This is a genomic window from Pseudoalteromonas sp. MSK9-3, from assembly GCF_003590335.1.
Taxonomy (GTDB): domain Bacteria; phylum Pseudomonadota; class Gammaproteobacteria; order Enterobacterales; family Alteromonadaceae; genus Pseudoalteromonas.
Map to the genome: position 1 here is coordinate 1 of NZ_MIET01000010.1, position 101,007 is coordinate 101,007.

Here is a 101,007-nt window from a genome sequence, read left to right on the forward strand (position 1 = left end):
TAAATCCAATAGAACAAGTTTGGAGTTGGCTCCGTCAGCACTGTTTATTCAATCGTACATTTAAGGGTTATGAAGATATTGTTGAGCAAGTTTCAAAAGCATGGAACAAATTCATTTCAGTTCCTGAGAGAGTTAGAAAGATGTGCTCAAGAGATTGGATAAAATTGACTTAATCTTTATGCAGATTGGTATGAATTCAGGGAGACGGAGTTTTGTCTTTAGACGCGGCTTTTTTATTACGCGGGCCCTTTTGTCTTCCTGACGAAGGTCAGGATCCACTACAGTATAAATGACAGCTAGAGAATGATTCCTTAGCGACTATCTCTTTATTATTCTCGCATATTGTGTGTGATAACGTATTGATGTATTCAACTCCCAAATTGCTCAATGAAGCAAAGTCATAAGTTCTACTATATCTACCTGAATGATGTATTTATTTGAAGGCACTGTAAGAGGTGTTGATTACTTACCTGTTACAGTGCCTAGACTGATCAGTGAAGTGTTTCGCCAAGTGACACAGGTACATCTGTTTGTTCTTTTATGGCATTAAGCACTGCGACAAGCGTATTGTGCTCACTTAAAGGGTGGGCGCGTAGGCTAATTGAGTTGATCTCTCCGACAGCTGCTAATCGCGCGATATTGACATTTATATTCTCAAGCGTGATTAGGCGAGTATTTAAATATACTTGGTTTTGCTTATTGATGGTAAATAAAGGGCTGATTTTGGGTTGTATAGTACTGATAGTGTTGTCTACACGATTCAACTCTAACGCAGTCTCGCGGTTAAAGCTGGCGGTAACAATAAAGAAAATAAGTAAAATGAATACGACATCCAACATGGGATTCATATCTACAGTGGCTTCTTGTGGGGTCAGTACTTTTTTTGAATTATGCATATAGTTGCTCTCCTTTTATGCCTTAACCCCAGCCTAGTAGGTGTTTGTATCTTTTTTGGTAACTAAATGTGAGTGTTAATATTTGCTTACAAATTACTTAGAGGAAGCCTGAAATCAATATAGGAGAGAAAGCGCAGTGGTTACTTTTATTAAGACCATAGCCGTTGTTGAGTTCTGAATTTATTATTCAAAAATAAGAAATAATGAGTTTTTATTATCCATGGATATTACAATTTATATTTTTTGTGGTTTTTTAGGTTGTTAGATTTATTAATCACTTTAAAATCATTTATTGGCTTGTATTTGTTTTTTATGTGTATTTTTGAAATGAACTTTCTAACATTCCGAGTTAGATAGGGTTTTGCAAATATGATTATTGCTTTATATTGTCATAAAGTGGTAACATGTTCGCCCAACCGAATAGCAGATTATTGCTGCATTTCTATTTGTTAATTAATTCATGTTTATACGTATTGCGACCTCTTTTAATAGGTGGCATTTCTGTGTGCGTGTGTTTTTTAAATAATATATGTGCAGTGTCCTGCTTTCACCCCGGTTGGCGCGCCTTAGCGAGAAGCCGGAACACACGAGATTAAGATTAACTAGTTTCTAATGAGGAACAAAGATGACAATGACACACGGTAAACTCACAGTAGCGCGAAACTTAAGCCCTGTAGCGGCAGCGACGGCATTTGCTTTGGCAAGTTTTGTTGCAGCACCAGTTATGGCTGAAGAAGTTGCTGCAAAAAAAGAATCGAAAATTGAAGCTATTACGGTAACGGCGACAAAGCGGTCGCAGGTTATTTATGAAGTGCCTATCGCAATGAGTGCATTTTCGGGTGATGACCTAGCTGCTCAAGGGATTTCTGATATTACCGATGTGGGTAAATTTGTTCCTAACCTTAATATAACCGGTTTTTCGGCAGGCCATAACTCATCGGCAAACCCTTTTATCCGTGGTATCGGTCTTCAGGATCATTTGATCACAACGGATCCTGGTGTGAGCGTTTACGTTGACGGCGTATACCTAGGCCGCCAAGTTGGCCAAAATTGGAATTTAGCAAACATCGAGCGTATTGAAGTTTTACGTGGACCACAAGGTACTTTATACGGTCGTAACTCAATTGGCGGTGCAATTAATATTATAACCAAGCAGCCAGGGCAAGAAGCCGTTACTAAAATGAGTGCAGAGGTAGGTACTCGTGGTCGTCTAAAGGGCAGTCTTTTTACGAACCAAGCCGTTAGCGACGATCTTGCATTTAATTTTAATCTTGGCTTTAATCGTCGTGGCGGGTTAGGTGAGTTCATTAACCTACCAAACGCTGAATATGATGTAGGTGAAAACCAAGAGTTTCACGGTCGCTTTTCACTAAAATATAATGCCAGCGACGATTTACGTATTGTGTTCACCGCAGATGCGAATGACGGTGAAGGTGGCACGCGTCCGTACACTACATTAATTGATGAAATGCCAAATGGACGTTTATATCAAAACGGGTTGCGCAACACTGATGTTGCGGCTGACCCATATGATAATGCTACTGGCACGCTTGCCACTTCTAAGGTGTCTAATAAAGCAAATGGTCTATCATTGACTGCTGATTACGATATTAACGAAGACTTAGGCGCGAAGTTCATTTTTAGTAAGCGTTCTTCTGAGTACATGGCTGGTCTTGATGACGATGGTACAAAGGTTGCGCTAGACCATTATCCAGAGCGTGGGACTGCAGATCAAACATCGGTAGAGCTGCAGTTTACAGGATACTTAGGTAATGTGGACTTTGTGACTGGTTTATATTGGTTCAATGAAGAAGGAAGTAACCGTCAAAGCTCTGATGAAGCAAGTTTTAACGGTGGGCCAACAAAGTTAGAGCTTGATCAAGAAACAACCAGTAAAGCGGTTTTTGTGAATGTGGGCTACGATGCCACAGATGATTTACGGTTATCAGGTGGTGTACGTTACACCGAAGATGAGAAGTCTGCGTCAACTAATGTATTTGATCCATTAGGAACTATTTACTCACAAAGAGAGTGGGATGATGTCTCATGGGAAGTGGCCAGTAACTATACTTTTGAGAATGGCTTAAACTGGTATGCGACGGTGCAGACTGGTTATCAATCAGGGCAGTATCCAGCCCGTCCTTATTTTTTGATAGATCAGTTTTTTGGTGCTGGCGGACCTGATAACCCAGAAGCTGCGGCAATTGTACGTGCTAATAATGCATTTATGGCCAGTGAAAATATCAGCGCGATAAACTATGAAACTGGTTTTAAAGGCCAGTTAACCAATGACTTTAGCATGAGCGTGGCTTTATTTAATACTGAGTATGATGATCTACCTTATCAGGTGAATGTGGTTACAGATTCAGGCTTTGATACCAATAATTTAATTGTTGAACAGACATCTCGAGGTATTGAGTTTGAAAGTACCTATATGGTGACTGATAACTTTACTGTACATTCAAGCTTAGGCTATATGGATGTCGATGTTGAAGAGCAAAATGGCGTAAAACCAGTTGCACCACTTACACCTGAATTAACCGCGGCAATTAGCCCATCGTACGAATTTGAATTAAGTAACAGCGCATTACTCACCACGCGAGTAGATGTATCTTATCGAGGTAGCATGTACGGTGAGCCTAGCTCTGATCCGCGTCGTATGACGCAAATTGATTCACGTACTACAGTAAACTTTGATATCTCATATGCCCCAATCAATGCTGACTGGACAGTCTCTTTGTATGGTCGTAATGTATTTGATGAGCGTTATGATGATGCTCGTTTGAATACTGGCGATTATATTTTGCTTATCAAGAGCAATGATGCGAGTGAGTTTGGTGTACGTTATAGTGCTACTTTTTAAAAAGTAACATAAAAGCGATAAAGGGAGCAGCTATCAGTTTGATAGTTGCCCCCTTTTTAAGATCTAACCTCTCTATTTTCTATCTAAATTCATCACTTTGACCCAAGCTTTTACGAAGTCATTAACAAAGCGCTCCTTTGAGTTATCAAAGGCATAGACTTCTGAGATAGCACGTAGCTCTGAATTGGAACCAAAAATGAGGTCAACGGATGTTGCACTCCACTGTTGTTGGCCTGTGCTACGGTTCATTCCGTTAAAGATACCCGGTTGATTGGATTTCTCCCATCGCGTTGCCATATCCAGTAAGTTGACAAAAAAGTCATTGGTAAGCGCACCAGGGTTGTTAGTGAGTACACCATGCTTTAAGCCCTTATAATTGGCATTGAGCACACGCAACCCACCTACTAACACGGTCATTTCTGGTACCGTTAAATCAAGTTGGTCAGCTTTATCAATGAGCATTTCAGTGGGGGACTTATAGCTTTTTTCTGTATTAAAGTAATTACGGAACCCGTCTGCATACGGAGTCAACAAATTAAACGAGTTAACATCTGTTTGTGCCTGACTCGCATCACCCCGGCCTGCGGTGAAGGGGACTGTTACCTCCATTCCCGCATCATTTGCTGCTTTTTCAATCGCGGTTGCTCCTGCAAGTACGATTAAATCAGCTAACGACACATGGCGGCGCTTTAAAAAGCCATTGTTTGCTGTGGTTTGTATTTCTGTAAGAGTATTTAATACTTTAGTCACCTCAGCTGGGTTATTGGCTGCCCACTCTTTTTGTGGTGCTAGTGCGATACGTGCACCATTGACCCCGCCACGCATATCTGAATCTCGGTAACTAGCCGCTGCGGCCCACGCAACACGAACCATTTCAGACACGGTTAAACCTGAGTTCGCGATGCTCTTTTTCAGTCTTTTTATATCTTTACTTTTAAGTTGTGATTGAGTGCTCTCTGAGATCGGATCTTGCCAAATATGGGCTTCTTTAGGCACTTCATTACCTAAAAAGTTACGAGTCGGGCCCATATCTCTGTGCGTTAATTTGTACCATGCTTTTGCAAACGCCAGTTGGTATTCTTTAGGGTCCGCTAAAAAGCGCTCAGCAATTTTACGATAGGCCGGATCATACTTTAAAGCTAAATCAGCAGTGGTCATTACGGGCGGGTTAAACTTGCCTTTAACATGTGCATCAGGAACAATTTTATGGAGTGACTTGTCAGTAGGAACCCATTGGATAGCACCAGCTGGGCTGCGTGTTTGCTGCCACTCGAATTGTAGTAAATTACTTAAGTATAATGAGGTCCATCGTGTAGGTTGCTGGGTCCAAGCACCTTCTAAGCCACTTGTCACGGTATCTTCAGAGTGGCCTTTACCACAGGTATTTTTCCAGCCAAGACCTTGCTGCTCTTGGCCTGCAGCTGCTGGCGCTTTACCTACGCATTTTGATGGTTTGTGCGCACCGTGCATCTTTCCAAAGGTATGGCCACCGGCAATAAGTGCTAACGTTTCTTCATCATTCATCGCCATACGGGCAAAGGCGTGACGAATATTTTTAGCTGAACCTAAGGGGTCTGGTTTCCCCTTTGGTCCTTCAGGGTTTACATAAATTAACCCCATGTGGGTTGCTCCTAACGGGCGCTGTAATTTACCATCTTTTTGCTGTCGATCACTGGCGAGCATTTCAACTTCTGGGCCCCAGTAAACTAAATCAGGCTCCCAGTCGTCAGCACGTCCACCGGCAAAACCATAAGTTTCAAAACCCATACTTTCAAGTGATACATTGCCAGCCAGTACCATTAAGTCTGACCAAGATAATGATTCACCATATTTTTGCTTTATAGGCCAAAGTAGCCTTCTTGCTTTATCGAGGTTGCCATTATCTGGCCAGCTATTGAGAGGGTCAAAGCGTTGTTGCCCGCCGCCTGCGCCGCCTCGGCCATCAAGCGTACGATAGGTACCTGCACTATGCCATGTCATACGAATGAAAAATGGTCCATAGTTCCCAAAGTCTGCAGGCCACCAATCTTGTGAGGTAGTGAGCACGGTTTCAATGTCACTTTTTACTTTAGCTAAATTAAGACTCTTAAATGCTGTGGCATAATCAAAGTCATTACCTAATGGATTTGATCGAAGATCATGATCACGTAATGCCGATAGGTCTAGTTGGTCAGGCCACCAGAATTGATTTGATTTAGCATGACCATCTTTGGCCATACCTGATCCAATTGCTCCTTTAGGTTTGCTTATTTGGTCTGATTGAGCGGTGGCAATATTCGATGCGAATACGAGACCTATTAATAGTGTGACTGCAGATTTGGAGAATACTTGCTGTTTTTTCATTGTCCCAGTTCCTGTTTAAACGATAGTGTCGTTCTGTAAGCCATGCCATCATAATAGATGGCATAGCTTTCTCATTACTTAGTACTAATTTAGAGTAATGAATATGTTGTTTAATGTATTTTGAATTAAAACGATTAGCGCAATCGAAAAACTCAATGTACTTAATTGCCGATCCCTATTTTCGCGGTATTACATGGATTATTGTCAGTGTATTTCATGAATGACGACAAATTGTAAATGTAATTAATCACATTTTTATCACATAAAAATAACAAATAAATGGCTATGTGTATTTATGCTAAAACTTCGGGCTGAGTGGTGTAGGAAAGTGGCTAGAGTTATGTTTTTAATTCGATTAATGAGAAGTGACTTTTATCATAGTTGAAATATCGCCATATAAAACTGTTATAAAAGCGATATTAATTGTCGTTTTTAGCTCTAATGACTGGTTAGCTTTTAAAAATCTCAGCCCATGTTAGATTAAATTTTTTAAGATATTTCTGCAGCCGACTCGAATCATTCGCTTGCACTTTTAAAGTTCGGCTGACATCAAATAAGGCTCTACCCGCAGAGGCCATGGTTTTATGTTGAGCGCAGATAGATAAAACAAAGTTAAGTTGATTGGCATCGAATACATCAAGTTGAGCGATTTGTTGTGTTGATAGATGTTGCACTAATGCGTTGTGTGTAGTTTGACTGACAGGTAAGTGCCAATCATTTTTTAAGCGTTGTATTTCTTCAAGTACATCGACTGTAGTTATACGGGAGGAATCGGCTAAAGTGCATAGCCTGGTTATCGCAGAGCTTAAATCTCGAAAGTTCCCCGACCAACAGGCTTCAGGTGACGTTGAAAATGCCAAAAATGCCTGTTTGGCTTCTTTATTGAATTGAACCCGTTGGCCTGTTTTTTGTGTAAAGAGATCAATTTCAAAGTCGACATTGGCGGGTATGTCTTCTTTACGGGCTTTTAAAGGCGGTAATGAGTAGGTCCATAGGTTGATCCGGGCAAGGAGATCATCGCGAAATCTCCCTTTGGCAATCTCTTGTTTTAAATCCTTGTTGGTCCCCGCGATAAGTTGAAAGTTACTCTGCACGGATTTATCGCTGCCAACAGGGTGGAAGGTTTTATTTTCAATAGCATGTAGCAGCATTGCTTGCTCTTCAAGTCCAAGCTCAGCGACTTCATCGAGGAATAACACACCGTTGTTTGCACAAAGTAAAAAGCCATCGCGAGATTGCACTGCGCTGGTAAACGCGCCTTTTGTGTGACCAAATAAGGCTGCCATAGCATTTTCACCTCTTAAGGTCGCACAATTTACCGATATGAGCTCTCCTTTGAGCATAGAACGCTTTTTTTTCAGCTGATAAATTCGTGTCGCGAGTTGGCTTTTACCCGCACCAGTAGGTCCTGTGAGTAATATAGGCTCTAGCGAGCGAATCGCGACTTTTTCGATCTGGGAAATAAGGGCATTGAAGGCGTGGTTTTTAGTTTTGATACCGCCTTTTAAAAACTCTTTACCAGTTTGGTGTTCAATATCAAATCGAGTTGCTAATTGATCATATTTAGAAAGGTCTAAATCAATCACTTGTGTGCGGCCAATAGACTTATTTTGTTTGCTATTGTCCGGTGATGTTTGGATTAATCGACCAGGAAAATGTCGGCTTTCAGTAAGTAAGTAGCTACATATTTGCACAACATGGGTGCCGGTCGTGATGTGAAATAAGTAATCATATTTTTCAGTATTAAAGCTTTGTTTTTGGCACCAATCAAACAACTTAGCATAGACCTCTTCAAAGTCCCATGGGTCAATGAAGTTAATATCGTGCAAGGTCAATGTTGTTTCAGGAGAGATTGATTCGATATCAACGGCGATGTTATTTGCGAGTCGACTGCTGTGGTTATCATGCAAGAGGTGTAAATGATCGATAATTAAATTATCTTGGCTACATAAACTAACATTAGGTCGCCATTTAGCCCATCGATCACCCCTTTTCCCATTAAAATCTAGTTGGGTCCCAATCAAACTGACTGCAATTGTTTTTTTCATGATGTATCTATTTAGATGCTTTTGTATCTAAAAGGATATTTGTTGTTACTTTTAAGCGCAAGGGAAATCATATTTACAACGTGTCAAAATTTTAAATGTAGCTAAGTATCAATGCTTTATGTTTTTATTTTTTAATTTTTCTATTGTTGGCATACGGCTTGTAATCCTGCTACTCACTTAATTGAGTGGCTATGGTATTACGTAATCGTATGGCAACACTCATACTTTTCAGAATAAAATAAGATAGAGAAAATTGAGAACAATGACTAAGCAAAATTACAACATCATCGCGCAGGTTGGAAGAGCCCCAATTAAAGCATGGACTAAAGGGGTGGCATTTGAAGAGCAGGCTCAGCAACAACTGCACAATATTGCGGCTATGCCTTTAGTACACTCTCATATTGCAGTGATGCCGGATGTCCATTTAGGTAAAGGCGCAACAATTGGCAGCGTGATCCCCTCCGTGAATGCCGTTATTCCTGCAGCCGTTGGGGTAGATATTGGCTGTGGTATGGTTGCCACTAAAACTTCTTTAACAGCAAGTCAGTTACCTGACAACTTATTAGGCATACGTCATGCATTCGAGGCGGCCGTACCTCATGGTAGAACTGGTGGTCGAAGTCGAACTGACAGGGGGGCTTGGCACAATATCCCTGAAGTGGTTGCGAATGAGTGGATAAAACTACAAGCGCGTTTTGAGCGTATCTGTGAAAAACATCCGGCAATAAGAAAAAGCAATACCGTGCATCATTTAGGAACTATGGGGACGGGCAATCATTTCTTAGAGCTTTGTTTAGATGAAAACGATGCAGTATGGATCATGCTGCACTCAGGCAGTCGCGGTGTGGGAAATCGCATTGGGAACTACTTTATTGAACTAGCGAGAAAAGAGATGCAGCGCCACCAATTAAATTTACCTGATATGGATTTGGCGTATCTAGAGGAAGGAAGTGATTATTTCGATGGCTATGTTGAAGCCGTGGAATGGGCGCAAGATTTTGCGGCTAAAAACCGTGAAATTATGATGTTTAATGCGATTGTTGCGTTGAAAAAGATGTTACCCATTGAGTTTTCAACCGCTGAATTGGCGGTAAATTGTCATCATAATTATATTTCACGGGAACACCATTTTGGTAAAGACTGCTTCGTGACAAGAAAAGGTGCAGTGCGCGCTGAAAAAGGCGAAATGGGGATCATTCCTGGAAGTATGGGCGCACGGTCCTTTATTGTTAAGGGGCTTGGGAATCCAGAGAGCTTCAATAGCTGTAGTCATGGTGCAGGGCGAGTTATGTCGAGAACACAAGCAAAAAAAGTGTACAGTGTTAGCGATCACATTACTGCAACAGAGGGCGTGGAGTGCCGCAAAGATGCCTCGGTCATTGATGAAATACCGCATGCGTATAAAGATATAGACAAGGTTATGGCGGCACAAAAAGACCTCGTTGAAGTGGTGCATACCTTAAAGCAAATTGTATGTGTAAAAGGGTAGATGGTTATATGAATTCTGATTATTTAATTATTGATGGCGCTCAAGGTGAGGGCGGCGGTCAGGTATTGAGAACAGCTTTGACATTGTCTATTTTAACACAGCGGAAAATCGAATTTATCAATATTCGAGCAGGTAGAAAAAAGCCTGGTTTATTGAGGCAACATTTAACGTCTGTATTAGCTGCTCAAGCGGTATGTAAAGCTGAGGTTGACGGCGTTGAACTAGGTTCCAGCCGTATCCGCTTTTCACCAGGGGAAATTAAAGCGGGTAACTTCGAGTTTGCTATTGGTACTGCTGGTAGTACAGCTTTGGTGTGTCAAACGATTTTACCTGTACTGGCACTGGCAGCTGAGCGTTCGACCGTTCTGTTTGAAGGCGGCACACATAATGGCATGTCTCCTTCACTGAGTTTTTTACAGCAATCATTTCTCCCTATTCTGGCACTCATGGGTGTGCGTTGTAAAGTAGATGTATACTCGTTGGGCTTTTACCCCGCGGGCGGGGGTAAGTGGCAAATAACGATTGAGCCTACGGCTGCATTTAACCCCATTCAGATAGTGGATAGTGGGAGCCATTTCGCGAACAAAATTGAAAGCTGTGCAATTCATGCACTGTTGAGTGCTTTACCCAAGCGTATTGGTGACACGGAAGTGGCGACTGCTAAAAAGTTGTTAGATTGGCAGCAAGTTTCGAGCAGTGTACAGCAAGTGAGCTCAAAGGGTCCGGGTAATAGCTTTCAACTGTCTATTGCAAGTAGCACACATCGCAGCGTATTTGAGGTGATAGGTGAGCGCGGACTTGCTGCGAAAGAAGTCGCTAGGCGAGCTGCGGCACGAGTAAGTACATTTATTGAAGCGCATGCCGCTATAGAAGAGCAGCTAGCAGATCAATTGCTACTACCGATTGCGCTGGCTGGCAGTGGTAGTTTTACGACGACGAAGCCGAGTTTGCATACGATCACAAATATTGATGTGATCAAGCAGGTACTCGGTAAAGTGTTTGTTGTTGAGCAATTGACAGAGGTTTTGTGGCGTATTTCACTGCATAACGATGAGTTAAAACCGCGTTAAGATGAGTCGTATTTCACGTTCATGTATTGGTAAAAATAAGTAGGTAGAGTAATGGCAAGTGGATTGAACAAGGTGTATTTGGTCGGGGGGCTGTCAGAGATGCCTTACTTGGGCAAGCGTCTAAAGATCAAGATTATGTTGTGGTGGGGCAGACGTCTGAGTCCATGCTCGCCTTGGGTTTTCAATCTGTTGGGCGCGACTTTCCTGTTTTTTTGCACCCTGACACAAAAGAGGAATATGCGTTAGCGCGCACAGAGCGAAAAAATGGCCGAGGATATACCGGTTTTTCGGTCAATGCAGCGGTGTCAGTTACTTTGGAAGATGATCTTGCTCGGCGCGATTTAACCATCAATGCGATGGCGATGGATAACGAAGGTAACATAATAGATCCTTTTAATGGTCGAAATGACTTAGTAGATAAAGTGCTCAGACATACGTCAGAGGCATTTATCGAAGACCCAGTAAGAGTGTTACGCATAGCACGATTTTTAGCACGCTATGGTGATACTTGGACTATTGCGCCGCAAACTTATTTATTGATGGAGCAGCTTCGAGATAGTGGCGAGTTATCACATTTGGTCCCTGAACGAGTATGGCTTGAAACCGAAAAAGCCCTTGGAGAAACCTATCCGCATTTATTCTTTGAAACACTCAGTGATTTTGGAATCTTTCCTGAAATTGAGGTGATGAAAGGTATACCGCAGCCTGTAAAGCATCATCCTGAAGGAGATGTATACACCCATACGATGTTGGTACTGAAAAGAGCTGCCGAGTTAAATTTTGATATTGAAGCGCGGTTTGCTGCTTTAACGCATGATTTTGGTAAAGCGTATTGTTATAAACAGTATGGTTACTTACGAGGGCACGAGCAAGCTGGAGTCGCTGTCATTGACGCATTTTGTGCACGACTAAAAATACCCAATCGGTTTAAGTCAATAGGGAAGTTAACCAGTGACAATCATACTCGATGCCATAAACTATTTGAGCTAACAGCAAAAAAGGTGCATAAACTGATTGTTGAGAATATGGATGCACTGACTCACCCTGAACGATTTGAACATTTTCTGCAAGCGTGTTTATGTGATGCCCAAGGCAGAGGGGAGCGCTTTGTCAATCGTGCTTACCCGCAATTACTGGCTGCGCAAAGATTATTTACAGCATTAAAAACGTTAGATAGAAAAGCCATAGTGCAAAAGGCGCTGTTACAAGGGAGGCAAGGTTCTGATATAGGTCAGTTCGTGCGCGAAGCAGAAATTCATTGTTTACGAACTTGTTTTGATAACTTAAAAAAGAACAAAGAGAGAACACCATAATGGCAGTCATTGAGCGCAAGCGTATCGTCGAGCGACGAATTGAAGAGGCGGTGCATACCGAGATAATGCGCCGTATAAAAGCAGCGGAACGCGAACATAACGTCAAGGTGTTGTTTGCGATTGAGTCAGGTAGCCGCGCTTGGGGGTTTGAATCACCCAATAGTGACTATGACGTGAGGTTTATTTATGCGCACCCAAAAGAGTGGTACTTGGCAGTAAACCTAGATGATAAAAGGGATGTGATTGAATACCCCATCGTAGATGATATAGATATTAATGGTTGGGATATAAAAAAGCACTCAAGCTTTTTTTTAACTCAAACCCGTCATTTATAGAATGGTTACAATCGCCCATAGTGTATGTCAGTGATGAATGCTTTACCAAGCAAGCTCAAGCGCTCATGCCAGTAATAGCCTCGTCTGAAAAAGCGATTTACCATTATTTACATATGGCGAAAGGTAATTACCGAGAATACCTTAAAAAAGAGGTGATTCCGTTAAAGAAGTATTTTTATGTATTACGAACTTTGCTGGCGATTATGTGGCTTGAAAAATACGATACACCTGCGCCCATTGAGTTTGAGAAGTTGCGAGAATTAGTTGCACATAATACGGATTTAGATGATGCTATCACCCTGTTATTGGCACGTAAACGAGTGAGTTTAGAAAAAGAGTTTATCCCTGCTGAACCTGCGATCAATGCATTTATAGAATCAGAGTTAGCACGTCATGAGAGTTACCGAGCTAAATACCAAGCACGTGACGTTGATGTAGAAGTGCTTAATCAATTATTTCGTGATGTACTCGATAAATATTCGTAGGTATTTGGTCGCACCGTTTTACTATGTATTTGACAATATAAAGGTTACGCACAGATAAGCATAACCTTTATAAATTGATGCTGTATTTTCGGCCTTAGTACTAAGAGTTAATAGTTAACCTCAGCTCTTGGTAAGCGAATTTGCCCAATAAAGCTATTTTTCTCACTCTCGGCGTTGCTTTCATTTGTAATAGCCCGCTATTACTGCATAAAAGCGCCTTGATATTGAGTGAAATATCATCATTGGATTGTAAGTAAGTTTGTTTTCAAAACATTTTCTATTCCAAAACCCTTATCCAAACCTGAGGTTAGTTAGATTGCTCGGAAATCCCTAAATAATGATTTACAGACGACTTCATCATGTTGACTAGTGCGTTGTCTAGATATTGATATTCATCGGGAATATCGAGTATATGAATTTCTTTATGGGCGATGTGCCGGGTAAACTGCGCGAGTAACCGGTTTTTGTGTTTTTCCTCCATCACAAAAATGATATTAGCCCATTGAATATCTTTGCTATTGACGGTTCTGTTGGCTTTTACACTGGTGCCAGCAGACCTCACCGAAATAAAGGGGTGATGTCGCCAAATATGCTCCCCTGTAGGGCTACGCCACTTATTCCGACTGCAAATAAACAAGATATTTGTTACGTCTTGATGTCCTTTTGTCATGTTATTAGCTTCCATGGCTGTGCGAAAATTTTTCACCTTTAAATACCTTTATTGGGTTGCCTCGCTCAAGTGTCTGGTGCTGTTGCCAGCGGACTTTTTCTTGCTGTGTCATGTGCTCATGTTTTAGTGCTTCTAACTTTTGAAATAACAAGATACTTGCTAGGCGTTTGTTCGCGTGTTGACTACGTTCACTTTCTACACGTACAGATAGGCCTGTAGTGTGGTGCGTTGCGCGTACGGCAGAATCAGTCGTATTGACGTGTTGACCGCCGGCACCAGAAGCTCGGCATGTTTGAAAAGTGACGCCTCGGTCCAGTTGTGCTTCATTGACCTCGTACATTTGGCCACTAAAAAACCAGTTTTTACGCTTATGTTTTGGGCGGTATTTACTTTGGCATACCCATAGCATAATACCTTGCCAAGACTTCGCTAAGCGCTGTGCAGAATCAAGCTGAAGTAACACTGATTTAAAGCAGCCACGCTCTTTGAGTTCTTTAGCTTCAATGACCGTAAGTTTGACTCCTTGAGCACAGCATTGTTTTTCAATTACTTTTAACGCCAGCCCTACTGCTTGACAGCATTCTAACGGTCCTTGGCCTGCAGACAGTTGCAATAAGATCATGCTGAACATTCTCCATTGGTCTTAAAGGTTAATACTGGGCGCAGTTTTGCAATGACAGTAATTAACCCTGCATCGATCATATCTTGGATCACTGTTTCGCATTTTTTGTATGCTTGAGGTGCTTCGTCATATAACAGTTCTTTACTGCTGCATACTACGCGGCTGCCTAGCGCTGTGCGATATAAGTCTTCACGTTTGTATTTATGACCTAGCCGGCCATGGCATTCTCCGCGTTTCCACTTTCTACCAGCGCCGTGCGCTAATGAGAACAAACTTATATTGTGGCTTTGGGTTGGCGTTTCATCTGTAATAAGTGGCTTGACTAGATAGCTATAATCTCCGCGAGAACCAGGGATCACAACATAGCCTTTGTCACTGGGTGTTGCTCCTTTTCTGTGTAACCATCCCGCTTTACCCTCGATATTTTTTGCTGAAACGAGGTTATGATTGATATCTACTACACAATTACCATTGGCACGAATTGCATCTAAGAAGCGGAGTGCGATGAGTTCACGGTTTAATTCAGCCCAGCGAACGGCCTCATTATGTTGATTCATATAGCTATGAAAATTCTTGTCGTCGACAGTTAAACCATGATGATTATAGTTGGCAATATGCTCTACTAAAATCGATTGACCCAGGCCACGAGAACCAGAGTGAACCAGAAGTTGTAGGTGCTTTTTGTTAAGCCCTAAAGTATCAAATGTAGTGTGATCATAAATGTGTTCAATGGCTTGAAACTCAGCAAAATGATTACCACCTCCTATGGTTCCTAAAGCTCGGTCATAATTGTGTATATTGATGCCTTTTTCTACTTTTCGACTGGCTACTAATGCGGACCAGCTTTCATCTAAGGGTTGCTCAACATGTGCAAACTTTTTAGCGAGTCTCTCTAAATTGACCTTTGATACTTTTGCTGAGGTTTGCCAAAGCGACATGCCGCAGCCGATATCGTTTCCAACCAGTGCTGGATAGATTTTATTTTGAGTAAAAAATGCCGCCCCAATCGGGTAACCACGACCAGGGTGCAAATCAGGCATTCCTGCGACATAATGCATGTCTGGCAAGTTTGATGTTTTAATCAGTTGTTCGATTGCCAGCCCTTCAATCCACGTATCTGCAGATGCAATAAGGCTAACATTGTTAGTAATTTTTTGGACGGATTTGTCCATAGTACCAATTCCTTTCTCTGGGTAGAAAATTAGGATTTAAAACGTAATACGTATTGGCAGGTCTGGATCTAAGTCGCGTTGACGCGGATGAAACTCACGGTATGTATTTGCATATATAAGGGATGCAAATAAATGACGATTAAGTCACTCGTTTCTTATTGGATAAGACCTGCAAAGGTTGTTGATGTCATAGTCATAATGTTTTCTCCTTTACAGTTAATAGATTAAATGAATTTGGGGTATCTCTTGAACGGGCGCATCTTATTAAAATCGATAACGTAAAGCAATATTTAATTTATTTTTTATAAATAAGTATAAGTGAGTTGCGTGTTATTTTTTCGCTTAAAGTGCCCCTCATTAATATAAACACCCAGCTTTCACTTTTTCACAATTCGCGCACACTTTCCTACAGCTAAGCACACGAATATTACAGGTTGTGTCGGTATTATCGTTGTTATTGAAGCAAGTAATAGGACATAACATGTTAAATAAAATTTCTTTTTTAGCAGCATTATTCTGTGTTGGCGCTAGCCAGGCTAATGAGTTAAGTGATCGTAATTTAGTCACTCGATCACTGACGGTACAAGACAGTGAATTACAAGTTGTTGGCGCTTTGGGTTACGGTAAAAACGGTGATGAAGACGGCATTGAAGTTGGTCTTGATGCACAGTATGGCTTAAGCGATGATTGGACAATCGGCTTAGGCCATACTCGTTATCGATTTTTAGAGAGAGGAAATAATGATTTAGGCCTTGAACTGACTGTGGGCGCAGGTTTAAAAGGTATGTACGAAAAGTCAGGGCGAGGCAATGTTGACGTACTAGGCTATGGTGCTGATGTTACGGGTAAATATGTCTACTCGCAAGATACAGCCTTGCTATTTGGTGCGCAATATGTGTTTTGGAATGTACAGCATACGGATAAAAATGCGGATGAATATCGATTTAATTTAGGCGTACAGCATCAAGTACTTGAGGATGTGGTGATAAGTGCTGACTACACACTCAGAAGCTTAAATGATATGACGCAATCAACGGCACATGAAGCGTCGGTGTCAATGAATTATGCACTGTCTAAAAACTTAGATACAGGCGTGTTTGTTAACTACTCTAGTTTTGACCCAGTAAAAAACGGCTTCACGGCGGACAGTGCTAACAAACAAGGTATTGGTGGGTATATAAGCTATCGGTTCTAGTTTTTAACTCTATGAGGTTCAACGATTTAGGACTTGCTGATATACGTCAGTAATAAAAGTTAAAAACGCACTTACTTTCGGCAACTTTGCCCTGTTTCGAGGGTAGAGTGCGTAAACATCGACTTCCGGCATTCCCCATTCTGGCAGGATCTGAGCTAAGGTTCCTGTCTTTATTTCTTTAGTACACATATATTCAGGTAGTACAGCAATGCCTAATCCATCTAGCATTGACTGTTTGAGTAAAGCAAAATCATCAACCAGTAAGCGAGGTTTGTTGAGAAGCGTAAAAGACTGACCATTATTTAAACTTAAGTGTAATCGAGTATCGTTATTTGCGGGGTTCATAATGAGCAGCTGATGTTCTGCAAGTTGTTCTACTGCAGTTGGGGTACCGTATTGCGCGAGGTAACTTGGGCTGGCAAACAACTTACGGGAAATACTGCCAAGCTTTTTGGCGATAAGCGTTGAATCATCTAACTGGCCTATACGTATTACGACATCGAACCCTTCTTCAATAAAATCAACTCTGCGATTCACTAAATTTAGTTGGACGTTGATCTCAGGGTATTTGTGCATGAATTGACCCAATGCAGGACGCAGCACTTGCTGACCCATTGCAACGGATGCACCTACTTTAAGCTGGCCTTTGTAATTATTGAGTAATTCAACGACTGAGTTGTTGGCTAAATCTATCTCTTCTTGAATGCGTTTGCAGTGGACAAGGTAGCGTTTACCCGCTTCGGTTAAGTGCTGCGATCGCGTTGAGCGCTCTAATAACGTGATGCCTAATTGCGTTTCCAAGCGTGATAATTTTCGGCTGACGTTTGCTCTGGGGATCCCCAACCTATCCGCTGCCAAAGTGAAACTACTCGCTTCTACCACCGCTAAGAAAACCATCATGTCATTTAAATCATGCTGCATACAGTAATAAAATAATTGTTGTTAAATATGAGAATATCATATCAATAATAGTGTATATATCAATCTAATTATGGGGCGTACTATGAGCACATCAACGAGATGATAAGTCAATAAAGGGGGATAATATGCAAATATTAACAAAAGACTCATTACCATTGGGTGGGTTTGCGGGTTTAACTGAGCATCGTTTGGTGACTGATAGCCGGGTGTTTGCTGGTAGAAAAAGTCCAGACACATTCGAAGGCATTGGTAATTTTGTTTACCTTGCTGACGCTAGATTTAACCCGATGGGCGAGACACATATGCACCCGCACAAAGAAATTGATGTAATTACCATTATGATGGATGGACGCATTAGTCATGAAGGATCATTAGAGCATGGGCAAAGCCTTGTTGCGGGTGAAGCGCAGGTACAGCGAGCGGGTGGAGAAGGGTTTGAGCACAACGAAGTAAACCCAGACATGGGCAAAAATAGATTGCTACAGCTATGGGTTTTACCGGATGAGCTAGGTGAGCCAGCAGCTTTTAAGCATTACTCATTACAGCATGGGGTTACCCGGATCTATGGTGGTAGTAAGAAGCAAACTGACACATTTTACAGTTCGACCACCATAGATATTGTACGTTTGAGTACAGGAGAAGTCTTCAATGAAAACAGCGATGTGTTGATTTATGTGAGTAAAGGCAATGCTTTAGTCTCCAGTGGTGATGATAATTATGAGGCTGATGAAGGAAGCTTAGTGCGTAGTGATGGTATTCGTATTGAAGCAAAAAATGACCTTGAAGTTGTGGTTGTGACAGTGATAACTAGACAGGTATAGTATTTAATTAAATACTTTAGGGACAAAACCATGACATCGATTAATCCACACCTTCTTGCTTTCATTAACTATGTCGCACTTGTGCCATTGGTGTATTTTATTCCCGGCTGGATAGACCCTTATTTACCGAGTAATGAACTACTGCAAGTGTGTATTATTGTAGGATTGATTGTTCCTATAATATCTTATGTTGTTAACCCTGTAGCTGCATATTTTTTGGAGTGAACCCTCAGTGTAAGTGAACTGAGGCTTCTAGGGTTGTCATGATATAAGCTTGAATGAATCAAGTTATAATTGTTGGGTTAGCCAGCTTACGATAAGTTGCTCTAAGTTAAGGTCTTTTTTAAATAGAGGGTACCCGTGTTCAGCGCCTTTGTAACTGATGAATTTACTGTTGCTGTGTGTGGCACTATCAAACAGCTTTTTGGCACTAATGTAAGTATTTCCATCTTGTTCAGCGGCAATAATGAGGGTGGGGGTGTTTGCTAAACTTGTTTGGTAACGGCGAATATTATCGTCATTTTGAGCCGATGAAAAAAATACCATGGCTGAAGTAGGCGCACTTTGTGCAAGTGATATGGCTTGAGCCCCACCACAGCTTGCTCCAATGACTGCGATTTGGCCATTTTTACCTGTTTTGTGTTTCAAAAAATTGTACCCTAGCGCGACATCACTTGGCCAATGTTTAGATAGATTTAGCCAAGCAGCACGTCGGCTGTTTTCAGGTAGGTCTCTTATTTTCTCGATATTATATTGTTGATTTTTACTTTCTCCAAACCCTCTAAAATCGAGGCTAAGCGCATGTATACCTTGGCGAGATAACATATTACCAATACTTTCATACATGTTCTTGTTATGGTTGCACTGATGAAGCATTAATACGGCATTATGGCTTGTTATTGTAGACTCAAAAAAATCCGCTTTGAGAGTGAATTTATCTTGTGTGGTTAATGTGAGTTCTTGTGCATAGAGCGCGCTAGAAAAATAGAGGGAAAAGATGAGTACACCAAGCTTTTTATAATCTTTCATTATATTCCTTATAATTTCAATGTTCTTTCAAGTTAACTATAACTTTACTCTTTTTCAGTGATTTTCGTTAAATTAGACAAAAAATGCGTTGAGATGAAAATGTCAGGCCAGTTTAATTAACCTCAGATTTGGATAAGGGTTTTGGAATAGAAAATATTTTGTAAACAAACTTAACTACAATCCAATGATGTTATTTTGCTCAATATCAAGGCGCTTTCATTTGTAATAGCGAGCTATTACAAATGAAAGCAACGCCGAGAGTGAGAAAAATAGCTTTATTGGGCAAATGCGCTTCTCCAGAGCTGAGGTTAATTATTCTCAACCACACCTCTGTAGCGCCAATGCTTGGTTGAAGTACATTTAGTGTTGCTAGGGAAGGTTGCTATGCGTCAATACCGATCGTAACCTTGAAATAGTAATGTCTGAGTTTTTTTAGTTACTCTATTGATATTGATGCTTATTTTTATTGTTTTTCTTTTTGTTTTCTATTTTCGAACAATAATAAAAAGTGATTAAGATTTTAATGAACCGCAAATGTACGATGAGTGCATGTTTTAGGTAAGGTATTGTAACCATGAAAAATAGACTTTTACTTACACTTATTAGTACTTTGTGTTTGAGTGCTTGCTCACAAAGTATCACCCGTATTGAGAATGAATTATTTTCAGTAACAGGAAAGAAATATCAAAATATGTACCCTAGTACGCATCAAGGGAATGGCCCTCACCATGCTTATGATGAAGTAGACTTTTTATTACCAACTGAAAAGAAAGTGGTTGAGCAGGGCATGATCAGTTTTGCGCACTCAGGTATTGATAAGACGTTTGGCTTTGAATATGAGAAGTTACTCTCGCCTACTTTTGAAATAAGCAAAGGAAATGTCGGGCATATCACATGGCTTGGACATGCAAGTTTTTTAATACAGAAAACAAATGGTGATGCATTGGTGACAGATCCTGTTTTTGGGGAGTTTGATGGCTATGGCTGGCTTGGAAGCAAGGTTATTAATGACTTAAATCGCTTGGGTGAAGCTCCGATAAAAGCAGACCAATTGCAGTTTGTAACAGGGGTCATGGTGTCTCATAATCACTACGATCACTTAAACAATGATTCTTTGAATAGTTTTAATGACGGCACCACTTTGTACTTGCCACTGGATACCGCTGATGATGTGAATTATCAGCAAGGCCCTATTGTTGAAATGGGGTGGTATACACAAACTCAACATAATAATACCGGCCTTCACTTTTTACCTGCAAATCATACATCTAGTCATGGTGCATTCGATACAGATGAAAGCTTGTGGGGGAGTTGGTTAATGGATGATGGTAAGCATAAAGTTTATTTCGCCGGAGATACGGGTTATAGCCCTATTTTTAAAGATATACAGCAAAAAGTAGGCGATATAGATGTATGTTTAATGCCTATTGTAGCGTACCCTCGCGGGGCAAGAAAAATGCATATGTCACCAGAAGATGCAGTACAAGCTGCACAAGACTTGGGTTGTAAAGTGTTTATTCCATGGGGCTACGGTACTTGGGCATTAGGTTTTGAACATGTTAATGAGCCTTTACGCCGTCTAGAAAGAGCTGTTCAAGATATGAAGCCTAACTTTATTGTCAAAACTCTACTTGTTGGACAAGGCGTAAATTACGCTGAGCTATTAAGTGCGTCTAAATAAAGGCTAGTCTAAAGGTCAAAGTAGTATTACATACTAAGGTTTTGGAGGTCAGTGTATGAAAATACAGTGGCCTTTTTTGCTATCTCTTTTACGCCATCTTATATAAGATATTTTTAAACTCAAAAGTATGGAAATGTTATGGTTTTTCGAGGACTTGCTTGGTTAGTAGGCATTACATTAAGCGGCTGTGTCAATGTGGCTCATACAGAACATTTGATTGCAGAAGATTGGCGTTATGCCACAGATCCGCATGGAAGCAAAGTGATATTAAGTGGGCCACTAGTTGAAAATGGCCAAGTTGGTATCGAGTTTTTTCGTGTCCCCCGCGTTGATAAGAAAAATAACTCATGGGTTGAGTTAATTTATGACCTACCGAACGGGTCATTGGCTGATGTAAAAGCTATATCGTTAACCTATAAAAGTGATAAACCACTTATTATTAAGTTGTCACAAAAAGACTATGGTGGGCAGGGTGATAAAAGCTACGCACATTATCAAATAAAACTGCCCCAAACGGGGATTGTTATAAGTAAAACGGTTTCTCTTGAAAGCTTTTCGCGTCCCGGTTGGACACCAATGTGGTCAAGTGATAAAGGCGTGATTAAAGAAAATATTAACGCGTTGTATTTTGTACCAGATTTGACTGATAAACAAGGAGGAGCAGCCCGCTTGTTCATTAAAACGCTAACCTTATTATAGTTTTTAGGTCTGGGGGATGTATTGTTTTTAGGTTATTAATAATATTAATTTATATTTTTATAAGTGAAGGAGAAAACTAATCCCCCCTCCACTGGACTATTCTATATTATGGCATTGGGCAGATTTCATTTACTGCGGAATAACAAGCACGGCCAGTATAGCACCCTAGATAAACCGCTGTATCACATCCAAGTGTTTCACAGGCTCCACGAGTAGCTAAATTACCACCTACGACTTGCGGTGTTTGGTTATTTGGTAATGAGGTTACATCATTACTTAACTTTTTAATGTTCTTTTTATTTAATTTAATTTTCATTTTTGTATTCCTTTTACCTATTGATTAAAATACTGTATTGCAGTTCTCTCCTGGGGCTGAATAGCAGTTTCTACCGGTTGCACACCCTGCAAATACTGCTGTATCACACCCTACGCTATAACATGCACCACGAGTGAAGTTACCACCACCGGCTACTTTTGGCGTCTGACCCTGTGATAAATTCACACTATTTCCACTCAGTTTTTTTATGCTTTTTTTATTTAATTTTATCATCTTTATTCCTTTAAAAAGTTGAACTACTACTGTTTCATATTTTTTTATTTATATAAAGCTTTTTATTTTTATATAGTTGAAATGGTATAGGCGCACTTACTGTCTATTTATACTGTGTCATTGAACTATGAAAATTTCAGTTGAACATGGGTTCCATTACTACTACTTGTTATAGAAAACTCTATTTTTAGCTGCTCACATAAACGTTTTACAATATTTAAGCCCTGACCGAGTCCTGAACTATGTTTTCCTTTTACACCAGCATCGAGCGCGTTATTTTTGAGTGAAGTACAGATCCCTTTACCGGTATCGCTAATGCTTAATACGTCATTATTATATGAAATAGCGACTGTCCCGCTACTGGTATATTTAAATGCATTACCTATTAAGTTGTTTAAGAGAATAAGTAGCTGGGTATGATCGACAGTAACGCGTTGTGTTTGGTCAATACTCACTTCAATGTTAATGTTAGGATCTGCTAGATATTGGTATTGCTGTAAAATACTTTTCTCAACCAAAGGCAAGAGCTTACAAGGCTCATATGCTTTTGGCTCTTCGCGGGCTAATGCAAGTAATACCTCTAGGCTTTGCTCTATTTGCAGTTGTGCGTTATTTATACGCTGCACGAGTTCTTTCTGCTGAGGATCTAGGCTGGTTTGCTGTAATAGTGTCAATGCTCCTTGGCTTATCGTTATTGGCGTTCTTAGTTCATGTGATACATCGCGAGTAAAATGTTGTTCTCTGTCTATAAATGCTTTGATACGTGCTAATGCGGACTCGAGAGTCAGAGCGAACGTACCTATTTCGTCATTTTTAAATTGTTTCGCAAACCCTTGAGGCAGCTTCTCGACAGGCGCATTATCTAAAATAGCCATAATTTTATCTAGCGGTTTTAAAAGTTGCTTAGCTAAACGGTGAGAGGTTGTTCCAATAGCAATAGCAATAACGACTAATATTGAAAGTAATATGAGTAATAAGTAGATCATTTCTTCTTTAAATTGCCTAACAACTAGATGGTCGCTCACTTCTGCAACTAGGTATCCGGGTTCCATATTATATAAATGGTAATACAAGCCATCATCGGTTGAAAACTCACGCTGATCAGGTGCTTTTTTTAAAGCCAACTTAACGGTATTAGGCAATACGTCAGTGGTTGGGTAGTATTTTATAAAGTCGAGTTTAGGATCTGGGGTTAAATTTTTTGCGATTTGTGTTTGAACAGTGGCTTGTTCATCTTTAAGTAATAGATAAAAAAACCGATCTTCTACGTTATAGGCAAATATAAAACTAAGAATTCCGTAAAGTACACTCATGAGTAGTGTCAGCCCAATAAAGTGGGTAACAATACGATTACGTAATTGATTGGTTCTCATAAAGCAGCACCAGTTATGGCATTACATGATAGCGCAAAGCCAATACCATGGAGTGTTTTGATTAACGGCTCATCAAATGGTTTATCGATGGCTTTTCGCAACTGATAGACGTGTGACCTAAGTGCATCTGAATCGGTTATGTCTTCACCCCATATTTTATCACATAGCTCAGAGCGACTGACTGCTCTGGGGTGGGCTTCCATTAATATTGTCAGTATTTGTAATGGAATAGGCTGTAAAGTTATATCGTTGTTTGCCCGCTGTACCTGCTGAGTTTGCTTGTTTAAAGTTAACGGGCCAATATGCAGGGTATGATCACAGTTGATTAAGTGTCTTTGTGCTAGTGCATTGCAGCGAACCCAAAGTTCTTCCAGCGCAAATGGCTTTGTTAAATAATCATCAGCACCTTGCTGAAACCCAATCAACTTATCGTCTAGTGTATCTCGCGCTGTGAGCATAATTACTGGTATATGACGAGACGCTTGCTCTCGTAATTTGGCACATACTTGCAGGCCATCTATTTTTGGCAACATTAAGTCTAAAATAACACAATCAAAATACTCATTGAGCGCCATATTAAGTCCTTGTTCGCCATTCATGGCAAAATCTAAACTAGCACCTTGTGTTTGAAAGTAATCGGCGATGTTACTACTTATATCATTGTGATCTTCAACTACTAACACTTTTAAATTTGCACGCACCATAAAAACTCCACGTTAGTCATTGCTAGGTCCTTTATTTAGGTTCACACAGGCTATGTGAAAAAATCGTGAAATGCGAGCGTTTTCAGTGCTTCATCAGCTACATTTTTTACACGTAATAGGTCCATGGATGTTCGCTCATGATCGTGCGATTTACTTTACAGGGCATCTGACTGCACGAGTCAAAATGAGTAACTCTGAATGCGAAAGGCATACTAAGTAAAATCTTACTTATTGTTTAATATGGTTTTAATTATTAATTCTGTCCTTTTCCATCGAAAGGGAAGATAAGCGTTTTATTTCGTTTAATGTATGGATTCAATTCGTTTCTAGGAAGAAAGATGAACAACATTATAAAAATATCATTATTGATAATCGCGAGTATTATGAATACAGCATTTGCAGCGCCAGAAGCCGTGTTAGAGGAGGTAGATCAAGTTAAGTCTAATGTTTTACAGTATATGCAAACTTGGCAAATTGAAGATGGTAGCACTCGCCAATTACACCTTAGAGAAGTTGCCGTTGAAAGCTTTACGTATAAAGATCCGACTTCATCGGGTTTAGCGATTGATAATATTAGCGATGTTAGTCAGTGGATTGGGGGCTTTCAAACTCAAATGAAAAAAATTGGGCTTTGGCCTATTAGCGCTAGGCTAACCTCAAATATTGATGTGCATGGCAATGATGATCTTGGCGTGTTAAGGTTTAATTGGGAAATTACCGCGTTAAGCGGTAGCGTCGTTATTGCAAAAGGCGTTGATTTTGGCACTACAAAAGGTAACAAATTAACGAGTATTACCGGCTTTTTCGGCGAGCTACAATTACTGTGTGATGCGCCTTTATGGCAACCAAAGCAGGTTTACTTAGCGGGTGAAAAAGTCACACATCAGGGCGCGATTTATCAGGCGCGTTGGTGGTTAAATACTGAACCAAGCAGTACTAATGAAGCATGGCAGTTATTAGGAATGTGTTCAGAGCACCCATAATGGTTTTACTCGTCATGTGAGGAGCAATTGTAAAGTTATGGGCGCTTAACCAATGCAGCGAGCATAACTTTACAGCAAGGATGGGTTTATATCTTTAAGTCACTTTACTGGATATGCTATTACCACGCTTCGCGTTTTCAAATAGTATCAATCCCCCTTGTACAATAAACAAGTAAGCGCCAGATTCAGGCATGATATATGCCAGCCCAATGCCGATTAGTGTAAAGCTCCAGCCTAACTGGCTCGGGAGTGAAAAACCCTGATTTATAGCTGTTTGCAGTGTCAAACCGAGTGTCATCCAAAAAAAACCTGTGACCAAAAACCAAGTAATGGCTTCTCTTTGGAAGTTCATTTCTCCGTGAATAATTGTCGAGCTAAACCATCCACTTTGATGCATGTCAGCGAGTGTTGACCACCCAAAAATTAATCCGACAGTTGTATGAAGTATGGCCGTTGCACAGAGTATATATCCTGAATATTTTGTTAATTGCATTGCTAGATGTCCTTATGTATATCTTGTAAAAATGATTTCGCTAATAACGTAGATAATTCTAAGCATTGATGAATACTGGGCTGTGGCTTCAAATGTAATAACCCTAAGAATTGGGAATATGACATGATGGCAAGTTTGTGGGCCAACTCAGCAGGGAGTCCCAACTCTTGATAACAGGTTTGTAAGTAGCTTTGACGGTGTGTGTCAATTTTTTTGAGGTGCTCAGCAATGAACGGTTCGGTTAAAGACCACGCTCTGATGTGAACTTCTGCTTCAATATTATTATTGGCTATCACCTGATCGAGTCTATTGAGCTTTTCGAGAGGACTACTTTGTGTATCTGCTTGTGCAATAAAATTGAGTGTTGTTTGTTCAAACCAATATTGCATTAAGGTATGAATGAAGTCGTCACGGTTTTTAAAGTGATGATAAAAAGACCCTTTTGTGACATTAAATGCATTGCACAAGTTAGCAATTTTAAGCTGTTTCGGCCCGAATTGAATAAGGTGCTTTAACGCATTATCAAGCCATTGAGTTTTATTATACTGGGGCTGCTTTGAGTTCATAAGCGTTGCTCTTTTACTGCGTTATGTATAACAACTCGAGCGATCACCCAATGAAAAGGTGTGATCAGCGCCATATATAATCGACCTATGGGAGTCTTAAGGTTCACTAATGTCGAGACAGTAGTCTGCTGATCATCTGTAGTTACACTCATGTAAAATTGCATATGCTTATCTTCTGCAAAGCTTATCACTTCGTGATCTTTCACTGAAATTACCGTCATGAACCCCGCAGCATCACCAAGTTTTAGGTCTGTTTTTTTCATTTCTAAAGAGGTAGTGGTACCGACCTTAAAGCCAAAGTATTTAACAATCTTATTTCGTATCGACATTAATGTATTTACCCACTTTGGCATGTGAGAGAAAATACTTAGCTGAGCTTTTGCAGCACTTAAAGTGGGTTTACTCAGTGGTGCACTTAGCGCATCTCGAAAACTATGTTTGGTGCGCATTGATGCTAAAAAGTCATTTTTTGGTATTGGTCTTGCCGTTACTTTCCACATAAATCTCCCTTATATAGTCACAACATAAATACATACCATAAGGTATGGTGTGTATTTATGTTGCGCTTTTTTTCACCAAGAGTAAAGGGGTTTTTGTGAACATTTGGCATTCGGTATCAATGAGTAATAACCTATAATTGAGTTAAGTAATCGCGGTTAATTGTGTTACTTTTAGACACGTTGTATCATTATTCAAACAACTTTATATAGAGATAACACATGCCTAAAAAACACATAAACCATGCGCATCAACGTGGTGAAATTAAAGATAATGCACTTAAAGCTTTAGTAACCAGCCCGTTGTTTAAAACAAAAGTAGAAAAAGCGAAAAAAGGAAAAGGAAGTTTTAAACGTAAAGCAAAACATTCGGGCCAAGAGCCTTATTTTATGGCAGCATAGTGCGAGCTTTAAAATAAGGCTTTTAGTTTTTAGTCCTCCCATTGAGAGGCGTTTACGAAATGTTGAGCTAAGTAGTCGATAAACGCTCTGACTTTAGGCGCAAGTAATCGAGAACTTGGATAAAGTGCCCAAATAGCGGTGTCAGAGACAAGAGGGTAGTCAGGTAATACTTGAACCAAATTACCAGATTTTAAGTGTTTATAGACGCTCCATTTCGAATTTATGGTAATACCAAGGCCATTAATACAGGCGTCTCTTATTGCTTCGCCGTTATCTGTTCTAAAGTTTCCCGTTGTTTTTATTACTGTTTGCCCCTCGTCGGTACGAAACCCCCAGTTTTCTAAACCTATCAGTGAAATACATTTATGGTTTGTCAGATCATGTGGAGAGCTAGGTTGTCCATATTGCGTGATGTAAGCGGGGGATGCGCATAATATACGGTGATCTGGTGCGAGTTTGCGGGCGATGAGTGTGGAGTCTTTCAGTTCAGAGTTACGAATGGCAATATCGAATCCGCCTTCAACCAAATCAACAATGGTATCGGATAGCTTTAAATCGACTTTTAAATCGGGGAATTGTGCTAAAAAGTCGGCCATGATAGGCACTAAGTGCATACGACCAAAAGAAGCAGGGGCAGCCACTCGTAAGGTGCCCCGAGGTAAGAAGCTGCCTGCGCCCACAGAGGCTCTTGCTGCTTCTACACTTGCGATAACATCCTCAGCATGAGGTAAAAATGCTTTGCCCTCCTCTGTGAGGCTCACTTTACGCGTTGTTCTATGGATCAACCTAACGCCCAGTGTACTTTCTAGCTTATTAATATGAGCACTTGCGACCGCAGGTGATAAACCCAGCTCATTACCCGCCATACTTATGTTATGTGTGACAGCAATTCTAATGAATAGCGTAAGGTGCTCTATCTGCATAATTATCAACAAAATCTAAAAAGTGATTCTGTATACTGCGCTATTATCAATGTAATTTCTAGTTTATATACTGCCAATTATTAAATGAAACATGAATAAATAACGAGATAACGCAGAGGAACTAAGTATGAAAGCTATGGTGATAAATCGGTTCGGTAATGAAGATGAGTTTGTATTAACACAGGTAGAAAAACCGCAAGTAAAAGTAGGACATGTGGTGATTAAAGTGGCAGCGACCAGTGTGAATACGGTTGACACCATGATCCGTCAAATGGGTAATGATCTTCCCCTGGCTCCGGCTCTTCCTGCGATACTTGGGATGGATTTTGCTGGTACTATTACTGAGGTTGGTGAAGGCGTTGTAGACTATCACGTGGGTGATGAAGTCTATGGTTGTGCTGGTGGGCTTGCTGATTTACAAGGCTCGCTTGCTGAATATATGCTTGCTGACGCCAACTTGATTGCCCTAAAGCCGAAAAACTTATCAATGCGTGAAGCCGCCGCCTTACCTTTGGTTGGTATTACCGCGTATGAAGGGTTAATGCGCGCAAACATTACAGCAGGTCAAAACGTACTGGTCCATGGCGGCTCTGGTGGGGTAGGGCATGTTGCATTACAATTGGCAAAGCACTTTGGAGCACAGGTATTTGCCACCGGTGGGGGAGATGCGCAATTAGCATTAATTGAACAATTGGGTGCTACAGCCATTAATTATAAAACTCAGAGCGTAGCAGATTATGTGGAGCTACATACTCAAGGGGTTGGGTTTGACGTGGTTTTTGATTCTGTTGGTGGGCAAAATATGGCGAATTCATTCGCCGCAGCAGCGCTGAATGGTCAGGTTGCGTCAACGGTTTCTATGGTGGAGCTAGATTTATCGCAAGCGCATTTTAAAGGCTTATCTTTACATGTTGTGTTTATGCTGATCCCAATGTTACACAATCACCAGCGTGAAGCTCATGCACATGTTTTGAAGCAATTGACGCGTATAGTTGAGTTGGGTGGACTCCAGCCTATTTTAGATACACAGCAGTTTAATTTAGAGGACGTGGGCAGCGCTCATGCACGCTTAACCAGTGGTCAAGGTATGGGTAAAGTCGTTGTAGAGTTATAACGAGTTTTGAAAAGGCAGTAGGTATACTGCCTTTTCAATTGGAAAACTTAGTGGGTTATTCTATTTGTGTTTCTTAAATAAATAGGCACTGAGCAAGCCTGCAACCGTACCAAAAAAGTGACTGCTCCAGCTAATATTAGGTTGATAACTGAGTAGAGAAAATGCCAGTCCCCCATAGATAAAAAAGACCAATATTGCGATGGCTATATTTTTCATATTACGCTGAAAAACAGCCAAACCAAGCAAGTAACCCCACAGACCAAACACCATTAAACTAGCACCCGCATGATGTGCGCTTGATCCTAATAACCACACACAGCTACCAGCTGCTAGCGTAATAAAAGTAAACACTAAAGCAAACTTTTTCAGCCCACTTTGCAAAGTCAAAAAAGACAATATACACAACGGAATTGCGTTGGAGGCGAGATGTCCCCAATTATGGTGGATCCAGGGGGCTAGGGGGATCCCAATAAGGCCTTCTAGAGTCCGTGGATAGATGCCAAACTGCGAGACAAATCCGTGAGAGAAGGTGTTGATAAATTGTATGGCGACCATGATAAAAAATATTGTCGCCACAATGCGCAGAGATTGCTTAAATGGCATAGTGCTTACCTATAATGTCGTAATTTTTCTTTGACTGACTTTTCATTCTTACCACACAGATAGTTATTTTTGTAAAGCTACATTAATTTAAGCACTTAAAAATAGCATCGTGATGGATATTAGACCTTCATCGTAAATAATAGCCAATGTTTATATTAGTCAGCATGAGTCAATGGGTGCTGAGCAACAGAAGAGCTTAAAGGTTGCTAATTGTTTTATGAGTATTATCGCATTTCTAATCTTTATATCTATAAACAAAAAGTAAAAAACCTATTTTAGGTAATTGCTATTAAATACCTTTAAAGCAATATTTTAAGTTTTCTTACTTGGTTATCTCATTAAGATATGTAGAATAGTGTTCTGGAATTTAGTATAAAAGCAGATCAGGTGACAATGAATGTCCGATTTTAGAGTTTGGAAACTTATTAGTCTGTTTTGTTTGTTTAGCTTAATGCTGGGCTGTGAATCGAAAGAAGAGCGGACTCAACAAACAATCAAATACACACTTCAAGAAGCATCTAAAGAGATTAATGCTCTGGGCGATGCGCTTGAGAAAAAGCAAATACGCAATGCTGTATTACTCAGTGAATACAGCAGGGTATTGAGTCAACAAAACCCCCAACTTAGTGCAATTGCACAACTCATAGGGCAAGACGCTTCTACGCAAGGCCCGTTATATCAAAATCTATTAACACGTTATAGCGAGCTAAAAGCACCTGCCGCGAATATGAATAGTGACGATATTATTAACCAAGCGACGTTATTAAAAGAAGCTGCTACACGCAGTTTATATTCTGATGCGTTAACTGATCCGATTAATGTGCTTGCCGATATGTCGAATGGCACCTTATCGAGAGTTGGCGCAGTGAGTAAAGCTGCTGAAGATGCCGCCAACAACGGGCAGGCCAATGTGGGTAATCAATTAGTTGGTAACGCCAATTATGGTCAATGGGAAACTAATTCAAGTGGTACAAGCTTTTGGATGTGGTACGGCATGTACCGTATGCTCGGTGATTTAGTGGGGGATGTTGACTATGGCGGCTGGAGCAAACGCCGCAGGTATAGTTATTATAATGACTATGGCCGCAAGCGATACACCAGCTACAAAAGGTATCAACGTCAGACAGTGGTAGAGCAACGCACCCGTCAATCATATAAAAGCCAGGGCAAACAATTTACGAGTCCTTACGCGAAAAAGAAATCAGGCGCATCTGGGTTAAGTCGCAGCAGCCATACCCCTTCATCAGCAACACGCAGTAGTTACTCTCGAAATAGTAGCTATGCCAAGTCTAGTGCTGGCTCAGTGCGTAATAGCTCAAGTAGAACCTCGCGCGGCGTGAGCCGAGGCAAGTAACGAATTGATAGCGGAGTTTAAAAACATGTACCAAATTAATGGATTAACGGCTTGGTCTCTACAAGCGCTACTGATAGATATGATGGTGATCATTGCCTTGTTTGTCAGTTTAAAATATATAAAGGGGTGGGTATCAAACCTACACGCCAATGACGAAATAACGGAAAAAGATAACTTTGCATTTGGATTAAGTTTTGCAGCTGGTCTTGCAGGCTTGGCTATTGTACTGACAGGGATCACCAGCGGGGCGTTTGCTGATTCTTTACTTGCCGAAGCAACGCAGATGGCAGGCTATGGCATTGTGGGTATTATTTTGATTAAGATTGGGCACTTTTTTCAAGATAAGGTTGCGCTGCAAAAAGTAAATTTACATGACGAAATTATAAAGGGAAATATTACCGCCGCATTGATTGATTTTGGTCATGTTATCAGTGTCGCAATTGTTATTCGCTCAGCGCTTATTTGGGTGTTGACCGAGGGGTGGTATGGGCTACCTATCGTTGTGGTGGCATTTATTATTGGTAATATCTGTATGTTATTAATAAGTCAGTATCGTGTTCAATTATTTAAACGGACTAATCGCAGCGGCGATTGCTTACAACAAGCCATCCTTGATAACAATATTGCAGTGGGTATTCGTTATGCAGGCTTTTTGATTGGCAGCGCATTAGCGTTAACCGCTGCTACGGGTATTGCGCCTTATGTGGCGGATAATATTACTTCAAGCCTAATTTATTGGAGTGTTTCGGCTCTTGGTAGTTTAGTCGCTTTTATTTTATTGCACTTGGTCATGATAAAAATAATCTTGGCTGGCAAGGATATTTCTGATGAAGTGAATCGTCAAAAGAACATTGGCGTTGCGACCATTTCTGCGGCAATTTCGTTTGCTATCGGTATGACAATGGCAACGTTGCTTGGTGCTTAAGGTTTGACATCAACGACATCAAATACAACGAATGTGACCAGTAACGTAAAGTTACTTGGTCACGATATTTTATTGATCAGCGTGATGGCTATTTTAGCCGGTTGCGGCCTGATATATGAATACCTACTCTCTCATTATGCTGGGCGTATTTTAGGCTCTGTTGAAAGTGCCATTTATGCCATGATTGGCACCATGATAGTGGCGATGGGCATTGGTGCATTTTTAGCTCGGTGGTTTAAAGACCCATTTACGGCCTTTGCTTGGTTAGAGAGTTTAATCGCCTTATTGGGTATGACGAGTATCTTGATTATCGCCAGTATTATTGCGCTCAGTTACACCCTTCCCCATACGTTTTCGAGTTTATATAACTTACCTGTCGATGCGGTGATAGATGGACAAGTATTTGAGTCTTTTCAAGCCGTCGCTCGCTTTTTACCTTATATATTTGGTCTGATGTTGGGGATTTTTATTGGGATGGAAATTCCCTTAATCGCCCGTATTCGTCAGCATGTCTATGGTCGGTTTTTAGAAAATAATGCGGGTACTATTTATGGTGCTGACTATATTGGCGCGGGCATTGGTGCTGCAATATGGGTCATGATCATGTTAGCCCTGCCTATCATGCAAGCCGCCGCCTGGACAGCACTATTCAATATTGTGGCTGGGTTGATATTTTTGTGGCGATATCATCAGCATGTACGCTTCGCCAAACTGTTATTAGTGTGTCATTTATTATTGTTAGGCTTGTTTGTGATCTTGTTGAGCTATGGCTCAAATTGGATGAAAGACTTAAGCAACGTTTTATATAAAGATAAAGTGATTTACTCAGAGTCGACTAAATATCAGCATGTGGTTGTGACTGAGCGTTTGAGTAGAACGCAAACGGCGCCAATTAACGATTTATTCTTGAATGGACGCTTACAGTTTTCAAGTGCAGATGAGCAGATATACCACACGATGCTGGTTTACCCTGCGATGCTGGCGGCAAATCGTCATGATAAGGTATTGATCATTGGTGGTGGCGATGGGTTGGCATTACGTGATGTATTAAAGTGGCCTGTAAAAGAAGCAACATTGATAGACTTAGATGGGCAACTGCTTTCATTATTTGGTTTACAAGGGCAGCCATTTCCAGCATTACCGCAGATAACGGAAAAGCTCTCAGGGTTAAACAACAATGCGCTTAATGATCCAAGAGCCACGGTGATCGTGGCAGATGCGTTTTTGGAAGTTGAAAAAATGCTTGATCAAGGGCGATTGTTCGACAGTATCATTATTGATTTACCAGACCCAAATCACCCTGATTTGAATAAGTTATATAGTGATTACTTTTACAATCATGTAAGGCAATTACTGGCACCAGATGGGGCGTTATCTATTCAATCAACCTCACCTTATCATGCTAAGAATGCATTTATTAGTATTGCTAAAACGGTCAAGCATGCAGGCTTTACCCATGTTGAGCAATATCAGCAAAATATTCCGTCGTTTGGTCAATGGGGTTGGACGATAGCAACCCGTGCAGGGCAACCGGCGAGTGAAAGAATTAAACAAATAGCGGAATTTCCGGTGCTGAGCAATTGGGTTAATCAAGAATATTTGCAAGCGGCCTTTGCTTTCCCTAATCGTTTTTTTGAGAATAATAAGGATATAGAGGTCAACAGGTTAGGAACTGGCGTGCTATATGATTATTATCGCCAAGCATGGCAAACCGAAGCTGAATTGTATAAAAATTAAAATTGCAGGGTTGACATAATATGTCGCCTGTGCAAATCTTAACTCAGACATAATATGTCATAGTGAATAAGGTATATAAGATGGAATTAAATGAATTATCAATCAAACTGGCATCTTTTGAAACAGAAGGTGCACAATTTGAATCGTTCGTAATCGCTAATGAAGGCGAGCAAGATGTATTACAGGTGATCGTTGATGGCAACGATGAATTGCCAATATTTGTTACGCAAACAGAAGAGCAACTTGTATGCATCAGTTACCTATTTAAAGAAAGTGAAGTGAAAGCTGAACTAGTGGCTGAATTAAATGAAGCGTTATTGAGGCTGAATGTACCTGTTCCATTGAGCGCTTTTGCTAAAATTGATGATCAGTATGCTATTTTTGGTGCGCTGGCTGTTTCGTCTTCGATTGATGAAATTACCCATGAATTGGTCACGCTTGCAGACAATGCGATTGATGCACTTGATGCTGTCACTATGTACTTAAATGATTAATATTGGAGTTTGATTATGAGTATTTTAAAAAAATTATTTACAGCGGTACGTGGTGGAGCTAGAGAAGTTGGTGAGTCTATTGTCGATGCCAATGGTATTCGTATTTTTGAGCAAGAGATTGCAGATGCGCAAAATGCATTAGCCAAAGCGAAAAAAAGCCTAACTGAGGTGATGGCTAAAGAAATGCAAACTAAACGTAAGGTGAGCGCATTAGATAGCAGCATCGCTGAGCATGAAGATTATGCAGGCCAAGCTTTAAGTCAAGGTAATGAAGCGCTTGCTGTAGAAATTGCTGAAAAAATCAGTGATTTTGAAGTTGAAAAAGAAGAGTTAGCAGTGGTACTTGATGGTTTCTCTAAGCATGTGATTTTGCTAAAACAGCAAGTAAAAGAAGCTGAAAAATCAATTAAAGAAAACCAACGTCAACTGACTATGGTTAAAACCACTGAAAGCGTGCAGAAGGCAACGATGGCAGTTAACAGCACTTTGAATACTAATGATTCATCTATGGTAAACGCGCGTCAATCATTAGAGCGTATTAAGCAACGCCAACAAGATAGACAAGACCAATTGGGTGCAGCTAAAGAGTTAGAAGCTGCTGCAACTGGGGCTGACTTAAAAGCAAAAATGGCAGAAGCGGGCATCGGCTCAACTGCTAAAAGTAACGATATTTTAGAGCGTATTAAAGCAAAGCAAGCACAGTAATTAATACGACATGAAAAAAGGAGGCCCACGCCTCCTTTTTTGTTTAAGTACATTATAAAAGTAAGGTTCTCTTATGTTTGGTTTTTTTAAATCTAAAAAAGCACCTGAGCGCCAGCTAAACCACCCAAGTGAATTGGTGGTTGGTGATATGCTGACACTCATTGACTCATTTGCTTACCCAAGTTGGCTTAAAGGTCAAACACTTAAAGTTACTGATGTGCAAACATATCAATATCAGCACAGTGCTGAATATGAATTTGTACTTGAAAGTGAGTCTGGAAAAGTTGTCTTTTTGCAAGTTGAGCGCGAAGATGGTGAAGAGTTTGCTAACTTTTCTGTAAAAATACAGCGTGACGACGTAGACACGATTTTTACGCTAGATGAATTTGCCCGTATTTTTGATGAAGAGCACCTCAGTGCGATACAGGCGATAACCAAGCCTGAACAATACAGTCATTTTTTAGCGACAAATTACAAACAAAGCGAAGCTCCTTACGTGTGTTATTACCATGAAAAGGATTACCGAAAGTCGACCTTACCACGCTATCAAGATGAATCTGGCGAGCCATGCGAAATCATTTCATTGCTCAGTGATGATGAAAATCACAGCATTAATATTGAAATTTGGGAAGGAGGAGAGACCGAAGTATCGTTAACCCTTAGTCGTCCAGTAAGTGATATCGTTGACTTATTTCCAGGTAGTGGCGCGTGAGTGATAAGCAAACTAAATGGCAGCGTCAAGAGCAAGCCGTTCGCGCAACGCAAATGGCTTTTGATCTGACCAGTGACGTGCAAAAAAGCATAAAGAAGCAAGCCATTGATGAAGAGCTCACACCATCAGATATGATCCGTAAAATTTTACAGCTAGATGTTAAATCTAAAAAGACGCGACAGCGACTTTCGTTTAACCTCAATGATGATGAGATTGCTGAATTGGCGGCGCGCTTTGGTGTGCAATCTGATGATAAACGAGCAGTTAAACAGCAAGTTGCTGACATTCTGATTCAAAAGTTCTCAAAAAACTAGGCTAGTCAAATAAGTAGGTAATACACCACCTTCGCATTGTCTACTTTCATTCTTTTCGCAGTCTATCCTATTCCAACTCGGTTTATTTTCCCTTTTTTGTATACGAGTGAGAATATTAAATTGAATTTTTCTATACATCATTTGATTTATATATTCACGCACTAGGTTTAACTTTTTGTTTTGTAATTGCTTTTTATTTTCAATTCATTTTAATATGAAAATATCCATGTTTGTTTTTTATCCTCTTAATGTTAATTTTCTGGTGCGTTTCATTGCTATTTATAAAGCATCTTAAAGTGCATATATGAAGGCAATGTTGATAGGAATGCCATAAAAAGGATATAGGGATGAAAATTAACACAAGGCATAATATATTACTGCCGTTCATATTATGCTGCTCGACAGTCAGCTTTGCAGATACAGGGCTAGATATAGAGCAAATACAGTTATTCTCAGGGGGCTCAGGTATTAGCCCTCCTGAAGAAAAGTTGGGGACCTACGTTATTGATTCTGGGCCAGGGCTAGATACTGGTTGCACATTTAAAAGCGGTGGTCCACTCGTTATAGAGTTACCAGTGCCTAAAGTTGTCAATGACAGTGTATTGGTTAACGGTAAAATAGACCCCTCAAAAGTAAATGACTTAATCAATGAAAAAATAATTAGCGCTAAAGTGCAAATTAGTATGCCGGTGTTTGATGTTGATTCAGATGCGTCGGTACCTGGCCGCAACCCTGAAATAGATAGAGTATCTTTCAATGGTAAGGTGGTTGGTATATTACAGGGAACGAATGGGCGCTGGACTGAAACACGATTGGAAGTACCTATTGAAGAGGTTGATTTTTTAAAGCCGAATTTAATTACGGTGGATATTGATGTAGCAAATCCTCAAGATTCATGGTGTATGTCTGTTGATTGGGTTGCCTTGGAATTTGACGCAGCGACACCTATTGTTTTAGCTCATGGTATTAATTCACAAAGTGACTCTTGGGATGATGATGATGCGCCTGGGGTCATTACTCGACTTGATGAATTAGGGGTCAGATATGAACGATATTCAGTTGGAAAAAACGGCTCGACAGCAGGCAATGCGAAACAATTGGCAACACATATCAATGAATTGTTGGATGAACTAAAAGCAGATACAGTCCATATTATTGCGCACAGTAAAGGCGGGCTCGATACGCAAAACATGCAAGCTCAAGGCGTGGACTTTGAAATTGAGAGTTTATCAACCTTTTCTACGCCTCACCTAGGTAGTGTCGCGGCTGACTTTTCAATTATTGCGATGGAGCATGCTGCAACGAGTTATCACCCCAGCGGAGCGGATCCACATGGTTACGCGAATGCCTATTTAACATTACCCACTTTTGTGGGGCCACAGCTTCCTGGTATTCGAGATTTAACTACGGATGTTGCGGCAAATGCGGTTGCTACCGGTATGCGAGGTAACATTGATAATACGTTCTCTATTGGTGCCAATGCTGATTTGGATCAAGATGGAGTTATCCAAAAAAACCCAGATATAGTTGGGTTGTTTCCTTATTTTTCTCGGTGGGCAGGAGTGAGGGCTTGGCAAGTGCTCCGTAATTATAGTCATGCAGCTTATGTGTCTACTGAAACGATAGTTCTCCCTGGTTCAATGGGGGCGGGTCAAGTAGTGACATTAGTTACTTATACTGCAACGGCGACAGCTGCACAAGAAAATGATGTGGTTGTAACACTTGCGAGTGCAAACCCGAGTTATGCGCAATCACTAGGTAATGTACGTGCGAACCATAGCACAATGAAAACACGGGAAAATTTAGAACGTTTTTTAAACAAAATAAAAACGATACGTTAAGGAATAACAATGATAAATACAATCAGAGCGATAGTGTCGTATTTTCTGATAAGTCTTACGGCATCACTATGCTTTGTCGTAGCGGCAAATAACGATGTACCCTTGAATATGTCAACACACAAGACGGTCACGCAGGCTATTGAGGTCGGTCATACACAGACTACGATTCCCATTGTTATTGATCATGCTCAAACGCTCGCTTTAGAGTTAATTGCGCCAATTGAAGGCGTGAATGTGGGTTTAATTAACCCCAACGGTCAAACTGTTATCAACCCAAATGATCCTGAGACAGTGATTATTCCTGGCAGTGAATATCAACCAGGCTTGCCTGGCGCCACAGTGATATTACCGATAGTGAGTGATCCGATTCAAGGTGTGTGGCAAATCATCTTAACGTATCCGGAAGCGGCCTATAAAACGATTGTAATAGCAAAGGTGTTACAACAAACAAGTATTGCCTTTGGCGTTGCGATGGCAATGAATGAGTTTGTTGTCGGCGAGTCCATCCCTTTGGCTGCGTTATTGACACATGACGGGACTGGAATGACGGATGGCAGTGTGATGTTTGAGGTAACTGAACCAAGTAATACGGTGATTAACCTTGAGGCGTTTGATACAGGGCAAGATATAGACCATCAAGCGGGTGATGGAATTTATAGTAAGGAATTCATGCCAAGCGGTGCGGGTGAACACATCATCAAAGCAACTGCGCAGGTGATGCATGAAGGGATATCTGTTACTAGGGAGTCAAGTAAACGGATCACCGTTCGAGCGGCGAGCATAGATATTAATAAGGTATTACTTGAACCTGTACTCGATGAAACTGGGTGTGTTACACACGTTGATCAAAAAGTAGAATTATTTGCTCATACTGCGGGTGAGTATGCTTTTAACAGTGGTATTTATTCAGGTGCTGAGCGTATACGCGAAGTAAAAAGAGTTGCGTTAAGTCAAGGTGCGCAAACTGTGAGTATTTTGTATGAAAAAGAAGACCTTGTTAAGTCATTTTCAAGCGGTGCAATATTAACATCACAGCCATTATATGTGTTGAAGTTAGAGCAAAATGATAATGTCTTAGCGAATGCAAGGCGTCATTTTGAGAGCAAACTAGCACTTGAGAGTATACAATTTTGTAGAGAAGCGATTGAAATAGTTAAAGACTTAACGACGACCCCCGTGATGTCTGCTGATGGGGCTTATATTACGGCCCTGACATTTCAATTTCCAGTGTATGTTGAACATGCCGGTTCGTATACCGGATCTGTCAATATAAGTGGTGTTAACGGGAAACGTATTGATTTAGTGAGTTTCAGTAAGTACTTACCGCAAGGCGATAACTTTTTTGAATTCACCGTTTCGGGTGAAAAATTTCAAAAAGATGATGGTCCGTACACTTTAAATTCTTTGTTAGTCTATACGCGTGGCCATTCGGCACGCCTAGGTGAATTAGGCCACACTCCAGCATATAAAAAAGAAGACTTTATACCTAAGTTAAATACGAGTTTAACTTTTGAAATGATAGGTCTGGAACGAAATAACTGGCAAGGTACGCAACCTGTCATACAAGGGCGTAAGCGGGTTGGTGGCTATGTTCGTGCTGGCGCCTCAATACCTTATGATTACGAAGTATTGAGTTCGCTAGATATGAGTCATATTAAAGGAACCCTCATTGATGCCAGCATTGATGTGGTGGTAGGTAGCTCTTCATTAGTCACTCCTTTTACACAGATTGATGTATTTAGTGTGGGCGATAAAGCTTGGAATATGAGCAATGTATCTTATGATCACTTCTGTCAGTCATTTACGCTTTGTCCATCTTGGCATGCTCAAGTCAGTTCATTTAATGCCACTCTTGGTGATACAACTTATACGTTGCGAGGAGAAACTGTGCTAAATCTGCTACAAGCTTGGGTTGATAACCCGAGTGAGAATAATGGTATTGTATTTACGTCATCACCCCATGAGCGTACTTATTTCATTGAGATCACCGACGTAAAAGTTAATTTAACTTATGCGCCTGAATAAGTTTACGGCGTGTGAGCTGAACGTTTTTATAGGCTATCGCTGATGTAGAGAGAAGAGGTACATTTCGAGGTGTGTTTGATGCACGCCTCGCTATTTCTGCATATCAAGTTACGCTTACTGGCTACTGGGCGGCGCTACATTCTGAATGTTACGTTCGTCAATCCTAAGCGCTGATTTACAATGGTTTTGTTTGACTATTTATAGTATTTTGGTTTTGAAGACGTTTTGAGAAATGATTTTTATGATCTCTTAAAATTAGTTTTGTTTTTAATTCTTCATACCAAGGATTCTATGTGGAAAAGTCACGTATTAGGTTACTTCGTTACCCTGATGTTTCAGTCGAGAACGTGTTTGAAAAAGAAGCTGAACTATTACAGCTGCACCAAGCAAACCGGCTGGAAAAAAGCTTAATTTTATGGCGAACGAGCACCCCAACTTTAGTGTTACCCGCGGGAAGAAAGTGGCCTAAAACTGCGTCGCTAATTAACGAACTATCTGCGATGGGCTGGCAGCTATTTTCGCGAAAAACGGGCGGGGCACCCGTGCCACAAACCGCCAATGTGCTTAATCTATCTCACTTGTATAACTGGCCAGATTCAAAACCCTATTCGATTGTATCGGCTTATGAAAACCTATGTGTGGTACTAACGCACTTTTTAGCGTCGTATGGGATCAAAAGTCATATTCATGCCACACCGGGTTCATACTGCGATGGTGACTATAACTTAAATATAAATGGTAAAAAAATCATAGGTACTGCGCAGCGGGTGGTTATTAAAAAAGGGGGAGGGCACGTGGTTTTGGCGCAAGCATGCATATTAATTGATGCGGTGCTAGAGACACTTATTAGTCCTGTAAATCTATGCTATGAACACAGCGCAATGCAAGAGCGTGTGAAAGCATCTGTTCATACGTCTTTATTTGAACATATTACAGAGCGACCTTCGACAGAAGCGTTGTTTACAAGGATCCAACACGCTTTTATCGATAGTAAGTTAGTCTAATGTTGCTTTACAGCAGCTACATGCTTTAATCTCAATGAAGTTATGCTGCTGAATATGTCGTAGTCCATCAATACACTGAACTGAAAATTATGTATAGTCGCGTTCTAGGATGAGTATGATCTTACAGGTAAGAAAGCCAGTTGTGGGTTTTGTCGAGATATTTTGGATGCTTATTGCCTTAATAGCGATGAGTGGCAATCCCTGTTTTGCCAGTATCAAAATTGCGGTGATAGGCAAAACAAAAAATGATAGCTTTTATGAGCAGTCATTTCGTGGGTGTGAGCACTTTGCAAAGGAATACCCTACGCTTGAGTGCATTTACGATGGGGCTGATGACTACCAAGATGTGCGAACCCAAGTACTCATAGTCGAAGAGTTGGTTAATAAAGGCGTTGATGGATTGTTGATTTCTACGACTGACTCCGCTTATTTAGTCAATGGTGCTCTTAAACAGGCTAAGCAAGCAGGTATTCCGGTGATCACCTTTGATTCGGATTTATTGCCAGAGCATCATGCCTATCGTTTGGCTTATGTAGGCACCAATAATTATGATTTTGGCAAAGCGCTGGGGCGTGTTGCAAAGACATATGGCAAAAATAAAGAGATACAAAAGTACTGTATTCAGTCGGGTCATCAGAGTACCCCTAATTTAAGTGCGCGCATTCGAGGTGTGAAAGCAGAGTTACACCTTGATGAGCCCCGCGAGGGAGAAAAAAGAACACAATGGGTAGAACATGAACGTTGTCCTTTGTATACCATGGGACGCAGAGAAGATGCCCTCAACCAACTATTAGTGATGCTTAAGTCATCCTCCCCTCCTATTTTTATTGCAGTTGCGGGGTTTGCTCAATTTAATCCAGACTATATTGCGCGACTTACGCCTTATAAAGCGCAGATCCAAAACCATCAAGCCGTTATTATTTCCGCAGATACAGAGCAAATACAGTTATCAGCACTCCAAGCCGGTCTAGCCACAGAGAATGTTGGGCAGAACCCTTTTCAGATGGGTATTACAGGGGCGCAATTACTATATGATGTGATCATGAATAAAAAGCCGCCTAATCAACCGCGTTATTTTTTAGACTTTCATTATTGCCAAAGTGATAATGCAGGTACATGCACTATTAACCATTAATAACCTATTACCGATTTATTATCGATAAATATCTGATTGCTCAATGACTTCAATCTCGTAACCATCAGGGTCAGTAATGAAAAAGAATCTGGCCACTTTGGTGTTTTGATTGAAAAACTCTTTGATGTCTTTTGGCGCGTAATTAAGGTGTGTTGCTAAAGCGTGAAGTGGCTCAAGATCGGGGGCTGAAAAAGCGAGGTGACCATAGCCATTGCCAAGTTCATAGGGCGCTTGTTTGTTATAATTATGAGTTAATTCAAGCTCAAAATTACTTTCGTCATTGCCCAAGTAAATCAGTGCAAAGTCGTCAAATTCGATGCGACGTTTTTCGTGTAAATTAAATAAGGCGTGGTAGAATTTTATTGAGCGGTCTGCGTCAGTTATGCGGATCATACTGTGGATCATTTTTGCCATGTTGTTCTCGGAGTTAGTATGTGTGAATTATATGCCTCTCAGCCTCAATCACTTTACGATACGACTAAGCGTTCGTTACGTATTCAAGGTGTTGTGACTAGCTTGGCGCTTGAAAACCAAATGTGGCACTTATTGGAGCAGTTAGCGCAGCAACAGCAATGCTCAGTCGCAGAGTTTATTTCTGTCTTATATCAAGAAATTATTGAGCGTCATGGTGAGGTAAAAAACCTCGCGTCAATGCTGCGTGTTACCTGCCTCACGTATGTGATGAATAATAAAGTCTCTTGATGTTCAACAGGTAGTACTCCATTACTACCTGCTAATTAATGGTCGGTTATTTTTGTTTTGGGATCGTTCGCATTAACCCATCGGTTAACAGTAAGGCAAACGCGCTATAATGTGTGGCACCATCCAATATAGAAACAGTTAAATCTAACCCTGTGTATTTACGGCTACGAAGTACTTTTTCATACTGAAGTCGCTCTCGTTGTATCCTCGACTTTTTTGATGGAGGTGCGTATTGCGTAAAATCGCTACCGTGCAGAGGCTATTTGGATCTCAGTATTATGGTGCTGAGTTAGCTGCTGAGCTAAGTAAGTACGATGTTGGTTAAATAAGGCCAGTTGTTTACCTCGTAGCTGGCTTTGGCTTGGTTGCTTTAACTTGAGAGGGTTAATGGCTTTACCATTTTTGTGCACCTCATAGTGTAGATGCCGTGCTTGAGATAACCCTGTATTACCAAGGTAGCCGATGATTTGTCCTTGCTGAACTTTTACGCCTTTTTTCATGCCTTTTGCGAAGCCTTTCAAGTGCGCATAAAGTGTTTGATAGTTTTGCCCATGGCGAATAATAATGCGGTTACCAAAGCTGCCAGCCCAGTTTGCACTTTGTATGGTGCCATCACCCGCTGCCATAATCGGTGTGCCTATTGGTGCACCAAAATCAAGGCCTTTGTGAAGGCGAGTGTAGCCTAAAACTGGGTGCTTTCGTTTACCAAATGTTGAGGAGAGGCGAGCGCCATTGAGTGGGGTTTTCATTAAAAAACTTTGTGCTAGCCTACCGTCTGGTAGATAAAAAGCCTGTTGTTCCTGTGCGTTTTTAAAGCGTGTTATTTCAATATTATTGGTTACGCCCGACAAAGCTGCATAAAGTAACTCCCTTGGTGGAGTATGATGGTGACTCAGTTGCGCATCACTCTCTAGGTACATTTGTTTGTAGTAGAGTGTAAGTGTATCGCCGGCTTTGATTTGTCTTTGAAAATCAATTAAATGTGATAAAGCCGTAACGGTTTGATTGATAATATCAGTGGGTAGCTTTGCGCGCTGAGATGCTAAAAATAAGCTACTTGTTATCACAATGCGCTTTTGCTGATATCGGCTGGTGAGCTGAGGTTGAGTAATATCAACTTGCCAGTTTTGATTGTGTTTGATGAGGTGTGCATGTTGATTAAATGCGGTGCTAAAGGCGAATGAGTGTATTGTATTGTTCAAGGTCATTACTTTAATACGCTGCCCAACACTAAATTTACTGAGCGTGAATGTATCGCCTAGTGCACGCTTTACTAAAATAGCGTCTTTGGCGTTGAACCCAAATCGGCGCAACAAATGCGTTAACGTATCACCCTTTTTAAATTCAATGATATGCGCTGTAAGCTTTTGCCCATTTTCTTGGTTATTTAACGGTGCTTGGATCTGTTGCTGATCTGCTTTTACGTTTTGTTGGGAGGTGAATGGAACGGCTTTGTTTATCTCTGTGGCGGGTTTTGAGCAACCTAACGCTGTCACAATAAATGCGACTAGTATCATTTTGTAAGTCATAACTTTTTACTAATTAGTTAGAATATTTTAATAGTGGGTCTATTCGTTGGCCATTTTGGAGCATTTCAAAGTGCAGATGAGCGCCTGTGACTTTACCGGTTGACCCCATTGAGCCAATCACTTGGTAGTGCTTTAGCCAATCTCCGGCCTCGACGTTAAAGTCATCTAAATGCGAGTAAAGGGTTTGATACCCGTTGCTGTGTTGTATGAGCACAACGTTTCCGTATTTACTGGCCAAGCTGGTCGCATCAGCAATTAAGACTTTACCAGGCGCCGCGTTATAGACTGAAGTGCCTGCCTTACCAATAAAATCAACGCCCCCATGCGGTCTGTTATTGCGTATTTTTGATATATGACCAAAGTGAGATGAAATAGAGATGTTTTTTACGGGGTACTGCCAGTCAGGGGGAGTGGCGTTGAATACGGGGTTAGTGATGTATTTAGTGAATAGCACACCCATGGATACGGCGCATAAGATCACTGTAACAGAGACCTGAGAAATACGTTTTGGTTTAACAATATCGGTGAGTCTTTGTTTATATTCGTCAACGGATAGTGCCGAAGATGAAAAGTGTGCGAACCCTTGGTGCTGGTGCTGATGAACCATGCTACGTTTTAAGCACGTTAACAAAGATTGCGCATATTGTAGTGGTGGGAGCTTAAAGTGTTGCACTGTTTTTCTATCGCAGCGATGTTCCATTGCGTGAACAAACTCTTTCTCCATCTCGTGTATAAAAGGGTTAAACCAAAACAGACAGCACAACATGCGCCACATAATGACCGAAATGTGATCTTTATACGAAATATGGGTTAGCTCATGGCACAATAAAGCGTGTTGTTCGTGGTCTTTTAAGTGTAAAAAATAGCGAGGCAATATTATTTTTGGTTTTCTTAACCCAAATACGAAGGGCGACATATCGATTGGCAAAACGAACATTGGGTGAGAGCTGTAATGGTTTTTATAGGGCTGTGCGGTATCGACCAGTTGTATAAAATGGCGTCGCAGCTTGATAAGTAACCATGCTTTGCGCAGAGCACCTAAGAACCAGAGTGTAAATAGCGTATAGAGCATGATGTCAAGCGTGGCTAAGGCCTCAGACGCTTTGATAGTGAGATCTGAAACAACCGCACTTTCTACATGGCTAGGCAGAGTATGTAGTACCTCAGGGATCGCTTGCTCAACCAAATTGCTAGAAATAGGTAATACAGAGATCATTGATAAAGATAATAGTGCAAACCATAAGTTTGCTTGCGCTCTATCTTTTCTCATCAGTAATTTCCCCAACTTGACAAGTACTAGGCAGCTAAATAACCAGGCTCCTGTACTGAGAATAAGTGTCATCAGCATGACTATTTATTCTCCTCATCGGCAAGGTCATCGAGCAGAGATTGTAACTCATCAAGTTCGTCAGACTCGATAAGACGACTATCTGTGAACATTGCTATGGGTAGAGGCCCGTCAATTTCAAGAATGTTTTTCGCAAAGTCGTTAGCATAGAGTGCCAATGTGGGCATTTTTAGTAATGTTGCAGTAAAAGCTTTTTTATTACCTTGCTGGGTGATGTTTAAAAAGCCTTTATCATGCATACGCTCTAAGGTTTTGCGAGTAGATGAATAGCTCCATTCAAATTGCTGAGCAATTTCTTCGTGAAGCTCACGTGCGGTACGAGGCTCTTTTTGCCAGAGTAATTTAAGGATCTCGAGTTCGGTCGTGTTTGGTTTCATTGCTTGCTGATTTATCATTTTTGCGACATATGTCACACCTTATCAAGTTTTAAAGTGCGACACAAGTCGCAGTTTTATGTTTTTTACTGTGGTTTATAATCCTGTATGCTAGATATGAATAGATAAAAATTACCAAAGGCCTTTGATTTATCTTTTTTAAATGGGAAATGTGGCGTATGGAAAATCATGAACTAAAACGTTATTTACTGAATAAGCCGTTTGCGAGTGTTGGTCAACCATTTGGCGAAGGTATTGATGTGTATAAAGTGAAAGATAAAATGTTTGCGACGTTAGCGCTTGGTAAAATGGGTCAAGAGAACAGTGCGCATTGGTGGGTAAATCTAAAGTGTGATCCTGATGAGGCTGCCATTTTACGAGATATTTTTGAAGCAGTGATCCCCGGCTACCATATGAACAAGCGACATTGGAATACGGTGATTTTAGATGGCTCAATTCCGCAAGGTGAGATTGAACGTATGATAGATAATTCATTTTTGCTGGTGGTGAGTAAAATGACCAAGAAAGATCAGACATCTATCTTGGTTCACGTTTAGCTTAGAATGGACTTCTTTACAAAGCGGCATATCAAGGCTGCTTGTATTGTTTATGAGTTTTTTATGATGCTACTTTCGACGCCAACAGTGAAGTTAAGTGCTCTAAAATAGTATCTCTGCATATTGATGTATAGTTACGTGATAGTGAGATCCCATCGCCAACGACGACGGCTTTATGTGCGGCATTTAACATGGCGACATCATTATGATCATTACCAAAGCAAATGGTTTTTGACAAGTCCAGTTGTAACGCTTGTAGTGCACTGAGTTTATTACTGTGCTGTGTGACAATATCAAAGCAGTTAGTACCGCTGTGGTGGTAGTAGGTGAACGAATCTAAATGTTGTTCGCAGTAGGTATTTATTTCGTCGAAATGGTGACCTTCGAGTATCAATAATTTAATGACTTGCTGTTGGCGTAAGGTGGTATTACAGCTTGGTTGTGTGCCTAACTTTGCTACCCATTGGTGAAACTCATGTGGTTTATCAGAAACTGCGTAGTCATAGTGCCCGTCATAAAGGTAGGCGATATTTTTATCATCTAGCCATTCAAGTAACTGTACTATTTGTGCTTTTTTAAAGGCATTAGCACTGGTGACTTTTTGCTGCTTGCTGGTCATCGCGCCATTACAACCAATTAAGGTATGATCCCAAAAATACTCAGGTAAAACGGGTAGCGTGTCTCTCAATGGGCGAGCTGTTGCAAAGTACGTATGAATACCTGCGGCCTCTAATTCTATGAGCGTGTTACTGAGTGCGCTAGTGAGAGGTTTGCCTTCAAAAATAAGTGTTCCGTCTAAATCGAAAACAAAGTTTTTAATACCCTTCATGTTACTCCTTGGTTATCTCAAATCAGGACTATTTTGCAATGAAAGTAGGGTTATTGTCTAAAGGTTTATTCTGAATTTAATCAGCCTGTATTGAATTGTCGTTTTAAGCTGTTTTTTTCTATTTGTAAATTGTAACGTTATGATTTTATTTATTATAAATATGATAGGAAACTTTTATAAAACTGATAAGACGTCGCGTTAGTAACGACCTACAGTGGCCTTGGAACTTTTCGAAAAAAGTAAATTGGAGCTGGAATGAAAAAAATAACATTAGCTACATTGGTATTGCTATATGGTAATCGGGTTTGGGCAGCAGACGTAATTGAGCCGCCAATGGCGAGTATTCCCGCAGGGAGTTTTACGGTACAAAGTGAAAATGGTGAAAGTTATGATGTCACGGTGCCTGCATTTCAGATGGCTAAATATGAATTGACCGTTGCTGAATATAGCCGATTTATTTCTGACACAGGATATGAAAGTGCGAACAATTGCTCACATCGTATTGATTCAGGGTGGTTTAGCGGTCCGAGAGATGGTAGCTGGGACAATAATATATATCGGTTCTCAGAGTTTCATCCTGTTGTATGTATTAACTATGATAATGCCGTTGCTTATACGCAGTGGTTATCACGTAAAACGGGCAAAGATTATCGTTTGTTGTCTGAAGCTCAGTGGCAATATGTTATTGAAAGTGGCGGATTACAAGAATACATAAAAGCAGGGGGTAAAAAGCGTGAGCAAATATGTGATGTGGCTAATTTGGCTGATTTACATGCTCAAAATATGTCTGAAAAATTATACGGAGCGTCTTACACTGCAGCTTATAATGTTGAGAACTGTAGCGATAAAGAGGTAACGCTCGCTATGGTTGGTATGTATAAAGCAGATAAATATGGTGTGCATGATTTAGTGGGTAACGCGAGAGAAATTATGGCAGATTGTTATGTTAGTGATACCGATAAGTTGAAAAGTGAAGGGGTCACCAAGACCGGAAAGGAGTGCAAAGCCTTTATTTCTAAGGGGGGCGGTTGGCATTGGGGAATTCAAAATGTATTGGAACGTTCTCAAAGAAGCCGAGACTTTTTAGGGGCAATTGAAGGCTTTCGGATAGTGCGAGATACCGCTGGAGAACAGCTTGAGTCGCAAGAAGGCTCTACTTGGTTTGTGAACACGCTTAAAAAAGAACACGTAAAAGCTAGGCGAGTACATGCACAAGTAGCAAATTATCCAAAACAAGTGACGGACGTAAAGCTCACTGAATTTAAAGAGAAAGTCGAGTTAAGTTGGCAGCTAAGTAATGATGAAATACAGCCAACATATCAAGTGTTCAGACAAGATCTTTTGAATAATCATAAAGAGGTTATTGTTGGTTCTGGTATAAATGGGCGAGTTACAGACTTAGACCCTCTACCGCGTAAAGCGCGTTATTCTGTGGTTGCTTATTATGGTGATAGGCTGAGCTTGCCCAGCGAAACTATTGACACATCGGCTTATATTACACATGCCATACCAGGTAAAATTGAAGGGGAGGCTTTTTCACAAGGTACTGATATTGAAGTTAAGAACTCAGTGCAAGAAGCGAAAGAGGACCGCGTGTATGCAAGCTTAGGCTTGGCGAAAGCACAGTACAAAATTGATGTATCAACGGCGGGGCAATATGCTTTGAAGCCGAGGGTATATCATACGGGCAGCAGCAAGCGTGTTGAAGTTAAGCTTAATGGTCGAGTGATTACGTCATTTTCGACTTCGTCTGAGCAAGGGTGGCAAGTTGTCCAAGATGTACACATCAACTTACCTAAAGGTGAGCATACATTGTCATTGCAAGGGCTTGAAGCTCGGTTATCGGTTAATTGGATAGATATACGGCGTTTATAGTTTTTATTGTTGTCAAACAGTAAGTATAAGGACGTACTTATTGTTTGAGCTTTCATCTATTTATACTGTAGCAAAGCGAACGTTGGATTATTTTTGGTTTGCAAATACTCATTTAAAGATTAATCTATCAACTAATGACAGTTGCTATAAAATAATAATGATTAATTTTTTAAACTTTCAATTTGATGTAGAGCAAGGTTTACTTTCCCAAGAACAGCGGTTTGTTTCATTGAATCATACCCAAATACAGTTACTTACTTTACTTATCAGTGAGCCTGCAAGGGTGTTTAGTAAAGAGGAAATACTGGCAGCAGTATGGCAACACAAAGTGGTGTCAGAACAAGTCATATTTCAAAACATCAGTCAGTTACGTGCGTTATTGGGTGAAAGTGTCATTAGAACCTTTCCAAAGAAAGGGTATCAATGGAATATTCCTTTAGAAGATATAGGGAATGTACATTCAATAACGGAACCAGAGTCTGCGTCTATTGAATTAACCAGCGCAAGACCTGCAACGAACAAAATAGAAGTTAAGTTAAGCAACGTAACATCTTTAAGTGGTGAACATAAGAGTGCGAGTTATAAGAAGCGTTCTTATAACTCGTTTATTTATGCTGGGGTTATACTTTGTATCAGTTTTTTTTTCATTATATACAATTCAGCAAGTAGCGCATTTAATAGCAAGCATTTTGCTTATTCTCAGTTTGATAGTGTGTTTTTACCACTTACTTTACAAAGCAATAAAAAATTGGCCCAAGAAACTGAGCAATTAAATCAATTACTGAGTAGTGAATTTAATATACCGAGCAATAAACTAGAACGTGTGAATGAAGGGCAGTTTTTTAACTCGCCTTACATGACTTATCATACACTGCAAAAGGATAACACGGCGCTTTTGTTTTCGGGCACACTTTATAAAAATTATAATGAAGCCACTAAGCCATCTCAGCCTTATATGTTTGAGCTTTTAATACAAGGTTATGAACGGCAATGGGTCAGTTATTTATACGCGCAAGATATGACTGAGTTGAGTGGTAAAGTCATCGAACAAATGCGTATATTGAGTAACTCTCGTTATTTTATTCAGCAGCAAAGTGCGAATGTTTCAGCAGAGTTAGTGTTATTAAATGGCCAGTTCCCACTAAACTTAAGTGTGCTACAAAAACTAGCTGAACGGTTTATCGATGAAGACAAGTTTGATGCTGCTGATGGTTACATAGAGCAGCTTTTAACATTAAGTACGGAACGACAACATGCCTTGTATTATGCTTATGGCAAGTGGCTAAAAGGTGCGTTATTTGCCGCAAAAGGGAAGCAAGCACTGGCACTGGCACTCTATGAGCAGGCGAATACGTTATTCTCAGACACTTTGCTATATGGTTTACAAAGTGAAGTGAATAAATCACTTGCTGATTTGGCTCATGACAACCGTGACTATGATAAAGTCAAAGCGTATTTATATGCAGCAGCCAGCTTAGCGCGTTTAGCAAGAAAACCGGTACAAGAAATTCAAGCATATACGTTGTTGTCAATTAAAGCGGGTAAATTTGGCTTTGAAAAAGCCAGTTATGATCACCTTTATCAAGCCAAAACGTTATTGGCTGAATATGAACTAGATGGTTCTCACTATATGCTGCCCTTTTACCACTTTGCTTTGTTTGCATCGACTACTGAGGAGAAGCAGCACTTTTTTCATAAAGTATTACGAATGCCAGTTACACCAGACAATGAATGGGTTTTTTTTAGTGCTGTCGAGGCCTTAAGTAAGCTATATCTAAGAGAAAATAACTTTAGATCTGCAAAAACAGTGATTGATCAAGTTAAGAAACCTGCGTTAAAGGCTTACTTAGATGCACAATACTATCAAGCAAATGGCGATGTTTCCCTGGCAATATTGTCAGCGCAAGATGCGTTTAATGTTAGCCGTACACAACATACACTGTGGCTCAGTTTAAATAGTGCCCTATTATTATTAGAGCTTGCAAATACGACGCACAATATAGAGGTGTCTGAGTATCGTGTTTTTATTGAGTCCAATGCTAATCTTAGCTGGTTACAACGGCGTCAAACGCGTTTAGCTCAGGTCGGTATAGCAGTACCAGCGTTGTGAGTTAAACCATTGGAGCTTTTAAAACAGTACATTGTTAGAATCTTGTGGGTTTTCTTTAAAGAGAAAACGTAGTTCGTGTGGTGGTTTTTTTAAGGTACCCAGTAAGGCAGTTACCTTCTCGGCATTACCATTAAAGTTATGAATAAGTTGATATAAATCCTCACCTGAATCGGCAATGAGTTTGTCTAAATCATCTTCATCTTGTAAATCAAACTTAGATACTAACCCTGACTCAAATAGTTGGGATTTTAAATGTGCTTTTGAAGTAGTAACAGAGCTTTGAAGGCTTTCAAGAATGGCCTTATTGTGTTTTTCTATTGAGAGTATTTGTGCCACTAAACTAGATTGGCGGTCTATATGTGTCACGGCCATTTCTACTGCGTCCATTAAGTGGGCGATAATATCAGTACGTTCGCCAACGTTTTTAGCAAGCAGCACCGTGGCTCGCCAGTTAAAGATCACACTACCTTGTGCTAGCTTATGAATATGTTCGAGATCTTTATGGTGTTTCAAGAGCTCTTGTTCTAATTTAGCGACATGGTCTGAGGTACTTATTGTGATATGACTCAGTTTGAAGTAGACCACCGCTTTTAGATCGAGAGATTGTAAGGTATTCAATAGAATTTGCGTCAGTGCTTTTATGTCAGCACAATAGTGACTGGCTTGCATAAACAAACTGATTGCTTTCATGTAAGCATTTTGTCTTTGTAAATCGATGAGTAATGAGCTGGTTTCATCAATGACTTCAAGTGCAGCAAAGTGTTCTTTTTCTGCGTTTAATAGGGCTTCAATTTTAATTTTAATTTCGTCAGGGTGAACGGTTTTACAAATAAAGTCATTCGCCCCGATTTCAAATGCTTTAATGCGCCCATCAACTGAGGTAAGGTTTGAGATGAACACGATTGGAGTATGTTGCATTGCCTCTAGGTTACGCAGCTGCATGCAGACATCGAACCCTGATATGCCTGTCATGACGATATCAAGCAGGATCAGATCAGGTTGAAAGGTATGTGCTTTTTCAATCCCTTCTTCCCCTGAGTGCGCCAGCTCAATGGAATAGTTGACAAACGTTTCTTTGAGTAGAGAACGATAAAAATTTTCATCATCAATAATTAATATGCGTGGTGCAGACACGAGCCCTCTCAAAAAATAATACTGAACTTAGATTTATTCAATATAGTGTAAACTTGTAAAAATGAGACATTGCTTCGTTCTTCACCTTTTAAATCGCTCATATGGAAGATCAAAGGGAAGTCCAGTTTTATTTTAATGTATTGTTTTTATTTGTTTTGTTTCAATGGGGCAGGTGTAATATGTTGACTTTAGATGTTATATGAGCCACATAGTTGCCAAGTGAAAGTTTGTTGTTTTGATAGACGGGGTTTAATTATTGCGATTTTAAAACTAACTAAATGATTTTTATTAATAAGGTGTAACGTAGCTTTGTGACCTACGTCATGTATTTGCAATTTATTAAAAATATCTTACATTTTGATCTTGAGTATTCTTAAAATGGCCTCAATACTATTAGTGAGGTAAGCAAAAAAAAGGATACCCTATGAAAATTAATCTTTCAGGCCACCACGTAGATGTTACTGATGCAGTGAAAAGCCACGTCCAAGAAAAGTTTGCCAAAATAGAGAGTCACTTTCCATCACTGTTGTCGATTGACATTATAATCAGTAACGAACACAAAAAGTATTACACGGAAATTACGACCACCTATTCAGGTGTGAGTATTTCTGTAAAAGGTGAGAATGAAGTCATGTACCCTGCGATTGCCAGTGCAGCTAAAAAGTTAGATGCCGCACTTAAGCACCGCAAAGGTCAATTAAAAGCAAATCTACACGAAAAGCCTGTAAGTACGACACCGGAAATTGCACACGAAATTATCCAAGAAATGGAATTACGTTAAGCGTTAACGCATAACAAAATTAAACATCGAGTAGGGGCCTAGATAGGCCCTTTTTTTATGTTAGACTCAGCTTCTTTTGATTTATAAATGAACCCTATGACTGATTACCAAGCTGTATTAGATCGAGTCATTGATCACATTGAACCTTTACGTTTTCAAGGTAAAGTGGCCAACTATATTCCTGCATTAGCTGAACAGCCCCTTGGTCAGTTCTCTATTGCTATTCAAACCACGGATGGGCAAAGTTATTATGCCGGTGATATGAGTGCACGTTTTACGGTGCAATCGGTATCAAAGGTTATGACACTGACCATGGCACTGCAGCGCTATGGTGATGAATTATGGCAACGTGTGGGCAAAGAACCTTCGGGTACCGCTTTTAATTCGTTAACTCAATTGGAGTTTGAGAATGGCGTACCCAGAAACCCGTTTATTAATGCTGGTGCAATAGTGACGTGTGATGCGTTATATTCACGCTTAGGCGCACCAATCCATACAATGTTGGAGCATTACCGTGCACAATCAGGTAATGACAAAGTTAAAATAAATAAACGAGTTGCACAGTCTGAATTTGAGCATCGCTATAGAAATGCAGCGATGGCTTATTTGATGAAATCGTTTGGTAATTTTAATAATGAAGTAGAAGAAGTGTTGTGGTCTTACTTTAATTACTGTGCGATTGAGCTCGATAGCTTAGAGCTTGCAAAGACTTTTTCTTATTTATCGAATCAAGGTTATTGCCAACAAAGTAAGACGCAATTGCTCAGTGCAAAACAAACCAAGCAGTTAAACTCACTGCTGTTTACCAGTGGATTATATGATGCCGCAGGAGACTTTGCTTATCGAGTAGGTATGCCGGGTAAATCAGGGGTTTCTGGTGCGATTATTGCGGTGTTACCCAATGAGTTTACCGTGGCGGTGTGTTCACCGGGACTAGATAAGATCGGTAATTCAGTGGCAGGTATTGCCGCACTCGAGTTCTTAAGCGAAGAACTCGGCACGGCGATATTTTAACTCAAGCTCAATATTCTCTCTTATTGGGGCTATTTATCCCAATAAGAGGTTTCTAAAGAATCTTCTCGTTCAGGTAGACCACGTGATAATCGTGGTGAATGTTGCACTAATACTTCATAGCTTGCACGATTCGCATATTTACTGATTTGCGCAAGGGAAGAATATGTAATTGCTGCTTGCTCATGTTTTGCTGAGTTTGGCACATTCAATTTGTGATATTCATTGGCGGACAAGTCATGTAGCACAGCGGCAAGTGCGCAATCACCGGCACCATTGGTATTTTTTATGGTATCAGGGCCGCCCATATAAGGTGCTGTGTGGCTATAGGCGCGAATTGGGTTTGGACAATCGGCTTTGCGCATGGCACGTGAAAATTCATACTGATTAAATTCAGGAATAGCGCCTGGCAGTAAGGGGTATTCAGTTTCACGCTTTACGCTATCTTCAACATATCCGGCCATAAACAAGCCTTTAGGGCCCGCAGTGCAAATGACTAAATCCACCCAATCTAGCGCTTTGTCAGCGGCAAGTAGTGGATCTGAGAAGCCAGTGATCGCCTCACCTTCTTCTTCATTCATCGCTAATATATCAACATGCTTTTCGACAAATTCAGCCCACCAAGTTGGATCTTGTTCAATTAAGAACTTAGTGCCAAGTGTCAGTACCACAGGAACACCTGCCTGGTTTGCATATTCTACGGCTTGCATAGTTGCTTGGGTCATTGTTTCATCACCCGTAGTCCGCATTAAATACGCACTGATCACTAACGCTGATGCTTCTTGGATCAGGGTCTTTGAAATAGACTCTGGACGCAAATAGTTCATTAAACCAGCACTAATTGCGAAAGTACGTTCGCCACTGTCATCAATCAGTGTAAAGCAGCGGCCAATCGGCCCACCAACTGGTTGTAAGTGATCTAGATCAACACGGCTAGACGTATTGCATAAAAATTTATATGCGTAGCTACCAATGTTAATGTTTTCACTCATTACACCAAGTAATACCGAGCGGTCGTCAGCCAGCACAGAGTAATTGTGCATTGTGTTACCAATTGTGCCACCAGCGAACTCATAGTCGACCATATCTTCACGCTTTAGGCGCTCATACAAGGCATTGGTTATATCACTGGCTATCACTTGTGACATACCACGTTGTAAACCAAATTCATCAAGAAAAGCTTGATCGACTTTGGCTTCAATATCTACGACGATTTGGTCGATACCACATATATAGCTGCGTTTTAACCTGTCGTCATTGCCCAATTGGTTTATTAGAGGGTCTTTCTCTTCCACTGGAAAATAATGTTTATGCCTACGGCGTCCCGGAAATTTCATGTTTTACCCGTGTGTTTGAGCTCAAGAAATAAAAAAAGCGGCGAATTATAGCGTAAGTGTGCCGTGTTGAGCCATGTCATTTTGGTAATTTTAGCAATAATATGTGGTATATTTACTCTTGACGAACCCCTCTTAATAGTAGCACGACAGAAAATTCATGACTGAAATAGAACAAGATCAATACTGGATGGCCAAAGCGCTTGAATATGCAGACCGAGCGGAACAACAAAATGAGATCCCCGTCGGAGCTGTAATAGTCAAAGACAATCAAATAGTTGCAGCAGGGTGGAATCAATCTATTTGCAATCACGATCCGTCTGCACATGCAGAAATGTTGGCTGTGAGAGAAGCAGGGAAGGTGTTAGAGAACTATCGATTGGTTGATTGTACCTTATATGTAACATTAGAACCGTGCCCAATGTGCGCCGGTCTGTTGGTACATAGCAGGTTAAAAAGGCTGGTGTTTGGTGCCAGTGATGCTAAAACCGGTGCTGCAGGGTCAATAATGAACATTGTCAACGAACCTAAACTGAATCATCAATTAGACGTTACTCAAGGTGTATTGGCCGAGGAATGTGCACAAAAACTGTCGGATTTTTTTAAGCGTCGTAGAAAAGAAATCAAAGCGGCAAAGAAAGCAAAACAAGCGACTCAGGGCTGAGCCGCGATTTCTTCCATTTGTTGCTGTGCAAATAATTTGCGACGTAACAGTACCTTTTTGTGGTTACTTTTCATAATAGCGCGGCGACGATTCGCCTTAGTATGTTGAGTGTTTCGTTTAAATTGGTGAGTTCGACGTCTTCTAAGCATCGGCACCTCCTTATTTGTGAGAGAAAAAACACACATGGCAGAATTACAGGGATGTATTGCAATAGTATGACACTTGCATCGATTTGACGCTTTTTATTTGTCACTGCTTGTATTGAGCGCCCCATTTTCATCTAACCATATTAGGGCATCATAATAACGACGAATGTTGTCAACGTATTGGATGGCAACATCTCCACGTGCATATCCATATCTTGTCTTTCGATAGTAGCGCTTTTTGATTAGAAGGGGTAGTCGTTTTTTTACCTCAGCCCAACTATCAGGATCGCTGTTTTGTTGCTTCGTTATTTTCCTTGCATCATTCACATGGCCCCATCCTACGTTATACGATGCGAGTGCGAACCAGGTTCTATCAGGTTGAGAAATATTTTTAGGAATACGCTTAATCAGTTTTTGTAAATACTTGGCACCCCCGCGAATATTTTGTTCCGGCTTTAACCGGTTTGTTACGCCAACTTGCTTAGCGGTGGGTTGAGTGAGCATCATAATGCCCCGCACGCCAGTTGGAGATTTAGCGCGTGGGTTCCACATCGATTCTTGGTAACTGAGCGCAGCAAGTAAACGCCAATCCAACTCGCCGGCATACTCTTCAAACCAAGCGCGATATTTGGGTAATGTGTCATTACTGGCTTCAACAAAAGCAAGGGTATTTACGTAGTTAAATTCATTGATATGGCCAAAGTATTTTTCTTCTAATGCGTACAGTGTTTCGCTGTTGTTCATACTCTCAAAAAAAGGCATCAGTAACGCGTATAAAGAGTCGTCATGATCGTCTCTCAAAGCCCACGCAACGTGATCGGTTTGTGTTACAGAGAAACCAATACTCACATTGGGATGATAACGGCGAAACAGGGCTAGGGTATGCGAGTCGGCAATGGTAAAGTCAATCTCTTCATCAATGATTGCTTGAAGTAATTCTTCTTCATCTAAATTGTTGGTTGTCTGCCATTCTAAGCTTGGATACTCGTACTGAATTTTTTCTAACGACAATGCATGATTAGAGCCTTCAATGACGATGATTGGCGCATCAATATCTGCAAAGCTTCTGGGACGAACACGTCCCTGTTTATAGACTAACTTCTGGCTTACAGTTCGGTAGCTCGGGCCAAAGCGGTATTCTCGTAACGGATGATAACTTAATCCAGATGCCGCTAAATCAAGGTCGCCACTGTTTAAACGCTCAAAAAGTTCTGTGAGGCTAAAAAAGGGCACAATTTGAAGGTGAACCCCTAGATACTGAGCAAAATGTTGGCTGAGCTCATATTCAAAGCCTTGTTCTGCTCTTTGAGATTGAAAGTAGTTGCTTGGGCCAACCAAGGTCCCAACTTTAATGACCTGTTTTTGCTTTATTTTCTCTAGTTGATTGGGTGGGGTTTTATCGCATCCGGTTATCAAAAGTATGACAACAACCATGATGAGCTGTATTAATTGTTGCATTTTTTCGCCTTAAGAAAACCTCGTAATAAGCTACGTTAACGAAATTGTGTAATGAAAGCAAAACTCCCAGTACCTTGTTTTGTATACAACAAAGTCACATTTTACGGTGCTGACTAAATAAGGTGAGGTATTTTTTACGAGTTTTGACAATTTTGGGTTAAACCTAACCGCTATTTCTACTATAATGGCGACCCAAAATATCGTTCAATCCCTAACCCCGGATGAAAATACCTATGTTGATCTTACGTGGTGCTCCTGCACTGTCTGATTTTAGAGTTCAAAAAATCCTTAAAAGCTGCGCTGACGCGAACCTACCTATCACAGGTATTTATGCTGAATTCATGCATTTTGCTGATTTAACAAGTGAACTATCTGAAGCCGAATTGGTTAAGTTAAACAAGCTGTTGGAGTATGGTCCGACAATCGCTGAGCATGAGCCAGCGGGTCAGTTAATTTTGGTTACACCTCGTCCAGGCACGATTTCACCTTGGGCGTCAAAAGCAACCGATATTGCAAACAACTGTGGTTTAAGCCAAGTACACCGTGTTGAGCGTGGTATTGCGTATTATGTTGAAGGCGAGTTATCCGCTGAGCAATTATCAGCAACGGCGGCGTTACTACATGACCGCATGACCGAAGCCGCGCATTCAGAGCTTGAAAGTGCAGGCAAGTTATTTAGTGTTGATGAACCTAGCCCAATGTCATCGGTTGATATTTTAGGTGGTGGCCGTGAAGCGTTAGCAACAGCAAACGTAGAGCAAGGTTTTGCATTAGCAGATGATGAAATTGACTATTTGGTAGAAAACTTCCAAAAGTTAGGGCGTAATCCGAACGACATCGAATTATTTATGTTTGCGCAAGCAAACTCTGAGCATTGTCGTCATAAGATTTTCAATGCAGATTGGACAATCGACGGTGCTGAACAACCTAAATCATTGTTTAAAATGATTAAGAACACCTTTGAGAATAACCCAGAAAACGTATTGTCTGCTTATAAAGACAATGCCGCAGTAATGAAGGGTTCTAAAGCAGGTCGTTTCTTCCCAAATAAAGAGGGTGAGTACACTTATAATCAAGAGAACATTGAAATCTTGATGAAAGTTGAAACCCACAACCACCCAACTGCTATTGCGCCTTTCTCTGGTGCTTCAACAGGCTCTGGTGGTGAAATTCGTGACGAAGGTGCAACTGGCCGTGGTTCTAAACCAAAAGCGGGCTTAGTGGGCTTTACTGTATCTAACTTACGTATTCCGGGCTTTGAACAACCTTGGGAAAGCGACTTTGGTAAGCCTGGACGTATTGTTAACGCACTAGACATTATGACTGAAGGGCCACTAGGTGGCGCTGCGTTTAACAACGAGTTTGGTCGTCCAAATCTACTGGGTTATTTCCGTACTTACGAAGAAAAAGTAACGAGCCATAATGGCGAAGAAGTGCGTGGTTACCATAAGCCAATTATGTTGGCTGGTGGATTAGGTAACATTCGTACCGATCATGTCCAAAAAGGTGAAATTCCAGTCGGTGCAAAACTGATTGCACTGGGTGGTCCAGCCATGAACATCGGCCTAGGCGGCGGTGCTGCATCATCAATGGCATCAGGCCAGTCTAACGAAGATTTAGACTTTGCTTCTGTACAGCGTGAAAACCCTGAAATGGAACGTCGTTGTCAGGAAGTTATCGATAAATGTTGGCAGCTTGGTGATGAAAACCCTATTGCCTTTATCCATGATGTGGGCGCGGGTGGTTTATCGAATGCATTCCCTGAATTGGTGGATGATGGTGGCCGTGGTGGTAAATTCCAACTGCGTAATATTCCGAACGATGAGCCAGGTATGGCACCACACGAGATCTGGTGTAACGAATCGCAAGAGCGCTATGTATTAGCGGTAGGTGTTGAAGACTTTGACCGTTTTGAAGCGATTTGTAAGCGTGAACGTGCACAATATGCGGTGATTGGTGAAGCAACCGAAGAACGTCATTTAACCGTTGCTGATAGCCACTTTGACAACAACCCAGTGGATTTACCGTTAGATGTATTACTAGGTAAAGCACCTAAAATGCACCGCGATGTGACTTCTCAACAGGTTGAAGGCAGTGCCCTTGAAACTGCTAACATCGATGTAGAAGAGGCGGCAAAACGTTTATTACGTTTGCCAGCGATTGCAGAGAAAACATTCTTGATCACCATTGGTGACCGCACGGTAACGGGCTTAGTTGCCCGTGATCAGATGGTTGGCCCGTGGCAAGTACCAGTTGCAAACTGTGCGGTAACTGCGGCAACGTATGATACGTATCACGGTGAAGCAATGTCATTGGGTGAACGTACACCTGCGGCACTACTTAACTATGGTGCATCAGCACGTTTGGCAGTGGCTGAGTCATTGACTAACATCGCAGGAACAAACATTGGTAGCTTAGAGAACATCAAGTTATCAGCTAACTGGATGGCGGCGGCCGGTCACCCTGGTGAAGATGCGGGTCTTTATGAAGCGGTTAAAGCCGTGGGTGAAGAGCTGTGCCCTGCACTAGGTTTAACTATTCCGGTTGGTAAAGACTCTATGTCGATGAAAACCAAATGGGATGAGAATGGCGAAGAAAAGTCAGTTACTTCTCCGCTGTCATTGATCATTACGGCGTTTGGTCGTGTTGAAGACATTCGTAAAACAGTAACGCCACAATTACGCACTGACAAAGGTGAAACATCACTCATCTTATTAGATTTAGGTGCGGGTCAAAACCGCATGGGTGCATCAAGCTTGGCACAAGTTTATAAGCAGCTAGGTGATAAAACGCCAGATGTAGACAGCCCTGAATTATTAAAAGGTTTCTACAACGCGATGCAGACGTTAGTGGCTGATGAAAAGCTACTTGCTTATCATGACCGTTCTGACGGTGGACTATTTACTACCGTGACGGAAATGGCATTTGCGGGTCACACAGGTGTGACTGTGAACTTAGATAGCTTGGTAGGTAGCGACATTGAAGCACTTTATAATGAAGAGCTTGGTGGTGTGATTCAAGTGCGCAACAGTGACTTGAGCGCAGTACACAGTGTACTTGCTGCACATGGTTTAACAGCTATCAGCCATGAAATCGGCTCATTAAATAGCGAAGACACTGTGGTATTTAACCGCGCAGGTAAAGCAGTTCTGAGTAATACTCGTACTGAACTTCGTACTATTTGGGCTGAAACGACGTATCAAATGCAGGCACTTCGTGATAACCCAGAGTGTGCTAAGCAAGAATTTGATGCTAAATTTGACGCCAAAGACCCAGGTCTAAACGTGAAGTTAAGCTTCGATTTAAACGAAGACATTGCAGCGCCTTATATTGCAACCGGTGCAAAACCACAAATGGCTATCTTGCGTGAGCAAGGGGTTAACTCACATATTGAAATGGCTGCTGCGTTTAACCGCGCTGGATTCGCAGCTGTTGATGTACACATGAGTGACATTTTAGAAGGTCGTTTAACACTTGAGCAGTTCAAAGGCTTAGTGGCATGTGGTGGCTTCTCTTACGGTGACGTACTAGGAGCTGGTGAAGGCTGGGCGAAGTCTATTTTGTTCAATGATATGGCGCGCGAGCAGTTCCAAACTTTCTTCCACCGTGAAGATACATTCAGCTTAGGTGTGTGTAATGGTTGTCAGATGTTGTCAACGGTGAAAGAACTGATCCCAGGTACTGAGCACTGGCCACGTTTTGTTACGAACAAGTCAGAACGCTTTGAAGCGCGCTTTAGCTTAGTTGAAGTGCAAGAAAGCCCGTCAGTGTTCTTTAAAGGGATGGCAGGTTCTCGTATGCCTATCGCGGTTTCTCATGGTGAAGGTCATGCTGAATTTGCAGCTCAGAGTGCAGTTGATACAGCCATTAACTCTGGTACTGTGGCATTGAAGTTTGTTGATAACTACGGTAACCCAACCACGCAATACCCTAATAACCCGAATGGGTCTGTTGAAGGTATTACCGGTATTACGTCGACTGACGGTCGTGCAACTGTGATGATGCCACACCCAGAGCGTGTATTCCGCGCCGTGGCAAACTCATGGCACCCTGATGAGTGGAAAGAAGACAGCCCGTGGATGCGTATGTTCCGCAATGCACGAAAGAATGTGGGTTAAGATAACTTAGCACTCTAATTCTTAAGTAAAAAAGGTCGCAGATGCGGCCTTTTTTGTTTCTGTTATTTTTATCCTGTAGCAAAATAAATCAACCAGGCCTTGAGGGTGATTGGTTACACCAGCCTTACGACACTAATTACTGGGGGGCGACTAATGTTCAGTTTAGCTCTCAAAAGTAAATGACGGCGTTATGATGGTTCAATTATCCACATTACCTGATTACTTATCGTTATATTTAGCTATGGTGATCGCTAAAGACCATTGGCGTCGCGAAAAGGCATAGGTAACTAATGTATGGCCTCTTGCCTGTATTATGCTTTCATATACAGGCAGACTTCAGTGATTTAGTATCAAAAGGCGTTATCTCTTTTACTCTAAACCACTCGTATCATAATAAAGTTGCTTGAGCGTGCCGCAGTTGACGAATTTGTAGATTAATTCATTGGCTGGTGGCACCACTTTTGAGGTTCTGAATTTTTGTAAACACGCCCCCGTTAAGTCAACAAAAATCAAGTGGTTAAAACTCGGTTTGTTTTGGATTTTGTGTACGTAAATACGTTCAGTGCCTTTAACCGTGATCATATCGTATTCTTGCCATTTTGAGGGTTCAGCCAATTCAGTGAGCTTACGAGAATAGAGCTGTTTGCTAAATACAATGGCGCGGTCGCTATACACTAAGCTGCCACCTTGTTTGTAGTGCCCTTCGTAAATATCGGCGGTTACCGTAATCTCTTCACCACGCATTAAGCGTTCAATATTGAATGGTTTTGGCTTAATAGTAATAAGGTTTGCATCTCTTACTAAATTTAAAAATGCCACATCTGGGTTATCTATTTGATAGACCAGTTGCACATCGTGTGGGGTTGTATACGTTGGAAAGTTAGCTGCATAGATTCGAGAACCTCGGTTCATTAGCACCATCGCATGCTCTGCTTTATAGGCAGGGTTTAACGGAGGGAGTTGTTTTTCTTCTTCGGCTGCATACACATTGCCCAATATAAGCATGCACAGTGTTAGTAATAAAGTTCTCATTGGTATCTCTATGTGAAGTGGTCATTATAGTATAGCGTGATGTGTGCTACCTCTGGAGATTTTTAAATAAAGAAAGCGTGCTAAGCAACGGTTGATCTATGCCTTGTTGATACTCATCCCATGATTGCGTGAGGTGTTTATCCGGATACAGTGCGTCTGATGAAACACTACTAAACGAATAATAGCGTTTTGATAAGCTATAACGACGGTGTGAGTGTGGCAAAGAAAGCCGATGGGTTTCGCTGTAATGATTAGGATCGCCTCCGCTTGGGGCACCAATAATTTGGGCGTTTAATAGTGATTTAAATTGCGCAGCGTTACTCATTGCAGCTGAAAAGGTGACATGGTCAATAAGCACGGCAATCTTATTTTGCCAGTCGAATTGATCGAGGGGAAGTAGGCAAGATGACAGGGCTAATCCACTGTAAAAGTTACCACCACCGTTACCTCTGAAATCGATAATTAATGCGTTGGCGTTGCTTTTTCGAATGGTTTTTTGAATGGCATCACACTGGGTGATAACTGAGAGCGGTTCGGGGTAGTGATCGAAGTCAATATACACTGTATCGTAAGCGGGAAGGGTTGCGAACCTAATACCATCGAGTTTGATGGGTTGCCATGTGAGTGCTGGGTTAGCGCGCTTGAATGGGCTAGTGATCTGAGCAAATTGATGCATAGTGACGGCTTTTACGGTGTGTGTGTTTGTCATGGTGTTATGTTTAAAAGTAAATTTGGTCGTGTATTGCTCACGACTAACACCACTACCAAATAATAATTTTGCAATGGTAATCTGAAAAGCAAAGCGCACTTTAAAGCTATAAATATTGTCAACACCACTGATATAGGGTTGTAGCTTTTTTTGTAGTTCAGAGATAGCCACATGATTAATGGCTACTAATTCACTGCCAATAAGGTGCTGATAAGGCTTAGCAGCGGCAATAACTCGCAATTGCTCTCCAAAAAACTGAAAGTTAAATGGATAATGACGGTGAGAGCCTGACATGAGGTTATAACTACTATGCCCATCTCCAAGGCTTGCTAACAAGTGAGATATTTGAACTTCTATTTCTGCTTCATTGAGGTCAGGGACTTTGTTAAGTAATTGGCTTACATGTTGGTCGAATGCTCCCTCGCTAATAGTGTGAAATGGATTGATATGGTGCTGCTTAACACTTGCTTGGAGGGTCAGAATATCTTTTTTCCATTGCGCTGTGCTCAGGGGGTGTGCGGTGGTAGCAGCGCAGCATAACGACAACAATATTAAGAGTAATTGTTTAAACATAGTCATTCTCTTTCTAATGATTAATTAAATAGTGAGAGGGAGAAATACCAAAGCGTTCCATGAAGGCACGCCTAAAGCTATCATAGCTTTTAAACCCGACCTGAGAGGCTATTAGCGAGAGGTTTGGGTGTTCCAAGTTCATTAAATCTTTGGCGCGATCTAACCGTAATTTTTTAAAGTATTGACTGGGTGTTGTATTTAAATGTGTTTTAAATAACCGAGTTAATTGACGTTCACTTAATGCACATACCTCAGCCATTTCAGCGACTGTGCATGGGGATGCGATGTTTTCAATGAGCCAATCTAGTAAAGGAGATAGACGGAGGCTTTCATTACTTTGTATCTCTAATAAATCTGAAAACTGGCTTTGATGGCTACTTCGTTGTAGATACACCACTAACTCTTTGGCGACTTTGGCGGCAATAACGTTACCGTGATCAGAGCGGATCACTGCAAGTGCGAGGTCAACACCAGATAACACGCCTGCAGAAGACCAAATATCCTGATCTTCAATGTAAAGTGGGTCAGGTGAAACATCGCAATGACTGGCCCGTGATGCTAAATCATTACAGTGTCGCCAATGTGTGGTGATATTCAGAGCTTTATCGCGATAAAGTTGGGCTAGGATAAATGACCCTGTACAGATACTCATCACTTTTTTAGCGCTATCTGCGAGGTTTCTCAGCTGTTTGGTTTGGGCATTGTTTAGGGTTAAAGTACGCATGCCAGCGCCACCGCAAATAATTAAGTAATCGACGTCTAATACATCATCGAGCGTATATTCAACCAGAACTTTTTGCCCATGAGTACTTTTTACTTCACCTCTTCTCAAGCTGAATAACTGACTTGAGTAATGCTCACTAATAAAGCTATTTGTTTCCATGAAAGCGTCAAGTGGACCAAATAAATCAAGCGCCTGAAAACCATCGGCAACAAAAAATAGTATTTTTTTAGTCATAATATTCTCCTTGAACAGGAGTATACTAGGAACTGAAATGTCGGTTCTGTCATATTTACGACGAAAACCGACATTTTAGGTGAAAATATATATGCTGCTAAATAAACACTGATCAACGTGTTTACACCAGAGTGCATTAGTGTGGAGTATTAAGCTCATTTTGTAATTGTTCACTCATGGCCTTGAGTCCTGAAACCTTCTCTTTCGCGAACTCTATCTTTTCTTGGCTGAGGCCTTCTCGTATTCCACGGGTTATAAGCATTTCTAAGCGCACTATTTTTTGCTTAGAGGCGCTAATGAATGCCATTTTAAGTTCGTGCTCTTGGTGTACATGAAATTGCTTATATGCCTCGTGGTCATCTAGCTCACCAGAGTAAGGTCGTGTATTTTTGGACTTAGTAATAGGTGGAATATAGGGCTGAGGTTGAATGGATGCTGGCACCGGACCCAGTGAACTGAGTTGGTTTACCGCAGGAGGCTGATTTTGGTTGATTATAGTGCGAATATCATCTTCTATGTGTGGTGTTTTCTTGCGTACAGTCGAGTCGTTATGATACTCGATTAATGGCTGAGGTTGAGGCGTAATGGCTATCAAAAAATAGCCAAATGCACAAAGCAAGAGTGCTATGAGGGTTAATTTTAGTAAGTTCATAGTGATAACTTATGTGTCTTTAGCCAAGCTTGTTTGTTTTGTCGGTAAGTTTGCTGTGCCAAATCTTCTATTAGTGCAAGGGTTGCTTGATATCTTACTGTTTCCGAGTCGATGGCGTAATAGTCAAACTTTATATGGTGAGTTTGCGCAACCAGCCATTTTCCGTCCGGGCTTCTGATTGGGCCAGTTAACAAAGACTCTTTTAAGCTAAATACCACTTGGTGTGCCCATTGGCTGTTTTGTTTTCGAGTGACTTTACCTTGGGTATCTGAAAATATGCTTTTTAATGCATATTGTTTCAGTGCTTTTTTGAAACTGGTTGCTTGTGCTACTTGTTTAAAGGCTGTGGCAGCTTGTGAAGTTGAAAACAAAACGCCGCTAGCAGTTACACGACTTTTGTGCTTAAAGTCGGCTTTATTTTTTACATAAAATGCGGTGATGTCAGAGTGGGGGATTTTGCGCTTTAGTACTTCTACATAAGGGCTTCGTTCACCATGCATATGCGATTGCACCCCAAAATAATTTAACATAGGAGAGCGCAGTAGTTCCCCTGCAGCTATCAGGTTAAGATGTTTTAATGCGATACCTGAGTGGGTTAGGTGGGTCGCTAAAGATGTCACAAGGTGATGATACTGCCTAACATCACCAATTAACTTTTTAAACAACGCATAGTCTCCTTGGTGGAGCTTATAGCGGTTTTGCATTGACTGCTCTAACATTAGCTCGGCAAGGGTAAATGGCATGCCAGTTAAAGGCGCCAAGTTAATGCTTTCTAATTGTGTTAATTGCATGGGCGAATACTGGTTATCATTGGGGTAGGGGGGTAAATCCGCAAGCAATGCCGTTTTGGTATAGAGTGACCAATCAATTTTTGGGGCTGAGGGTAAGTTAATATCAGTAAAGTGACTTTTTAATAATGACAACACGTAACGACGAGTATGAAATACTGTTGCATAGCCAACATCTGCTTGACGTGTAAGCAACCGCGGTTGATGCTTATGCGCTTGGGCCAGTAAATACTGATTTTCATTGAGTCTGGCTTGCGTACTGTGGCGCGTAAAGTCACTTTGGTGTTGTGAAAATACGGTATGCATGAGTGCAACTTCAGGCTCACTAAACGATGTGATATTTGCCATCGTTGGCAAGCTAAAAAGGCTTGCCAATAAAATGAATATCCCTCGCATTAGCGACTAACCATTGCATGATTAAGCAGGTGCACAACCATGGCAATTGCATGGGGGATCACTTGTTTGGCGGTTGTTAGGCGATCGTAATGATCTTGCGAATTGAGGACTATTCCACCTTGAGCATAAGAAAAAGCCCCACCTTGGGTTAATAAAGGTCTAATGTCTTGGCTATTTTTGGCGACAGGTGTAAAAGTCGCCATTGCTGAACGCACAAGTTGCAGGTTATTTAAATCCTCTTGATCATAGTAGTCTTTAACCCAAGACTCCCAACTTGAATGGTTTAAAGCTGAAGTAGTCCATGTATGATGAGGTTGCAACAAGTCGGTGGTGTGAAAAACAAAGCCGAGTAATTGGGGGTGACCACTTTGTAAAAAGCTCTGATACCAATATTGCCCTAAATTATCGATAGGTTGAAAGGGCATCTCTTCAAAATCATCATACATGCTGTAGTTTGAATGGCTGTCAACTCGGTAATTGGCTTCGGTCACTCCGTAGGTATTGTATTGGGTGTCATCAGCCCTAAACCAACCCGTTTCGCCACCAGCGCCATCATCTAAGTAATCTCCTTTTAGCCATGTTGCGGCTAAGCTGTCGACATTTCCCCATACCGTCAATTTTTCGTAATTGTAACCACCGAAATCATTGCCGTGGCTATCAGCACCCTGAGTGTGGTTTTGGAAATGCCAATAACTGGTATATTTAACGATACTTTGCGCAGCGCCCCAAAGAGGTGCTTGTACGCAATCTCCGGTTATCGCCCCACAAAAAAATGTATCTTCAAAATCGTCAACATCATAGGCTGCTTGGCCTAACAAATTAGCTAATGCGTCTATGGTTAAGTTATTGGCATTGGCATATTGTTTAAGTTTACTATACTGCGTCGTCGTTGGGTTTTGTGCCATATAATTCACAGCATCAACAACAATCCGTTTGTGGGTTTCTTGACTAAATGCTTGGGCATTTGAACCAATGAGTGCAAGTGAGCATAGTGCTAGTATTTTTTTCATATTGTCCTCGTAAAGTAATCACTCTATTTTGATGGGTTATTAAACGGGACTAAGATGAACTTTTTATTAACCAAATGTTAACTTTGAAAGTGTGTACTTCTGTTAAAAGTTGTTATTGTTGATGTTGTTTCGCTCAGGTATGATCAAGGATGAATTATAAGCACATTATTAGTGTATCCAAGGACTATGAAAAAAATAATAATATTGTTTTCTCTCTTGCTGTGTTGTTCGTTTAGCACTTATGCAAGTGAGGATGAATACGACGACGATGGGTTTTTATGGCAGCTTAGCCTCGGTGGCTTTTGGGTAGATTTAGCACTACCCGAATTAGAAGGGGCGAAGTCTGACTTTGATGGTATCTCACTGCTTGTAGATGCCAAAATTCAATATAAGCGTTTTTATTTAAATACGCATTCAGGGGACTTTTTTGGCGGTTCAGATTTAGGGTATCAATTAGTTCTTGAAGACGACTGGGGCGTTGATGCGATATACGGTAATTATCAACTGCCTTTCTCTGAGGAGGGTTACTATGGTAATGAAGGGTATGTCCCTGAACTCAGTGGAATAAAAAAGCGTGAACAAGACCAGTCCATAGGCTTATCTTATTATAGAACCCTAGGTGAATATCAAGCGGTTGCAGAGCTAGTGTATGATGCCTTTGGTGAGACTAATGGGTGGGTATTACACTTTGAAGCAACGCGAAACTTTGAATTACGTAATTGGGACTTATGGCTTAATTTTGGTGCCAATTATTACTCTGCCAATTTTATTGATTACTTTTATGGTGTTGATGCTGACGAAGCCACCTCAAGGCGTCCAGTCTATGAGTTAGGTGATTCAATGTCGGTGTTCACCCAAGTGCAAGCCAATTATCCCATCGCTGAAGATTGGGTATTTAGTGCTGGTGCATCCATTCTCATTGGCGCAAGTAATACTAAAAAAAGTCCCCTTGTTAACTCTCGGCACGCACGTGCAGTTTTTGCGGGAGTGAAATATGTATTCTAAAGTAGTCTCAATTAATGCCTTAATGTTTATTGCAGGGATGTTTAGCCATCAGGTTGCTGTGGCTAATGGCGAAGGAGTAGTAGAGATTTTACATGCAGCACCAAGTAAATGCGTTGCCTTAAATGAAGGGCGTACGTGCTACGCAGATGTTAAGTTCTCTATTAACACGCCAGCGCTAGGCGATTACTGTATTAGAGAAAGTGTGTCTAAAAAAATTCTTCAGTGTTGGGCCAGTTCACAAGCTTTTGAATTTGTTTTGGGGTTTGGATCTGCAGAAAGTATGAGTTATGAGCTTATTTCAAAGTCACAACGTGATGTACTCGCTGTGACAACCATTGAAGTAAACTGGGTACATAAAATTCAAACGAAGAAGCGACGTTGGCGCTTGTTTTAGCCCAATATCACAGCGAGTCAATGTTATTAAGGTAATATTGGGCTCGCTGTAATGTTTGCTGTTTTGTCACATCATCTTGTTTGTCCCAATTACGATATACCATGCCGATCCTCGGATTTTTTGCAAAGCGCGTTCTATGTTCAATCATAAAGTTCCAATATAAACTGTTCAGTGGGCATGCATCTTCTGTCGTTTTTTGTTTCACGTTGTAATGGCAACCACTGCAGTAGTCACTCATTTTATTTATGTAATTACCGCTGGCAGCATAAGGTTTTGTGGCGACAATCCCATTATCAGCAAATTGTGTCATGCCTCGGGTGTTGGGCATTTCGACCCACTCAATGGCATCAATATAAATACCAAGGTACCAGTTATCTACCTGATCAGGGTCTATGCCGGTGAGCAAACAAAAGTTACCTGTTACCATCAAACGTTGAATGTGATGCGCATAAGCAAAGTCCAAACTTTGTTTGATAGCCTGCTGCATACAGCGCATTTTTGTTTGCCCATCCCAGAACTGTTTTGGAAGATCACGTGTTGCAGTTAGGGTATTGTAAGTTGCATAGTCTGGCATATTTACCCAGTAAACCGCCCTGACATACTCTCTCCACCCTAGAATTTGCCTGACAAACCCTTCAATTTGCGAAATGGTAATGGTGTCTTGATTGGCGTTATACGCACTTATGGCGGCATCGATAACGTGTTTAGGCGAGAGTATTTTGCTGTTTAGAGCAAAAGATAGTCGGCTATGATAAAGGCTCCATTTATGCGGACTATTGGCGGTCATAGCGTCTTGGAATCTACCAAACTGCGGCAACAAGTATTTACAAAAATAAGTGAGTAACTGCTGCGCCTCGGCCCGATTGGTTGGCCAAATAAATGGCTGTGACAGTTCACCAATCGTATTTATTTTATGCCGTTGTATACGGGCAATAATGTCGCTCATATCATAGCTAAATAGCAGAGGCTCTGGAATGAGAGGGGTATCAGCTTTTTTTAACTTAGCTCGGTTATCTGAATCAAAATTCCACTGCCCACCCGTGGGCGTGTCACCCTCCATTAAAATCCCAAAGCGTTTGCGCATTTTTCGGTAAAAGTGCTCCATGGTGACATGCTTATCTTTTGTGAAGTAAGTTGATATCTCATGAAATGGCAAAAAGAAGTGACTACTCTGTACACAGTGCACACTGGTATTTTCAAGAACCATATTTGATAGTTGTTGGGCGAGGCGATATTCATCAGGCTGCTGATACTCAAACTGTGCGCAGTGATATTCAGTACATAAGCGCTGTATTAATGCCGGTAAATCCTTGTCATGTGCCGTGTCATCAAGGGTTAAGTAGCATACTTGATATTGAGCTTGTTGTAGTGCATTGGCAAAGCGTGCCATCGCGGCAAAAAAACCGCATACTTTTTGAATATGGTGTGTGGTGTAATTGGTTTCTTGGTGCAATTCTGCGATAACGTAAATTACATTTTGCGCTTTGTCTTGGAACCAAGCGTGTCCCACGTCAAGCTGATCGCCTAATATCAAGCGAAGTGTGGGGCTATTTTGCATTCGATAGTCTCCCAGAACGATCATTCGGCCAACCGGTCATATCTGTGTGATCGATCAAATCTAGGGGAACACTGGGGGTATTTTTAGGGCGCCACAGTTGTGCATAGGTACCCTCAGGGTCATAAAGTTGTGTTTGTTTTTGTATATTGAAATGGCGGCCTCCTCTGCTGTCGGCACCAACCCCTGCGATATATTGCCAATTTCCCCAATTGCTGGGAGCATCATAGTCAATAAGTCGCTGCTCAAAGTAAGCGGCCCCATACCGCCAATCTATTTGCAACTCGTTCACAAGGTAGCTGGCGATAATTTGGCGTCCTCTATTTGAGACCCACCCAGTCTCATTGAGCTCGTTCATAAGGGCATTCACTAACGGTTCTGGTGTATTCGCATTACACCATGCACTAAACAAATGCGCATAAAAACTGGTAAGAGGCTTGGTTTGTGTGATCCCCGTAAATTTAAATAACGCGCCTTGATGCAATTGGCTATACCAATGAAAGTACTCACGCCACAGCAGTTCAAAATAAATCCAGTAGGTTGACTCATTACTGCCGTATTGACTTTCATACTCATTAAGTGCTCTTAAAACTTGCTGAGGGCTCAAAGCGCCATGAGCAAGGTACGGAGAAAAAGAAGTTGAGAAATGACTGCCATGTAGTGCGTTTCGAGTCTGTTTGTAGTGCGAGGCAGCATGTGACTTAAAATACGCAGCTAGATGTTTTTGCGCATTGTCTTCGCCACCATAATAGTCATTATTTTGGCTATTAATAAGATGCTGTGGCAGTTTAAACTGCATCATGTAAGGCGGAGGCGGAAGATGAAAACATGGTTGTTGAGGTGCAATTAAAGCGCGATCACATTGCTCATCGCGTTCTATCTTTTTTCTAAAGGACGAAAATGATTTTGGCAATTCAGCAAGGTCAAAAGGCAATTGCGTTCGATAGTATATTTGGCTGTTGTTTGCTGTTTGAAAGTTCACATCTGAAAATGCATTTTTGAGCCATTGCCATAAACGGCTTTCGTTATATGCCACAGGTATTGATGAACCAACATGCGTTATTTCATAGCGGTGAATGTAATCTGACACCACCACTCTTGGATCTCCATACTCAATGTTTAATGTTTGGCCAAATTGCGCTAAAGCGTTTTGTAGTCCTTGTAATGTGCTCTTTAGATATCCTCTTTGCGCCTGACTAGATGTTGTTTGGCTAAAATGTTTATCAAACCGAGTTTGGGGTGGGGCGCAGTATAAACATACTAAGGTATCGACACTTGCGGATAATAAATATAAGGCGTCATTGTCTTGCACACGACAGTCTTGGGTAAAAAGGTAGAGACCTATTCGTTTCATAGTTACTTATTCGTTAAACCAGTTATATTAGGTATACGAACAAAAACAAAAAAAGCCCAATTGGGCTTTTTAAATCATGGTAATTTATACTTTACTGACATTGTTCAACCAAGCCACGTAAATGCTCACCAATATCTTGGCTCTGGCTTTGCCCATCCTGCAAAAGTTGGCTCACCTTATCTTGTAACTCACTTAAATCATATTCGCCGAGTAAAGTGCGTAAGTAATTCACCGTGTCAGCGCCTTGCTGTAGAAGTTGGGGAATACTTTCCAGTGAGATCTCTTGGTCTGATAAGCCTTCAATTGTTTCGGCCAGCTTAGAGAGGTCGGCACCATCTTGTAATGCACCTTCCACTTCAATCAAGGCACCCATCGGGTCCCCATCAAGTTGTTTTGCTACACAGGCAGCAACACTGCCTTTCTCAGCCGTGGCTGAAACAGCAGCTAAACCTTGTTCTCTAATCGCTTCAACAGCCTCTTTTAATTCACTATTTTGTGATAAATACTGTTCTTCAATTTGCTTTTTCGATGACTCAAATACATCACAGCCTGTTAACGGAAGCAGTAAAATACTCGATAAAAATAACGCTTTTTTCATAACAATTCTCTTTGCGTAAACTACGGTTGAGTTTACTGTGATTGTCTTTAAAAGTCATCTTATGGTCGAAAACTGCTGTTGTTTTTGCTGCCTAAAGCTTTGTAAGTTAACAACGTTACTCGTTTGAAAAACAACACTTTTAATTATATTAGCAAACATGTGCAGTGCCTTTCGCCAAGCGTTACGTAAGGCCAAGGTAAACTGGCGGCCCAAGTGTAATTGTAGGGTTTCTAGCATGGTATGGCACAGTACAGCTATATCTTGTTCACTGAGTTTGAGTGCATCGAAATGTAGTTTATGTTGAGTTATTAAATCTACTAATGCGCTTTGCTGGGGTAGTAATGCAATTCCCTCACTTAAAAAAGTTTGAATACTATGTTCAACAGTAAGTAGCTGCTTTGGCGAACTAGGCATCGCAAACTCCAGCTCATATCGCTTCAATTGAGTATGCAAGCTAACACAAAAGCAGTGAAAATTAGGCTTTAGTGTCGCGAAGGATTGCGTTAACAGTTGGTACTGATAAGGAGAAATACTCATAATCGCCTCTTGTCGATTAAGAGCGCGTCCGTTTGCTCGGATGGAAAAAAATTGTCAGGTGATTTCAAACGTCAGTTTGATAAATCAGACATAACCAAACTTGATAGTCGTGGTACTACACAATCCAGATACTACCTTGAGCTCAAATAGTGTGACTGTTTTTTGAACTCATAACGAAAGTATAGGTGTGAATAGGTAGGTTGTGAATGAAAAAGTGACTGTTGGCCGCAATATGTAGATAACAGTGATGATAAATAAGGGATTATCATCACTGTAATATTTTATTTAGTGGTAATATTTACTTAGTTAATTGGTGAAAGTAACTTTGGATCAGTAACTAACTGACGAACACCGTGTGCGTGATCTTCTTCAAACTCATTGCTTTCACACCATGTTGCTAAGCTATTAATATCGATTTTTGCACAAGCTGGGCGAACGCTCCAAGTAACTTGAAGTGGTGAACATTGCTGCTCTGTATAGCTAGGACCTGTTGTTGACCCTAGGAACTCTACAGGTTTACCCGTTGTATTTGGGATGTGTTTTGCTTGGTGATAACCGTTTACCATATTGCCATCGTAATCAAGGTCATTGAAATCAAGTGCATTTTCATCATTAACGACCATAAATACTTGTGTTTCTACACGTAATTGTGGGTTAGCACATTTATCACTTAAACATGAACCAAGGCCTTTGCCTGGTGTTACGTCACATGAACTGTGAACCCAATGTACTTCAATTGTATCGCCAGGCTTCACATTTTTACATACTTTACCCTTAGGTGCTTTAAGCTCAGCAGCGGTTAATGTGCTTGTTGCGTTACATTGGTAACCACCATATTTGCTGTCACCCGCAAAAACTGAAAAGTCTTTTGCCTTGTGTTCTGCATTCTTATGAAAGTGGATATTACATAGGTTCATGTGTTCGCTGGCCGGAGCCTTTGAAAAAACACGTTTGTTTTCACCAAGTAAATTATCAATGTCGCGCGGAGTTTGCGGGCCATAGCCCTCACAGCTTGCAGCAACAGCTTGACCAGCGAATGCAAATGATAGCGCTGTCAAAAGAGTCATTGTTGTTTTTTTCATAATAGTTTCTCTGTAATGTAAAAATTGCGATATTATATCTGAGCTTTTGGCGTTTTGTAATGTCTCAAGATAATAAATTACCTATTACGGGTCCGTTCGCTGAATGATTAAGCGAATTAATCATAGATGGGAGGTTGCTTATTAATGGAACACTCCTTATAATACTGCGCATATTTTGCAGTGTTTGCTGCACATTGGCGCGGGATGGAGCAGCCTGGTAGCTCGTCGGGCTCATAACCCGAAGGTCGTCGGTTCAAATCCGGCTCCCGCAACCAAAATCTAAAAAATAGTACTATTTTTTTAGATGTAGCGCGCATTCTATGTAATGCGCGTTTTGCGTTTAAGCTTCGGCTTAATTTGGCTGTAAAGCCCGCAACCAAGTTAGGCCTTTGGCCACACAGCTTTGTTTTAGGTGTGACGCCCCGCTTGGTTCGGGGCGTTGTTGTATCTGAAACCTTACTTTTGGTAATGCTTGGTACAACGCAACTAGTATAATTGGGGCTTAAGCCCTTTTTTTGTTTGTATGGAGGAAATTTGTGACAAAACTCGAACAAGATTTGACTGAAATGTTAGAGCCAGCTGTAGAAGCACTTGGCTTCGAATTATTAGGTCTTGAGTTTGTACAAGCCGGTCGTCATTCTACACTTCGCGTGTATATTGAAAATGAAGGTGGTGTTTCAGTAGATAATTGTGCTGACGCAAGCAGACAAGTAAGTGCAATTCTTGACGTCGAAGACCCGATTACAAACGAATATGATTTGGAAGTGTCTTCTCCTGGCGTTGATAGACCACTATTTAAGCTGGCTCACTACGAGAAGGCACAAGGTGAAGAAGTACGTGTACGTACTAAACTTCCACAAGATGGACGACGCAACTTTAAAGGCGATTTAATCGCAGTTAGCGCCGATATGATCACGTTAAAGATCGATGGTAACGAACATTTCATTATGCTCAGTAACATCGAGCGTGCAAACATCATCGCAAAATTTTAAATATTGAGTGCGAAGGACAAGGGCAAGCGAGGCATTACTTATGGCAAAAGAGATATTATTGGTGGCAGAAGCCGTTTCCAATGAGAAGGCAGTCCCAAAAGAAAAGATTTTTGAAGCGTTAGAGTTTGCTCTAGCGACTGCAACTAAGAAAAAACACGATGGTGATATTGAAGTACGTGTATCAATCGATCGCAAAACAGGTGAGTACGATACTTTCCGTCGTTGGATGGCTGTTGATCCTCAAGAAGATGGTTCACTAGAAAACCCGTATTCAGAAATCACCCTTGAAGCGGCACAGGTAGAAGAGCCTGAGACGCAACTTGGTGACTTTGTTGAAGAGCAGATTGAGTCAATTAAGTTTGACCGTATTACAACGCAAATGGCAAAACAGGTTATCGTACAGAAAGTACGTGAAGCTGAAAGAGCACTCGTTGTTGAAGCATACAAAGATCAACAAGGTGAGCTGGTAACGGGTGTTGTTAAAAAAGCAACCCGTGATGCGATTGTTATTGATTTGGGTAATAATGCTGAAGCGGTTATTTACCGTGATGACATGTTACCACGCGAAAGCTTCCGCCCTGGTGACCGTGTTCGTGGTTTACTTTATGAAGTAAAACCTGAAGCACGTGGTGCACAATTATTTGTGACGCGTTCAAAGCCTGAAATGCTGATGGAATTATTCCGCATTGAGGTGCCAGAAATTGGCGAAGAAATGATTGAAATTCGCGGCGCCGCACGAGATCCAGGTTCTCGCGCAAAGATCGCAGTTAAATCAAATGATAAGCGCATTGACCCTGTTGGTGCATGTGTTGGTATGCGTGGTGCACGTGTACAAGCGGTTTCTACTGAACTTGGTGGAGAGCGTGTTGATATCGTATTATACGATGATAACCCTGCACAGTTTGTTATTAACGCGATGGCGCCAGCGGAAGTCGCTTCTATCGTAATGGATGAAGATTCGCGTTCAATGGATATCGCTGTAGAATCAGATAACCTTGCACAAGCGATTGGCCGTAATGGTCAAAACATTCGTTTAGCTAGCCAGTTAACTGGGTGGGAACTAAACGTGATGACTGTTGAAGACATGGATGCTAAGAACTCAGAAGAGTCAGACAAGCTAGTTAACTTGTTTACACAGAACCTAGACATTGATGATGACTTCGCTGGTCTATTAATTAATGAAGGTTTCTCTACGCTTGAAGAAGTTGCGTATGTTCCTGTTGCTGAGTTCTTAGAAATTGACGGTCTTGATGAAGACACCGTTGAAGAGCTGCGTAATCGTGCAAAAGATGCGTTAACAACGAAAGCACTTAAAACGGAAGAAAGCCTTGAAGGTGCAGAGCCTGCTGAAGACCTGCTTGCGCTAGAAGGGTTAGAGCGTCATTTGGCATTTGTTATGGCAAGCAAAGGTGTTGTAACACTAGAAGACTTAGCTGAGCAGGGAATTGACGAGCTAGTAGAAATTACAGAGTTATCAGAGCAAGATGCTGGGCAGTTAATCATGGCTGCACGTAACATTTGTTGGTTTGGTGAAGACGAATAATTTATTAACGGAGTAACACACACTATGGCAGAAGTAAGCATTGAAAAACTAGCCGAGACTATTGATACAACTGTTGATAAATTGCTGCAGCAATTAAACGATGCAGGGATCACCAAAGGCGAGGCTGATAGTGTTACTGAATCTGAAAAGGCTCAGTTACTTGACCACCTAAGTAAGCAACACGGTGGTAAAGGTGCTGAAGGTCCTGAACGTATGACTTTACAACGTAAAAGCAAAAGCACATTAAATGTGAAAGGCTCTACGGGTAAAGACAAGGCCGTTCAGGTTGAAGTACGCAAAAAACGTACTTACGTGAAAAAGAGCACTATTGACCAAGAGAAAGAGCAAGAACGTCTAGCTGCAGAAGAAGCTAGCCGTAAAGAGGCTGAATTAAAAGCACAGCAAGTAGCTGAGCAAAAGGCCAAAGAAGATGCTGAGCGTAAAGCAAAAGAAGACGCTGAGCGTAAAGTTAAAGAAGAGGCAAAACGTAAAGCTGAAGCTGAGCGAAAAGCCAATCAACCGCAGGACAAGAAAGTGGATAGTGCGAAAGTTGAAAAAGACCGCCTAGAAGCGGAGCGTCTGCAAAAAGAAGCAGAAGAGGCAGCATTGATAAAAGCTGAAGAAGAAGCGAAACTTCAAGCAGAAGCAGCGCGTAAACTGGCTGAAGAAAATTCAGTTCGTTGGAAGAAAGAAGAAGAGGAACGTCGTCGTCGCGAAGAAACGGCTGACCATCACCTGACTACATCAACTTATGCACGTGAAGCAGAAGATGAGTCAGATGCACGCGAAGAGAAAAGTGCGCGTCGCAAGAAAAAGAAAAAAGCACCTGCAAGAGCTGAAGCGCCTTCAAGAGGCCGTAAAGGTAAACTAAAAGCGCCTTCATCTTTACAGCACGGCTTCCAAAAGCCAGTTGCAGATGTAAAACAAGAAGTACGTATCAGTGAAACAATAGCAGTTGCTGAACTGGCTTCTCGTATGGCTGTAAAAGGCACTGAAGTCGTTAAAACGATGATGAAAATGGGTGACATGGTTACTATTAACCAAGTTATCGACCAAGAAACAGCACAGCTAGTTGCTGAAGAAATGGGCCACAAAGTAGTTCTGGTAAAAGAAAATGAACTAGAAGTACAAGTATTGAGTGACCGTAGTGAAGTTGAATCAACTGAATCACGTGCACCAGTAGTAACGGTAATGGGTCACGTTGACCACGGTAAAACGTCAACGCTTGATTACATCCGAAGTGCAAAAGTTGCGTCTGGCGAAGCCGGTGGTATTACACAGCACATTGGTGCATATCACGTTGAAACGGAAGGCGGCATGATCACCTTCTTAGATACTCCAGGACACGCCGCGTTTACGTCAATGCGTGCACGTGGTGCAAAAGCAACTGATATCGTTATCCTAGTTGTTGCCGCAGATGATGGTGTAATGCCTCAGACAAAAGAAGCTGTACAACACGCTAAAGCAGCGGGTGTACCTTTGATTGTTGCTGTGAACAAAATGGATAAAGAAGGCGCTGATCCAGATCGCGTTAAGAACGAACTAGCACAGTTAGACGTTATCCCAGAAGAGTGGGGCGGCGATACGCAATTTGCACACATCTCTGCAAAAGCGGGTACTGGTGTTGATGAGCTTCTAGAAGCAGTTCTAATGCAATCTGAGCTATTAGAGCTAACTGCACCAACACAAGGTATGGGCGCAGGTGTTGTTATTGAATCACGTCTTGATAAAGGGCGTGGTCCAGTTGCAACTGTTCTTGTTCAGTCAGGTCAGCTTAATCAAGGCGATATCGTTTTATGTGGTCTTGAGTATGGTCGTGTTCGTGCGATGCGCGACGAAAATGGTAAAGAAATCAAAACTGCTGGTCCATCAATCCCTGTAGAGATCTTAGGTCTTTCAGGTGTTCCAGCAGCAGGTGATGAAGCGACTGTTGTTAAAGACGAGCGTAAAGCACGTGAAGTTGCATTGTACCGTCAAGGTAAATTCCGTGATGTTAAACTAGCGCGTCAGCAAAAAGCGAAGCTAGAGAACATGTTCAGCAACATGACTGAAGGCAATGTGTCGGAAGTTAATGTTGTATTGAAAGCGGACGTTCAAGGTTCAATTCAGGCGATTGCAGATTCACTTGTTAAACTGTCTACAGATGAAGTTAAAGTGAAGATTGTTGGTAGTGGCGTAGGTGGTATCACTGAAACTGATGCAACACTTGCTGCGGCTTCAAATGCAATCATTGTTGGCTTTAACGTACGTGCTGATGCATCTGCGCGTAAAGTGGTTGACTCTGAGAACCTTGATTTACGTTACTACAGCGTTATCTACAGCTTGATTGAAGAAGTTAAGCAAGCGATGTCTGGTATGCTAGCTCCTGAATTTAAGCAAGAGATCATTGGTCTTGCTGAAGTTCGTGATGTGTTCAAGTCTCCTAAAATCGGCGCAATCGCGGGTTGTATGGTTACAGAAGGCATCGTTAAGCGTAGCGCGCCAATCCGTGTACTTCGTGAAAACGTGGTTATCTACGAAGGTGAACTTGAGTCACTTCGTCGCTTTAAAGACGACGTACAAGAAGTGCGTAACGGCATGGAATGTGGTATCGGTGTTAAGAACTACAACGATGTTAAAGTTGGCGACCAAATCGAAGTATTCGAGACGGTTGAAGTTCAACGTACATTGTAAACCATTGCTATAATAATGGTTGAAATGGGGGCACTAGCCCCCATTTGTTCGTTTAAAACTAATTAAACTTATTATTGTTTTTCAATAAGTTAAAATTTATAAGTGGTGAAGATGAGAGAATTTTCTCGCACAGATAGAGTTGGCCAGCAAATCCAAAAAGAGATTGCTGTGATATTACAACGTGAAATTAAAGACCCACGCTTAGGCATGGTGACGGTTTCTGCGGTTGAAGTATCAAGAGACTTATCTTACGCAAAAATCTTTATTACGGTATTGAATACCAGTGATGAAGATAAGACTAAGCAAAGTGTTGCCATCTTAAATGATGCAACGGGCTATATTCGTTCTATTCTAGGTAAGCGTATTCGTGCGCGTATCATGCCAGAACTACGTTTTGTGGTAGACAATTCGTTACTTGAAGGTATGCGTATTTCAAATCTCGTGGATTCAGTTATTCGTGATGATAACGAAAAGCGCGGACCTGAGTCATCGGAGGATGAGCAAGAGTAATGGCAAGACGTTCAAAAGGTCGTCCGGTTGATGGCATCGTGCTTTTGCACAAACCTGAAGGGATCTCTTCGAATAAAGCGTTGCAACAAGCGAAAGGTATTTACTTTGCGCAAAAAGCAGGTCATACCGGTGCATTAGATCCACTGGCAACAGGCATGCTACCCATTTGTTTTGGTGAAGCGACCAAGTTCACACAGTTTTTATTAGATACTGATAAAACCTATGTTGTGCGCGCCAAGTTAGGCGAACGCACAACCACCTCTGATTCTGACGGTGAAGTTGTTGAGACGCGCCCTGTAGATATCACGCTGGATGGTTTACAAAAAGAAATCACCGGTTTCTTGGGTGAAACTGATCAATATCCTTCAATGTACTCAGCATTAAAATATCAAGGTCAGCCTTTATATAAATATGCCAGAGAGGGCATTGAAGTACCTCGTAAGTGTCGAAAAATAAATGTATATAGTCTAACGCTTGACGAGTATGACGCTGAGAATGAAGAAATTCAGATGACAGCGCATGTATCAAAAGGCACCTATATTCGTACTATCGTGGATGATTTAGGTGAAAAGCTAGGGTGTGGTGCGCATGTCATTATGTTGCATCGTTCAAAAGTGGGCCATTATCCAAGTGAGCAAATGGTCACCATTGAACAACTAGAAGAGAAGCTACAGCAAGCAAAAGCCGAAGGGGTTGAACCTTCAACATACCTAGATGAATTACTGTTGCCGATGGACACTGCTTTGGTTGATTTACCCGTGGTTGAGATCACGGCGGAGCAAGGTGTGGCATTTAGCCATGGTCAGGTTGTGGTATGTGGCACGGTACCTGAGGGTATTATTAAAGTGGTTGCAGACGGCCGGTTTATTGGTATTGGTGAGCGTAACCCAGATGGCCATTTAAAAGCCAAACGCGCACTGGCAACTAACCAATAGTTTTTTCTAGTCTCACGCGGTGAATATTGCTATACTGCGCGCCGCTTACTCGCTTTTGCTGAATTAGTGATCGGCTTAAGCACAATTTAAATTAATTTTGGAGTTATTATGTCACTAAGTACTCAAGAAAAAGTAGAAATCGTTGCTAAATTTGCACGTGTTGAAGGCGACACTGGTTCACCTGAAGTACAAGTAGCACTTCTTACTTTCGACATCAACAAGCTACAAGGTCACTTCGCTGATCATAAGCATGATTTCCACTCACGTCGTGGTCTTCTTCGCAAAGTTAGCCAACGTCGTAAATTACTTGATTACCTTAAAGGTAAAAACGTTGAGCGTTACTCAGCGCTAATCAAAGAGCTTGGCCTACGTCGCTAATCTTTTGATTGATTGTTGGCTTTTTTAGCTAACATTAAAAAAGGGGCTTTCAAGCCCCTTTTTTTGTGGGTGTTCTCCACGTATACTAACACCCGCTTAGCATTGGGCTAAGTCAGCGCCAGCGCTTTTGCCAATTGTAGTGCTTAAATAGATTGCTTAGTCTATTTAAGACTGTAATTGGTACTAGTTGGCGTCTATATTTTGTTTTATTTAAGGAAATATTTGTGCAAGCAATTATTAAAGAATTTCAACTAGGCCAACACACGGTCACAATCGAAACTGGCGCTATTGCTCGTCAAGCAGATGGTGCAGTACTAGCAAGCATCGGCGATACTTCAGTACTTGTTACTGTTGTAGGTAAGCGTGACGCACAACCGGGTCAAGACTTCTTCCCACTAACAGTAAACTACCAAGAGCGTATGTACGCTGCGGGTCGTATCCCAGGTGGTTTCTTAAAGCGTGAAGGTCGTCCAAACGATGGCGAGACATTGATTGCGCGTCTTATTGACCGTCCAATCCGTCCTCTTTTCCCGAATGGCTTCGTAAACGAAGTACAGGTTATTGCAACGGTTGTTTCTGTTAACCCTGAAATCCAACCTGATATGGTTGCGATGATTGGTACATCAGCAGCACTTGCTATTTCTGGTATTCCATTCAGTGGCCCAATTGGTGCTGCACGCGTTGGTTATATCGATGACCAGTATGTACTAAACCCAACTTTAAAAGAGCTTGAAGAAAGTAAGCTTGATCTAGTTGTTGCTGGTACTGAAAACGCGGTACTTATGGTTGAGTCTGAAGCAGACGTATTACCAGAAGACGTAATGCTTGGTGCAGTTGTGTATGGTCATGAGCAATCTCAAGCGATCATCACTGCTATCAATGAATTTAAAGCTGAAGCAGGCAAGCCTACTTGGGACTGGACTGCACCAGAGAAAAACGTTGCAGCATCAGACAAAGTTGCAGCACTCGCAGCAGATAAAGTAGGCGCAGCTTACTTGATCACAGACAAAGTAGAGCGTAAAACAGCGCTAACTGCAGCAAAAGAAGGTGTGGTTGAAGCACTTACTGCTGAACTAGCTGAAGGCGAAACGTTAGATACGCAAGAAGTTGGTAAATTATTTGGTGCATTAGAGAAGAACATCGTACGTAGCCGTATCATTGCTGGCGAGAAGCGTATTGATGGTCGTGAACCAGATATGGTTCGTGCACTTGACGTAATGACAGGTGTGTTACCACGTACTCACGGCTCTGCTATTTTCACTCGTGGTGAAACTCAGGCGCTAGTTACAGCTACTTTAGGTACAGAGCGTGATTCACAGTTAATCGACGATTTAACTGGTACACATAAAAACCACTTCATGCTTAACTACAACTTCCCTCCATTCTGTGTAGGCGAAACTGGTTTTGTTGGTTCACCTAAGCGTCGTGAAATCGGCCACGGTAACCTTGCAAAGCGTGGTATTCAAGCGGTAATGCCAACATTGACAGATTTCCCATACTCTATCCGTGTGGTATCTGAAATCACAGAATCAAACGGTTCTTCTTCAATGGCTTCTGTATGTGGTACGTCACTTGCGCTAATGAATGCTGGTGTACCAATCAAAGCATCTGTTGCGGGTATCGCGATGGGTCTAGTTAAAGAAGAAGAAAACTTTGTTGTTCTTTCTGACATTCTAGGTGACGAAGATCACTTAGGTGACATGGACTTTAAAGTAGCGGGTACTGAAGCGGGTATTACTGCATTGCAGATGGATATCAAGATCGAAGGTATCAACAAAGAGATCATGCAAATTGCACTTAAACAAGCTAAAGCAGCGCGTTTACACATCCTATCTGTTATGGATGAAGCAATTGCAGCACCTTCAGAAGAGCTTTCTGAATTTGCACCTCGTATTTATACAATGAATATCCCACCGAAGAAAATTGCTGAAGTAATTGGTAAAGGTGGCGCTACGATTCGTCAGTTAACTGAAGAAACGGGCACAACGATTGAAATTGAAGACGATGGTACGATCAAAATCGCAGCAACAGATGGCCTAAGTGCGAAAGATGCTATCTCTCGTATTGAAGCGCTTACTGCTGAACTAGAAGTTGGCACTATCTACAATGGTAAAGTTGTACGTATCGTTGACTTTGGTGCGTTTGTAAACGTATTACCAGGTAAAGATGGCCTAGTTCATATTTCACAGATCAGCCCTGAGCGTGTTAACAGCGTTGGCGACCACTTAACTGTTGGTCAAGAAGTGAAAGTTAAAGTACTAGAAGTAGACCGTCAAGGCCGCGTACGTTTGAGCATTAAAGAAGCGTTAGAGCAATCAGCTACGCCAGCGCCAGAAGCGCCTGCTGAGTAATTTTGTGTAAATAAGTTATTTACTATGTAAAAGGGGGCTGATTGGCCCCCTTTTTTATGCTTTAATGCAAGTTCATTGAATTTAGATTTAGGCTTACCAAAGGAAGGATATGAATTTAAAATCCATCATCGTTTTACCCCTGGTACTCGTTGGGTTAATGGGTTGTCAATCTACCGAGCAACCAGTTGAACAACGTGTTGTAAATGTACCTTTGAGTGTTCCTTTACAAGCTAATTTTCGTAATGAGATTGCCATTGCGCGCTATTCTGAATTATTACTGGGCGTTGATTTACCCAAAGAGCAACGTGCGCAGCTTTATTATAACCGCGGTATGCTTTACGACAGCTTAGGCCTAAGCACTTTGGCGAGAATAGATTTTAATCGCGCGATTAAAATGAAGCCAGATTTGGCTGAGGTTTACAATTTTTTAGGTATTCACCATACATTGCTGCAAGAATTTGGCAAAGCCTATGAAATGTTTGACACTGTGCTAGAGATTGACGAACAGCATGAGTATGCGTATTTGAATCGGGGAATTGCGTTGTATTATGGCGATCGCTCTGAACTAGCAACTGATGATTTAACATCATTTTTAGAACGCTCTCCGCAAGATGCATATCGCGCAATGTGGTTATATTTAGCGCAATCTAAATTAGATCCTATTGCAGCTAAGGCTACCTTAAAAGCTAACCAGCAGGCAATAAATAGTGAAGAATGGTCTTCACAGTTAGTTGCGCTATATTTGGGTGAGTTGTCTGAAGGGCAATTTCTAAAGCAGCTTTCTACTGGCGTAAAGGATCAAAAAGAGTATTCAGAACGCTTGTGTGAAGCGTATTTTTATCTTGCAAAATTGTATCAAAGCGAAGGCAAGGCTGATGTAGCCGTTGATTTTTTCAAATTAACCTTAGCAACCAACGTGTTTGAGTTTGTAGAACATAAATATGCACGTTTAGAGTTAGATTTGTTAGCCCGTGAAAACGCAGGTTAAACACAGCTTAATTGTTATAAGCTGTTTGTTTTTGATGGCCCAAAGTGGCCATCACCCCCTTCTTTTTAGTTCACACAGTCAAGCCGCTTTCTTAGCGCTGCATCCACATTCATTTTATCAAGCACAATCACGTATTGTGTTACATGCACTGCCAGATGCAACCATTCGCTCTTTATCAAAACTAGCACAGCCTGAGATTGCCTTTGAGTGGGCGATACGGCTTGCAAAGCAAGGGTTATATACACGAAGTCGGGTTTATTGGCAGCGGTATTTAAACGATGCGTCACAGGCGCAGGTGATACGCTTAGCTGCACTGTTAAAAGCAGCCAACGACATTAACGCAATCTCATTGATTGCCTCAAAGCGGCGTTTGCCGAGGCATTATTTAGACTGGTTATCTTTGCATCGGGGTGTGCTACCAAGTGCATTTAATAGCGAACGTTTAGCAGCGCATAATATGTCATCTCCGCTTGATAGTGTGACCTTTGCGAGAGAGTGTATTAACCGAGTGTTAGTTCTGACGGACCATTTAGCCGCGGTTAAAAAGTTAAAGCAATTTAAAATTCGATATACGAGTGCCCCAGAGCCAAGTGTTTGGAGCTATTGTTTTAGCGAGCCGATATACATTGGCGATACTATGCAGTGCACACCTGATAATTCGCAGTTTGCCTACTGCGATGTGGCAGCACTTAAGCGAGCCTATCCAGCGATGCTGCCTCAAGGCGATAAAGCGTTGATGATGACGCGTCAAGGTAACGCAAATGTACGCGGCGATATGATGACGTTAAATACACAAAGCCAATATGCGGTATTCATGCATGAACTGATGCATTTTAGTGGCTTTGAAGATGAATACTCGGTACCCAAACAAAAGGCCAAGTGGTTATGTCAGCGAGCTGGGCGTCATGCACCTAACTTGTATGTAGGAGAGCTAAATGATGCGCCTAAGGGCTGGGTGAAAAGTAATACGTGTAACTATGGTGCTTTACAAGCTTACAAACCTAGCGAGGGTTGGAGCATTATGGAGTATCAAACGAGGCCACTTACAGCACAGTATCGGCGGTTATGGCAACAGGCCATTAACGCACAGCACGCAAAGCGTTGGGTGAAAAGTGAAAGACTCGGTTTGACTGAATAATTTGAGTTAGCACACATTTCTCATGAGATATGAAATATATCTGAATTGTTTGTTAATCTTGTCTAAAATAGAACCAGCTAGAACCTGAAACTATAGACAACTCAAACACTAATACAGTATAACTATGGTTAGTTTTGTGTGGTGAAAGTCACGGTGGTTTTCTTTCACGCCCAACACCAAACAGCGCACTAAATATGGTGTATGGTCGTACTTGGACGACGCAATAATAAAAGGTTTACTCTATGACTTTGCTTTGGATACCCTTGCTATCCTTATTCGGCAGTATTATTTCTTCATTAACGGGTAAATTAACACGTAATCAATCGACTGGGTTGACCTTGTTAATGCCAGTTATTGCACTTGCGATGACAGTGAATTTAGCCCCTGCGGTCTTTGCCGGGGAAGTGATCCGTTACAGTGCTGAATGGGTGCCCCTCTTGGGCCTGAATTTATCATTTAGGTTAGATGGGTTGGCGCTTTTATTCGTCTTTATGATTTTGGGTATCGGGATCTTAGTGATTTTTTACACCCGTTATTATTTAAGCTCTAAAGATTCAATGCCTAAGCTGTTTGCCTATTTGATGCTATTTATGACCGCAATGCTCGGTATTGTGATGTCAAATAATGTCTTGCAGCTATGGCTATTTTGGGAATTAACCAGCATTAGCTCATTTTTATTGATCAGCTATTGGTGGCATAAATCAGAAGCCCGTAAAGGCGCACGTATGGCTTTGACCATCACAGGTGGTGGTGGTTTAGCATTATTGGCTGGTTTACTATTACTGGGCAATATTGTAGGAAGTTATGATTTAGATACAATACTGGCTAGTCGAGAAATTATTCAGGCACATGGGCTGTATGAAATCACGCTTATTTTGGTCCTATTAGGTGCTTTTACTAAGTCAGCACAGTTCCCATTTCATTTTTGGTTGCCACACGCAATGGCAGCGCCAACCCCTGTAAGTGCTTACTTACACTCAGCCACAATGGTAAAAGCGGGTATTTTCCTGCTAGCAAGGTTTTACCCAGCACTGGCAGGCACTGAATTATGGTTTATTTTAGTTGGCTTAACAGGTCTTGCGACATTGCTGTTTGCAGCGTACGTTGCACTGTTTAAACATGACTTAAAAGGGCTGCTAGCTTATTCAACAATTAGCCACCTAGGGTTAATTACCTTGCTCTTTGGTTTAGATACAGAGCTTGCGACTGTGGCGGCTATTTTCCATATTATTAACCATGCAACCTTTAAAGCGTCGTTGTTTATGGCGACCGGTATTATTGACCATGAAACAGGTACGCGCGATATGCGTAAGCTCAATGGTATGTGGCGATTTATGCCGTACACAGCCACCCTTGCAATGGTTGCGGCAGCAGCAATGGCAGGTGTGCCGCTCTTGAATGGCTTCTTATCTAAAGAAATGTTCTTTGCTGAAACACTCCATCAGCAATTATTAGGGTCTATGTCTTGGTTGGTGCCTGTATTGGCGACCGTTGCAGCTGCATTCTCTGTCGCTTATTCTGCCCGTTTCATTCACGATGTATTCTTTAACGGTGAGCCGGTAGGGTTGCCGAAAGAGCCGAGCGAGCCACCACGTTATATGCGTATTCCTATCGAAGTACTTGTGGCATTATGCTTGGTGGTGGGGATGTTCCCACACTTTGTTGTCGATGGGATTTTACAAGCGGCATCTACAGCGGTACTTGGCGGATATGTCCCTGAGTTTAAAATTGCCATTTGGCATGGGTTCAACTTGCCACTCCTTATGAGTGCGATTGCAGTATGTGGTGGTTTGTTAATTTATACCCAGCGTAAATACTTATTCCAATTCCAAGCGTCACTTCCGCCGCTCAATGCTAAAAAAGCATTTGATGGTAGCGTATATGTGATGATTAAGTGGTGTCAGCGTAAGATCAGTGCCATCGAAAATGGTTCGTTACAGCGTTATTTAATGTTGATGTTGATAGTGGTGCTTATTAGTGCTGGTTGGCCGTTGTTTGAAATGAGTCAGTTAGTCGGAGGTAAACAACCCACGCCGATTGATATTCATAATGGCATTGGTGCTGCATTATTGATGATTGGTGCAATTGGTACGGTAATATGGCATCGCTCGCGTATGGTGTCGTTGCTCATGATTTCAGTCGTTGGCTTGATGGTCTCGGTGGCATTTACACGTTTCTCAGCGCCGGATCTCGCATTGACACAGCTCACGGTAGAAGTAGTCACCATTATACTCCTAATGTTAGCACTGTTCTTTTTACCACAGCGTTCGCCAAAAGAATCAAGCTCAATACGCGTATTGCGTGACCTAGGTATTGCTTCAGCAATTGGTGTAGTGGTGGGGAGTATTTGTTACGCATTGATCACGCGTCCTCTTGAGTCTATTTCAGACTTCTTCCTAGCAAATGCCAAAACGGGCGGCGGCGGGACTAATGTGGTGAATGTGATCTTGGTCGACTTCCGTGGCTTTGACACCTTAGGTGAAATTTGTGTACTGGGTATTGCTGCACTGGGTATTTATAAGCTGTTAGTTAATTTGCCATTATTTATGCCTGGCAGTGACAGCGAAGGCCGCCCTTGGGCGAAAGAGCGCTATCCATTATTGCTTGCCAGTATTTCACAATCGCTATTACCTTTGGCGTTGTTAGTGTCATTTTATATTTTCTTGCGAGGCCATAACTTACCCGGTGGTGGGTTTATTGCGGGCTTAGTTACGGCGATTGCATTTATATTGCAGTACATTGCTCATGGTTCGAATTGGATAGCAGAGCGCTTGACGATTAACTACCGCAAAATAATTGCCTCAGGTATTGCCATTGCGTTATTTACAGGCGTGGGTAGTTGGGCCTTTGGTCGTCCATTTATGACCACATGGTTTGAGTATTTTGATATTCCATTCATTGGTAAAATTGAACTTGCGAGTGCATTAGTATTCGATTTGGGCGTGTATATTACTGTTGTTGGTGCCACGTTAATGATCCTTGCGAGTTTAGGTAAGCTGACTGCAAGTGCACATAAAGATGAGGTGAAAGTCTAATGGAATTACTATATGCATCTTGCGTGGGGCTATTGGTTGCGTGTGGCGTATTTTTGATTTTACGTTCGCGCACATTTCCCGTGGTATTAGGGTTAACGATGCTGTCGTATGCAGTGAATTTATTTTTGTTTTCTTCAGGCAGACTGAGCTTAAATCAAGCTGCAGTATTAGGCTATAGCACAGATTATGCTGATCCACTGCCTCAAGCATTGGTTTTAACCGCAATTGTAATTGGTTTTGCGATGACCGCATTTGTCGTTATTTTAGCGATCCGTGGCCGAGCAGATTTAGGAAATGACCATGTTAATGGTCAGGTTCCTGATAAAGATAAAAAGGGCAAAGCATGATCCAGCATTTGACATCTTTACCTGTTTTACTGCCGATGTTGGCAGGTGTTATTTTACTGATGCCACCTTGTGGTAAAAATGTGGCGATACGTCGTATCGCTTCGGTTGTTTTGGGCTTGATCACATCATGTGTATCAATAGCACTATTATTACAAGTTCAACAGCACGGAACAGCGGTATACGCCATCGGTGATTGGTCCGCGCCTTTCGGCATCGTGTTAGTGGCTGATCCGCTTTCTACCTTATTGGTGTCTTTGACCAGTATATTATGTACCGTCTGTGCGCTCTATGCATGTGCTGGAGATGATGAAAAAGGAAGCTTTTTTCATCCATTACTTCACTTTTTATTACTGGGTGTAAACGGTGCATTTTTAACGGGAGATGCGTTTAATTTATTCGTATTTTTTGAAGTGCTCCTTATCGCATCATACTCATTGTTGATGCATGGTGGTGATAAGCGTAATACGCGTGCTGCGCTTCAGTATGTGATTATGAACTTGGTTGGCTCTGCAATTTTCTTAATCGCTTTGGGTGTGCTGTATGGTGTACTCGGTACGTTGAATATGGCTGATATGGCACAAAAGGTGACCTTCTTAGAAGGTGATGATGTGTACCTTGCTAAGATTGGTGGCTTATTATTATTGGTCGTATTTGCACTTAAAGGCGCACTTTTACCCTTACATCTGTGGCTACCGAACACTTACGCAACGGCGATGCCCGTTGTGGCAGCCTTGTTTGCGATTATGACTAAGGTGGGCGTGTATTCTATGATGCGTGTTTACACGCTGATTTTTGGTGATGAAGCGGGCGAGCTGAGTCATATGGCACAAAGTTGGCTTTGGTGGTTGGCATTGGCAACCATTGTTATGGGTGCTATTGGTGTATTAGCCAGCCAAGATTTACGTAAGTTAGTCGCCAATCTGGTGATTGTATCTGTGGGGACGTTAGTGGCTTTAGTCGCGGTACAAACCGTCGAAGCCAGTGCCGCAGCGATATATTACCTCGTTCACTCAACTATGGTCACAGCCGCCTTATTTATACTCGCTGACCTCATAGGTAGGCAACGCGGTAAAGTCGCAGATAGGATCACCGTAGGTCGTCCCGTGACTCAGCCTATATTACTCGGTTTTGGATTTGTGATTGCCGCCGTTGCTGCCATAGGTATGCCGCCACTGTCGGGCTTTATCGCTAAGATCTGGTTATTAAAAGCCACCTTCAACAGCGAATATGGCATCGTATTTTGGCCGTTATATTTATTAGCTAGTTTAGCATTATTGGTGGGTATTTCAAAAGCGGGCAGTACCGTGTTTTGGCATCATAAAGGCAACACCAATGATAGTCATGAACAAGAGCGCGTTCATCCAGCTCAATTGGCTGCGTTAATTGTGTTACTTTCAAGTGCGCCTCTCATGGCAATATTTGCGGGTCCAGCAAGTGAGTACGCATTAAATGCAGCAACGGTGTTACATGACTTTAGAGGCACCATATCGGCTATTTTAGAGGGAGGTCAGTAAATGCGTTTAGAAGCACGATTTAGTTGGTTACCCACGCCATTTCGCAGCTTGCTGCTATTTACAGTATGGTTGTTGCTAAATAACACAATGTCGTTGGGACATATTATTTTAGCCGCGGTACTGGCAATATTAATTCCATTGGCAACGTATCCATTTCGTACTAAGCAACCATTGATCATGCGCCCCGGCTTGGCATTGCGTCACTTGTTGTTGGTTTTGTATGACATTATTACCGCGAATGTGCAGGTAGCTATTTTGATCTTAGGGCCAACTAAAAAGTTAAATCCGGGGTTTGTTAAAGTCCCCTTAGATTTAACGCACAGTATGCCAATTACAATTTTGGCAAGTACAGTGTCTCTGACTCCTGGTACTGTCAGTGCAGAAGTGTATCCTTGGTTAGAGTCATTGCCTGAAGGCGAAGATCCGAGTCAGCGCTATTTACTGATCCATGTTTTAAATCTGCAAGATGAAGAGGCGTTGATCAAAACGATAAAGCAGCGCTACGAAGCACCGCTAAAGGAGATCTTTGAATGCTAGAAACTGTTATTTTAATTGTTTTCGCTATGATAGGGATCTCGTTATTGCTTAACTTGTGGCGCTTAGTGGTTGGGCCTTCAGTACCCGATAGGATCTTAGCGTTAGATACCATGTATATTAATAGCATTGCGCTGATCATTTTATATGGTATGAGCATGGGCACGGCGTTGTACTTTGAAGCGGCGCTACTTATTGCGATGTTAGGTTTTGTTAGCACGGTTGCAGTATGTAAATACTTACTGCGCGGCGATATCATAGAATAGAGGCAAGTATGGCTGAATATATCATTTCAATACTATTGTTGATCGGTGGTTGCTTTGTATTGGTCGGGTCGATTGGCTTGGTAAAAATGCCCGACTTTTTTATGCGTTTACACGGGCCAACAAAAGCAACGACGTTGGGTATGGCTAGTTTATTGACTGCGGCAATGGTATTTTTTAGTACCACGGGCGAAGGTTTAAGTGTTAAAGAAATACTGATTTCAATCTTTTTATTACTTACAGCACCTATCAGTGGCTATATGCTGATCAAATCAGCGATACATCATAAGCTCGATAGCATAGAGCGCACATCTGGAAAAGATAATATTGAAGACGACGTCTAGTCTTTAATATTAGGTAAAAAGCGAGGATTTAAGCCTCGCTTTTTTTATATCTGTTGTGCATGATTTATGTCTAATCATTGTGTCTTTGTTGTAAATAACTACCATTCTCCATTTTTGTATTTTAAACTCTTGCTATGCTTGAAATAATTTATTATTTTCAGTTATGAGTTGTACTTATATATGGTGTTAAGGTGAACAATGAAGCATATTTCTATTCGCAGTAAATTACTGGTTTTTGTCGGAGTATTAGTTACAGTTATGGTATCAGCCTTGACTGTATTTACTTGGTTGCACCTAAAAGAAGAAAATAACGCCCAGAACAAACGTGTTCAAGAAGTCCTATTTAATGAAATACGGCAAAACTTGACTGCTCAAAGCCAGTTCTATGGGCAAAAGGTTGCTGGCTTTATCAATGAAGCTTATCGGATCCCATATACTTTTGCGGGTGTACTCAATAGCACCAGTGCAGAAAAGCCATTAACACGGGAGAGTGTGCAGCTTGCCATCTCTGGTGCGCTAGCACAGAATAAACTTGTGTCGTCCATGTATGCACAATTTGAAAGAAATGGCTATGACGGGTTAGATGATCAATATGGTACTGGAGCCTCTCATTCAGTAGTAGGAGCCGGAACATTTGAACTCTACTTTACACAAGATGCATCGGGCATAGCACAGCAACAAGTCGCGTCAGCAAGTGATAAATACTTAGACAACCGTAACGAATTTGGCCTGCGTGAAGCCGAGTGGTACTTGTGTGCAAGAGATAAAAATGCCCCCTGTATTATGGAACCTTATTTATACGAGATGAGCTCTGGTACACAAACAATGATGACGTCATTAACAGTACCAGTAAACAGTGGTGGTGCATTTAAAGGGCTTGTTGGGGTAGATGTTAATCTGCCAATTTTTCAAGAACTTGTCGATGAGCTTTCTCGCTCTTTATATAACGGGCAAGCTAAAGTGACTTTATTAAGTGAATTAGGGCTTGTGGTTGGGTCTAGCCACTACGAAAAGCTAGCAAGGCCATTGAGCGAATCAATTAATAAAACCCGAGCCAATAACTTAAAAGTGTTACACCGTAACCAAGGCTTTTCTGAATTTGAAGAGGATATTGCCGTTGCGGTTGCCATTGATATTCCACTGGCAAGCACAACTTGGTCATTAGTGATTGAATTACCTAAAGCGGTAGTATTAAGTAATGCTAATTTACTGGCAAAAGAGCTTGAAGAATCAACAGATGCATTAGGTCGATGGATGATGTTCGTGGGCCTCGTGATCGCGGGTATTGGCGTGTTTATTACGGTTATTTTAGTGAATACCGTTATTAGGCCATTGACCCATATTCAACATAGGGTAGAAAACTTAGCCTCAAGTGAAGGAGATTTGACTCATGAACTAGAGGTAAGTGAACACGCTGAATTGATCGCACTAGGCAGAGGGTTTAATGCCTTTACCAATAAACTGCGTAACATGATTGATGATTTGAAATTACTGGCTGAGCAATCTTACCAGCAATCATTTTCGACCACAGAAGTGGCAATCAACATTAAAAATAAAGTCGCAAACCAACATATTGAAATAGACAGTGTGGTTACCGCCATAAATGAACTCAGTGCCACCGCGGCTGAGGTTGCACGTTCGTCTGAACAAGCAGCAAGTAGTACCAATGATGCCACAAAGCAAGTGCAAGAAAGTGAAGCCGGCATTATAAAAACAACTGAAACAGTTCATGAAATGGCTTCTCAAGTACTTGAAGCGAAACAAGCAATAAACAAGGTGGCAGAACGAAGTAGTGATATTTCAAAAATACTCGATGTGATTAGGGCCATTGCAGAGCAAACAAATTTGCTGGCATTAAATGCCGCTATTGAAGCCGCAAGAGCGGGCGAGCAGGGGCGTGGGTTTGCAGTCGTGGCTGATGAAGTCAGGGCGCTTGCCTCAAAAACACAGGCATCAACCGACGATATCAGCAAATTGATTGATAACTTAACGTTTGAAGTGGGCAGCTCTGAGAAAATCATCGAAAGCTCGGTCGCACATGGGGAGCAAGCGGTTGATTACTGTCAGCAGTCGTCTCAGGCAATGAGCACTATGGTGGCTGCATTGACCAGTATTTCTAATGAAGTAACGCAAATTGCCACAGCAGCAGAAGAGCAAAGTATGGTAACGGAAGAGATCAATACCAATACCACCAGTATTGCAGATGCGGCCGCTGAGCTATCGGAACTTGCTGATCAAGTTGAACAGGCCGCCAGTGTCATGACGGAAATTGTTGAACAAAAGCATACGCAATTAAACCTACTTAAAACAAAGTAACAACCTTGCCACACCGTAACGGGCTGCATAGCAATATGCAGCCTTGTTTTATGTAGTGATGTAAAAGGGGTGCTTATTTTTAAGTTCGTCGCGTAGCACTACGCAAACAAGCAGTGTGAGCACTTTTCTTGCTGTTAATTACAAAGTGCTGACATCATCACTACGATTGTTTTTAGAAGAACAAATCATCATAGTCAGTAGTGCGCCACAGCTAAGTGCCCATGCAATGTACACAAGCCCTTCGAAATTATCGTAAATAAAGGTCCAAGATTTCAAGTCAAAAAGAACATAAGCCAAATGTTCTAATAGAATTAAAAAATTGATTATTGCCATATAAATAAACACCCAATGAAAAATACCATCGAAATGTGTCAACTCTATATTTTTTGAATGATAGATTTTTCTAGAAAGCTGTACTCTAAAAATTAATATGAAAGTAAGTGCTAAACTAAACCCCAAGTTAGTACCATAAATCAATAGACCTTGCAGTAATGCATTGCCACTGGGAGTAACGGAGTTGATCAAGCCCAGTTCAAAAACAAGACGATTTGTCCCTGTTATAACTAATATAAACCCAGTTATATGTGCCATGTTAATGTTTTTTGTGCACACGGCATAAGCTGTACATACAACAAGCAAGAATAAATATAACTGGGTTACAATATCAGGGCTCCACAGCTGGCTGAATATGAATGCTATTGTGACAAAATCAAGTAATTTGGCCTTGCCACTGCTTTTTGCATCTTCTCGTATGTTTTTTATTTGCTTAAGTAACACTGCGGTGTCTAATTTACAATAACGTAACCAGCTAAAAAGTTTCTTAGACGGAATGTCACTAACACCTAACTCATAATTGATGATGGTTTTTCTATCAACGTCTAGCCTATTGGCCATGGTTTGTTGTGTGATGCTAGCACGTACGCGTAAGGCTTTTAGATCTTCACCGTCAATCATATCTTTTGACCTATGTTACATTAAATTATCAGGTGGAGTGCATATTCGAGAAGTCACCTGTATTGATTCTCGCCTTACTTAGCTATTTATGAGTAGCAAAGGGCAGGTTTATATATAGTATGATATTTTTAAGTAAATTAATAAGTAAATAAATTGCAAGCATATTGTATTAACTTTAAGTTTAGTGTTTGAAGTTTAGCTTGTAATTAATGGAGGTTTTTATCGTTGAGTAACCAAATGGAGCTTAAACATAAAGTGTGTGACATGTTAGAGTGGTACTCAGGGGGAGTAGACCGGTGGCTAGAGGTAATTACATATCGTAATGTAATTACCTGTATTTATTATAAAGTGCCGGCTTCATTTCCACGGTTGCCTTTAGAAGAACAAATCATCATAGTCAGTAATGCACCGCAGCTAATAGCCCACGCAATGTATAATAGTCCTTCGAAGTTATCGTAAATGAAAGTCAGTGACTTAAATTCAAAAAGAATATAAAGCATATCTTCTAATAAAACTAAAACATTAATAGCGGTCACATAGATAAAAATCCAATGGAAAACACCATCAAAGTTTGTCAGTTTTATATTTTTTGAACGTGAGATAATTCGAGAAACCTGTACTCTAAAAATTAGTATTAAAGTGAGTGCCAAACTAAATACTAAATTCGTGCCATAAATAAGCAGGCTCTGCAGTAATGGATTGTCACTGGGTGTAACGTCATTGATCAAATCAAGTTCAAAAATGATACGGTGTGCCCCAGAGACAAGTAAAATAAACCCAGCGATATGCGCCATATTGATGTTTTTTATGTATATGGCATAGGCGGTACACATGGCCAACAGTGATAAATGCAAAGGTGTGACAATACGGTCATCCCAAAGCTGCATATAAAAAACTGCAATTGAGGCAATACTGAACAAAATTAAATGGGAAGGTTTCATTCTCTATCCTTGTGAATCGTTGCCAATAGGTAAAGGCCTGATAATTACATCATGTACAGGGGCCACCGCTATTGCTCTTGGCCGTTTGTTGGGGTTAAGCCCACACGATACTAAAGCACTGTCACCATCCGAAAGCACAGTTCGACCTGAATTTTTATTGAGTTTATCATTTTTTTTTATAAGAAAATTCATAGCGCTAAGAGCATTAAATAGGTTGGTTTGTCTCATAATTCTTCATCCTGTAAGCGTGAGGTTTTTGTGCGATTGACTTGATCACGAATTTGTTTAATTTCGTTTAGCAGTGATCCTGAGTCTATCTTACAATATACAAGCCACATGAAAAGCTGTTTTGAACGAATATCACTTACACCAAGCTCATAATTAATGATGGTTTTTCTATCACAGTCGAGCTTTTTAGCCATTTTCTCCTGAGAAATGGCCGCATTTACTCTCATAGCCCGCAGATCATCTCCATTTATCACATCCTTATCCTTTTTATTAATAGATAGAAAAGAGGTGGTTTCCCACATTCTATGTCGACATGATATTTACAAATAAAGAAAAAGTAAACATTACGTTTACATTTTGTGCAGCTATAACGTTAAGTTAGAGTAAAAAAGTTCGTTTAATGATCATATAGGTACTTTTAGCGCTGTTCAAAGTAGTCAGTTTTTAACACCTAAGTGGTTAGTAGATTTATGAAGCAAAAGTGCAAATAGGACAACAGCCTATATTAGGCCGAACATCAGATTGGTAATTCATCAAAATAACTGGTGTTAGCCTCAAAGCTGGAATCTACCGCAAACTTGGCTTAGAATAACTGTTAATTTATACAGTTATTCTATATTAAGACCACACATGAAACTTTATATTGCTGAGAAACCATCGTTAGGCAGAGCGATAGCAGATGCATTGCCCAAACCACATAAAAAACAAGATGGCTTTATTGAAACCAGCGATGGCAGCATTGTTTCGTGGTGTATTGGCCATTTACTTGAACAAGCGCAGCCGGATGACTATGACCCTAAGTATAAAAAGTGGCAACATCAAGACCTACCTATCATACCAACTGAGTGGCAATTTAAAGCCAAGGCAAATACCAAAAAACAGCTTGGTGTCCTGAAAAAACTGATAAAAAAGGCACAGACGATTGTACACGCTGGCGATCCGGACAGAGAAGGGCAGTTGCTTGTTGATGAAGTACTGCAATATGTGGGGCTATCTGAACGACAAAAACAAACGACGCAAAGGTTGCTGATAAGCGACTTGAATATTCAAGCGGTAAAAAAGGCGCTCAATACACAGCAGTCGAATCAAAACTTTGTGCCGTTGAGTGTATCTGCCCTTGCCAGAGCCAGAGCTGATTGGTTATATGGTATGAACCTAACACGTGCTTATACCCTTGCAGGTCAAAAGTCAGGGTATCAAGGGGTACTGTCTGTAGGGCGAGTACAAACACCCGTACTTGGTTTAGTGGTGAGAAGAGACGCAGAAATTGCAGAGTTTGTATCAAAACCATTTTATGAGGTTTTTGCACATTTACAGACGCAAGATAAGAGCCGCTTCTGTGCCAAGTGGCAGCCCAGTGACGCGTGTGCGCCCTATATGGATGAAGAAAAACGCGTACTAGTCAAAGGGCTTGCTGAAAATGTGGCCGCGCGCATAAAAGATCAAGAAGGTGAAGTCACCGCGATTGAGAAAAAGCCTAAAAAGCAGCTTGCGCCTTTACCGTATAACTTATCAGCATTACAAATAGATGCCAGTAAAGCGTTTGGGATGTCGGCTAAACAGGTGCTTGACGTGTGTCAAAGCCTATATGAAAAACACAAACTTATTACGTATCCTCGTTCTGATAACCGATATTTACCAGTGGCGCATTATAAAGAAAGAGAATCGGTCGTGGCAGCGATGGTAAATAATAACGGGTGTGAGCAATCTAAAGTGGATGCCGCTAACCTGTCGTTAAAATCAAAATGCTGGAATGACAAAAAAGTCGCTGCCCACCATGCCATTATTCCGACCAGTAAAAAGTTGAAGTCCGCGCAGCTTGGCCATCAAGAGCAACAAGTGTACGGCCTGATCAGCAGGCAGTATTTAGCACAGTTTTACCCTGCGTTTAGCTATGATGAAACCAAAGCTGAAATTATGATTGCTGGTGGTTTGTTCATCGCGAAGGCAAAACAAGTCAATGAGATTGGCTTTAAAGTACTGTTTGGTAAAGCCCGTGATGATGAGGATAACTTATCTACTTACTTACCGCCTTTGATAAAAGGGCAGCGTTTACAGTGTCACGATGCCCAAATTCAAGAAAAGTATACTCAGCCTCCTCAGTATTATACCGATGCAACATTGTTGGCTGCAATGACGGGGATCAGTCGTTATGTAAAAGACAAAGACATTAAAAAAATATTAAAAGAAACTGATGGTTTAGGCACTGAGGCCACACGCGCAGGTATTATCGAACTGCTATTTAAGCGTGGGTTTTTAGCTCGCAATGCAAAACAGATCAGATCGACAGAGCTAGGACAAGCAATGATAGCCATGTTACCTGAATCACTTACGCTGCCTGATAGAACCGCATTATGGGAGTCTCACCTTGCACAAATAGCCAATAAGGAATGTACTTATCAAATGTTCATGGACCCTTTATTGTCTCAACTGGGTGAATTTGTCAGTGATGCAAAGGTCGCAAATAACCCAGATTTAAAAGGGCTGTCTAAGCCGCGAACGTTTAAGCGTAAAACTCGAAAGCGTACAAAGGCAAAAAGTTAAGCTTGTAAATAAGATTTTTGCCACTATATAAGAAGAAAATACATCACAGAAAGCAAATATGAGTAACCAAATTCAATTAACGCCTGAAAATATTCAACAGACATTGGGTGAGCAAAACCAAGAAAAACTAATATTGCTTACTTTCTTCAGCGGACAAAACCCTGATTGTGTTGCCCAAGCGTCAATTTTGACTAATCTAGCTGTGACTTATACCGACCATATTATTGTTGCGACGGTAGACTGCGATTTACAACAAGCATTAGCAGGTCAATTAGCGCAGCAAATAAACTTACAAGCTTTACCTACATTAGTCATGCTAAAAAATGGTGCGCCTGTAGAAATGCTACCGGGTGCGCAAACTGAAGACGACATCAAAAAGGCGCTTGCCAATCATTTACCAAAGCCTGAGATGCTTCTATTAGATCAAGCAAAGCAGGCACTGCAAAGTGATGACCAAAACAGTGCCTTTAATTTTGCTAAACAAGCGTATGAAATAGACCCAACTAATTCGCGAGTTAAATTGGTATTGGCAGATATCTGTATTCAGATCCAGAAGCTAGATGACGCTCAAGCATTGCTTGATAGCATTTTAGAAGAAGAGCGTGATGCATATTACCAAAACCTAGTGGCTAAACTAGCACAAGCACTGCAAGCGCAAGAGTCTCCTGAAATTCAAACTCTGAGTAAAGCGTTAGAAGCAGAACCTGATAATAATGACATTAAAGTAGAGCTTGCCTCATTATTTAATGATACGGGCAAAAAAGAGCAAGCGCTTGAGTTACTTTTTAGTGTACTAAGAAAAGATTTAAACTTTGGTGACGCCAAAAAACAGTATTTAGATATAGTCGCTTCTTTACCTGATGGTGACGCAATTGCGGCAACCTACCGCCGCAAGCTATACAGTTTGCTGTATTAACGATAATTAGCTTTACTGTCTTTATGAAAACCATTGACGAAAGTTGATGGTTTTTTTGTATTAAAATTTGCGTATCTACAAATATCGCTAATACTTAAGCTCCCTCGCAGGAAAAACAGCCTGAAATATGACTTTATTGTTACTTTTCTATTGTTTTTGATAGGTTCGGTTCGAATATTGAACGAACGCTGTGTTTTTGTGATTTATTTTAAATAAACGCTTGCGCTTTTTCTCCATCTCCCTATAATGCGACCCCACTGACACGGAGCGCTACGCTAATTTAGCAAAGCAAAACGAAGTCAGCGTCAAGTAAAACTTAGTTTAGCTTTTCACTTAAGAAAATGTTTAAAATTAAGTGTTGACAAAAAAATAGGAAAGCGTAACATGCGCAGCCCTAGCGAGATAAAGTAAAGCGCTTAATCATCGCCCTGTTTTAAACAGGAACGTTCTTTAAAAATATGAAGCAATCATCTGTGTGGGCACTCGTACAGGTTGAGTTCTAACAGCGAACCTTCTTTCTTAGATTGAAGCTAGCAAAAAATTAGAGTCTCAATTGAACTGAGTGACCAACGGAAACAAGTTTACTTGTTTCAGCACAGTCAATTCGATTTCGAAAGAAATCAAAATCAGAATTCAATGAGCACGAAACTTCGGTTTCAACAAAACTTTTAATTGAAGAGTTTGATCATGGCTCAGATTGAACGCTGGCGGCAGGCCTAACACATGCAAGTCGAGCGGTAACAGAGATAGCTTGCTATCTGCTGACGAGCGGCGGACGGGTGAGTAATGCTTGGGAATATGCCTTTTGGTGGGGGACAACAGTTGGAAACGACTGCTAATACCG

General features: G+C 41.2%; 90 protein-coding genes, 1 tRNA gene, 1 rRNA gene and 3 pseudogenes. 55 read left to right on the forward strand and 40 right to left on the reverse strand.

Annotated elements, in window-relative coordinates:
- Positions 1-173 (forward strand): annotated as a pseudogene (locus tag BGP78_RS03370) (IS630 family transposase); the annotation flags it as partial.
- A 318-nt stretch (positions 174-491) separates the two neighbouring features.
- On the opposite strand, the gene BGP78_RS03375 reads toward BGP78_RS03370, so the two are convergent.
- Positions 492-896, reverse strand: a complete 405-nt coding sequence (locus tag BGP78_RS03375) for a biopolymer transporter ExbD (protein WP_119860088.1) — start codon at positions 894-896, stop codon at positions 492-494.
- Between the two features lie 631 nt (positions 897-1,527).
- Here BGP78_RS03375 and BGP78_RS03380 point away from each other — a divergent pair.
- On the forward strand, positions 1,528-3,759 hold the full coding sequence (locus tag BGP78_RS03380) for a TonB-dependent receptor (protein ID WP_119860161.1): 2,232 nt from the start codon (positions 1,528-1,530) through the stop codon (positions 3,757-3,759).
- Between the two features lie 72 nt (positions 3,760-3,831).
- Here the strand turns inward: BGP78_RS03380 and katG are convergent, their stop codons facing one another.
- Together katG and rtcR are read right to left on the reverse strand one after the other, a co-directional pair.
- Positions 3,832-6,102, reverse strand: coding sequence for a catalase/peroxidase HPI (katG, locus tag BGP78_RS03385; protein WP_119860089.1), 2,271 nt, complete (start codon positions 6,100-6,102; stop codon positions 3,832-3,834).
- Positions 6,103-6,551: 449 nt separating this feature from the next.
- A complete protein-coding gene (gene rtcR, locus BGP78_RS03390; RefSeq protein ID WP_119860090.1) occupies positions 6,552-8,150 on the reverse strand; it encodes an RNA repair transcriptional activator RtcR in 1,599 nt (532 codons plus the stop codon).
- A gap of 262 nt (positions 8,151-8,412) precedes the next feature.
- Between rtcR and BGP78_RS03395 the strand changes: the two genes are divergently transcribed.
- The 4 genes and pseudogenes from BGP78_RS03395 to BGP78_RS03410 all read left to right on the forward strand — a co-directional run bounded on the left by BGP78_RS03395 (position 8,413) and on the right by BGP78_RS03410 (position 12,842).
- A complete protein-coding gene (locus BGP78_RS03395) occupies positions 8,413-9,639 on the forward strand; it encodes an RtcB family protein (protein ID WP_119860091.1) in 1,227 nt (408 codons plus the stop codon).
- Positions 9,640-9,647: 8 nt separating this feature from the next.
- Entirely contained in the window at positions 9,648-10,709 is a 1,062-nt protein-coding gene (gene rtcA, locus BGP78_RS03400) for an RNA 3'-terminal phosphate cyclase (RefSeq protein ID WP_182912210.1), read from the forward strand.
- 51 nt (positions 10,710-10,760) lie between these two features.
- A pseudogene (locus BGP78_RS03405) lies at positions 10,761-12,022 on the forward strand (multifunctional CCA addition/repair protein).
- A gap of 65 nt (positions 12,023-12,087) precedes the next feature.
- Positions 12,088-12,842: pseudogene (locus tag BGP78_RS03410) on the forward strand (DNA polymerase beta superfamily protein).
- A gap of 307 nt (positions 12,843-13,149) precedes the next feature.
- On the opposite strand, the gene BGP78_RS03415 reads toward BGP78_RS03410, so the two are convergent.
- From BGP78_RS03415 to BGP78_RS03425, 3 genes are read right to left on the reverse strand one after another with little or no spacing between them, the layout of a single operon-like run.
- Positions 13,150-13,512: a low molecular weight protein tyrosine phosphatase family protein gene (locus tag BGP78_RS03415; RefSeq protein ID WP_119860162.1), complete on the reverse strand. Its 363-nt coding sequence runs from the start codon at positions 13,510-13,512 to the stop codon at positions 13,150-13,152.
- 4 nt (positions 13,513-13,516) lie between these two features.
- Positions 13,517-14,134: a peptide chain release factor H gene (gene prfH, locus BGP78_RS03420; protein ID WP_119860094.1), complete on the reverse strand. Its 618-nt coding sequence runs from the start codon at positions 14,132-14,134 to the stop codon at positions 13,517-13,519.
- The gene (locus BGP78_RS03425; protein WP_119860095.1) at positions 14,131-15,306 is read right to left on the reverse strand and encodes an RNA ligase RtcB family protein; all 1,176 of its coding nucleotides are present in this window, start codon (positions 15,304-15,306) and stop codon (positions 14,131-14,133) included. Before BGP78_RS03425 ends, prfH begins: the two co-directional genes overlap by 4 nt.
- Before the next feature lie 481 nt (positions 15,307-15,787).
- Here BGP78_RS03425 and BGP78_RS03430 point away from each other — a divergent pair, with 481 nt between their 5' ends.
- Positions 15,788-16,501 carry a hypothetical protein gene (locus tag BGP78_RS03430; protein WP_119860096.1) on the forward strand — a complete coding sequence of 238 codons (714 nt, stop codon included), beginning with the start codon at positions 15,788-15,790 and terminating at the stop codon, positions 16,499-16,501.
- Between the two features lie 18 nt (positions 16,502-16,519).
- Here the strand turns inward: BGP78_RS03430 and BGP78_RS03435 are convergent, their stop codons facing one another.
- Complete coding sequence (locus tag BGP78_RS03435) at positions 16,520-17,422, reverse strand: LysR family transcriptional regulator (protein ID WP_119860097.1); 903 nt, start codon at positions 17,420-17,422, stop codon at positions 16,520-16,522.
- 125 nt (positions 17,423-17,547) lie between these two features.
- On the opposite strand from BGP78_RS03435, the gene BGP78_RS03440 reads away from it, so the two are divergent.
- Together BGP78_RS03440 and BGP78_RS03445 are read left to right on the forward strand one after the other, a co-directional pair.
- Positions 17,548-18,243, forward strand: a complete 696-nt coding sequence (locus BGP78_RS03440; protein WP_119860098.1) for a pirin family protein — start codon at positions 17,548-17,550, stop codon at positions 18,241-18,243.
- A 30-nt stretch (positions 18,244-18,273) separates the two neighbouring features.
- A complete protein-coding gene (locus BGP78_RS03445) occupies positions 18,274-18,468 on the forward strand; it encodes a hypothetical protein (protein ID WP_119860099.1) in 195 nt (64 codons plus the stop codon).
- A 63-nt stretch (positions 18,469-18,531) separates the two neighbouring features.
- On the opposite strand, the gene BGP78_RS03450 is transcribed toward BGP78_RS03445, so the two are convergent.
- Complete coding sequence (locus BGP78_RS03450; RefSeq protein ID WP_119860100.1) at positions 18,532-19,272, reverse strand: alpha/beta fold hydrolase; 741 nt, start codon at positions 19,270-19,272, stop codon at positions 18,532-18,534.
- Positions 19,273-19,846: 574 nt separating this feature from the next.
- Between BGP78_RS03450 and BGP78_RS03455 the strand changes: the two genes are divergently transcribed.
- Both BGP78_RS03455 and BGP78_RS03460 read left to right on the forward strand, forming a co-directional pair.
- A complete protein-coding gene (locus BGP78_RS03455) occupies positions 19,847-20,953 on the forward strand; it encodes an MBL fold metallo-hydrolase (protein WP_119860101.1) in 1,107 nt (368 codons plus the stop codon).
- A 138-nt stretch (positions 20,954-21,091) separates the two neighbouring features.
- On the forward strand, positions 21,092-21,652 hold the full coding sequence (locus BGP78_RS03460) for a hypothetical protein (protein ID WP_119860102.1): 561 nt from the start codon (positions 21,092-21,094) through the stop codon (positions 21,650-21,652).
- Positions 21,653-21,758: 106 nt separating this feature from the next.
- Here the strand turns inward: BGP78_RS03460 and BGP78_RS03465 are convergent, their stop codons facing one another.
- From BGP78_RS03465 to BGP78_RS03480, 4 genes are all read right to left on the reverse strand, one after another.
- Positions 21,759-21,968: a hypothetical protein gene (locus BGP78_RS03465; RefSeq protein WP_119860103.1), complete on the reverse strand. Its 210-nt coding sequence runs from the start codon at positions 21,966-21,968 to the stop codon at positions 21,759-21,761.
- 24 nt (positions 21,969-21,992) lie between these two features.
- Positions 21,993-22,202: a hypothetical protein gene (locus BGP78_RS03470; protein ID WP_010365796.1), complete on the reverse strand. Its 210-nt coding sequence runs from the start codon at positions 22,200-22,202 to the stop codon at positions 21,993-21,995.
- A gap of 125 nt (positions 22,203-22,327) precedes the next feature.
- Positions 22,328-23,575, reverse strand: coding sequence for a HAMP domain-containing sensor histidine kinase (locus BGP78_RS03475; protein ID WP_119860104.1), 1,248 nt, complete (start codon positions 23,573-23,575; stop codon positions 22,328-22,330).
- Positions 23,572-24,279, reverse strand: coding sequence for a response regulator transcription factor (locus BGP78_RS03480; protein ID WP_119860105.1), 708 nt, complete (start codon positions 24,277-24,279; stop codon positions 23,572-23,574). The genes BGP78_RS03475 and BGP78_RS03480 overlap by 4 nt, the downstream gene beginning before the upstream one ends.
- Before the next feature lie 338 nt (positions 24,280-24,617).
- On the opposite strand from BGP78_RS03480, the gene BGP78_RS03485 reads away from it, so the two are divergent.
- Positions 24,618-25,262: a carbohydrate-binding protein gene (locus BGP78_RS03485; protein WP_182912211.1), complete on the forward strand. Its 645-nt coding sequence runs from the start codon at positions 24,618-24,620 to the stop codon at positions 25,260-25,262.
- A gap of 94 nt (positions 25,263-25,356) precedes the next feature.
- On the opposite strand, the gene BGP78_RS03490 is transcribed toward BGP78_RS03485, so the two are convergent.
- From BGP78_RS03490 to BGP78_RS03500, 3 genes are read right to left on the reverse strand one after another with little or no spacing between them, the layout of a single operon-like run.
- Complete coding sequence (locus tag BGP78_RS03490; RefSeq protein ID WP_010365800.1) at positions 25,357-25,755, reverse strand: DUF6463 family protein; 399 nt, start codon at positions 25,753-25,755, stop codon at positions 25,357-25,359.
- Positions 25,756-25,757: 2 nt separating this feature from the next.
- Positions 25,758-26,321 (reverse strand): TetR/AcrR family transcriptional regulator, encoded by a 564-nt coding sequence (locus BGP78_RS03495; RefSeq protein ID WP_119860107.1) that lies wholly within the window; start codon positions 26,319-26,321, stop codon positions 25,758-25,760.
- Positions 26,318-26,821, reverse strand: coding sequence for a DUF2867 domain-containing protein (locus BGP78_RS03500; RefSeq protein WP_119860108.1), 504 nt, complete (start codon positions 26,819-26,821; stop codon positions 26,318-26,320). Before BGP78_RS03500 ends, BGP78_RS03495 begins: the two co-directional genes overlap by 4 nt.
- A gap of 219 nt (positions 26,822-27,040) precedes the next feature.
- On the opposite strand from BGP78_RS03500, the gene BGP78_RS03505 reads away from it, so the two are divergent.
- Positions 27,041-27,220, forward strand: a complete 180-nt coding sequence (locus BGP78_RS03505) for an alternative ribosome-rescue factor A (protein WP_119860109.1) — start codon at positions 27,041-27,043, stop codon at positions 27,218-27,220.
- Between the two features lie 29 nt (positions 27,221-27,249).
- Here BGP78_RS03505 and BGP78_RS03510 read toward each other — a convergent pair whose 3' ends face one another.
- On the reverse strand, positions 27,250-28,143 hold the full coding sequence (locus BGP78_RS03510) for a LysR family transcriptional regulator (RefSeq protein WP_119860110.1): 894 nt from the start codon (positions 28,141-28,143) through the stop codon (positions 27,250-27,252).
- A 127-nt stretch (positions 28,144-28,270) separates the two neighbouring features.
- On the opposite strand from BGP78_RS03510, the gene BGP78_RS03515 reads away from it, so the two are divergent.
- On the forward strand, positions 28,271-29,257 hold the full coding sequence (locus BGP78_RS03515) for a zinc-dependent alcohol dehydrogenase family protein (RefSeq protein ID WP_119860111.1): 987 nt from the start codon (positions 28,271-28,273) through the stop codon (positions 29,255-29,257).
- Between the two features lie 60 nt (positions 29,258-29,317).
- Here BGP78_RS03515 and BGP78_RS03520 read toward each other — a convergent pair whose 3' ends face one another.
- Positions 29,318-29,860 (reverse strand): rhomboid family intramembrane serine protease, encoded by a 543-nt coding sequence (locus tag BGP78_RS03520; protein ID WP_119860112.1) that lies wholly within the window; start codon positions 29,858-29,860, stop codon positions 29,318-29,320.
- A 397-nt stretch (positions 29,861-30,257) separates the two neighbouring features.
- Here BGP78_RS03520 and BGP78_RS03525 point away from each other — a divergent pair, with 397 nt between their 5' ends.
- The 11 genes from BGP78_RS03525 to BGP78_RS03575 all read left to right on the forward strand — a co-directional run bounded on the left by BGP78_RS03525 (position 30,258) and on the right by BGP78_RS03575 (position 42,106).
- Positions 30,258-31,214, forward strand: a complete 957-nt coding sequence (locus tag BGP78_RS03525; protein WP_119860113.1) for a CHAD domain-containing protein — start codon at positions 30,258-30,260, stop codon at positions 31,212-31,214.
- Between the two features lie 25 nt (positions 31,215-31,239).
- A complete protein-coding gene (locus BGP78_RS03530) occupies positions 31,240-32,139 on the forward strand; it encodes a DUF350 domain-containing protein (protein ID WP_119860114.1) in 900 nt (299 codons plus the stop codon).
- Positions 32,140-32,142: 3 nt separating this feature from the next.
- Complete coding sequence (locus BGP78_RS03535) at positions 32,143-33,876, forward strand: polyamine aminopropyltransferase (protein ID WP_119860115.1); 1,734 nt, start codon at positions 32,143-32,145, stop codon at positions 33,874-33,876.
- A gap of 80 nt (positions 33,877-33,956) precedes the next feature.
- Entirely contained in the window at positions 33,957-34,370 is a 414-nt protein-coding gene (locus BGP78_RS03540) for a YjfI family protein (protein ID WP_010365816.1), read from the forward strand.
- A 15-nt stretch (positions 34,371-34,385) separates the two neighbouring features.
- A complete protein-coding gene (locus BGP78_RS03545; protein ID WP_010365818.1) occupies positions 34,386-35,075 on the forward strand; it encodes a PspA/IM30 family protein in 690 nt (229 codons plus the stop codon).
- 73 nt (positions 35,076-35,148) lie between these two features.
- Positions 35,149-35,787: a hypothetical protein gene (locus BGP78_RS03550; protein ID WP_010365820.1), complete on the forward strand. Its 639-nt coding sequence runs from the start codon at positions 35,149-35,151 to the stop codon at positions 35,785-35,787.
- On the forward strand, positions 35,784-36,101 hold the full coding sequence (locus BGP78_RS03555; protein ID WP_119860116.1) for a hypothetical protein: 318 nt from the start codon (positions 35,784-35,786) through the stop codon (positions 36,099-36,101). Before BGP78_RS03550 ends, BGP78_RS03555 begins: the two co-directional genes overlap by 4 nt.
- Before the next feature lie 347 nt (positions 36,102-36,448).
- On the forward strand, positions 36,449-37,942 hold the full coding sequence (locus BGP78_RS03560; protein ID WP_119860117.1) for a triacylglycerol lipase: 1,494 nt from the start codon (positions 36,449-36,451) through the stop codon (positions 37,940-37,942).
- Between the two features lie 9 nt (positions 37,943-37,951).
- Positions 37,952-39,967 (forward strand): choice-of-anchor X domain-containing protein, encoded by a 2,016-nt coding sequence (locus BGP78_RS03565; protein ID WP_119860118.1) that lies wholly within the window; start codon positions 37,952-37,954, stop codon positions 39,965-39,967.
- 293 nt (positions 39,968-40,260) lie between these two features.
- Complete coding sequence (locus tag BGP78_RS03570) at positions 40,261-40,971, forward strand: lipoyl protein ligase domain-containing protein (protein ID WP_119860119.1); 711 nt, start codon at positions 40,261-40,263, stop codon at positions 40,969-40,971.
- 115 nt (positions 40,972-41,086) lie between these two features.
- Positions 41,087-42,106 carry a substrate-binding domain-containing protein gene (locus tag BGP78_RS03575; RefSeq protein ID WP_119860120.1) on the forward strand — a complete coding sequence of 340 codons (1,020 nt, stop codon included), beginning with the start codon at positions 41,087-41,089 and terminating at the stop codon, positions 42,104-42,106.
- An 18-nt stretch (positions 42,107-42,124) separates the two neighbouring features.
- On the opposite strand, the gene BGP78_RS03580 is transcribed toward BGP78_RS03575, so the two are convergent.
- Positions 42,125-42,520, reverse strand: coding sequence for a VOC family protein (locus tag BGP78_RS03580; RefSeq protein ID WP_171044362.1), 396 nt, complete (start codon positions 42,518-42,520; stop codon positions 42,125-42,127).
- Positions 42,521-42,538: 18 nt separating this feature from the next.
- Here BGP78_RS03580 and BGP78_RS03585 point away from each other — a divergent pair, with 18 nt between their 5' ends.
- Positions 42,539-42,808: a ribbon-helix-helix domain-containing protein gene (locus tag BGP78_RS03585; protein ID WP_119860121.1), complete on the forward strand. Its 270-nt coding sequence runs from the start codon at positions 42,539-42,541 to the stop codon at positions 42,806-42,808.
- Between the two features lie 245 nt (positions 42,809-43,053).
- Here BGP78_RS03585 and BGP78_RS03590 read toward each other — a convergent pair whose 3' ends face one another.
- The 3 genes from BGP78_RS03590 to BGP78_RS03600 are packed head-to-tail and all read right to left on the reverse strand — an operon-like array spanning position 43,054 to position 46,062.
- Entirely contained in the window at positions 43,054-44,337 is a 1,284-nt protein-coding gene (locus BGP78_RS03590) for a M23 family metallopeptidase (RefSeq protein WP_119860122.1), read from the reverse strand.
- 13 nt (positions 44,338-44,350) lie between these two features.
- Positions 44,351-45,685 (reverse strand): M23/M56 family metallopeptidase, encoded by a 1,335-nt coding sequence (locus BGP78_RS03595; RefSeq protein ID WP_119860123.1) that lies wholly within the window; start codon positions 45,683-45,685, stop codon positions 44,351-44,353.
- 2 nt (positions 45,686-45,687) lie between these two features.
- Positions 45,688-46,062: a BlaI/MecI/CopY family transcriptional regulator gene (locus tag BGP78_RS03600; protein WP_119860164.1), complete on the reverse strand. Its 375-nt coding sequence runs from the start codon at positions 46,060-46,062 to the stop codon at positions 45,688-45,690.
- Between the two features lie 176 nt (positions 46,063-46,238).
- Between BGP78_RS03600 and BGP78_RS03605 the strand changes: the two genes are divergently transcribed.
- Positions 46,239-46,616 (forward strand): MmcQ/YjbR family DNA-binding protein, encoded by a 378-nt coding sequence (locus tag BGP78_RS03605; protein WP_119860124.1) that lies wholly within the window; start codon positions 46,239-46,241, stop codon positions 46,614-46,616.
- 61 nt (positions 46,617-46,677) lie between these two features.
- On the opposite strand, the gene BGP78_RS03610 is transcribed toward BGP78_RS03605, so the two are convergent.
- Entirely contained in the window at positions 46,678-47,445 is a 768-nt protein-coding gene (locus tag BGP78_RS03610) for an HAD-IIB family hydrolase (protein WP_119860125.1), read from the reverse strand.
- Positions 47,446-47,700: 255 nt separating this feature from the next.
- Between BGP78_RS03610 and BGP78_RS03615 the strand changes: the two genes are divergently transcribed.
- A complete protein-coding gene (locus BGP78_RS03615) occupies positions 47,701-49,320 on the forward strand; it encodes an SUMF1/EgtB/PvdO family nonheme iron enzyme (protein ID WP_119860126.1) in 1,620 nt (539 codons plus the stop codon).
- Positions 49,321-49,477: 157 nt separating this feature from the next.
- The gene (locus BGP78_RS03620) at positions 49,478-51,430 is read left to right on the forward strand and encodes a winged helix-turn-helix domain-containing protein (RefSeq protein WP_147386058.1); all 1,953 of its coding nucleotides are present in this window, start codon (positions 49,478-49,480) and stop codon (positions 51,428-51,430) included.
- Positions 51,431-51,448: 18 nt separating this feature from the next.
- On the opposite strand, the gene BGP78_RS03625 is transcribed toward BGP78_RS03620, so the two are convergent.
- The gene (locus BGP78_RS03625; protein ID WP_182912213.1) at positions 51,449-52,564 is read right to left on the reverse strand and encodes a PleD family two-component system response regulator; all 1,116 of its coding nucleotides are present in this window, start codon (positions 52,562-52,564) and stop codon (positions 51,449-51,451) included.
- Positions 52,565-52,988: 424 nt separating this feature from the next.
- Here BGP78_RS03625 and hpf point away from each other — a divergent pair, with 424 nt between their 5' ends.
- Entirely contained in the window at positions 52,989-53,345 is a 357-nt protein-coding gene (gene hpf, locus BGP78_RS03630; RefSeq protein ID WP_119860129.1) for a ribosome hibernation-promoting factor, HPF/YfiA family, read from the forward strand.
- A 96-nt stretch (positions 53,346-53,441) separates the two neighbouring features.
- The gene (gene glsB, locus BGP78_RS03635) at positions 53,442-54,359 is read left to right on the forward strand and encodes a glutaminase B (RefSeq protein WP_119860130.1); all 918 of its coding nucleotides are present in this window, start codon (positions 53,442-53,444) and stop codon (positions 54,357-54,359) included.
- A 29-nt stretch (positions 54,360-54,388) separates the two neighbouring features.
- On the opposite strand, the gene BGP78_RS03640 is transcribed toward glsB, so the two are convergent.
- On the reverse strand, positions 54,389-55,693 hold the full coding sequence (locus BGP78_RS03640) for an inosine/guanosine kinase (protein ID WP_119860131.1): 1,305 nt from the start codon (positions 55,691-55,693) through the stop codon (positions 54,389-54,391).
- Positions 55,694-55,850: 157 nt separating this feature from the next.
- Here BGP78_RS03640 and tadA point away from each other — a divergent pair, with 157 nt between their 5' ends.
- Complete coding sequence (gene tadA, locus BGP78_RS03645; protein ID WP_119860132.1) at positions 55,851-56,354, forward strand: tRNA adenosine(34) deaminase TadA; 504 nt, start codon at positions 55,851-55,853, stop codon at positions 56,352-56,354.
- Here the strand turns inward: tadA and BGP78_RS22595 are convergent.
- The gene (locus BGP78_RS22595; RefSeq protein ID WP_171044365.1) at positions 56,345-56,503 is read right to left on the reverse strand and encodes a hypothetical protein; all 159 of its coding nucleotides are present in this window, start codon (positions 56,501-56,503) and stop codon (positions 56,345-56,347) included. The two genes, tadA and BGP78_RS22595, sit on opposite strands and share 10 nt — an antisense overlap.
- 93 nt (positions 56,504-56,596) lie before the next feature.
- Positions 56,597-57,958, reverse strand: a complete 1,362-nt coding sequence (gene mltF / locus BGP78_RS03650) for a membrane-bound lytic murein transglycosylase MltF (protein WP_119860133.1) — start codon at positions 57,956-57,958, stop codon at positions 56,597-56,599.
- 233 nt (positions 57,959-58,191) lie between these two features.
- On the opposite strand from mltF, the gene purL reads away from it, so the two are divergent.
- Positions 58,192-62,076, forward strand: coding sequence for a phosphoribosylformylglycinamidine synthase (gene purL / locus BGP78_RS03655; protein WP_119860165.1), 3,885 nt, complete (start codon positions 58,192-58,194; stop codon positions 62,074-62,076).
- 369 nt (positions 62,077-62,445) lie between these two features.
- On the opposite strand, the gene BGP78_RS03660 is transcribed toward purL, so the two are convergent.
- The 6 genes from BGP78_RS03660 to BGP78_RS03685 all read right to left on the reverse strand — a co-directional run bounded on the left by BGP78_RS03660 (position 62,446) and on the right by BGP78_RS03685 (position 68,194).
- Complete coding sequence (locus tag BGP78_RS03660) at positions 62,446-63,108, reverse strand: hypothetical protein (protein WP_119860134.1); 663 nt, start codon at positions 63,106-63,108, stop codon at positions 62,446-62,448.
- Positions 63,109-63,154: 46 nt separating this feature from the next.
- The gene (locus BGP78_RS03665; protein ID WP_182912214.1) at positions 63,155-64,390 is read right to left on the reverse strand and encodes a S41 family peptidase; all 1,236 of its coding nucleotides are present in this window, start codon (positions 64,388-64,390) and stop codon (positions 63,155-63,157) included.
- A gap of 13 nt (positions 64,391-64,403) precedes the next feature.
- Positions 64,404-65,348, reverse strand: coding sequence for a GlxA family transcriptional regulator (locus BGP78_RS03670; RefSeq protein ID WP_119860136.1), 945 nt, complete (start codon positions 65,346-65,348; stop codon positions 64,404-64,406).
- Between the two features lie 136 nt (positions 65,349-65,484).
- Positions 65,485-66,000, reverse strand: coding sequence for a hypothetical protein (locus BGP78_RS03675; RefSeq protein ID WP_119860137.1), 516 nt, complete (start codon positions 65,998-66,000; stop codon positions 65,485-65,487).
- Positions 65,997-67,184, reverse strand: a complete 1,188-nt coding sequence (locus BGP78_RS03680) for a peptidyl-prolyl cis-trans isomerase (protein ID WP_119860138.1) — start codon at positions 67,182-67,184, stop codon at positions 65,997-65,999. Before BGP78_RS03680 ends, BGP78_RS03675 begins: the two co-directional genes overlap by 4 nt.
- Positions 67,184-68,194 carry a phospholipase gene (locus BGP78_RS03685; protein ID WP_119860139.1) on the reverse strand — a complete coding sequence of 337 codons (1,011 nt, stop codon included), beginning with the start codon at positions 68,192-68,194 and terminating at the stop codon, positions 67,184-67,186. Before BGP78_RS03685 ends, BGP78_RS03680 begins: the two co-directional genes overlap by 1 nt.
- Positions 68,195-68,380: 186 nt before the next feature.
- Here BGP78_RS03685 and BGP78_RS03690 point away from each other — a divergent pair, with 186 nt between their 5' ends.
- Both BGP78_RS03690 and BGP78_RS03695 read left to right on the forward strand, forming a co-directional pair.
- Positions 68,381-69,199 (forward strand): MipA/OmpV family protein, encoded by an 819-nt coding sequence (locus BGP78_RS03690; protein ID WP_119860140.1) that lies wholly within the window; start codon positions 68,381-68,383, stop codon positions 69,197-69,199.
- Positions 69,189-69,593 carry a DUF3019 domain-containing protein gene (locus BGP78_RS03695; protein WP_119860141.1) on the forward strand — a complete coding sequence of 135 codons (405 nt, stop codon included), beginning with the start codon at positions 69,189-69,191 and terminating at the stop codon, positions 69,591-69,593. The genes BGP78_RS03690 and BGP78_RS03695 overlap by 11 nt, the downstream gene beginning before the upstream one ends.
- A gap of 7 nt (positions 69,594-69,600) precedes the next feature.
- On the opposite strand, the gene BGP78_RS03700 is transcribed toward BGP78_RS03695, so the two are convergent.
- From BGP78_RS03700 to BGP78_RS03720, 5 genes are all read right to left on the reverse strand, one after another.
- Positions 69,601-71,151 (reverse strand): cryptochrome/photolyase family protein, encoded by a 1,551-nt coding sequence (locus BGP78_RS03700; RefSeq protein ID WP_119860142.1) that lies wholly within the window; start codon positions 71,149-71,151, stop codon positions 69,601-69,603.
- Entirely contained in the window at positions 71,141-72,502 is a 1,362-nt protein-coding gene (locus BGP78_RS03705; protein ID WP_119860143.1) for a DASH family cryptochrome, read from the reverse strand. Before BGP78_RS03705 ends, BGP78_RS03700 begins: the two co-directional genes overlap by 11 nt.
- A 91-nt stretch (positions 72,503-72,593) precedes the next feature.
- A complete protein-coding gene (locus tag BGP78_RS03710) occupies positions 72,594-73,100 on the reverse strand; it encodes a hypothetical protein (RefSeq protein WP_119860144.1) in 507 nt (168 codons plus the stop codon).
- 54 nt (positions 73,101-73,154) lie between these two features.
- Positions 73,155-73,637, reverse strand: coding sequence for a globin (locus BGP78_RS03715; RefSeq protein ID WP_119860145.1), 483 nt, complete (start codon positions 73,635-73,637; stop codon positions 73,155-73,157).
- A gap of 302 nt (positions 73,638-73,939) precedes the next feature.
- The gene (locus BGP78_RS03720) at positions 73,940-74,719 is read right to left on the reverse strand and encodes a delta-class carbonic anhydrase (RefSeq protein ID WP_119860146.1); all 780 of its coding nucleotides are present in this window, start codon (positions 74,717-74,719) and stop codon (positions 73,940-73,942) included.
- Between the two features lie 198 nt (positions 74,720-74,917).
- On the opposite strand from BGP78_RS03720, the gene BGP78_RS03725 reads away from it, so the two are divergent.
- From BGP78_RS03725 to BGP78_RS03805, 17 genes are all read left to right on the forward strand, one after another.
- Positions 74,918-74,994: transfer RNA gene (locus BGP78_RS03725), tRNA-Met, on the forward strand.
- A gap of 261 nt (positions 74,995-75,255) precedes the next feature.
- Positions 75,256-75,711 carry a ribosome maturation factor RimP gene (gene rimP / locus BGP78_RS03730; protein WP_119860147.1) on the forward strand — a complete coding sequence of 152 codons (456 nt, stop codon included), beginning with the start codon at positions 75,256-75,258 and terminating at the stop codon, positions 75,709-75,711.
- A 40-nt stretch (positions 75,712-75,751) separates the two neighbouring features.
- Positions 75,752-77,254 (forward strand): transcription termination factor NusA, encoded by a 1,503-nt coding sequence (gene nusA / locus BGP78_RS03735; RefSeq protein ID WP_010365891.1) that lies wholly within the window; start codon positions 75,752-75,754, stop codon positions 77,252-77,254.
- Positions 77,255-77,278: 24 nt separating this feature from the next.
- Positions 77,279-79,927: a translation initiation factor IF-2 gene (infB, locus tag BGP78_RS03740; RefSeq protein WP_119860148.1), complete on the forward strand. Its 2,649-nt coding sequence runs from the start codon at positions 77,279-77,281 to the stop codon at positions 79,925-79,927.
- Positions 79,928-80,038: 111 nt separating this feature from the next.
- Positions 80,039-80,437 (forward strand): 30S ribosome-binding factor RbfA, encoded by a 399-nt coding sequence (gene rbfA, locus BGP78_RS03745; protein ID WP_010365895.1) that lies wholly within the window; start codon positions 80,039-80,041, stop codon positions 80,435-80,437.
- A complete protein-coding gene (gene truB, locus BGP78_RS03750) occupies positions 80,437-81,372 on the forward strand; it encodes a tRNA pseudouridine(55) synthase TruB (protein ID WP_119860149.1) in 936 nt (311 codons plus the stop codon). Before rbfA ends, truB begins: the two co-directional genes overlap by 1 nt.
- 108 nt (positions 81,373-81,480) lie before the next feature.
- Positions 81,481-81,750 (forward strand): 30S ribosomal protein S15, encoded by a 270-nt coding sequence (gene rpsO / locus BGP78_RS03755; protein WP_010365898.1) that lies wholly within the window; start codon positions 81,481-81,483, stop codon positions 81,748-81,750.
- Between the two features lie 224 nt (positions 81,751-81,974).
- Positions 81,975-84,101 (forward strand): polyribonucleotide nucleotidyltransferase, encoded by a 2,127-nt coding sequence (gene pnp / locus BGP78_RS03760; RefSeq protein ID WP_010365900.1) that lies wholly within the window; start codon positions 81,975-81,977, stop codon positions 84,099-84,101.
- Between the two features lie 109 nt (positions 84,102-84,210).
- Positions 84,211-85,089: a lipoprotein NlpI gene (nlpI, locus tag BGP78_RS03765; RefSeq protein ID WP_010365902.1), complete on the forward strand. Its 879-nt coding sequence runs from the start codon at positions 84,211-84,213 to the stop codon at positions 85,087-85,089.
- Positions 85,090-85,123: 34 nt separating this feature from the next.
- The gene (locus BGP78_RS03770) at positions 85,124-86,227 is read left to right on the forward strand and encodes a hypothetical protein (RefSeq protein WP_182912215.1); all 1,104 of its coding nucleotides are present in this window, start codon (positions 85,124-85,126) and stop codon (positions 86,225-86,227) included.
- A 242-nt stretch (positions 86,228-86,469) separates the two neighbouring features.
- Positions 86,470-89,262, forward strand: a complete 2,793-nt coding sequence (locus BGP78_RS03775) for a monovalent cation/H+ antiporter subunit A (RefSeq protein WP_119860151.1) — start codon at positions 86,470-86,472, stop codon at positions 89,260-89,262.
- A complete protein-coding gene (locus BGP78_RS03780; RefSeq protein WP_010365909.1) occupies positions 89,262-89,609 on the forward strand; it encodes a Na+/H+ antiporter subunit C in 348 nt (115 codons plus the stop codon). Before BGP78_RS03775 ends, BGP78_RS03780 begins: the two co-directional genes overlap by 1 nt.
- Positions 89,606-91,123, forward strand: a complete 1,518-nt coding sequence (locus tag BGP78_RS03785; RefSeq protein ID WP_119860152.1) for a monovalent cation/H+ antiporter subunit D — start codon at positions 89,606-89,608, stop codon at positions 91,121-91,123. Before BGP78_RS03780 ends, BGP78_RS03785 begins: the two co-directional genes overlap by 4 nt.
- Positions 91,124-91,660: a Na+/H+ antiporter subunit E gene (locus BGP78_RS03790; RefSeq protein ID WP_119860153.1), complete on the forward strand. Its 537-nt coding sequence runs from the start codon at positions 91,124-91,126 to the stop codon at positions 91,658-91,660.
- Positions 91,654-91,923, forward strand: coding sequence for a K+/H+ antiporter subunit F (locus BGP78_RS03795; protein ID WP_010365913.1), 270 nt, complete (start codon positions 91,654-91,656; stop codon positions 91,921-91,923). Before BGP78_RS03790 ends, BGP78_RS03795 begins: the two co-directional genes overlap by 7 nt.
- Positions 91,924-91,931: 8 nt before the next feature.
- Positions 91,932-92,264, forward strand: a complete 333-nt coding sequence (locus tag BGP78_RS03800) for a Na+/H+ antiporter subunit G (RefSeq protein ID WP_119860154.1) — start codon at positions 91,932-91,934, stop codon at positions 92,262-92,264.
- Between the two features lie 198 nt (positions 92,265-92,462).
- The gene (locus BGP78_RS03805; RefSeq protein ID WP_119860155.1) at positions 92,463-94,580 is read left to right on the forward strand and encodes a methyl-accepting chemotaxis protein; all 2,118 of its coding nucleotides are present in this window, start codon (positions 92,463-92,465) and stop codon (positions 94,578-94,580) included.
- A gap of 138 nt (positions 94,581-94,718) precedes the next feature.
- Here BGP78_RS03805 and BGP78_RS03810 read toward each other — a convergent pair whose 3' ends face one another.
- From BGP78_RS03810 to BGP78_RS03825, 3 genes are all read right to left on the reverse strand, one after another.
- The gene (locus BGP78_RS03810; RefSeq protein WP_259386142.1) at positions 94,719-95,534 is read right to left on the reverse strand and encodes a helix-turn-helix transcriptional regulator; all 816 of its coding nucleotides are present in this window, start codon (positions 95,532-95,534) and stop codon (positions 94,719-94,721) included.
- Between the two features lie 341 nt (positions 95,535-95,875).
- The gene (locus BGP78_RS03815; RefSeq protein ID WP_119860156.1) at positions 95,876-96,475 is read right to left on the reverse strand and encodes a hypothetical protein; all 600 of its coding nucleotides are present in this window, start codon (positions 96,473-96,475) and stop codon (positions 95,876-95,878) included.
- A gap of 224 nt (positions 96,476-96,699) precedes the next feature.
- Entirely contained in the window at positions 96,700-96,957 is a 258-nt protein-coding gene (locus tag BGP78_RS03825; RefSeq protein ID WP_119860158.1) for a helix-turn-helix transcriptional regulator, read from the reverse strand.
- A 376-nt stretch (positions 96,958-97,333) separates the two neighbouring features.
- On the opposite strand from BGP78_RS03825, the gene BGP78_RS03830 reads away from it, so the two are divergent.
- The 3 genes from BGP78_RS03830 to BGP78_RS03840 form a co-directional block, all read left to right on the forward strand.
- Entirely contained in the window at positions 97,334-99,247 is a 1,914-nt protein-coding gene (locus BGP78_RS03830; protein WP_119860159.1) for a DNA topoisomerase III, read from the forward strand.
- Positions 99,248-99,305: 58 nt separating this feature from the next.
- On the forward strand, positions 99,306-100,163 hold the full coding sequence (locus BGP78_RS03835) for a tetratricopeptide repeat protein (RefSeq protein WP_119860160.1): 858 nt from the start codon (positions 99,306-99,308) through the stop codon (positions 100,161-100,163).
- Positions 100,164-100,832: 669 nt separating this feature from the next.
- Positions 100,833-101,007 (forward strand): 16S ribosomal RNA (locus tag BGP78_RS03840); the annotation flags it as partial.

Coding starts and splice junctions, on each gene's coding strand:
- BGP78_RS03375 (WP_119860088.1), bottom strand. CDS start 896: ATGCATAATTCAAAAAAAGTACTGACCCCACAAGAAGCCACTGTAGAT.
- BGP78_RS03380 (WP_119860161.1), top strand. CDS start 1,528: ATGACACACGGTAAACTCACAGTAGCGCGAAACTTAAGCCCTGTAGCG.
- katG (WP_119860089.1), bottom strand. CDS start 6,102: ATGAAAAAACAGCAAGTATTCTCCAAATCTGCAGTCACACTATTAATA.
- rtcR (WP_119860090.1), bottom strand. CDS start 8,150: ATGAAAAAAACAATTGCAGTCAGTTTGATTGGGACCCAACTAGATTTT.
- BGP78_RS03395 (WP_119860091.1), top strand. CDS start 8,413: ATGACTAAGCAAAATTACAACATCATCGCGCAGGTTGGAAGAGCCCCA.
- rtcA (WP_182912210.1), top strand. CDS start 9,648: ATGAATTCTGATTATTTAATTATTGATGGCGCTCAAGGTGAGGGCGGC.
- BGP78_RS03415 (WP_119860162.1), bottom strand. CDS start 13,512: ATGACAAAAGGACATCAAGACGTAACAAATATCTTGTTTATTTGCAGT.
- prfH (WP_119860094.1), bottom strand. CDS start 14,134: ATGATCTTATTGCAACTGTCTGCAGGCCAAGGACCGTTAGAATGCTGT.
- BGP78_RS03425 (WP_119860095.1), bottom strand. CDS start 15,306: ATGGACAAATCCGTCCAAAAAATTACTAACAATGTTAGCCTTATTGCA.
- BGP78_RS03430 (WP_119860096.1), top strand. CDS start 15,788: ATGTTAAATAAAATTTCTTTTTTAGCAGCATTATTCTGTGTTGGCGCT.
- BGP78_RS03435 (WP_119860097.1), bottom strand. CDS start 17,422: ATGCAGCATGATTTAAATGACATGATGGTTTTCTTAGCGGTGGTAGAA.
- BGP78_RS03440 (WP_119860098.1), top strand. CDS start 17,548: ATGCAAATATTAACAAAAGACTCATTACCATTGGGTGGGTTTGCGGGT.
- BGP78_RS03445 (WP_119860099.1), top strand. CDS start 18,274: ATGACATCGATTAATCCACACCTTCTTGCTTTCATTAACTATGTCGCA.
- BGP78_RS03450 (WP_119860100.1), bottom strand. CDS start 19,272: ATGAAAGATTATAAAAAGCTTGGTGTACTCATCTTTTCCCTCTATTTT.
- BGP78_RS03455 (WP_119860101.1), top strand. CDS start 19,847: ATGAAAAATAGACTTTTACTTACACTTATTAGTACTTTGTGTTTGAGT.
- BGP78_RS03460 (WP_119860102.1), top strand. CDS start 21,092: ATGGTTTTTCGAGGACTTGCTTGGTTAGTAGGCATTACATTAAGCGGC.
- BGP78_RS03465 (WP_119860103.1), bottom strand. CDS start 21,968: ATGAAAATTAAATTAAATAAAAAGAACATTAAAAAGTTAAGTAATGAT.
- BGP78_RS03470 (WP_010365796.1), bottom strand. CDS start 22,202: ATGATAAAATTAAATAAAAAAAGCATAAAAAAACTGAGTGGAAATAGT.
- BGP78_RS03475 (WP_119860104.1), bottom strand. CDS start 23,575: ATGAGAACCAATCAATTACGTAATCGTATTGTTACCCACTTTATTGGG.
- BGP78_RS03480 (WP_119860105.1), bottom strand. CDS start 24,279: ATGGTGCGTGCAAATTTAAAAGTGTTAGTAGTTGAAGATCACAATGAT.
- BGP78_RS03485 (WP_182912211.1), top strand. CDS start 24,618: ATGAACAACATTATAAAAATATCATTATTGATAATCGCGAGTATTATG.
- BGP78_RS03490 (WP_010365800.1), bottom strand. CDS start 25,755: ATGCAATTAACAAAATATTCAGGATATATACTCTGTGCAACGGCCATA.
- BGP78_RS03495 (WP_119860107.1), bottom strand. CDS start 26,321: ATGAACTCAAAGCAGCCCCAGTATAATAAAACTCAATGGCTTGATAAT.
- BGP78_RS03500 (WP_119860108.1), bottom strand. CDS start 26,821: ATGTGGAAAGTAACGGCAAGACCAATACCAAAAAATGACTTTTTAGCA.
- BGP78_RS03505 (WP_119860109.1), top strand. CDS start 27,041: ATGCCTAAAAAACACATAAACCATGCGCATCAACGTGGTGAAATTAAA.
- BGP78_RS03510 (WP_119860110.1), bottom strand. CDS start 28,143: ATGCAGATAGAGCACCTTACGCTATTCATTAGAATTGCTGTCACACAT.
- BGP78_RS03515 (WP_119860111.1), top strand. CDS start 28,271: ATGAAAGCTATGGTGATAAATCGGTTCGGTAATGAAGATGAGTTTGTA.
- BGP78_RS03520 (WP_119860112.1), bottom strand. CDS start 29,860: ATGCCATTTAAGCAATCTCTGCGCATTGTGGCGACAATATTTTTTATC.
- BGP78_RS03525 (WP_119860113.1), top strand. CDS start 30,258: ATGTCCGATTTTAGAGTTTGGAAACTTATTAGTCTGTTTTGTTTGTTT.
- BGP78_RS03530 (WP_119860114.1), top strand. CDS start 31,240: ATGTACCAAATTAATGGATTAACGGCTTGGTCTCTACAAGCGCTACTG.
- BGP78_RS03540 (WP_010365816.1), top strand. CDS start 33,957: ATGGAATTAAATGAATTATCAATCAAACTGGCATCTTTTGAAACAGAA.
- BGP78_RS03545 (WP_010365818.1), top strand. CDS start 34,386: ATGAGTATTTTAAAAAAATTATTTACAGCGGTACGTGGTGGAGCTAGA.
- BGP78_RS03550 (WP_010365820.1), top strand. CDS start 35,149: ATGTTTGGTTTTTTTAAATCTAAAAAAGCACCTGAGCGCCAGCTAAAC.
- BGP78_RS03560 (WP_119860117.1), top strand. CDS start 36,449: ATGAAAATTAACACAAGGCATAATATATTACTGCCGTTCATATTATGC.
- BGP78_RS03565 (WP_119860118.1), top strand. CDS start 37,952: ATGATAAATACAATCAGAGCGATAGTGTCGTATTTTCTGATAAGTCTT.
- BGP78_RS03575 (WP_119860120.1), top strand. CDS start 41,087: ATGATCTTACAGGTAAGAAAGCCAGTTGTGGGTTTTGTCGAGATATTT.
- BGP78_RS03580 (WP_171044362.1), bottom strand. CDS start 42,520: ATGGCAAAAATGATCCACAGTATGATCCGCATAACTGACGCAGACCGC.
- BGP78_RS03585 (WP_119860121.1), top strand. CDS start 42,539: ATGTGTGAATTATATGCCTCTCAGCCTCAATCACTTTACGATACGACT.
- BGP78_RS03590 (WP_119860122.1), bottom strand. CDS start 44,337: ATGACTTACAAAATGATACTAGTCGCATTTATTGTGACAGCGTTAGGT.
- BGP78_RS03595 (WP_119860123.1), bottom strand. CDS start 45,685: ATGCTGATGACACTTATTCTCAGTACAGGAGCCTGGTTATTTAGCTGC.
- BGP78_RS03600 (WP_119860164.1), bottom strand. CDS start 46,062: ATGAAACCAAACACGACCGAACTCGAGATCCTTAAATTACTCTGGCAA.
- BGP78_RS03605 (WP_119860124.1), top strand. CDS start 46,239: ATGGAAAATCATGAACTAAAACGTTATTTACTGAATAAGCCGTTTGCG.
- BGP78_RS03610 (WP_119860125.1), bottom strand. CDS start 47,445: ATGAAGGGTATTAAAAACTTTGTTTTCGATTTAGACGGAACACTTATT.
- BGP78_RS03615 (WP_119860126.1), top strand. CDS start 47,701: ATGAAAAAAATAACATTAGCTACATTGGTATTGCTATATGGTAATCGG.
- BGP78_RS03620 (WP_147386058.1), top strand. CDS start 49,478: ATGATTAATTTTTTAAACTTTCAATTTGATGTAGAGCAAGGTTTACTT.
- hpf (WP_119860129.1), top strand. CDS start 52,989: ATGAAAATTAATCTTTCAGGCCACCACGTAGATGTTACTGATGCAGTG.
- glsB (WP_119860130.1), top strand. CDS start 53,442: ATGACTGATTACCAAGCTGTATTAGATCGAGTCATTGATCACATTGAA.
- BGP78_RS03640 (WP_119860131.1), bottom strand. CDS start 55,693: ATGAAATTTCCGGGACGCCGTAGGCATAAACATTATTTTCCAGTGGAA.
- tadA (WP_119860132.1), top strand. CDS start 55,851: ATGACTGAAATAGAACAAGATCAATACTGGATGGCCAAAGCGCTTGAA.
- BGP78_RS22595 (WP_171044365.1), bottom strand. CDS start 56,503: ATGCTTAGAAGACGTCGAACTCACCAATTTAAACGAAACACTCAACAT.
- mltF (WP_119860133.1), bottom strand. CDS start 57,958: ATGCAACAATTAATACAGCTCATCATGGTTGTTGTCATACTTTTGATA.
- purL (WP_119860165.1), top strand. CDS start 58,192: ATGTTGATCTTACGTGGTGCTCCTGCACTGTCTGATTTTAGAGTTCAA.
- BGP78_RS03660 (WP_119860134.1), bottom strand. CDS start 63,108: ATGAGAACTTTATTACTAACACTGTGCATGCTTATATTGGGCAATGTG.
- BGP78_RS03665 (WP_182912214.1), bottom strand. CDS start 64,390: ATGTTTAAACAATTACTCTTAATATTGTTGTCGTTATGCTGCGCTGCT.
- BGP78_RS03670 (WP_119860136.1), bottom strand. CDS start 65,348: ATGACTAAAAAAATACTATTTTTTGTTGCCGATGGTTTTCAGGCGCTT.
- BGP78_RS03675 (WP_119860137.1), bottom strand. CDS start 66,000: ATGAACTTACTAAAATTAACCCTCATAGCACTCTTGCTTTGTGCATTT.
- BGP78_RS03680 (WP_119860138.1), bottom strand. CDS start 67,184: ATGCGAGGGATATTCATTTTATTGGCAAGCCTTTTTAGCTTGCCAACG.
- BGP78_RS03685 (WP_119860139.1), bottom strand. CDS start 68,194: ATGAAAAAAATACTAGCACTATGCTCACTTGCACTCATTGGTTCAAAT.
- BGP78_RS03690 (WP_119860140.1), top strand. CDS start 68,381: ATGAAAAAAATAATAATATTGTTTTCTCTCTTGCTGTGTTGTTCGTTT.
- BGP78_RS03695 (WP_119860141.1), top strand. CDS start 69,189: ATGTATTCTAAAGTAGTCTCAATTAATGCCTTAATGTTTATTGCAGGG.
- BGP78_RS03700 (WP_119860142.1), bottom strand. CDS start 71,151: ATGCAAAATAGCCCCACACTTCGCTTGATATTAGGCGATCAGCTTGAC.
- BGP78_RS03705 (WP_119860143.1), bottom strand. CDS start 72,502: ATGAAACGAATAGGTCTCTACCTTTTTACCCAAGACTGTCGTGTGCAA.
- BGP78_RS03710 (WP_119860144.1), bottom strand. CDS start 73,100: ATGAAAAAAGCGTTATTTTTATCGAGTATTTTACTGCTTCCGTTAACA.
- BGP78_RS03715 (WP_119860145.1), bottom strand. CDS start 73,637: ATGAGTATTTCTCCTTATCAGTACCAACTGTTAACGCAATCCTTCGCG.
- BGP78_RS03720 (WP_119860146.1), bottom strand. CDS start 74,719: ATGAAAAAAACAACAATGACTCTTTTGACAGCGCTATCATTTGCATTC.
- nusA (WP_010365891.1), top strand. CDS start 75,752: ATGGCAAAAGAGATATTATTGGTGGCAGAAGCCGTTTCCAATGAGAAG.
- infB (WP_119860148.1), top strand. CDS start 77,279: ATGGCAGAAGTAAGCATTGAAAAACTAGCCGAGACTATTGATACAACT.
- rbfA (WP_010365895.1), top strand. CDS start 80,039: ATGAGAGAATTTTCTCGCACAGATAGAGTTGGCCAGCAAATCCAAAAA.
- truB (WP_119860149.1), top strand. CDS start 80,437: ATGGCAAGACGTTCAAAAGGTCGTCCGGTTGATGGCATCGTGCTTTTG.
- rpsO (WP_010365898.1), top strand. CDS start 81,481: ATGTCACTAAGTACTCAAGAAAAAGTAGAAATCGTTGCTAAATTTGCA.
- nlpI (WP_010365902.1), top strand. CDS start 84,211: ATGAATTTAAAATCCATCATCGTTTTACCCCTGGTACTCGTTGGGTTA.
- BGP78_RS03770 (WP_182912215.1), top strand. CDS start 85,124: ATGGCCCAAAGTGGCCATCACCCCCTTCTTTTTAGTTCACACAGTCAA.
- BGP78_RS03775 (WP_119860151.1), top strand. CDS start 86,470: ATGACTTTGCTTTGGATACCCTTGCTATCCTTATTCGGCAGTATTATT.
- BGP78_RS03780 (WP_010365909.1), top strand. CDS start 89,262: ATGGAATTACTATATGCATCTTGCGTGGGGCTATTGGTTGCGTGTGGC.
- BGP78_RS03785 (WP_119860152.1), top strand. CDS start 89,606: ATGATCCAGCATTTGACATCTTTACCTGTTTTACTGCCGATGTTGGCA.
- BGP78_RS03790 (WP_119860153.1), top strand. CDS start 91,124: ATGCGTTTAGAAGCACGATTTAGTTGGTTACCCACGCCATTTCGCAGC.
- BGP78_RS03795 (WP_010365913.1), top strand. CDS start 91,654: ATGCTAGAAACTGTTATTTTAATTGTTTTCGCTATGATAGGGATCTCG.
- BGP78_RS03800 (WP_119860154.1), top strand. CDS start 91,932: ATGGCTGAATATATCATTTCAATACTATTGTTGATCGGTGGTTGCTTT.
- BGP78_RS03805 (WP_119860155.1), top strand. CDS start 92,463: ATGAAGCATATTTCTATTCGCAGTAAATTACTGGTTTTTGTCGGAGTA.
- BGP78_RS03810 (WP_259386142.1), bottom strand. CDS start 95,534: ATGATTGACGGTGAAGATCTAAAAGCCTTACGCGTACGTGCTAGCATC.
- BGP78_RS03815 (WP_119860156.1), bottom strand. CDS start 96,475: ATGAAACCTTCCCATTTAATTTTGTTCAGTATTGCCTCAATTGCAGTT.
- BGP78_RS03830 (WP_119860159.1), top strand. CDS start 97,334: ATGAAACTTTATATTGCTGAGAAACCATCGTTAGGCAGAGCGATAGCA.
- BGP78_RS03835 (WP_119860160.1), top strand. CDS start 99,306: ATGAGTAACCAAATTCAATTAACGCCTGAAAATATTCAACAGACATTG.